Source organism: Staphylococcus sp. FSL K6-3157, from assembly GCF_038005145.1.
Classification (GTDB): Bacteria; Bacillota; Bacilli; order Staphylococcales; family Staphylococcaceae; genus Staphylococcus; species Staphylococcus equorum.
This window is the reverse complement of sequence record NZ_JBBOSM010000001.1, coordinates 2,560,343-2,675,685: the sequence shown is the minus strand read 5'-3', so window position 1 is coordinate 2,675,685 and position 115,343 is coordinate 2,560,343. Positions and strand designations below refer to the sequence as shown.

Genomic DNA, 115,343 nt, shown 5'->3' with positions numbered 1-115,343 from the left:
GTCTAAGTTACTACATCGTTCTGCGAGTAGTTTAGCGTTATATTCTGAACGATCCATTCTGATGTGTAGTGTTTTTAAGCCACGTTGTAGTAAATAACTATCGAAAGGTGATAGTGTAGCACCAATCATATTGTGTAACTGTGCTAATTGTTCTGCTAACGCATCGTCATTCACTGTGACAACGCCAGCAAGTACATCGTTATGGCCACCTATATATTTTGTAGCAGAATGTAAGACGATGTCTGCACCATCCTCAAGTGGCGTTGAAAGATAAGGTGTTAAAAATGTATTATCTATAATTGTTAGTAAATTGAATTTTTTACTTAAGATATAGTACGGATCGATATCAACTTCTATCATTTGTGGATTAGAAATCGGTTCTATAAATAGTGCTTTTGTATTTTCAGTAATACTTTGTTCTACTTCTTCATAATTAAGGAAGTCTACATATTTGAAATGAATACCGTACTGTTGCTCGTAAAAATCAAAAAGTCTAAATGTGCCACCGTATAAATCAAAAGATACCAATATTTCGTCACCAGTTTTGAATAAATTACAAATAAGTTGAATGGCTGACATACCACTTGAAGTTGCAAATGAAGCAGTACCTCGTTCTAGTTTTGCAAAAGCTTCCTCAAATGCTGAGCGGGTTGGATTTTTCGTTCTTGTATAGTCGTAACCAGTTGATTCGCCTAGGTGAGGGTGTTGGTATGCTGTTGATAAATAGATTGGATTTGCAACTGCGCCTGTATGATCTTGTGACAAAGCAATTTGTGCCAGTTCAGTATTTTTCATAATAGATAACCTCCTTTTAAAAATAAAAAAAGCTTCCGTCCTTTACACCCGAATAATCGGATGTAAAGGACGAAAGCTTAGCTCGCGGTACCACCTTTGTTTGTTACTCTATCACTAAAGTAACCTTATCCAGTACGCCAAATTGTTGAATAGGCAACAGAGACTGAATAGTGACATCGTATCTTCGTTGGAATTAAAAAACTCATCTTATATGAATAAAATGAGTATTAACGAAATATACGACGCGTGGATTTAATCCAGTACGCCATTTAACAAAATGTTAATACTGTATCGCTATAACGGGCGATCCCGTTGACACCTCATATTGGTATCAACACTCAAAGGCCATTTTCAAACTTTCTTTCCGTGTCTTCTTTCAGCGAACAAAGACTCTCTGTGTCAGCAGTGTAAGTTTTACTTTCCCTATTACTGTGTTTCGTATGTGCAATTCGTATTTGATATACCTTAGATTACACACTTAAATACTTTTTGTCAACAACTTATCTGAAAATTTAGATTAAACAAATTATTTTCCATGTATATTTACTGTCATGAGAGTGATGATATACTGTGAATATATTAAATGCGTAAAGAGATATTGGATGAGGAAAGTAGGTGTATGACAATCGAAAATTCAAAAGATCATAGATTACAATTAGAAGAAGATGCTCAAATTCAACAAGTTAAAGTAACGACTATTAAAGCGAACCCTTATCAACCACGTAAAACATTTGATGAAGAACGTTTAAATGACTTAGCAAAATCGATTAAACTTCACGGTATTTTACAACCTATCGTATTAAGAAAGACTATTACGGGTTATCACATTGTAGTAGGTGAACGACGTTACCGAGCGGCAAAAATAGCAGGGTTAACAGAAGTGCCAGCAATTGTTAAGGCACTAACTGATGAAGATATGATGGAACTTGCCATTATTGAGAATTTACAACGCGAAGATCTCAATGTCATTGAAGAAGCAGAAAGCTATCGTCAATTAATGGATGATTTAAAGCTAACCCAACAAGAAGTTGCAGCGCGTTTAAGTAAATCTAGACCTTATATTGCGAACATGCTACGCTTACTACAATTACCTAAAGACGTATCGAATATGATAAGAGAAGGTACACTATCTGGTGCGCATGGACGTACCTTATTAATTGTAAAAGATGTACAAAAAATGCGTCAAATCGCCAAGCAAGTCTCCCGGGAGTCTTGGAGTGTTCGTTATTTAGAACAATACGTAAATGAAAATTATAATGAAAAAAGTACAAAGAAGAAAACACAGGAAGTAGCTACGAAACCTAAGTTTATTCAACAACAAGAAAGACAACTTAAAGAACAATATGGTTCAAACGTTTCTATTTCTACACATAATAAAAAAGGACACATCACTTTTGAATTTAAATCAGAAGCTGAATTTAAAAGGCTAATCCATCAATTAAATGAGAAATATAATAATGAATAACTTACTTCATATGTGAGGACTTAAACCCCTAAAATTTTAGACTGACTTGTCTAGGACACTGACTCAGCTTGCAGTCTTCGATTCGTGTGGTTCTCTCAGACGACTCGTCAAAATTTTGATGAATGTTAAATCACTAAAAAGGACATGTTGAACTCAAAATTCAACATGTCCTTTTTATATCAATGTTTCGTATTATAGTGCACGCTTTCTGTAGATATGGTTTGAGACTGTGGTATTGAGATGGATGACATTCTCATAAGGAGTCTTTCAAACAATACACATCATCCATAGGTGCTACTATTTTTTATAGACTAATTTACCGTTACAAATCGTTGCTTCAATTAAGTTGTTATCGAGTGTTACATCTTCCTCGAGAGGATTACGATTCAGTATGACAAAGTCTGCAACATGTCCAACTTTAATTGTACCTTCGTAGTCTTCTGTATGATTTAAACGCGCTGCATCTGCAGTCATCTTTTTATATGCAGAGCTGCGAGATAAACGTTGGTGGGAACCAAGTATCTCACCGTTTTTAGTTTTTCTATCAACAGCAATCTGAATAGATTCTAAAGGAGAAATTGGTGTCACTGGCGCATCCGTATGCAAAGTAAACGCCATATTTTCATCTTCTGCCCATTTAACCGGGTCTAAATTTTGCGCTTTATCGCTGCCTAAAAAGACATCACGGTGTAAGTCACCAAAATAATAAACATGATTAATAAAGAAAGAGCCTCCAATATGATGTGCTGCCATTTCTTTAATATCTGAACGTGATACTGTTTGTAAATGTTCAACTCTATTGCGCAAAGCGTTTGTTTTATACACTGCTGTATCTTTATAAGCTTCTATTACAGAATGGGCTGCATAATCACCATTTGCGTGGGTAATAATATTAAAGCCTAATTGCTGAAAATGTTTGAATTTTTCTGTCATCACATCTTGTGACATTAAAGGTTCAGGTGGTGTTGCGCCATCTAAGTAAGTACCCCTTATAGAAGCAGTTTGTAATTGAATAGATCCGTCATTAAAGAATTTTACGCCGCCTAAATGACTCATACAATCACTATGTTGTTGAAAAGTACGATCAATTGTTTCGGCATGGACGTCTTTAAATTCAGGATGTTTTTCCAATAATTCATGCGTAATCACCCAGCGTGTGCGGATACGTTGAGGTGCGTTTAAAAATGTTAATATGCCTTCATAGTCTGTGTACCCATTACCACCGATGAGTAAATCAGAAGTATTCGTTATACCATTTTTTACATAATCATCAATTGCTAAATTCATACTATAAGCGAAACTATCTGCTGTAGATTTAGGTAGTGCTGCTCTTAATTTAACAGTAGCTGGCAATTCAATAAGCACACCGTTGACATAGCCTTCTGAATCTCGTTGGTAATAACCACCTTCTGGATTATCGTCTGTTAGGTTAACACCCATAACTTCAAGTGCCTTGGTATTTACAGTAGCCATATGACCAGAGTAATGCATAATCGCAATTGCAGTATCCTGAGAAATTTGGTCTAAGTCAAAGCGATTAGGATGACGTTGTTCGGATAAAGCTTTTTCATTATAACCGTAACCTATCAACCAACCGCTGTTAGTTAAGCTATGCTTATGGTCATTAAATTTATTAATTAAGTCTGTGATGTTTAGAATGTCAGAAGCAGCACAATCTACCATTAATTTTGTTGAACCATAGCCTGTCGGATGACTGTGCGTATCTATAAAACCAGGTGTAATCCATTGTTGTTCCAAGTCTAGCGCACTGTCATCTTCTATGATATCTTCTTGTGGCACAATGTCAGAGATGACCCCGTCATTTAATATTAACGTGCCTAAAAATGGTTCGTTCTCTTCCATATCCAAAATCATTGCATTTACTATTTTTGAAAATTTCAAAGTAAAGCCTCCTACGTGTCTTTTGTATCCATTACATATACTAATCTTGAAAAAAAGTAATTTCAATTGATAACATATTTTAAAGAAAAAATTATTAGTTTAAAATATAAGTTTTTAAGTAGGGTAAGTTTTAAATTCATGTTATCTGCATTTGTTTATTTTTAAAAAAATGGAAAATAATTACAAATTTATAAATATAGAATGTGAATGTTGTGTGAAATAAATTGTAATTTATTGTAAGTAAGTGAAGTTCGTATAATAATGGGCATATAGAATAAATTAGGAGGGCCAATATGTTAACTCAAGAAGAGATACAAACAATTAAAGAAACAGTGCCATTACTAAAAGATAAAGGACAAACGATTACATCAATTTTTTATAAGAGACTCTTTGAACAACATCCAGAATTAAAAAATGTATTTAATCAAACTAACCAAAAAAGAGGATTACAATCTTCAGCGCTTGCAATGGCTGTATTAGCAGCAGCTGAAAATATCAAAGATTTATCACCAATTGTTCCAGCAATTATGCCTGTTGTATATAAACACTGTGCATTACAAGTTAAACCCGAACATTATCCAATTGTTGGTGAAAATTTAATATGGGCGATTGAAGAAGTGACTGGTCTTGAAGATGAAGATCCAATTATCCAAACATGGATTAAAGCTTATGGAGAAATTGCTGATGCGTTTATCGGCTTAGAAAAAGAAGTTTATAGCAATATGGCTTGGGATGGCTTCAAACCATTTGAAGTTACTGAAATCACTGAAGAAACTGAGATTATTAAAGCATTTACAATTAAATCAGATGATATTGATTTAAGTCAATTTGTTCCTGGTCAATATATTACTGTAGATATTACGAGTGACAAACTACCTTACCAAGCTAAGAGACATTATTCTATTGTTGATGGTGGTAAAGACTTCTTAACATTTGGAGTTAGAAAAGATGTTACTGAAGCGCATGAAGGTGAAGTATCAACAATACTACACGATGAAGTGTCAGTTGGAGATACGTTGAGCTTATCTGCGCCAGTAGGCGGTTTTACTCTAGCGAATAAAGAAAATAAACAATTATTCTTAGGTTCAGGTGTGGGTGTTACACCACTTGTTTCTATGTATAAAGAAGCGGTTAGTTCAGGTTTAGAATCAACATTCTTACAATCAACGTCTAATGCGCAAAATGTCGCTTTTGAAAACAAATTAAACGATATTTCTGACCAGTCTTCACTTGCACGTTTTGACACACATTTCCGTGATGAAGACGGCTTTATTGAAGTAGCACAACTACAACAATATGTAGATAATGAAACAGAAGTTTATATTTGTGGTGGCGATTCATTCTTAAAAGCAATGATTTCTGAATTACAAACAATCGGTATACCAATGGATAACATTCACTTTGAAACATTTATTCCAAGACTTAGTTTTTCAGCATAATTATTAGATAAAATTGAATTTATTCATGAACTAGCGCCAATGACATTTAATTGTTATTGGCGCTTTTGTCATTTGACTAAAAAATAAATTATGAGCTTACAATAATTAAAATAAGAAAAATATTTATAAAAAATAAGAAATGTTGATATAACGTGTTTTACAACGTTGTTAATGAAAATTACATTATTATAATTATTATTTAAAAATAATTATCGAAAACATTTTGAATACGCTATGTTAAGCGCTTACATTTAACGGAATTATACTGTTTTTAATAGAAACCATAGTTTAAAAGTACGCTTGACATAAAAAATTACAATGAGTAAAGTATGTATCATAATTATTTTCGAATAATTCTAAAGACTAAAAATAATATGAATTTTAAAAACAGAACATTAAAGAAAAGGGGATGAACCCATTAATGTCAGAGGAAAAAATAACATATGAGCACTTTAAAACCGACGCTTTTAATGACTTAGATATTTCAGATGAAACTAAAGGTGCACGTCAGGTTATCGCATGGGCGTATGAAATGTATGGTGATTCAATTGTTTATGCATGTAGCTTTGGTGCGGAAGGCATGGTTTTGATTGATTTGATTTATAGTGTTAGAAAAAATGCTGAAATCGTATTTTTAGATACAGATCTTCATTTTCAACAAACCTATGATTTAATCGATAGAGTGAAAGCACGTTATCCAGAACTAAATATCAAGCTTAAAAAACCAGAATTAACTCTAGATGAACAGGCTGACCAGTTCAATTCAGCACTTTGGAAGAATGATCCTAATCAATGTTGTTACATACGTAAAATTAAGCCACTGGAAGAAGTGTTATCAGGTGCTACAGCTTGGGTTTCAGGATTGCGTAGAGAGCAATCACCAAGTCGTCAATTTACAAATTATGTAAACAAAGACGAAAGATTTAAATCAGTAAAAGTGTGCCCGCTTATTCATTGGACGTGGGATGATGTATGGCATTATATTAAAAAACATGATTTACATTATAACGAACTACATGATTTTAATTTTCCGAGTATTGGCTGCATACCTTGTACATCAGCAGTTTCAACTTCTGGAGACTCAAGGGAAGGTAGATGGAGTAATTCTAACAAGACAGAATGTGGTCTTCATACGACTGAAAAACCATGATTTAGATTAAGATTCTTTTTTTTACTATAAATCCTTAGTATGCACATCGGATATGTATATAATTAAACCATTATTTATTCAACAATTATATTATGTTCAATGTATAGAGTTGTCTTTAAGACATACAATGGCATTAGAAAGATTAATCAACATTTTTACAAATGGTATACAAAACAAAAAGAGGTGAACTTGCGGTGAATTTATCTGTATCAAATAGTCCATTTAATGAGCATCAAGCAGACCAACTCAATCAGGTCGTTAGCATTTTAACCACAGAACAAAAAGTTTGGTTGAGTGGTTATCTTTCAGCATATCAAAACACTTTAGTCAGTGATGCTGAAGCACCACAGCAAGTAGCAGAATATGTATTAAATAGTGAGTCAGAAGACAATATTGATAGAAATATTACAGTGCTTTATGGCTCAGAAACTGGTAACGCGCAAAGTTTGGCAGAAATTTTTGCAGATCGATTAGTAGAACATAACTACACTGTGAAATTGACTGCAATGGACGAATTTAAACCTAAAGACTTGAAAAAAGTAGAAGATTTATTTGTGATTTCAGCTACGCATGGTGAAGGTGATCCACCAGATAATGCACTTACATTTCATGAATTTTTACATGGTAGAAAAGCTCCTAAATTAGAAGGTGTACGTTATTCAGTACTTGCCCTTGGAGATGAATCATATGAGTTCTTTTGCCAAACAGGTAAAGACTTTGATGCTAGATTGTCAGAATTAGGCGGCGAACGTTTAGTAGCAAGACATGATTGTGATTTAGATTTTGATGAGCAAGCAGAAATATGGATGAATGAAAATATTCAACAACTCAACCAATCATCTAGTCATAAAGAGTCAGTAATACTAGCAGAAACAGCGCAGGCAACAAAAGAAAAGCGCTACTCCAAGTCGAATCCATATGAAGCAGAAGTCTTGGAGAACATTAATTTGAACGGTCGAGGATCTAACAAAGAAGTAAGGCATATTGAGTTTTTACTAGATGACTATGGTGAAGCATATGAGCCAGGTGATTGCTTAGTCGTAGTGCCACAAAACAATCCTAATCTCGTGGCATTACTTATTGAAACTTTAGGTTGGCATGCGCAAGACGAAATTCCTATTAATTCCAATGGTGACAAGCTAACACTTGAGGAAGCATTACGAGACCATTTTGAAATTACTAAATTAACAAAGAACTTAGTGCTAAAAGCCTCAACGTTATTTGAAAATACGACATTAACCGAGCAAGTAGAGGATACGTTATGGATACAAAGTTACATAGAAGGTCGGGACTTAATCGATTTATTAACAGATTTTCCGCCGAATCAATTTGATTCACAGTCATTACATCAATTGTTAAGAAAGTTACCACCACGAGAATATTCTATTGCAAGTAGTTTTCAAGCAAATCCAGATGAAGTGCATATTACAGTCGGTGCAGTAAGGTATGAGGCTCACGAACGTGAACGTGATGGTGTTTGTTCCGTACAATTAGCCGAACGCTTACAGCCAGGAGATAGTATACCGATTTATTTGAAGAAGAATCCTAATTTTAAATTTCCATTTAGCGAAGAAACGCCCGTCATAATGATTGGCCCAGGTACCGGAGTTGCACCGTTTAGATCATATCTTCAAGAGAGAGAGGAACTAGGATTAACTGGTAATACATGGCTGTTTTTCGGAGAACAGTACTTTACTACAGATTTTTTATATCAAACGGAATGGCAAACTTGGTTAAAAGATGATGTATTAAGCAAATTAGATGTAGCGTTTTCACGCGATTCAGAAGAAAAAATTTATGTGCAACATCGTATTGCTGAACAAAGTGCAACATTTTACGAATGGATAATGAATGGCGCTGCATTATATATATGTGGCGATGAAAAACAAATGGCTAAAGATGTCCATGAAACGATTCGCTACGTATTAGAACAAGAAGGCGGCATGTCTGAAACGGATGCTGAAGCGTATCTTACACAAATGAAAAAAGAAAAACGTTATCAAAGAGATGTTTATTAAAAGAGAGGTAGGGATGATGTATGGCTGAAACGAATGTAAGTTTTTCTGACAAACTCGATGAATTAGAGCGTATCAAAGAGCAGAGTAATTATCTCCGTGGCACGATTGTTGAAGGTTTAGCAGATAGAATTACTGGCTCGATTACAGAAGATGATACAAAACTTTTAAAGTTTCATGGCAGTTATATGCAAGACGACCGAGATATTAGAGATGAACGTCGCAAGCAAAAATTAGAACCGGCATACAGTTTCATGATTAGAGTACGCGCGCCAGGTGGTGCTTCAACTGCTGAACAGTGGATTGCGATGGATGATATTGCGAATACTTATGCCAATGGAACAATCAAACTTACGACAAGACAAGCATTTCAATTTCATGGCATTTTAAAGAAAAATTTAAAAAGTTCTATGCAAAGTATAAATCAGGCATTACTAGATTCTTTAGCAGCTTGTGGTGACGTCAATCGTAATGTGATGTGTAATCCGAATCCTTATCAGTCTCAGGTACATGGAGAAATTAATCAAATTGCGAATGACATCAGTCGACACTTGTCACCGAAGACGCAAGCTTATCACGAAATTTGGTTAGATGGTGAGAAAGTATTAGATACGAGTGATGCAGAACCTGAGCCAATGTACGGTAAAACGTATCTTCCACGTAAATTTAAGATTGGTATTGCAGTGCCGCCTTCGAATGATATCGATGTTTATTCACAAGATGTTGGTTTGATTGCCATTATAGAACAAGACGAACTCGTCGGTTTCAATGTAACGATTGGTGGTGGCATGGGAATGAAACATGGCAATACAGCTACATATCCTCAAGTAGGTCGGCTGATTGGCTATTTTCCTAAAGCAGAAGTTGTGGACGTTTGTGAAAAAATATTAACAATTCAACGAGACTATGGTAATCGTGAAGACCGTACGAACGCACGTTTTAAATATACAGTAGATCGCAAAGGCGTAGAGTGGGTTAAAAATGAATTAAACGCACGTCTTGGATGGCAATTAGAAAGTGAGCGACCATATCATTTTGACCATAATGGAGATCGCTATGGTTGGACAGAAGGCAGCGGTAAATGGCACTTCACGCTATTTATACAAAATGGTCGAGTCAAAGATACGGATGACTATAAATTAAAAACAGCGTTAAGAGAAATTGCTCAAATTCATAAAGGTGATTTTAGACTAACTCCTAACCAAAATTTAGTTATTGCGCATGTTTCTGACAGTGAAAAGCCAAAAATAGAAAAAATCATCTCAGAATATAGTCTGACAGATGGCGAACATTATACAGGATTAAGACGAAATTCTATGGCATGTGTGGCTTTTCCGACTTGTGGTTTAGCGATGGCTGAATCGGAACGTTATTTACCATCACTTATTGGAAAAATCGAAGAATTATTAGATGAAGCAGGATTAAACGACGAAGAAATTACGATTCGAATGACAGGTTGCCCTAACGGATGTGCCAGACCTGCATTAGCAGAAATTGCATTTATAGGTAAGGGCCCAGGAAAATATAACATGTACTTGGGTGGCGGCTTTACAGGCGATAGATTAAATAAAATTTTCAAAGAAAATATAGCAGAAGCTGAGATTTTGGAAAGCTTGAGACCGATATTAATCCAATATGCGAAAGAAAGAACCGAGGGTGAACATTTTGGTGATTTCGTCATACGTGCAGGTATCGTAGACGAAGTTACAGATGGTCAAGTATTCCATAGTTAATAAATTGAGAAGGTGGTGGCAAGATGGGTAAAGTATTTTTAGTAGGCGCGGGTCCAGGAGATCCTGATTTAATCACAGTAAAGGGATTAAAAGCGATTCAACAAGCAGATATTATTTTATATGACCGACTAGTAAACAAAAAGTTATTAAGTCATGCATCGCCGAAAGCGAAGTTTATGTATTGTGGCAAAGATCCTCATCGTCATTCTTTACCACAAGAAGATACGAATAAATTGTTAGTGAATTTTGCGAAAAAAGGTCAAACCATTACAAGATTAAAAGGTGGAGATCCTTTTATTTTTGGAAGAGGTGGAGAAGAAGCAGAAATTTTAGCGGAACATCAAATTCCATTTGAAATTGTGCCAGGTATTACATCAGGTATCGCAGCACCTGCATATGCAGGTATCCCTGTTACACATAGAGATTATAGCTCATCTGTTGCCTTTGTTACAGGTGTGATTAATAAGAATATAGATAAAGATTCGTATTGGAAACATCTTGCACTCGGTCCAGAAACACTGTGTATTTATATGGGTGTCAAAAAATTACCAGAAATTAGTGAACTATTGATTAAACACGGACGTCCCATTGATACACCGGTCGCTTTGGTTCAGCTTGGTACATCAGAGAATCAAAAGACAGTGGTTGGTAACTTGATGAACATTGTTGAAGTTGCCAAAGATATTGAAAACCCAGCAATGATAGTCGTAGGTGAAGTGGTCAAATTAAGAGAACATATCAGTTGGTTTGAAGCGGGGCAATCACAAGCGTCACTTGCGAATTTAACATGTCAATAGAGGGGGCTTAGTATGCGAGGCGTCTTATATGTCAGCCACGGTAGTAGAGTAGATGAAGCTGTTACAGAAGCTGTGAACTTTATTGAATTAGTTAAAAATCAAATCGATGTGCCATTACAAGAAACATGCTTTTTAGAATTAACACAGCCTAACTTGTCACAAGGCTTTCAGCGATTAGTCAATAAAGGAGCAACTGAAATTTCTGTGATACCCGTACTCTTACTAAGTGCAGGACACTATTTCAAAGATATACCGAAAGAAATTCAACGAAATCAGCAACTGTACCCACATGTCAAAGTTTCTTATGGGAAACCATTAGGAGTACAACAACGCTTAACTGAAATACTACATCAAAGAATTGAAGAAACACAGATGACACCTAATATAGATGCGAAAGTGTTGATTGTAGGTAGGGGGAGTTATAACCCTCAAACACAAAAAGATCTCTCGACAATCAAAGCGCAGTTACAAGATATAAATATTAATTTAGACATCGAAGTGTGTTATTTGGCTGCGTGTGGACCTTCATTTGAAGAAGCACTTCAAGATGCAGTCAACAAAGCACATTCACAAATATTTGTAGTTCCATATTTGTGGTTTACAGGTATTCTAGAACGTCATATAGCAACAACAATAGATGAATATCACGGAGAGCATGGCATTGTACTGTGTGACCGACTTGGCAACCATAGTCATTTACAAATTGCATTAAAAGAACGTGTAGAAGAAACATTTGAAACTGTAAACCAGTAACAGTCTTAATTACTCAAGATAGTAAGGAGTGACATAATGCCATTGATTCCGCTCATGATTGATATTTCAAACAAGAAAGTCTTTGTAATTGGCGGCGGTAATGTTGCAGAACGAAGAGTGAATACTTTAGTCGATTATGCTAAAGACATTCATGTGATTAGCCCCACTATTACTGAAAATTTGAAAGATATGGTACGGCGCTCAGCAATCAAATGGAGTGAAAAATTATTTGAAATCAACGATATCCAACAGGCAGATTTCATTGTTGTAGCGACAAATAGCGCATCTACAAATCAATGTGTATTGCAACATAAACCAAGTCACGCAATGATAAATATGGCTGGAGCAGCGACCTCAGGTGATGTGGTATTTCCAAGTATATTACGGCGTGGCAAGTTGACATTAAGTATTTCTACAAACGGTGCAAGCCCAGCGCTTACAGCACAAATTCTCGCTGAATTTCAACAACAGTTTACGAGTCGTTATGAAGTGTATGTAGATTTCTTATATGAATGTAGACAACGCGTTAAACGTAGTTCGTTATCTTCATTAGAAAAGCAAAGATTTTTAAAATCAATTTTAGCAGATCGTTATTTGGAAAAAGATAACCAAAGAGATGTGGTTAAATGGCTTGATTCACTGAACTAAACACAATTCGGAAGGAGTATGACACATGTATAAGTTATTTATCTTCGCACTTGCAGGATTTCTCGCACAATTGATAGATGGTTCCCTTGGTATGGGATTCGGTGCATCTTCTTCCTCAATATTATTAACTTTCGGTATAGCGCCAGCAATCGCATCTGCAACGATTCATTTTGCTGAAGTTGCTACAACTGCTGCTTCTGGCACAGCACACTGGAAGTTTGAAAATGTGCACAAGCCGACAATGATTAAATTAGCAATTCCAGGCGCAATTACAGCATTTATTGGAGCGGCGTTTTTAAGTCATATACATAGTAATTTAATTAAGCCTTTTATTGCTGTGTTTTTATTAACTATGGGTTTTTATATTTTATACCAATTTTTATTTAAAAAAGACAACAAAATACAAAAAGATGCAAGTAAAATAGGTCGTTACGCTATGATTCCACAAGGCGCAATTGCAGGTTTCCTTGATTCAGTTGGCGGCGGGGGCTGGGGGCCAGTCAACACACCATTGTTACTAGCTCAAAAAAAGTTAGAGCCAAGATATGCAATTGGTACCGTGTCTGCGAGTGAATTTTTCGTGGCACTCTCAGCATCAATTAGCTTTATTATCTTTTTAGGTTGGAATCAGATTAATTTAGGTTTAGTGGTGTCATTGAGTATTGGAGGATTAATTGCAGCGCCTTTCGCAGCTTGGCTTGTTAAAATTTTACCGGTGAATATCTTAGCGGTTTGCGTAAGTGGTTTGATTATCTTTACTAATAGTAGTTCTTTAATCAGTGTTTTTGACCTAACACCAGTAATATCTATAACAATTAAAGTATCGCTTATTGTCATTTGGATTATTTTAATTACTTATGCTTTATATCAAAACAAAAAATTATCATTTTCAATTTCTAAAAATAAAGCAAATACGAATGAACTAGATTAAAACATAAAGGGAGTGTATAAGCATGACATTAACAACAGAAACGATTACAAATACGATTGAAGCACATGGTGGAAAACTCATTAACAGAGAAGTGAGTGACTTACTAAAAAAGGAATTATTGGCCGAGTCGAAATCATTATCTGCTATTACGCTGAATCCTTGGAGTTTGTCAGATTTAGAGCTTATTGCTATTGGTGGGTTCAGTCCGTTAACAGGATTTATGAATGAAGCAGATTATACAAATGTAGTAGAAGACTTACATTTAAGTAATGGCTTAGTGTGGAGTATCCCAATTACCTTACCTGTAACTGAAGATAAAGCAAAGCAACTAGAGATAGGAACACGTGTCGCATTATATGGTGAAGACGAACATTTATATGGCGTACTTGAATTAGAGGAGAAATATACGTACGACAAAGAGAAAGAAGCGCAACATGTATATGGAACTACAGACGTTGACCATCCAGGTGTGAAGAAAGTATATGAAAAAGGGAATGTCTATCTTGCTGGACCAATCTATTTATTAGATCGACCAAAGCATGACGATTTTGTAGATTATCATTTAGATCCTGCTGAAACAAGACAATTATTTAATGACTTGAATTGGAAGACAGTTGTAGGATTCCAAACAAGAAATCCAGTACATAGAGCACACGAGTACATACAAAAAGCAGCTTTAGAATCTGTTGATGGTCTATTATTGAATCCATTAGTTGGAGAAACAAAATCTGACGATATTCCAGCTGCTGTACGCATGGAGAGTTATGAAGTCATTCTTAAAAATTATTACCCGGAAAATAAAGCACGCTTAGTCATTTATCCTGCGGCAATGCGCTATGCGGGTCCACGAGAGGCGATATTACATGCGACAGTGCGAAAAAATTATGGCTGTACTCATTTTATTGTTGGACGTGATCATGCTGGTGTAGGTGATTACTATGGTACGTATGAAGCCCAAGAGCTTATTACTAAATATGAAGCAGAATTAGGAATACAAATATTGAAATTCGAACACGCCTTTTACTGCAAAACTTGTGAAAACATGGCAACAGCGAAAACATGTCCACACGATGCTTCGTCACATTTACATCTGAGTGGTACAAAAGTCCGTGAGAAGCTTAAAAATGGAGAATCACTGCCTAAAGCATTTTCAAGACCAGAAGTAGCAGAAGTATTGATTAAAGGCTTGCAAGAGCAATAATTTAAAGGAGTGAAGTGAATGAACACATCTCAACATATTACATGGCACGAATCCGAAGTTAAAAAAGAAGAAAGACAACGCCGTAACGACCACAAAAGTGTATTGATTTGGTTTACTGGATTATCAGGGTCTGGTAAATCAACGGTGTCTGTTGCGTTAGAAAAAGCATTATTTCAACGTCAGATACATACGTATAGATTAGATGGAGATAATGTCAGACATGGACTTAACAATAATCTTGGGTTTAGTCCAGAAGACCGTACAGAAAATATTAGACGGATTGGCGAAGTAGGAAAGCTAATGGTCGATGCAGGGTTAATCACTGTTTCTGCATTTATTTCACCTTATCAAGCGGATCGTGACACGGTACGCAGTTTATTGCAAAAGGACGAATTTATAGAAGTGCATACATTATGCAGTCTCGAGGAATGTGAAGCGAGAGATCCTAAGGGATTGTATCAGAAAGCTCGAAATGGAGAAATTGCTGGATTTACTGGTATCAGTGCACCTTATGAAACACCAGAAACGCCAGAAATAGTCATAGATACAGAAAAAGATAGTATCGAGCAATCTGTAAATAAAATTGTTAACTATTTGAAGCTGTATCAATATATTTAGATAGATGAATTAAATATTGTGGCGCGTTGATTAAAGTATTTAAAAAAGACAAAACACGAAAGGGGAATATGGTTGGAAATCTTAAATATAATTGCTTATAGTTTGCTTATTATATTGATCTTAGTAGTGTTTTGTGGTGTTTTCCTAGTAAATAAAGGACAAGATAGAAATTATTTTATGCTAGAGTTCAAAGTGATTGTCCTAATATTAGTCACATGCTTTATAGGCTTAGGTATAACATTAACCATTTTGGGGTATTTTGGAAAACTATAATAAATTAAAGTGTATAAACGATTTATAATTGATGAGCATTTGTCATAAATGTGGATAGTTTTATGGTCATGTTAAAATAATCATGTTATAGTATATGAATTAATTTCTAATAAAATCTTTCTTTGTGTCTACAGCAAAATATAATTATAGTGACATATCGGAAGTAAGGAAGGTTTCAGACATGCATAAATCCATACAAGATATATCTAAAATAGAACTTCATTGTCATCTCGATGGCTCAACAAGTATAGCGTTAATAAAGCAACTTGCTGCTGAACAAAATATAACTTTAAAAGAATCCCATTTGCTCGTAAGTGAAAATTGTGAAAGCCTAGATGAATATTTGCAGTGTTTTGATGAAATATTAAAAGTGCTACAGACAAAAGATAGTCTCAAAAGAGCTGTCGTAGATGTTGCACAACAGGCAAGTAAGGATAATGTAAAGTATATAGAAATTCGCTTTGCACCGTTATTGCATACTGAACACGACTTGTCGTTAGCAGATGTATTGGAAGCAGTCGAAGCGGGTGTCCAACTTGCAACAGAAACGATGGATATCAAAATTAATTTATTGGTTTGTGCAATGAGACAGCATGAAGCTACAGTGAATGAAGCGCTTTTCGATTATCTTGAGCAGAGAGATAGTGAAGTGGTGCGTGGGATTGATTTTGCAGGTCCTGAAGCAGCATTTCCACCAGAAGATATTCGTACCACAATTCAATACGGTTTAGATAAAGGTTTTAATCTCACTTTACACGCCGGTGAGTGTGGATGTATGCATAATGTTATGGAGTCTATTAAATTAGGCGCAAAACGTGTGGGTCATGGTGTTGCCATTAATGAAAATGAAGCAGCGTTACAAGAAATAAAGCGAAACAATGTGATGTTAGAAATGTGTCCGAAAAGTAATGTTCAAACGAAAGCGATAAAGGATTTAACAGAATTAAATATACCTTACTTGTTAGAACAGGATATACCTTTTATTATTAACACGGATAATCGTACGGTCACTCAAACCTCACTAAATGAAGAATATGCGTTATTGATGAAACATCAACTTATTTCTATTGAACAGATTGAATTTATCAATTTAAGAGCAGTTCAATATGCCTTTTTGTCAGATGTTGAAAAAGAAAATTTAAAATCAGTGATGTAATTATACAAAAAGCGAACTTTCAACAGCTGAAAGTTCGCTTTTTGTATATTAAATTATGAACGGCCAGTTGCAATAAATAAACTCGCGTCTTTATTCATAAATATATTTTGACCTTCATAAAATGTGTGTGATTGGACATCCGTTAAGCCTAATTCAGTAAATAGTTGCTGGATATCCGTTTGTTCAAAGCCATTATAGACTTTTGGATGGTATACATTTTCATTCTTATTAAAATCAACTAGAACGAGCAGACCACCAGAATTTAATTTCGCACGTAATGCTGTTAATAACGCTTTGTAATCACCGCTGTGTAGTAATACTAAGGAAAGGAAAACTACATCATAGTTAGTATTAATCTGTGTTTCATCTGAAAGAATGTCACCTACATAAGCGTTAATATGTGTTTTACCTAGTTCAGAAATTTTGCTTTCAAACACCTCGATCATTTGAGATGCAGCATCCATCATTATGACTTCGTCAAAATGGTGCGCTATATTTAATGTTACTAGACCAGTGCCGCCACCATAATCTAATAACGACTGATATGAAGTGTTTTCGAATACCTTGTTTACCTCTGCTGCAATTGTATCAGCAAGATGTATTCTACTCGGGCCATCGTACTTTTTGGCAATTTGATCAAAACGGTCTTTATTCAAGTTAAAACTCCTTTGTTGAGTGAAATTATTAAAAAAATTATCCATTTATATAATGGTTATTATAGATATGTTAAATCGTTAATAGAGTTTATCATAAGATGAAAAGTAGCACAATGCATATGATTTAAAGCAACATATTTAATAATATGAGAATGAGTATAATCGAATGTAAGTTAGGTGAGCCTAAAGTATGATTGAGGACATAGTAAAAATATGTTTTACTGGAGTCTATCAGTCATAATGAGGTGAAGTCATGAAGCGATTTTTAACAATGGCGCGTAGGCGTTTAGAAGGTTTAGATTTTAGTATGATTCTCTGTTTTATCATACTCGGTATTATAGGAGTAATGATGGTTTACAGTGCGAGTATGGTTTCTGCATCTAAGGGCGCATTAACAGGCGGCATACCTATTGAAAGTAATTATTTTATGAAAAGACAATTGCTTTTTTTGATTTTAGGTATAGTCATTATTATATTTATTGGTAGTTTTGTTAACATTAATGCTTTTAAAGAGCATAATGTACAGAAAATAATGGTGTTAGGTACATTGTTACTATTACTGATTACTGTGTTAATTGGTAAGGAAATAAACGGTTCCAAGAACTGGATTAATTTAGGTTTATTTAGTATTCAATCTTCAGAATTTTTAAAGCTAACCTCAATTTTTTATCTTTCTTATGTGATTAATCAACGTGTATCGAGTCGAAGGGATTATCAGTTGAAACATCTCATCCCACCACTAGGCATAATCGGTATTAGTCTATTACTTGTCTTAATGCAAGGGGACTTGGGAGGTACTTTATTAACAGTAGCGATTATTGCTTGCATACTTATTTATTCAGATTTAAAAAATAAGGTAAAAATTCAAATCATGGCAATTGCAGTGATTCCAATTGTATTTTATAGTATCTATACTTTGATTTTTGATGCTAAAAATATTTACAGATTAAGACGTATTCAAGTCATGCTCGACCCATTTAAATACGAAAAAGATGATGGGTATCAACTGACGAGTGCCTTAACAGCAATTGGAAATGGTGGATTTACTGGAAAAGGTCTAGGTAATGGCATTGCTAAACTAGGTTACTTACCAGAACCGCATACTGACTTTATTTTCACGGTTATTTCAGAAGAATTAGGTTTACTGGGTGTATTATTTATATTACTGATTTATGGCTTTATTTTAGTTAAAGGGCTTATATATGCAAATAAAACCACAAATCAATTTTATAAATTAATTTGCGTCGGTGTCGTAAGTTATTTATTTATGCAAGTGTTCATTAATTTAGCAGGAGTCTCGGGCATCATTCCTTTAACAGGGGTAACATTGCCGCTATTAAGCTATGGCGGATCATCTATATTGAGCATAAGTATCGCCTATGGAACGCTATTAGCAGTAGCTAGAAGAATTAATAATGAAAGGAAATTAAACTAAGTGAGAGATTATTTGAAAATGATTTTAGTAAGTTTGTGCTTATTGATACTCATGATATGTATACATATAGATTTAACTGATCCATTAGATAATTTTATTTATCAATGGTTACATGGGACGATTAACTCTAACGGTGTCGTTGTATATCTTGAAATAATTTCTAATATATTTCAGCCGTTGCATTGTTTAATCATGATATTGGTGATTTTAATACTCGTATTTATTTATAATCAATTTAAGTTTTGGTGGTATGGATTTTGGTGTTTCAGTGTTTTGTTGATAGGTACATTTTTTAAATATATTATTCAACGACCAAGACCTGATCTCAGTATAGATGGCTATAGCTTTCCGAGTATGCACGTGTTAAGTGTCTGTCTACTGGTGAGTCTCATATTATTGTTGAAAAATAATAAATGGCTAACTATCATCTGCGTATTATTGGTCATTTCGATTATCATTTCTAGAATTTATCTACGTGCACACTTTTTTACAGATACAATAGGTAGCATACTCATTATAGGGATTATGCTCCAAGCTTTGAAAGTGGGTAACGCAACCTCAACTCAAAACAATAGGTGACATTACTATCCATGTATAAAAACACCTTAACAAAAATAAATTGTTATTGATATGCCCCCAAAATTTAGGCTTAAAAAGCTAAATTTGAAGGGGGCATTTTTATATTGAAATACTATCAAAATGAATTGAAAAAATAGATATAATAATATTAATATATTCAGTTTTATAACTATGAACGAATCAAAAAAATTAAAAGGCTTGTCTCCTACAAAAATCAGGAAACAAACCCTTTAAATTATATGGTAAAGCAAAGTACAGATTTTAAAATTTAGTACATATTAAGTTTTTTTGTATATTGTGACTAGCATGATTTGAAGTTTATTCTTCCATTACTTTATTTATAATTTCTGTCGCATTTAAATTTAGTATATTACTTGGTGTGACTTGGTCAATGTTACGATTGAACATCGTTTTTAATTTTTCTACTTCTTCTTTTTCACCAGCTAAGTAAAGTTGGTGCCAACCTTTTTTCTTAGCATTTTTTTCAATAGTAGCTACTAAACTTTTGAACCAACGTTCTTGATTAGCTTTCACACGTTCTTTATATTCATCTCTTTGCGCGCCGCCTTGAGTTAAATCATCACCTTGTGGTCCAGAATGTTCTCTCCAATCATTAGTATCTAAATCTAGAGTGTAATAATCTTCGTCTACAATCGTACCAATTTCAGTTTCAATCACACGTGCTTTGTCTTGTTGTAAAACTAAAACACCCGTATAAGGATAGCTTTGTTGTAATGATTTTAGCTGATCTAATTTAGGTTTTGTATCCCATTTAAATTCTGTTTTTATAGAAATATTTACGTGCTTTTCGAACTTTAATGTCTCGTCGGCAGTCATAAACAAAATAAGACCTCTTTTTAAATTAGGTTCAGCACCCTGTATTTCAGTTTCTACTTTATTGATAATGTCTTTTGCTTGGTTTTTTTCTTCATGATTGTCACTGCTTTTTGTTTTGTCTGATAAGTCTTTTAGGGCATTTTTTAATTCGATTTTCCACTTTGTTCCTTGTTCGGGACTAGTATCTAAATAAATTGAGAATACTTTCTGATTTCGTGACTTACCATCGAATTGTTCCAAGTTATTAATTTCTTCTTGTAAAAGCATTATATATCACCCTTCATAATTCTTACATACTATATATTTTGCCTTTTTTATAGAAGTTAAACTTTATATATTGTCAGATTGTATTAGTAAATAAGTATAAATTATTAATAGTAATCTTTTACAACAATAAAAGTTAATTTTAAGATTTTAAAAGTGTTTAAAAGCGTTTTCAAAGGGGAAAAATAACTGTAATATTGAAAAATGTTAACTTAAATTAAAGATTCACATAAATAAAAGGGGGGACTATGTATGGCTACGCTACTATTTCTTGTAACGATACTTTTCATATTAGTCATTTATTTACTTGTTAAGCTAAAGTATACAAAGGATTTTAAAACTTCAAAAGGTAAGCGTCACAGAGAAAGACGAATTGAAGAGTTTGTACAAAGTGCCTATAAGATAGACAACTTAGAAGCGATACATCGAGGGCGTGCGCATCTCGAACTCATTTATAAACGTAAGACCGTAGATGTAAGAAAAGATCAAGTTATTTTTGTTGAAGATGAAGAACAAGAAAAGGTTGAAACGCAATTTAAAATGACAGATGACATGGTCAGAGATGAATTGTTCGATTTAATGTTAGAGGATACTTATTTTTATATAACTGAAAATCGATATAACAGTTTAATGATTAAGGCGAAAAATTAGTATCTTAATAAGTTGAAGTATTGGAAAGGGATGATTTGTATGGCACCTGTTGTGAAACCTTATACAAATGACTCGGCTTTAGTAGCGGATGTGAAGGCTTTAAAAGATAGAGGTATTGGTAGCCAAGATATATACGTGCTATCAAATGATAAAAATCGAACTGCAGAGGTTACTGAACAAATAAAAGTTACAGCAGTTGATTATAACGAAGTTGATATAGATGAAGATTTTGATTCAAAAGCTGAAGAATTAAAAGAAAAGCTTAGCATATTAGGTATGCCTTCTAGTGATGCAGATACTTGTGATGGAGATATGAAAGAAGACAAGATAATTTTAATCGTTACTGATTTTAGAGTTAAAGGGCTGTTATAAATCGTGTAAAGGGTGGTGTGTATGACCCTACTTAAAATTCATAATTTAACAAAACGCTTTGGTAAATTTTACGCTTTAGATGGTGTGGATTTAGAACTCAATGAGGGTGAAGTTTATGGTTTTATTGGACCAAATGGGGCTGGAAAATCGACGACAATTAAAGCAATATTAGGTATGTTGAAACCAACACAAGGTAATATTGAAATTTTTGACAAAAATGCGCTGAAAGATGCAGTCGCTGTGCATAAAGATCTCGCTTTTGTGCCTGGTGATGTCAATTTTTGGCCAAATTTAACCGGTGGAGAAATCATTGATTTCTTTCTCAGTCTTCATCCTAAAGCAAATCACACTAGAAAAAATGAATTAATTAAACGCTTTGAATTAGATACTAATAAAAAATGTAGTGCTTATTCTACGGGAAACCGTCAGAAAGTAGCATTAATTACTGCGTTTAGTATTGATGCAAAATTATATATCTTAGATGAACCTACTTCTGGCCTTGACCCTTTAATGGAAGAAGTTTTTCAAGAATGCATAAAAGACATAAAAGACAATAACAAAAGTGTACTACTCTCGAGTCATATTTTAAGTGAAGTTGAAAAATTGTGCGATCGCGTAGGTATTATCCGTAAAGGGAAAATGATAACTTCTGGGACTTTAGACGAGATGCGTCATCTTACACGTATGCAATTCACCGTTGAAAGTGGACACCAATTAGGAACGTTAACACAAGTGACGGGTGTGAATAATGTGAGGCAAGAAGACAACACATATTATTTTGAAGTCGATTCAGATAAAATTTCTGCTGTAATTGAATATCTAAGTCGCTTCGACATTAAAAAATTGGAATCTATGCCACCAACACTAGAAGCAATATTTAAACGATATTATGAAGCCACAGATGAAATAGGTGAATGATATGAAACAATCATTTTACCAAACTTCAAAGTTATTTTATTTTTATGTAAAAAGAAATAGTAAAAAAATGATTTTATGGGTGGTCTTATTAACTGCTTTAACGTTAATGATTCCACCTGCTTTTGAGTCGATGTACCCGAGCCAATCTAAGATGAGTCCTATTATTGAAATGTCAAAAAACCCTGCGATGCAAGCGATGCTCGGGCCAGCTGATTTTGAACATGTAAACATTGGTGTCCTTTTTACGCATGAAATGACTTTATTCACAGCAATAATGGTAGCAATTATGAATATTTTGATAGTATCTCGAGACACGCGTGGCGATGAAGAAGACGGTAGAATAATCATACTAACTGCTTTGCCGATTGGTAAACAAGCACCATTGATGGGCCACCTACTACAGACTTTATTACTTAATGTCAGTCTAATGATATTACTTACATTAGGTCTAACGTTGATAAGTGTTGATGGTATAGATTTAGTTGGAGCATTTTTATATAGTTCAGCTTTAGGTGTATTTGGTATTATGTTTGCTGCATTGACCATGTTAGTTGCCCAATTTGTATCATCAAGTAGTGAAACAATCGGTGTGAGTATCGCGCTATTACTCATCATGTATTTGGTTAGGGCGTTTGGAGACGTAGCCAACGAGACGCTATCTATGTTTTCACCGATGGGCTGGTTGTCTAGAACGTATGCTTTTTCAGAAGATTATTGGTGGCCGGTGTGGTGCATTTTAGGCATTACAGTTATCTTTGTTATATCTGCCTTTGTGTTAAATGGTTTGCGCGATATCGAAGCTAAATTATTACCACAGAAAAAAGGTAAGCAACATGCGAAATCGTACATGAAGTCTCCACTAGGTTTACAAATAAGATTACAAAAAATGAGTTTTATATATTTTGCTATTGGGTTATTTATACTTGGTTTATCATATGGCTCTATTTTTGGAAATTTAGACGACTTTTTTAAAGATAATCCATTATTACTGTCTATGTTAGAAAATCCAAATGGAGATTACGTCAAACAATTTTTACCGCAATTAATGTTAGTGATGGCAATAATCAGTACGGTGCCTACACTGTTAGCTTTATTTAAAATAAAGAAAGCCATAGATAAAGGGTACGCGATGCTTGTATTAGCGAATCCGATTTCGCGTATCAAGTACTTATTGAGTTTTCTAATCATCAGTGCGGTGAATGCGGTAGTGATGATTTTTGTCGCAGGACTCGGTTTGTATGCTGGACAATTCTATTCAATGGATACGCCACTCGATTTTGACATGGTTATCCAATCAGCTATTGTCTATATACCAGCCATACTGAGTTTTGTTGGTATAGGAACTGTCGTAATTGGATGGGGCATAAAGTTAACGACTTTAGTCTATGCTTATCTTGCTTATACTTTTTTAGTGAATTATTTAGGTACTTTACTGAATGTGAAAGATTGGATGAAAGATATCACACCATTTGAGCATATTCCAAGTTTGCCGATAGATGATTTTACAAGTGAGCCGATAATAACCCTTTTACTTATTTTCATTATACTGTGTGTCATAGGTGTGATCGGTTTTAACAGGAAAGATATATAATGACTATAATAAAAAATGATTTTGTATAACGGACGAATTGTGATGTAAATTGAATGTAATCGTTAAATAGGGTTGCCAAATTATTGGTAGCTCTATTTTGCTATATTACATATTATTTCATACTCGCTTGCCAAGGGTACAGCTACAGCCTGTATGTATTCAATTCGGATTAAATTATTTAATTTGAGGTAGACGGCTACTATATTTTCACTTTCTACATATAAAAAATAGATTATTGTAAGGAAATAAAGTGTCATTTCACAATTTTATAACAATGAAAAATAATGAAAACGCATAATTCATTATCACTTATAAGGATGTATTATCAATTCAAATGATTTATTAAATATTTAAATATAGACTTTAATCATTTTTACGTTATAATAGATTATAATAATTACAAATAGATAATTATTGTAAAGAAGAGCAAGTTAGTGGAGGTGCACTTAACATGAAACGTGTAGCATTATTATGTATGTCCTATGGTACGCCATATAAGGAAGAAGATATTTTACCTTACTATACGCATATCAGACATGGACACGAACCAAGCCATGAAGCATACATAGATTTGAAAGATAGATATGAATATATTGGTGGCGTATCACCTTTAGCAACAACGACGGAAAAACAAGCAGAAACATTATGTCATACACTTAACTCAATGACGAATGACATAAGCTATGAATTATATATAGGTTTGAAACATATACATCCATTCATTGAAGATGCGATAGATGAGATTAGTGCGGAGGGTATTGATGAAATCGTCAGTGTAGTTTTAACACCACATTATTCTTCATTTTCAGTAGAAATGTATAACCAACGCGCATCTCAATATGCAAATGAGAAAAATATTAAAGTAACTACATTGGATCAATTTTATAAAGAAGAGAAATTTATCCAATATTGGGTTGATTCAGTAAATACACAATTGAATTTAATACCTGAAGAAGCGCATCAAAAAACAGCAATTATCGTTTCGGCTCATAGTCTTCCAGAAAAGATATTGGAACATAATGATCCTTATCCAAGTCAGCTTGAAGAAACAGCACAGTTAATCCAATCACGAATTGGACATAACCATGTTTTTAACGGTTGGCAATCTGAAGGTAATACTGGAGAACCTTGGATTGGACCAGATGTGCAAGATTTAACTCAAACATTACATGAACAATATGATTATCAAAACTTTATATACGTTCCATTAGGTTTTACATGTGAACATTTAGAAGTCTTATATGATAATGATTATGAATGTAAAAAAGTTTGCGATGATATAGGTTGTAATTATTATAGAGCTGAAATGCCTGGCTCAAATCAACTGTTTATTGAAAGTATTACAAATGCAGTCATCAATAATTATAAAGAAAAGAATCACTTAACTGCGGTAAATTAAAGGAGATAATATAATGAGTAAAAAACTAACAGGATTATTTGGTGCACCAGTAGGAGATAGAGAAAATAGTATGACAGCAGGTCCTAGAGGTCCGCTTTTAATGCAAGATATATATTTCATAGAACAAATGGCTCACTTTGATAGAGAAGTTATTCCTGAACGACGCATGCATGCGAAAGGTTCGGGTGCATTTGGTACGTTCACAGTTACAAATGATATTACAAAGTATACTTCTGCAAGTATTTTTTCTGAAGTTGGAAAAGAAACTGAAATGTTCGCTCGTTTTTCAACAGTAGCAGGTGAACGTGGTGCAGCTGATGCAGAACGTGACATTCGTGGCTTTGCATTGAAATTTTATACGGACGAAGGTAACTGGGATTTAGTTGGTAACAATACACCAGTCTTCTTCTTCAGAGACCCTAAATTATTTGCAAGTTTAAACCATGTTGTTAAACGTAATCCAAAAACAAACATGAGAGATCCTCAAGCAAACTGGGATTTCTGGACATTATTACCAGAAGCGTTACATCAAATTACGATAGTGATGTCAGATCGTGGTATTCCTAAAGGTTTCAGAAATATGCATGGCTTTGGGTCTCACACATACTCTATGTACAATGATAAAGGCGAGCGTGTTTGGGTTAAATTCCACCACAGAACACAACAAGGTATAGAAAACTATTCACCTGAAGAAGCGGCACAAGTTATAGCAAATGACAGAGAGTCTTCTCAAAGAGATTTATTTGGAAACATTGAAGAAGGTAATTTCCCTAAATGGAAAATGTACATCCAAGTAATGACTGAAGAACAAGCACGCAACCATAAAGATAATCCATTTGATTTAACAAAAGTTTGGTATAAAGACGAATACCCATTAATTGAAGTAGGAGAGTTTGAATTAAACAGAAACCCTGAAAACTATTTCCAAGATGTTGAGCAAGCAGCATTTGCACCAACAAACATCGTACCAGGGCTAGACTTTTCACCAGACAAAATGTTGCAAGGCCGTTTATTCTCATATGGTGACACACAACGTTACAGACTTGGTGCTAACCATTGGCAAATTCCAGTAAACCAACCTAAAGGTGTAGGTGTTGAAAATATTTGTCCATTCAGTAGAGATGGTCAAATGAGAATTTTAGATAATAATCAAGGCGGTGGCACACACTATTATCCAAATAGTAACGGTGCGCTTGAAGACCAACCGCAATACAAAAAACCAGGCTTAGACATTCAAGGTCAAGCATTCGAATATGACTATCGTGAAGATGATGATAACTACTTTGAACAACCTGGTGAATTATTCCGTCGCATGTCACCTGATAAGCAACAAATATTATTTAATAATACGGCTAATGAAATGGGCCCAGTTACTGACCCACTTAAACACCGTCACATTAGACATTGTTATAAAGCAGATCCAGCTTACGGTCAAGGTGTAGCAGATGCTATGGGTATTGATATTAATACTGTAGACTTAGAAGTTGCAGACTAATTGAAAAGGTAGGTAATCGAATGATATTAGATAATATTAATCCAGAAGATTTATTTCCAACTGAGAAACAAGGTCCTTCCGTTTTAGGAAAAATGGAGTACCCTGTTCAAGGTGAAATCAAAGTATATGAGGCAGCTTATGTCGCAACAAATGAACGTCTTATTTTAAATGTTGATATGGATGGACAGTTTTACTATAGAAACATTAGATATGACGAAATTGAAAATATCGAATTAAATGATAATGTATTAACGATGCGCTTTAGCATTGGCACATTTTCATTAACAGATTTAAATAAAGATAATGCTGAAAAATTTGTTGCTTATGTAGAGCCTAAAAAATAGAATTAGCAATTTGATTTCAATAGATACTATGAATTATTATAAAACCCCTTCACAACCATTTAAATGGTTGTGAAGGGGTTTTTAATGTGTAAAACATTTGCTTTTCATAAGTTGTTTATAACGCAGTAAGACCGCCATCGATGACGAATTCAGAACCTGTAGAGTAACTCGCGTCATCTGAAGCTAAAAAGATGACCATATTAGATACTTCTTCTGTTAAAGCGACACGACGCATTGGAATAGTTTTCGCAAATTCTTCAACTGCTTCTTTAACGCCTTCTTGTTCAATCATAGGTGTTTGAATCACACCCGGATGTACTGAATTTACACGTATATTATATGGTGAAAGATCACTTGAAGCAGCTTTCGTCATACCCCGAACTGCAAATTTCGTATCTGTGTAACCAATAGCACCACCGACAAGTCCATTCATAGAAGATATGTTAATAATTGAACCGTGTTGTTGTTCTTTCATAGTTGAAGCGACTGATTTCATACCTAAAAATACAGACACTTGATTGATGTTTACAATTTTCATATAGCTTTCTAAACTGAGCTCTTCTAAAGGCGTGTTATAAGTAATGCCAGCATTGTTTACTAAGACGTCTATTTTGTCCCATTTATTGATTACCGTATCTACTACATTTTGCCAATCTGCTTCATTAGAAACATCATGTTTAATAAAAAGTGCACTTTCCCCAAGTTCTTGTGCAGCCTCTTGACCGAGCGTTTCATTGATGTCAGTTATCGCGACTTTTGCACCTTCATTCAATACTTTTTCTGCGTGCATTTTCCCCATACCTTGTGCTGCCCCAGTAATAATTACAACTTTATTGTCTAATCTTTTCATAAATAACATCCTCCCAATTTCTATTCCTTATTATATAAATTAACAGTAAATACATTAAAAGTTAAATATTTAGACTTAAGTATTTTACTACTAAAGTAAATTTATATATACTATTATTATATCAACATATATAGGAGGGATATCATGGAAAAGAATAATTTTTTCGAACTCATTCATACTGCTGAGTTATTTAACGATGCGACAATGACACTTTTTTTGAAACAATTTAATATGAATGTCAATATTTCACAAATTATTGCCTTATCTAAACTTAAGGAGCATGGAGCGCAAAAACCATCAGCGCTTGCGCAGTCCCTTGGCTATACTTCAGGAGCAATTACCGGTTTGACAAACAAACTCGTTAAAGAAGGTTACATAGTAAGGGAACACCAAGAAGAAGATAGACGTTCCATTTTAATTACTATTACTGCAAAGGGGTTGGATGTGTTAGAAGAGGCTCAAAAACAAGGTCAAGCAATGAGAAATGACATTTATTCAGTATTGAATGATGATGAAGTGACACAACTACTTAATATTCAGAAGAAACTTTATAGTCATGTAAAACAAATGAATAAATAACATTTTGTAAGTAACCCAATATAAAAAACGAAAGTGTGATTTTAATGGCTAAACTAGAAGGTAAAGTAGCAATTGTGACAGGAGGTGCAGGAGGTATTGGCTCTGGAATTGTGAAGTCTTATGCTAAGGAACATGCTAAAGTAGTTATCGCTGATATTGCTGAAGAAAAAGGAAGATTATTGAGTGAAACATTGAATAATCAAGGATACGAAACATTATTTATTAAAACAGACTTAACAAATAAAGATTCTTTGCAAGCTTGTGTCGATACTACGATAGAAAACTATGGAAAAATTGATATATTAGTTAATAATGCACACGCATCTCGTATGAGTTCTTTTTTAGATATTACAGAAGAAGATTTGAATTTATCTCTGAATACGGGATTTTATGCGACATTTTATTTATGCCAAATGGTTATACCTTATTTGAAAGAAACAAAGGGTAATATTATAAACTTTGGTTCAGGTGCCGCTGTAAAAGGTGATAAGAATCAAGGCGCATATGTTGTAGCAAAAGAGGCGATACGTGGTATTACACGTGTGATAGCGAATGAATTTGGAGAATTTGGCATTAATGCAAATATCATATCGCCAATCGCTTATTCTGAAGGCGTTGATCAGTGGCGTAAAGATAACCCAGATTATTATGAAAAGGTCGTTCAAGGCATTCCGTTGCAAAAATTTGGAGATGTTGAAAATGATATTGGTCCAGTAGCAGTATTTTTAGGAAGCGAAGATGCACAATATATCACAGGACAAACGGTTATGGTAGATGGCGGTAGTATTAAATTATACTAATGATGTTAAAAGCATAACGAATTATTTTTGTATCAATTGAGTTGAAATAAAATAATTTATTAACGAGAGCGGGACAAAAAAACTTTCAAATGTTGGTTTTTGTCCCGCTTTTGTTATATATTTTGAAAATTTTAACGTTTGATAAGTGCCGTGAGTTCGCCTTCAAATACTTTAACTTCTTCATGATTAAATGTTGTCATTAATACCGTAAGTAATCCTTGATCTCTTTTACCAGCCTTTTTATCAATAACTTTTATCACTGTATGTAATTCGTCGTCCGGAAATACTGGTTTGATAAATTTAATATTATTCATATGTGTACCTGCAATGACATCTTCTCCATATTTGCCTGTTTCAATCCATAGTTTAAAAGAAATGGCTAGTGTCTGGATACCAGAAGCGATGACACCATTAAATCTGCCTTGTTGCGCTTTTTCTTTATCTAAGTGCATATATTGTGGATCAAATTCACTAGCAAAATCAGTAATAGCTTCTTCGCTTATTTTATATGGTTTAGTCGTAAATTCTTCGCCAATGTGAAATTCATCTAGTTTCATGATTGTATTCTCCTTAGTGAGTTAAATTTTTCATATTTCTATTGTACTGAGAAATATGAAAAATTAAAATTTATTGAAATGAACTTTAGCTATGTTATCAACTAAATATTTGGTGTATAGGGCATATCTTCTTTTAACTAATATATCATTGAACCAATTATAGCAAAAGATACGTACAATCATTTCATTATTTATATTTGTTGTAAGGCAATTGAAAGCGATAACTTCATTTTGGGCTAAAAAAATCTCAAAATGATATATTTACACTAGTAGCTATTAAAATAGAAAGAAGGGGGAGAATATTATGAAATTAAAAGATAAAGTAGCGATTGTCACAGGTGCAGCATCTGGAATGGGTAAAGCAATTGCTGAATTATATGCTAAAGAAGGCGCTAAAGTTATCGTAGCTGATCTTAATTTAGAAAAGGCAGAAGCAGTGTCAAAAGAGATTAACGAAAATAATGGTGTTGCTCAAGCCATTGAGGTAAACATAGTTGAGCAAGAAGATATCGATAATATGATCGATACTACTATAGAATCCTATGGCACTTTAGATATTTTAGTCAATAATGCTGGAGTTATGGATGGATTTGAGCCTGTGGGAGATATCTTGGATGAACGATGGGATTTAATATTTGATATTAATACTAAAGGTGCGATGAGGGCAATGCGCAAGGCGATGCCAATATTCTTGGAAAAACAAGCAGGTATCATTATCAATACGACTTCTACAGGCGGATTAAATGGTGCTCATGCGGGCGCCATTTATAGTGCTTCTAAACATGCTCTCGTAGGACTTACAAAAAACACTGGATTTATGTATGCTGAAAAATGTATACGCTGTAATGGGATTGCGCCAGGGGCAATTGAAACAAATATATCTGATTCAATGAAAAATATTAATCACTTTGGAGCTGAACGTACAAAAATAGCACAAAGTGCGATACTTAAAACAGGGCAAGCAGAAGAAATTGCTAAAGTAGCATTATTTTTGGCTTCTGATGATTCGAGTTTTATCAATGGGACGATCGTCACAGCAGATGGCGGATGGACTGCAGCATTTTAGAATAAATGTGAATAACCTTATCATCATTATTTCTTGGGAAATAAAAAAATATAACTAAAAAATGATGGCTCCTACGTGAAATAAAGTAGAAGTCATCATTTTTTGTATAAACAACGTGATTGTCATTAATATTAGGGTTTTTTCTTATTTATAAAAATTTATTCATAAGCTAAGTACGGAAAAAAGCCTTCGAGAAATTTTTCTGTAGCTGGCATGAAATATGAGCCAAAATGATAATCCGGATCTAGCGTTGTAATAACCCAATGACCATATTGTTCGGAGTTTTGTTCATATAGGACAGCGCCGCCATTTTTTGAGGCAATTAATATTTCAGCATCTTCTGGTGGCCAAAACACGCCATGTTGATGCCATGTGCAATCATTTAGCGTAAGGTAACGTGCGAATAGTGAATGATTCGGTGCTGATAAAAGCAAACCACTATCAGCATTCTCTTCTAACCACCACCAAAAGTTAGTGGGTCTAAATTCCCAATTTTGATTTGGTAACCAGTCATGTGGTTGTGGTCCGAATGCGACAACAGTACCTCCAGATTGTGCGAAAGTATGAATTTTATTGACGCTTTTTAATAATAAGGGCTGGTTTAACTGTGAAGGCACAATCAATATATCAAGCATGCTAATGTCTGTTTCTAAAAAATCTGGATGGTAAATTAATTGGTCTATAAATTGATGAAACTTAGGTTCGTGGAATGTACGATAATGTGACTCATTTCCAGAGTATATAACACCTATTTTATTCATTGAATTCTCCTCCTTGTAACGATGTGATTTCTTGTTTTAACCAAGTTGTAAATTGACTAGAAATATAATCGGTTGTTTTATTTTGTGCTATGTATCCTAAAAGTGAACGGCCAGCGTGCATAAAGAGTGTGCCTTCAGTTGAAATTCTATCTACATAGGTCACAACGTGTCCGTTACGAAATGTTAAGTGTATTTCATGTTCAGGTTGCGTTTGGTAATGGCCTCTTGCAAAGAAACCAGCGACCCCTTTATTAAATGTCATGTCGTCAGTATCGACATTGGCATAGATAGAGGAGTCACTGTTTGGATATAGCGAATAATCACTGAAATGATTAATGTGTTCCGGCATAAACAAAGCAGTTTTTGGTAAAAATGGTTTGAATAAGTGACCAAAAAAGACAATGACTTTTTTAGCGTTCAAATAGTCATCAATCAAACGCTTATGACGATACAAATATTCTTGATCTACGAAATTTGGAATAATAATTGCATCAAATTTAAAAATGTCTAATTTATGAATTTCATATTGAGGGATATATTCTACTATTACTTCTTTGTCTATATTATTTTCTTTGGTTACGCCAAATGCATGTTCAGGGTCAATGTGCCCAATTAAATAAGTCATTAAAAACATCCTTTTATAATTAATTTGTTTTTTGAAATAACATTTTTGATGATAATTAATTTTTTAATTTAAATTCAATTTTAAAGTTTTAATTGAAATTGAGAATCATTATCGGTAAAATGGTTTATATATTATAAAATACGCATAAATATAAAATTTAGCAAGGGAAGTAGAAAAATGAATGAAATCGCATATTTAGCAATAGACATCCAATTTTCGAGACTTACAGAATTAGATCGTCAAAGAGGACTCGTGTTTTTAAATGTATACGATTTACCAAACACAAATTTAAATACATTTGATGGCGTAATTATTTCAAACCATATTGATGAACCTTATCTTTTGGCACATGACGACATATTAACTGATTACATCAACCAAGGCGGAGTGATTTTCACATTAGTGGAAAAATCTTTACCTTGGTTGAATTGTGTATCGAATTGGAAAAGGTCTTCCATCCCATTAAAAGATCGGGCTTTAGAAGTGAAAGCAACGGATAATGGGCTTTTTGAGAACATTAAAGTAAAAGATTTGGAATATAGACGAGGCGTGCGGGGTTTCTTTTCAAGAGGTTATTTTGAAACAGTTCCTGAGCAAGCAAAAGTGTTAATAACGGATCAAGAACAACAACCTATTGTTTATGTAGACCGAACACATAAAGGAACGATATATGCAGGTGCTGGCACCGATATGTATCGTATCTATACATACGAAGACAACACTTCAAATCAAGTGGGGCTACAGATGTTAAATGCCATACGTACAGAAGCATCGAGAATTAGGGAGGATTATCAACATTGAATATAGCTTTGATTGTTAATGGGACACCATACCAAAATAGATTTTTAGAAGAACAGGAATTTAAGTATTTATATAATGACGTGATACATATTAGAACATTAAGTTCATACGACTTAAGTTGCTATGACACGATTTTATTATCGTGTCGCTTAGATATTCAATTATTGAAACAACATAGACAATCATTTTTAAATTTTTTAAAACTAGGTAAGCGCCTCGTGATATTTGGAGAAGTATTGGATCGGTGGTTTCCTCACATACATTGGGAAGATTCTGAAGTGAATTTCAGTTGGTGGGTTCGACCCAACGGCGACCTCCCGTTAAATCCTGATTATCAAACGCATAGTTTATATGAATATTTGAAAGTGGATGATATGAAGTGGCATTATCATGGCACGTTTGCTACACCAAATGGAGCGAAATCACTATTAAATACACCAGATGGACGGTCTATTTTTTATATTGATGATGTCAATTTCAATGGCGAGTTAATCGTAACGTCGTTAGATCCAATGTTTCATATCGGACTCGGTTTTATTAATCAAGCTAAGCCATTTTTACATGGTTTAGGACAATGGCTAAGAACAGGAGATAATCAATGAAGAAAAAATATAGTGCTCTAGCTGGAATTGTATTATCAGCTACATTACTTACAGCATGTAATTCAAATACGACAGCTACGAATTCAGAAGAGAAAGAATTAACAAAAGAAGAAAAAATAGTGAAAGACCAAACTGGCCGAGATGTGAAAATTAAAAAAGATCCAGACAGTATTGTAGTAGGAGGCATCTTACCATACTTTTCTACTTGGTTTGTAGGGACGAATTCTACAAAAGAAATTAAAGGTCTACATCCTAATGCGTATAATGCTGCAGAAAATTCTATACTTTCTAAAATATCGCCTGATATTAAAAAAGCGTCTACAGAATTTGTGAAAAATGGCGATGTGAATATAGAAGAACTCTCTAAAATAAACCCAGATGTCTATTTTGAAAATGCTACTGAACAGAAAACCTTAGATAAAGTTGCGGAGAGTGGTATACCAACCATGGGACTAGAAACAATTAAGGTAGAAGACGCTGATCCTTTAGCTACGTTTAACAGCTGGTTAAAAGTCACCTCAGATGTTAAAGGTGGTAAGACGAGCGATAGAACTGAGAAATTTATGAAAGAGGGAGAAAAATCTCAAAAAATGATTGATGATGGTCTAAAAGACACGAAAAAATCAGACAAACCCAAAGTGCTATTCTTACATCAACATACAGACAACTCTATTGTTGTCGGTGGCGGTAATTTCTTTAGTGAAAAATGGACAGAAGCAACTGGTGGTATAGATGTTGTTGGCGATGACGGTGTCGATGGTCAAAAAGAAGTCAATATGGAGCAAATTTATAAATGGAATCCAGATAAAATATATATTACGAACTTCACTGAGACCCAACCTAATGATTTATTGAAAAACAAAGTGTCTGGTCAAGATTGGAGCCAGGTAAAAGCAGTTAAAGACAAAGCGGTCTATAAGGTGCCTTTAGGCATCTATCGTTGGTTCCCACCAAACGGAGATGCGCCATTAATGCTTAAATGGATGGCACAACATAATCACCCAGATAAATTCAACTATGATATGAAAGATGAAATTAAATCATATTACAAAGATTTTTACGACTATAAATTATCAGACGAAGATGTTGAGTCTATTTTACATCCGTCATCTGATGCAGCGAAGTATTAAGGAGTTAACTAATGAAGAAATCAAAAATATTATTATTAATTGTTTTACCACTTGTGGTAGCAATTATTTCACTCGGAGTAGGAAGAGTTTTTATAGATCCTATTACCATTATTCAAATTTTAACATCACAAATTATTCCTATAGAAGAAACTTGGGCGCCAGTGCAAGAAACAGTTGTGATGAATGTTCGTTTTCCAAGAATATTATTAGCCTTATTAATAGGGGGTGGATTGTCTATTTCTGGTGCGAGTTTCCAAGGGATGTTTGGCAATCCATTAGTTTCGCCAGACATACTCGGTGTTTCAGCAGGAGCTGGATTTGGAGCTTCCCTAGGTATATTGTTCTTTGGTAACACATTTGGCGCACAAATATTGGCTTTAGCATTTGGATTATTGGCGATATTGTTCACATTTTTTGTAGCAGGAAATCAAAAAAATTCTCCAATCTTTATGTTTGTACTCGCAGGTGTCATTACATCAGCATTATTTAACGCGCTTATTTCATTAATGAAGTTCGTAGCTGATCCAGAAGAGAAATTACCTGCAATAACATATTGGTTAATGGGAAGTCTAGGAACTGCAACTTATAAAGATTTATATGTTGCGGCACCAATTATCATTATAGGTGTGCTCATATTATATACACTAAGATGGAGACTCAATTTACTCACGTTACCAGAAGATGAAGCTAAATCTATGGGGATTCCTGTTGTAGCTTTAAAATGGGCAATCATTGCAGGTGCAACGATAATCACAGCAGCTACGGTTGCAGTAGCGGGTATCGTAGGATGGGTTGGTTTAATCATTCCACATATTGCACGTATGTTTGTAGGTAACAATAATCAATATGTGTTACCTGTATCACTCGCTATCGGTAGTACGTATCTGTTAATTATTGATAACTTAGCTAGAAGTTTAACAGCTACTGAAATACCATTATCTATATTAACTGCAATTATTGGCGCACCATTTTTTGCATACTTATTACGCCGTATGGGAGGTTCGTGGTAATGCACTTAGAAGTAAAAGCAGGTAACTTTCATTATAAAAACAAACCTTATTTATATAAAGAAGATGTGAGTTTTAAATTGGCTCCTGGCGAGGTCTTATCCATTCTAGGGCCTAATGGTGCAGGAAAAACAACATTGCTAAAATGTGTTATTGGTCTGTTAGATTGGACGGATGGCGAAACGTTTATCAATGATGTCCCGTTAAATGACCTGAAGAAAAAAGAATTATGGAAGAAGATTGGTTATGTGCCACAAGCTCAAAAAATGACTTTTGGTTATACACTCTTAGAACTTGTGATTATGGGGAGAGCACCATTTATAAGTACTTTAGCACAACCTTCAAAAAAAGATGAAGCGGCTGCAATTGAAGCGCTGGAAACAGTAGGTATTAGCCATTTAGCCAATCAATCATGTAACGAGGTCAGTGGCGGAGAATTACAATTAGCACTTATCGCAAGAACACTTGTGTCGGGCCCTGAATTATTAATACTGGATGAGCCAGAATCTCATTTAGATATTCAAAAACAAATTACGATTTTACAAACGATACGTAAGCTATCAAAAGAACAGGGGATATCGTGCATTATTAATACGCATTATCCAAACCATGCGTTTTATCTATCAGATAATGTAATTATTACTGGAAAAGAAAAAGGTATTGTCTTTGGTGAAACAACTGAAGTAATGACTGAACAAAGAATGAAACAATTCTTCGATGTTGATTTAAAGAAATTGTACTATGAAGATGAAGAACTACAACTTGAAACGATGGTTCCTAAAGATTTAGGAATCCCCAAAAACAAGACTTAAGAACAAAATAATTATAACAATTTGGTATACAAAAGATTCTAGAATATAAAAATGTCCCTTTCTAAAGTTATAGAAAGGGGCATTTTTTTAACTCGGTTTGGGTATATCGACAAAATCTTGTTGTGCTAATGAGACCGTTTCACCTTGTTGGTGCATTTTTTCAATATGGAACTCTCCCCAATAACAAAGTGAAGAAAGTAATTCTCCTAGTGTTTGACCATAAGTTGATAATTCGTATTCAACTTTAGGCGGGATTTGATCATATACGATACGGTTGATGATACCGTCATTCTCTAGTTCACGTAATTGCTGTGTTAACATTTTTTGAGTGATCGTTGGAATAGCACGTTTTAATGCAGATGTACGCATCAACCCGTTGTTTTGTAAATGACATAAGATGACAGGTTTCCATTTTCCACCGATGACATCAATGGTTGCTTCGACGCCAATATTATAAGATTTGCTCATTTAATTACCTCCTTATAGGTACTCAAAGGTGCCTATAGTACTTTAAAGTGCGTACTTCCGATTTTGATACGTGTAGTTTATATTAACACATACACAAAACAAGAAGGAGTCAAAAAACATTATGAGAAAAAACAAATTCGCTATATTAGCGTTAGCAATGTCTGCCTTTGCAATTGGAATGACTGAATTTATTAGTGTAGGTCTCTTACCGCTCATTAAAGATGCTTTTGATACTACGATTTCATTAGCAGGATTAACTGTATCTTTGTATGCTGTGGGGGTAACAATAGGAGCACCTGTACTAACACCACTGACAAATAAAATGAAACGGAAGCATTTACTATTAATGATTATGCTTATTTTCATTGTTGCTAATACACTTGCTGCCTTTGCGACCACGTTTAGTATATTGCTAGCAATGCGTGTACTATCGGCATTAATGCACGGAGTGTTTATGTCTATCGCCACAGCAATCGCAAGTGATTTGGTAACGCCTGATAAACGTGCAAGCGCGATTGCAATGATGTTTACAGGTTTAACCGTTGCTACAATTACAGGCGTACCATTAGGAACGTGGATTGGTCAGCACTTTGGTTGGGAAGCGTCGTTTATTACGATTGCTATAATTGGATTGATCAGTTTAATTATTAATATATTTGCAGTGCCAAGTAATTTGAAAGAATATGCCCAGGCATCGATAAAGGAACAATTAGAAGTGTTTAAAAACAAGTCATTAATGATGATTTATTTGATTACTGCACTAGGTTACGGTGGCACTTTTGTAGTCTACACATACCTGACTAGTATACTTACAGATATTTTGAATTATAGTGACGAAGCGGTGGTACTACTACTTGTGATATATGGTGTAATGGTTGCTATTGGCAATACACTTGGTGGGAAATTAACAAACAATAAGCCAACAAAAGTACTTATATGGATATTTTTAATTCAAGCTATTGTTTTATTACTTCTAGGCTTAACTGTGACACATTATTTCTTAGGTACGGTAGCCATACTTATTATGGGGTTGTTCGCATTTATGAACGTTCCGGGTCTGCAATTGATTGTGGTGCTTTTTGCAGAACGTAAAAATAAGGCAACGGCTAACTTTGCTTCTAGTTTAAACATTGCTGCCTTCAATATCGGCATCACATTGGGAGCGGTCATCGGAGGATATGTGCTCAATCATTTTTCTCTTGCAATGACACCATATTTTGGCTTTATTATGGTGGTGATTGCTAGCATTATGATGTATATCGTTTATAAAAATGAGACAGAAGTACAAGTAGATATACTATAAAAATTTCATAATAAGAAGGATTAACATTACTTCATTAAATATTTAAAAATGTAAAATTCCATAAAACAGTAATTTATTTTTGTATTAATCTTCTTTTAGATTTAAAATTTTAAAATGGTTAAATTATTTATAAACAAATCGAAAGAAGTGAACAGTTATGAATACAAAAGAGATATTATTTGAAAAGTTGGAAGAGAAGGAATCTGAGATGATTCAGCATCGTCGTTATTTACATCAACATCCGGAGTTGTCATTCCAAGAGGATGCTACGGCGCAATATATTAAAGATTTTTACAAATCGAAAGAAGTGACAGTTACGCAACCTGTTCTAGGTAGTAACGCAATTATTGTAGAAATCAAAGGGGGACAACCTGGCAAAACAATAGGATTACGCGCTGATTTTGATGCGTTGCCAATACAAGAAGAGGTAGATGTACCCTTTAAGTCAACAAATGAAGGGGTGATGCATGCGTGTGGCCATGATGCACATACCGCGTATTTGTTAGGATTAGCAGACGCATTAATTGAAATAAAAGATGAACTTTCAGGTACAGTTAAAATTATTCATCAACATGCTGAAGAAATGCCTCCAGGTGGTGCACAACAAGTGATGCAATCAGGTGCATTAAATGATTTAGATGAAATATATGGTATTCATGTAGTACCCGTCGCTGGCACAGACGTGATTGGATATAATAAAGGCAATGCTTTCGCTGGTAGTTCTACATTTACTTTAACGATTAATGGTTTAGGTGGTCATGCTGCGAGTCCTCATAAAACACACGATGCTTTGATTGCAGGTACCAATTTTGTAAACACCCTCCAAACAATAGTGTCTAGACGTATCGATCCTTCAGAAATGGGTGTGATTACTGTTGGTGCGTTTGATGCACCTGGTGGAGCTAATGTTATACAAGACAAAGTTACAATCAAAGGAACAGCACGTTATCTTAATGATGGCTTAGAGCAATTTATGTATGAAGAGATTGAGAAAGTCGCAAAAAGCGTAGCGGTCGGTTTTGATGTTACGTACGATTTAGATTACCAATTTGGTTATCCTGTGCTATACAATCATCCCGCACAAACAGAACAAGTGGTAGATATTTTAACAGCAAGTAAGGGTGATTATTTTGAACATCTTGTAGAAATACCGTCAGTTTCAGGTTCTGAAGATTTTGCGTATTATTTAAAAGAAATACCAGGTGCCTTTTTCATCGTTGGCTGTAAACCAGAAGACATTGAAGCGCCATATATGAATCATCATCCTAAGTTTGAAGTGAATGAAGATGCATTATTAGTTGCAGCGAAAGCAGTGGGTGAAATTGCAATTAACAGACTTTCTGCTACAAACTAATCTTTGGGAAATTTTTTATAATTGACCTCGTAACTTTTTTATTGCATTTTGGATTGAACTACTCATAGCTCAACCAATAGCGAGATTTGCAATGAAAACACAGCACGCTAACAAATCGAACAGTTAACAAAGTATTTTTATCAACCAAAATTAATATATTAAAATAAAAAAACACTTTCGAAAACATTCTATTTATATGAATGTAACGAAAGTGTTTTTTTATTATCTATTATAATGAAGCTTTTTGATTGATTGTCTAATTAAATTGTTCTGCGTGATGGTTTACTATCATCTTTAAGTTTAGCTGATAATAATAATGCGATGACTGATATACCAGTAGCGACCATGAATGTTACGTTCACACCATGAATCATACCTTCTAGACCTTCACTAGGAATAGCTGAAACAGACATTAACGTAATGAATAACGCTGTACCGATTGCACCGGCCATTTGTCTAAATGTGTTGTTCATAGCAGTACCATGAGCAATGAGACTATTCGGTAATTGATTAATCGCTAGCGTTGTCATAGGCATCATAACCATTGCTAGTGATACCATACGTACTGCGTTAGCCGTGGCAAGATAAGTAAAGGTTGTATCAGCTGTGAGCATTGTAAATGGTATTGTTGAAGCAACTAATACGAGCAAGCCAATACGAGCGAGCCATTTACCGCCAAATTTATCAAATAAATAACCTGTAATTGGGTTCATAATTCCCATAACAACAGCGCCTGGTAATAATACTAAACCAGATTCTAATGCAGAGAATCCAATCATATTTTGCATATATAATGGTAAAATAATATTGGATGCGATTAATACACCAAATACGAACATGCTTAATGCTGTACCTAACGTATAAATGCTGTAGCTAAACACTCTAAATTCAAGCATAGGTTCTTTGAGGTTTAACTGGCGACGAATAAATATAACTAATGCAATGATACCAACGATAAGTGGTAAGATAAATTGTACACTGCCCCATCCTGCTTCTCCAACAGAACTGAAACTGTATAAGAGTCCACCAAAACCTAGTGTAGATAGAATGACTGATGCGATATCTAGTTTTGGGTTTGAAGTTTCTGTAACGTTTTTCAATAGGAAAATTGAAGCAACGATGATAACAACTGCAATTGGGAATACGACGTAGAAGACACTTCTCCATGAGAGATGCTCTACTAAAATACCTGATAGCGTAGGTCCAATCGCTGGCGCGAATGCAATGACTAAGCCGAATAAGCCCATTGCGGTACCACGTTTTTCTACAGGGAAAAGTAAGAATAAGATTGTTTGCATTAATGGCATCATAATACCTGCGCCTGCTGCTTGTAAGACACGTCCAATTAATAGCATTGAAAAATCTAGTCCGACAGCACAGATTAAAGTACCTAATGCAAAAATGCTCATGGCGGTTAAGAATAACTGCCTCGATGTATAACGTTGAATTAAAAATGCAGTAACAGGTATCATTATACCGTTTACTAACATAAATATAGATTGTAACCACTGTACCGTACTTTCAGATACTTGTAGGTCTTTCATAATAGGGGGTAAAGCTGTACCAAGTAATGTTTGGTTTAAAATTGTAATAAAGGCCCCTGATAATAATACGATAAATAAGGGGATTCTTTTTTCTACATGGAATGCTCCTGTTTCAGTCAATAGACTCACTTCTTTCATAAAAATTGCACATCTAAACATTTTAACACTAAGCTCATTTTCAATCTAGTGATTGAGCTTAAAAATAAATAATACATCCGATAATTGATGAACAGGGACCATTTCTCAATCTATTTTAATAATTTTGAAATGATGCGTATAATTTTCGTAGTGATTTACACATTTATAATGCTACGTATGAAATACTACACTTTTATTATAGCTAATGTCAAAATAAACTCTATTTATATGAAGGGAAATATAAATGAAGTTGAAAAATTAGGAGTTAACATAAATTATTTAGATTAATTTCAGAACTCTATAAAGTGATGTTAGAGCTTTTTGTGGAATTAATAAGTGTATAAAAAATGATTTTGCAAAAAAATATTTTAATTATTCTGAATTTAAAATATATCTATCTATGGGTCAATTTTGCTATAATAAATAAGTAAATAAATCATTTAAGTCATAATCGTATCTATTTACATGTAATAAGTTTAAAATTATCATTAAATTATTGGAAAGTATTTGGATAAGTAATCAGTAATCTATACATTTAAACTACAATTGTACAGATTATAGATGTTCAAATAAAAGGAGAGTAAATAATGAATAAACAAGATTTGATCGCTCCAGAAACTTATAACATAGTGAGCGAAATCGAAAAATTTACAGTAGATCAATCTAAAAAAGCTGTAATATTTGAAAATGAAACAGGAGAAAATAGAGAAATTACATATACCAACCTTATCAAAAATGCGAATAAAGTTGGTAATATGTTTTTAAAATATGGTTTTAAAAAAGGTGACAAAGTGCTCATCATGATGCCACGTTGCATTGAGACATATGAGATTTATCTTGCTGCCTTAAAATTAGGTATCATTATTATCCCTAGTTCTGAAATGTTACGTACGAAAGATTTACAATACAGAATTACACATGGTGAAGTAAAAGGAATTGTAGTTATTTCAGATGCGCTTGATGAGTTTAAAGCAGTCAAAGAATACGACGCTTTAACTAAATTTATTGTTGGCGGTCAAGAAGATGGCTGGATGTCAGTTGAAGATGAAAAAGCAAATTCAACGGATCAATTAGACATTGTTGAAACTTCTCGTGAAGATATTGCTTTATTATCTTATACGTCTGGTACAACTGGTAATCCTAAAGCTGTTGTCCATTCACACGGTTGGGGCTATGCACATATGCAGATGGCGCCGAAACATTGGTTGAGTATTAAAGAAGACGATATTGTTTGGGCAACTGCTGCACCAGGGTGGCAAAAATGGGTATGGAGCCCATTGTTATCAATTATGGGATCAGGTGCAACTGCCTTTGTATATAATGGAAGATTTGATGCTGAAAAATATTTACAGTTATTACAAGATAATAAAATTAATGCGCTTTGTTGTACACCGACTGAGTATCGCTTGATGGCAAAACTGTCTAATTTAACAGATTATAATTTAGAACATTTGCATAGTGCAGTGTCTGCAGGCGAACCATTAAATAGAGAAGTCGTTGAAAAATTCCAAGAAAACTTTGAACTTACGGTAAGAGATGGATACGGCCAAACAGAAAGTACACTGTTGATTGGATTTTTAAAAGATACAGAGAGTCGTCCCGGTTCAATGGGTAAAGCAATCCCTGGTAGTCATGTAACAGTTATTAATGATGATGGTGACCTTTCTAAAGTAGGCGAAGTAGGTAATATCGCAGTGCCGTTAGACTTACCTGCATTGTTCAAAGGTTATTATAAAGACCCAGAACGCACAGCAGAACCACAAAATGGTGACTATTTTATGACGGGTGATTTAGCTAAAATAGACGAAGATGGTTATTTCTGGTTTGAAGGTCGTAAAGATGACATCATTATTAGTTCTGGCTATACAATAGGACCGTTCGAAGTTGAAGATTCACTTACGAAACATCCTTATGTAAAAGAATGCGCTGTTGTTGCGAGTCCACATGAAATTAGGGGGAATATCGTTAAAGCATTTATTATTTTACAAGATGACGTAACTGGTAATGAAGACACAATCAAAGAATTACAAAACTACGTCAAACACGACGTTGCACCGTATAAATATCCAAGAGCTATCGAGTTTGTCGAAGACTTACCTAAGACCAACTCAGGTAAAATTAGACGTATTGAATTAAGAGATGCAGAGAAAAAGAAACAATCATAATTGATTAAACTTTAAAATTCATAACACACAAAAAACCTGGCAATATCATTGAGCAATTTTGATGATATTGCCAGGTTTATTATTTTATAAAATGATTATGTTTAGCATAGTTATTTATATAGTATTTATTGGGTGCTATTATTTACTTCCTTAGCTTCTATTCTAGATATGTTGGGATTCGGATAGCTTATTTAAAGCAATAAAAAGATTGGAAATGTCTTTATAAGAAATATGAAAAGATATTTAAAGATGCTATAATAATTATTAAAGAGTTTTTATTAAAAGATATATATAATTCACCGATTACAATAAACTTTTAGTTACCTATAAAAATATTAAAAGAAATTATTATGTAAATCTAATATATTTATGATAAAAACTAAAGGAAATATATAATTAGTGAAAGGGAGATGTAAAATTAGTGAATTATTCTAAGAAATATGAATATGATATAAGTATTCTTATACCTATATTTAATGCGGAACATTTTATAGAAGATACAATTAACTCTGTCTTAAACCAAAACACGCACAATGTTGAATTTGAAATAATATTATTAGATGACGGTTCAACAGATGGAAGCAGTAATTTTTTGGAGGAAGTAGCCTCTAAGTATGATTTTATCTCTTACTATAGTCATCAAAATAGTGGGGTTTCATATACTAGAAATAGAGGGATTAGCTTAGCAAAAGGGAAATATATATTATTTTTAGACGCAGATGATTTCATAGGAGAGGACACTTTGAAATCAGTCTTTTTTGGTTTTGAAAAGTATGAAAAAGAGGCAGACATTTTAGTTTACCCACTTCACCAAAAAAATGGGGATAAAATAAATGCTCATGTAAGAAACAAAGCCTTCACAAAAAAAGGAGATGTAAATGTCTATGACATTAGTGAATATCCCTTTTTAAACCAATGTACAATGAATGTGGTTATTAAAAACGATGATTATACGCAATTTAACGAGCGATTAGTTTACGGTGAAGATGCTTTATTTAACACGAATTACATACTGAAAAACCGAAAAGTTATACATATAAAGGAAGGCGGTTATTTTTACAATATAGGCCATAATTCTGCGGTTGATAAAAATAAAAATCCTGTTGATATACAAGATGATTTATTAATTTTATTTGAAAATTTAATTGAAACAGCTCTAAATATCTCTAGTGAAGTTCCTGTTTATGTACAAGGGATTATTTTATACGAACTAAATTGGCGATTCAAACAGTCCACGCTGTTCCCAAATCATTTAGATTCTGAAGCATACCAAAAATGGTTTGAAAGAATGAAAAAAATATTCGGATATATATCAGTCGATACCATATTGGCCAAGCCATTGATGGACTATTATCACAAGTTATATTTTATTAAAACGTTCAAAGGAAACATTAAATATAATCAAAACTTAACCTCTTTAAATTTTGTCGCTGAAAACCAACAAATTGCGATGTTAAACAAAGCGTTACTTGTCTTTAATAAGATTAAAATTATTGGGCAAGAGCTTAAGCTTAGCGGCTATATTAAAGCGCCTTTATTAGATATGGTTAATACAGTTTCTTTAGTGTTGAAAGATAAACACAACCATGAAAAAATCATTCCTATCTATAATTCATCAGCTAACTATTATAAAACACGTATGTCTGTTGCTCAGTTTTATGATTTTAGTTTTTCTATTCCTGTAGATGAAGTGAATAATTATGAGTTTGTTGTTAATATTGATGGTAAAAAATTACTGACGAATCATTGGTTTACTAGAAATGTAATTTTTAAAACTACACTAAATTCAAAAGATATTGTTACTAAAGATAAAATTATATCTTACACTGATAATCCGTTCAAAATCCATATTAAGAAAAAGTCTGCACAAATTGAACATCGTATATTAAAAAACCATAATTTAAAAATGAAATTAAAAAACCAAAATGGTTTAAAGAGATTTCAACAATTCAAAAAGTTTTTTGAACCTTATTTGAAACGCAAAAGAATATGGCTATACAATGATCGAATAGGGGTTCTTGATAATGGTTATCGTCAATTTATGCATGACGTCAATAAAAATGATGGGATAGAACGTTACTACGTTGTTAGAGAAGATGACTTGAAAAAAGAGGGCTTTCCAAAAGAGAATGTTGTCGTTTATGGAAGTTTGAAACATAAAATGCTATTTTATTATGCAGAACTCATACTCACTTCATTTAAAGAACACACAGAATTTTCACCATTATCATTCCGAGCTTATGATCTGTTCTTTGCAGAATTTAAATTTCAAATTGTGTATCTGCAACATGGTGTACTAAATGCTCATACTCCTTGGTTATATGGTAAACATGTAACCAGTTTTGACAAATTCGTTATCTCAAGTGAATATGAAAAAAACAACTTACTTCATAATTATGGCTATAATGAAGATGATTTATTAGTTACAGGAATGCCTAGATTAGATGACATAACGGTATCAAAAAAATGCAATAAAATCCTTATAGCTCCATCTTGGAGAAAAGCACTAACTAAAGAAGAAAATCGACAAATTAAAGTAATCGATAAAGATACACTTGAGCAGTCTAACTTTTTCACAGGAATTCATAAATTAATAAACTCTGATGAACTTAATAATATATTACAACAAAATAACTACGAACTTGATATTAAAATGCATCCAATTTTTGCAAATGAGTCTTCATTATTTCAAACTGAAAAATCAAACATAAATGTATTAGATTCAACAGATGAATTTAATATTAGCGAATATAAATTATTTGTCACTGATTTCTCTTCGTATATGTTTGACTTTATCAAAAGTAGAACTCGTATTGAATTTTACTTCCCAGACTACAAATATTTCTTAAGTGGGAATCACATCTATAATAAGTTAGATTTTGATGTCTCAAAATTTGGCAATTTAAATACTGAAAGCTATCAATTAATAAACTTTATAAAAGAAGAAATAAAAAATGATTTTCAATTAACACAAAAGCAAGAAGAAATATATGAGGATTTTTATGTTAGTTTTGATACTACTTCCCATAAAGATGTTTTATATAAAGAATTAATAAAAGTAGTAGAAAATAATAGTAAGAGTGTTAATTAAATGAGACGTACGGAAAAAATATTTTTTATCATAATGACTATCACTTTAATTAAGGTGTTATTTCCAAGAGATAATCAAAATGACACCTACCAATTAAAAGAGGAAAATACACAATGGGAATCAACTATAGATTTTTATTAACAATACGTAAAGGTCTAATTTTTCAACATGCTTATAGCAACCGTTATTAAGCTGAAATATGATTTTGAAACGATTAAAGGACTCCTTGTTCAAAAAGGAGTCTTTTTTATGAGAGAAATCGTTGGTGATTGGGGTAACAAGTGTATTTTTAGCAATGGACATTGGATTATTGACGATGCACCTGATGAATTACGTATGTTCACTACCCCACTGGAGGACAATTCTATATCATGGGTAAAGGACCAAAATTTAATCATAAACCTGAAAAGACTAGAGAATAGACAACAACTTTTTATTTATATTCACGGATTTTCGAAAATGGTAGAGGTTTTTTACTTTACTTGTAATTTTAAAAAGTTAAACAAATATAGAAAACAGTGTTGATTTTCTTAATATAGATTATAATTAATTCATAGAAAAGAGTGAAAAAATGAAAATATTAGATGATTATTTTACATTGTTTGATGAATCTAGATATAGTGATGAAAGTTTTGAAAAATTAAATGATTTATTTAGTGAAAACATTGTATTTGTATTGAATGGAAAGTCTTTTACTGGAAAAGATGAATGGAAACAATTTGTTAAAAGTGTTTATAAAACAAATAAAGATTTGAAGCATATGCACAATAGTTGGATTAAAAATAATGATGGTACTTTTGAAACTCAGTGGGTGATTTGTGGTAATCGATTTGAAAATGGAGTTTATACTCAAGAAGGCATTGATATTGCACAATTAGATGATGATGGTAAAATTGTTTATTTAGAAAATAAACCGAAAGACAAGCAATTATTCTCTACAGAATCAAAAGTATAACAAAAACACAAAAGGCGTAATATTTGTAATTATAGTGAGTGGATGGATAAAAAGAGTGGGAATAGGAGTTTCAACATTAAAACAACAAGCGTTAACATTAAATGCTATCGCTTGCTGTTTTGTATTAACCTTTTTTACTTTTTCTTTGATTTAGCACAGTTACTACATCTTTAATGTATGTACCTTTTAAACTATAACTCCATTTGTAAATAAGGTAACTCGCGATTATACAAATAATAGGAAGGATAGTCATGATAAAACGCAAACCATTTTTGGTGAATTCACTTTGTTCTACACCAGGTTGGTAACCTAAAAGAGTTAAACTCCAACCAGTGATTAGACCAGAAACTGCCATAGCTGTTTTCATTAAAAATGTTTGAGTAGAAGTAATGACACTTTCGTTTCTCTGACCAAATTTCATTTCACTATAATCTATTACGTCAGCAATAGAAACGGTTATAATTCCCATGATAAATCCAGTGCCAATTTTTATAAAAATAGTACCTATAACTACTGGTAATATAGCACTTGGTGAAACATAACTCGCGAGTAATAAAATAAGTAGTCCTATAATCACGCTACATGTAGCAATCGGAAATATACGTTCTCTTGTAAGTAATTTGGCAACTCTAGGGAAAAAAATTAATGCTATAATTTCTACAAATCCCATACCGTTATATAGGGCAAATAAGAATTTTGATTCTGCCACATAACTAAAATAATAAATGAGTACATTACCAATGATTTGAGTACATAAGAAAAATGTAATCAGTATACCAATATAGGCTAGTAATTCTTTATTGGTAAATAATATTCTCCAAATATCTTTAAAGCGTAGTGTAATACCAGTATCAATATTTGTGGGAGCCTCCTTCACATTACGTACGGTAATGCCCATTGTAGTTATGAAAAAAAGAATGATAATTACCGTTAAAATTAAGAAACCAGTAGATTGATCTCCATTGCCGAAAATTTTATCTAAGTATATTACAGTACTTAAACCTATAGCTCCAAGAATTAAGTTTGCTAAACTCGCAAAAATTCGAGGAATGACAGATACTTCTTCACGTTCGGTAGGGTTATTGGTTAGATTAGGTAACCATGACCAATAAGGCACATCCATCATTGTATAAGTCATGCCCCAAAGAATATACATAATTGAAATAAATATATATAAACTTGTTCCTGTTAAATCAAAATTAGTAAATAAAATAATCGTTACAATAGAATTTATAAATGTGCCAATGACTAACCAGGGTCTGAATTTCCCCCATTTAGTTTTAGTTTTATCCACAATCATTCCCATAACTGGATCGTTAATTGCATCCCAAATACGAGCAACAAAATATAGTGACCCAACAAAACCGGCCGCAACACCTAAAATGTCAGTAAGATAATACATAAGATATATGCCTATTAAGTTAACAACCAAATCTTTACCAAATGCCCCAATGCCAAATGAATATTTCTCTTTACGAGTTAATTGTTTATCCAAATATATCACCTCTTTATAGAATCAGACTTTTTGTGAAAGCGCTTTAAATAGTGGATTTAACAAAATACACATAGTTAATATGTCAGTAAAAATAAAGTGTTAAGCTATACGTGTCTATGTGTAATCATTTACAGTATTTAATTAAATTTGTAATCAATCTAATAATTTTAGAAAAACCAGACTTTTCTAATGTAAATAGTGAAAGCCTGGTTTTTCATTTAATTATATTCTGGTAACCAATTGCCATGTGCTTCAATTAAATCATCACATAAGGAAATAATATCTTTAATAGATAACTCAGATGCGGTATGTGGATCTAACATAGCAGCTTGATAAATTTTATTTTTACTTTTAGTTAAAGCTGCTTCAATTGTTAATAATTGTGTGTTTATATTTGTTCTATTGAGGGCAGCAAGTTGTTCTGGTAAATTCCCAATATAAGTAGGTGAAACACCATTTGCATCAACTAAACATGGAACTTCAACAACTGCGTTATCAGGTAAATTATTGATTAAGTTACCTGTATTTAAAACGTTGCCACTAATTTTAAATGGTTTATTTGTTTCCATAGCTTCAATAATATAAGAACCGTATTCATGAGAGCGTTCGTGTGAAAGGTTTTGGTCATTAACGATATCATCACGCATTTGTTTCCAATCGTCTATTTGTTTAACGCAACGTCTTGGATATTCATCTAATGGAATATTATAATTATCTATTAATTCTGGATACTGACTTTTAATAAAGTACGGGTGGTATTCAGCATTATGTTCAGATGATTCTGTGACGTAATAATCAAATTTATCTAGTAATTCAAATCGAATCATGTCGTCATGAGTTGTTTTTTGTTTTTCTTTAGCTCTCTTTTTAATTTCTGGATAAAGATCTTTGCCATTGTGTTTTATTTCTAATAGCCAAGCCATATGATTGATTCCGGCAATCTTCCATTGTATGTTATCTTTTGGTAACTCCAAAGACTCAAGTAACTCACTAGCACACACTTGCACGCTATGGCATAGGCCAACTGTCTTGATGCCTTCTTTCAACATAATGTTTGTTAAGACAGCCATGGGATTTGTATAATTTAAAAACCAAGCGTCAGGACAAACTTCTTTTATATCGTTGGCAAAATCTTGCATTACAGGAATGGTTCTCAAATTACGAAAAATACCACCAATGCCAAGTGTATCAGCAATTGTTTGTCGTAATCCATAATTTTTCGGCACTTCAAAATCAGTGATTGTAGCTGGATCATAGCCGCCGACTTGTATTGCATTTATGACATATTTTGCTTTGCTTAATGCTACTTTGCGATTTTGATATGCTTTAATCGTTACGGTAGAATTCATGTTCTTTTTTAAGTTATTCAACATCATTTCTGAATCTTTTAGGCGTTCTTCATCTATATCAAATAATGCAAATTCAAAATCTTGCAAAGCGTCCACAGTCATACAATCTCCTAGCACATTCTTTGCAAAAACAGTGCTTCCTGCCCCTAAAAATGTAATCTTTTTCAATATTTACGCCTCCTATCAGTTGGAAAATCAATAATAATCAACTGAGTTTATTCTTTGGAAATAAAATACTTGAATCGCTATAGCTTACTTTTAGGTTAGTCATTAACTAGATGATAAACAAGTGTAAATATTTTTAAAAAGAGTAATATATTGCTCTGTATCAGTCCGTGAAAATTTTATCTACAGGCATTATATTTATGTTTTTTCTATAATTATTAGGAGTTGTCCCGAGGAACTTTTTGAATACTTTACTAAAATAATTACTTGAAGTGTAGCCTACTTCTTGAGCAATACATTCAATATTTTTATCATCTGCGGTTAATAAAATAAGTGATTTGTTTATTCTGATTTTTGTTAAATAGTTAATAGGAGTTTCTTTAACAGACTTTTTAAATTGACGTGTAAAATGATATTTAGATAAATTAGAAACTTTAACAATATCATCTAGACTTATGTCTTCTTGATAATATTTTTCAATGAAATTAATAGCTTTAGCAATAGACAAAGGAAAATCATCAGATTGTTGATAGCCATATTCAAAATATTCTAAGCACTTCATAATGAAGGTATAGGCGCAAGAAGAAGCATCGTAACCATGGTTAATTCCGACAGTATCAACTTTTTCTAAAGATTCTATAATATGCTTAATAGGTTTTGAGTGTAGAGGTAATTTGAATATATTCCCGTATTTATTTACAATCATATTAAATAATCTACTGGCTTCATCGCCATAAACTGTGAAATAGAGAAACTCCCAATCATTTGAATTATGAGGTAGATAATAGCAATGATTACTTGGAACTTTGACAAAAAAAGCTTCTCCTTTTTCTAAATTAAAAGTTTTATCTTCTATTTGAATCACACCATGGCCATTTGTCGTATACTGAAAGATATATACATCTTTTTCTCCACGATTTAAACCATGCCATTTATATTCTTGACTTTGTTGAAGGTCAAAGCCCATTGCATTTAATCCTACAACTTTATTTTGATAATCTCCTTTAAATCTAAAACCATAAGAGTTATAATCTAACTTATTTTCCAAATCTACGCCTCCCAACATTTGTTACTTAATTTTAGCATGCTTCTGTGAAAACTAGCTGTGATATTTTTGTGCTTTTGTATTAGGGCATAGGGTTTGAATAAAATTTGTGTTTCTTGACAATAACGAATAATAAGTATATGTTTATAATATTAAATAAAAATAAATATAGTCGTTGAATACTGCTTTTTCACGAGGTTAAAGCTTTAGCAAGTTGTTAATAATATTATTGGCAAATTGAAAAAGTGTACGAATAGTGTTGAAAAGTTAAAATCATCCGTCATATAAGATTAAATGTAATATTTTAGAGTATAAAATTCATAAACATTCATACATATAAGGTAGCAAAGCAAATCACTTCGTTAAAAAGTGCGTTGTAATGAAGCCGACAATTGTAATAAATCATGCGTGGTTTATTGTATATTGTCGGCTTTTTTTAATGGGAAAATAGCTGGACATAACAAGTTATAAATGAAAGTAGTTTAATCTTGTAACGCTAAAAGTAATGTAAAAAGAAAGGAGAATCTAATATGCTCACATCGCTTAATGTATCAATACTGTTAATTATATTTTTTATCACGGTCATTATTTCTGTATTGAGTGGAATAATATTTTTATATTCACGCATACCATTGGCGTATGTGCGTATACATATATTCTTAGTAGCATTACCACCGCTTGTAGCGTTTATCGGGCTGATAGGCGCGCCGAAAAATATAGAGGTAGGATTTTGGTATTCAGATTTTCTAGCATGGTTAATGGCCTTTTTCGTCTTAATCATTGGCTTAATCATTCAGCGTTATTGTGTGCAGTATCTAATGGGTGATCGAAGTTATAGAAAGTACTTCACTTTATTTACCATTACCACTAGTTTTGCTGCAATGGCTTGGTTAACTGGTGACTTGCGTATTATGGTTATCAGTTGGGGTGTAACTTTACTTGGTTTAACGATATTAATTAGCCTAACGAGCGCATGGAAAGTGACGAGAGCGGCTGCAAAAGTAACTGGCAAATTATTTTTGTTAAGCTGGGTAGCATTATTGTTGGCAGTAGTATGGATTGCATCCCTAACTGGTGAATGGCAATATACAGCAATTTTCACAGACGCGAATTTAGCTCAAATCAATGCGTGGGAAAGTTTTGGTATTAATATGCTCATTATATTAGCGGTTATGGTGCCAGCTGCACAATTTCCGTTTCAAAGATGGTTAATAGAATCAGTCGCAGCACCAACACCAGTGTCGGCAATTATGCATGCAGGTATCGTGAATGCGGGTGGTATTATATTGGCAAGATTCTCACCGATATTTAATGGTGATATTGCAACGTTCGTCTTGTTATTGTTTGCGAGTATTTCTGTACTGATTGGTGCAGGTATAAGTTTAGTGCATGTAGATTATAAACGTCTTTTAGTTGGATCAACAATTGGGCAAATGGGCTTTATGTTAATCCAGTGTGCAATGGGTGCATATATTCCTGCGATTATCCATTTGATTTTACACGGTTTATTTAAAGCGACGCTCTTCTTACGTTCTGGTTCAGCAGTACGTCACTTTAATGTACCAAGTCGTGCTAGTGAGAGAATGTCATACTTATGGATTGTATCAGGACGTGTATTAGCTTTAGCGATTGGTTTAGGTTTTTGGCTTACATCTCCTGGAGAAGGCTACCGTTTAGTGAGTGGGCTCATCTTAGCTTGGTCATTATCTGTATCATGGACACAACTTGTTGCATTTGGAGAAGGGAAATTCGGACGTATCATGGGATTATTGATGCTCATCGTCGTTGGCTCGGTATACTTTATCGTTCATCACTTCTTCGCTAGTGCCTTACATACGATGACTTTTAATAGCGTTCAGCCACCTATGCTTATCGTTGTAATTGTAGCTCTAATGCTCTTAATTGGTAGTTTAATGAGTACATGGGTTGCACGTAATCGTTCATCGGTTGCATTTTCAATATTATATATGTGGCTTGTACGTATCGGCGATGCAAAAGCTGAAACCGTAGAACGTCATCCAAACTATCTTAAAACATACTTAACAAAAGGAGGACACTAAAATGGGAGAATCAAACAGAGCGACAGATTATGCTTCGCATAGCAATGTTTATGATATTCGGACACTAATTGAGGCTGCAAGTAAGGTTATTGTCCCGTTATCACCCATTTCAGTGTTTGCGGCAAGAAGTCCGTGGTCTGGGTTAGAGGATAAAACGTTTGATGAAGTTGCACATTGGCTCAAACAAGTGCGAGAAGTAGATATTTATCCTGCGATAGCGAGTATATTAGAAGCTAAGAAACAAGGCGAAATAGACGAACGAATAATAGAGGAACGATTCCAACAGTGGTTGGAGCAAGCGGCACTCGCAATTCCAAGAGGAAATGCGATGAAATATGGACTTAATGCCTTAAAACTACACCCTTTAAAATCAAATCAGCATATACAAGGGCAAGTCGATATATTGGCGCAACAGTTAGAGGGTTTAGATTTATTAAGCGATGCCAAAGACTCGATGGCGTTATTATCTACATATGTAATGGATGAAAATAATAACAAATTAATCGATACTGTGGATTATCATGTTATTAAATGGTGTAAGTTATTTGTCGATGATGCACAATCAGGGTGGACAATGCCTAATCGTGAAAAAGGACTGTTTTATTCATGGCGACGTTTAATCCAATACGATCCAGCGTTAACGAAGCACCAACGTGCTCGATTGAAAACTTTACCGGATGACGCTGAATCATTACTTAGAACAGCATTGTTAAAACTAGGCATTGTTGAGGCGGATATGCAAAGCTATTTAGAGAATCATTTATTATCATTACCAGGTTGGGCAGGCATGATGTTATGGCAGCATGAAAATAATAGTAAAATGGAGTCGTTATTATTAGATTACCTTGCGATTCGCTTAGGCATGGAGTGGGTAATCATGGAGCCATATTTATCTGACATGCCTACAAATGACACATTAGAGAATCAATCTATTTCGTTAGCGGATAGTATTTTGTCATGGTTACAATGGGGTGGCTTTACGGCACAACAATGGGGAAAATTAACAACACAAGAACAACAACACCATGTGCTGTTTGCGGCTCAATTTAATGATCAATTACGACGTAAATTGTTGTTAGAGGCTTGGGAAGCCACATATAATCAGCAATTAAGAAAGATTATTGCACCTGAAAAACAGGAGCAGTTAGAGAATGACACAGCGCTCGCACAAATGGCATTTTGTATAGATGTGCGCTCTGAGCCTTTTCGTAAACAAATTGAATCAGCAGGTCCTTTTGAAACGATAGGTATTGCAGGTTTCTTTGGTTTGCCAATTGCGAAAAACGAGCTTGGAAATCAACATAGTCATCCATCTTTACCTGTAATGAATAAGCCACAGCATAAAATCAAAGAATATACACAGGAAAAAGAACCTACTATATTCAGACAACGTAAGCATGTACTTGAATCGGTCACTTATACGTTTAAGAAAATGAAACAAAATGTGTTGCCAAGTTTACTTTTACCGGAACTCAGCGGTCCATGGTTAACACTACAGACATTTACTCGCAGTTTCATACCAAATCGTGTAGGAAATGTGATTCACAAGTTCTATGCAGGCTGGTTACAAAAACCAGAAGATACAGCACTTACACTTAATCACCATCATCGTAGAGAAGATGGGTTGCCGGTAGGATTTACAGAAGATGAGAAGATAAACTATACACGCCAAGCCTTACGATTAATGAACTTGACGACAGATTTTTCACCTTTAGTAGTTATGTGTGGTCATGGTAGTCAAAGTGCGAACAACCCATACGCTGCCTCGTTAGATTGTGGTGCATGTGGTGGTGCAGCAAGTGGTTTTAATGGCAAAGTATTGGCGCAACTATGCAACTTGCCAGAAGTGAGACAAGGGCTAGCACGCAATGGTATTCAAATTCCAGAGAATACAGTGTTTGCAGCTGCAGAACATCAGACTTCTGTGGACGTGTTAGAATGGGTTTATTTACCAGAATTACCAGAAGCTGCGCAAAAAGCTTATGATGCTATTGAAGCAGCAATGCCGAACGTCAGTTATTATGCTAATGAACAACGTTTAGCACAATTGCCAAATAATAACGTAACGAAGAAAAATCCTGTTAATGAAGCACATCGCTTATCAAATGATTGGAGCGAGATAAGACCAGAGTGGGGCTTAGCTAAAAATGCTTCCTTTATTATTGGAGAACGTGAGCTAACAAAGCACAGTGACTTACAAGGTAGAGCGTTCTTGCATAATTATGATTGGAAAAACGACCAAGATGGTAGTATATTAGCAAATATTATTGGTGGACCTGCAGTTGTAGCGCAATGGATTAACTTACAATACTATGCTTCTACAGTTGCGCCACATTATTATGGTAGCGGTAGTAAAACAACACAAACTGTGACAGCCGGCATTGGTGTTATGCAAGGAAACGCGAGTGACTTGTTAACAGGTTTACCTTGGCAATCCGTGATGTCATCAGATGATAAAATGTATCATTCACCTATACGTTTACTTGTAGTAATCCAAGCACCCGAAAACTTTGTGAAAGAACGCTTGGAAGCGGATAAAGCATTCCAACAAAAAGTACAAAACGGTTGGGTGAGATTAGCAACTATTGATGAAGATGGCCAATGGCATGACTGGTCCACGGATTATTAAGTTGTATTTGAATGTCATGTAATCGAAGGTCTATAAAAATATTGATATATTATCGTACTTAATTTATTAAATAAAATATAAATGATTTCCCGGGTGATATTGTAGAACTATGGAGAAAAGTATGCAAAAATGATAATGTTATCTTTATTCAAATAATTATCTAACTTAACCTCATTTTGGTTCTACAGGAGATGCATACTAAATGAAAACAACCAAAGGCACTTATGAGTCTGAAATCAGCAAAGCAATTACACAATGGGAAAAAGACTTCCTTGGCCGTGGCTCTCTTTCTGTAAAGACAGATATATTGCGCGATATGATTATTGTGAGTTTACAAGGTGTATTAACACAAGCAGAGTATAAAGTTTGTGAAACTAACGAAGGATTAGTAACAATTAAAAGAACACGCTCAAAACTTGTGGAATCTGGTATTGAAGCACTTGATGACATTGTATTATCCATTACTGGCGAAGAAGTCAAAGGTTTTCATACAGATTTAAGTTCTCGCACAGGAGAACGTGTGATGATTTTTAAACTTTATAATAATCTTGAAAAACAATTTAACGACTAATATTTATCAGTTTCAACCTAATGCGTACAATAACCAAATGAAAACGAGTGATGGTTTTATAGATCGTATTTGTAGTATTATTACTGACTGGTATTAGAGAATCATAATTTTTAATTATGGTTCTTTTTCTTTTGTAATTTTTAATAGTTATAAGGAACATCAAAATTTTGAATTCTAAACTAAGATGATGAATTATTATAAAATATTAGCTTATGTAACAATGTTTTTTGTAACAGTGAAAAGTCAAAATTCAAACTGTCGATTGCGCTAAGACACTAAAATATTTTTAGGTTTTCAGATAAAAGATGCGGAAATGCTTTGAATATGTGCAAAATTTTAATAAACTATTATAAGGTTGCAGATATTTAAGTTAGCTATATAAGTAATAAGCCTTTTTATGACGTGGCATAAAGCAATTAAGGCATAATTCTAATATGAATGAAGTTGTTATGATCATGGAGCGGAAGGTGGATTTGTTTTAAAGAAAATTTAGTTATAATAGAATGATAATGTGTGTCGTACTAAGGAGGAAGTATAGTTGAATCAAATCAAAAGCATCCTTTATTCATTAATTGAACCATTAACAAAGCCAGAAACTTATCAAACATTGATATCGAATATCATTATGATATTTGTTTATATCGTTGTGGCTTGGATTGTCTTACGTTTCATAAATAAAGGAATAGCGCAATTCTTTAAAATACAAAATAAAGGTAAAAAAGCGAATAAAAAACGTTCGAAAACTTTAATAGCATTAGTTCAAAATGTAGTAGCATATGTGGTATGGTTTATAGTATTGACTACAATTTTAAGTAAGTTTGGTATAAGCGTTGGAGGCATTATTGCCAGTGCTGGTGTTGTTGGTTTAGCAGTTGGTTTCGGAGCACAAACAATTGTTAAAGATATTATCACAGGTTTCTTCATTATTTTTGAAAATCAATTTGATGTAGGAGATTATGTTAAAATCAATAGTAGTGGTACTACAGTAGCAGAAGGTACAGTACAGTCAATTGGTTTACGTTCGATGCGAATTAATACGATTACGGGTGAGTTAACCACATTACCTAATGGTAGTGTGGGTGAAATTACAAACTATTCAGTAACGAATGGTGAGTCAATGGTAGAAATACCAGTTTCCGTCGAAGAGGATATTGATAAAGTAGAAGAGATATTAGTGGAACATTTTGAAACAATGCGTTCTAAATATTATTTATTTATATCAAATCCAGAAGTAGTTGGTATTAACTCCATTACAAGAGATGAAATTACGCTGTGGATTTCTGCTGAAACAATACCAGGAGAAGGATTTTCAGGTGCACGTATTTTAAGAAAAGAGATTTTGAAGGTATTTAAACAACATGAGATTAAAATACCGAAACCTATGATGGTGCAATATGACGCGAATCAACAAAATAATGCTTAAGATGTTCGGAGGTGTGACAGAATGACATCAAATTACGGTTTAAATGATATTGTAGAGATGAAAAAACAGCATGCATGTGGCACGAATCGTTTTAAAATCATTCGTGTAGGTGCAGACATCCGAATAAAATGTGAAAACTGTCAAAGAAGTATTATGATTCCAAGACAAACTTTTAATAAAAAACTAAAAAAAATATTAGTGTCCCACCAAGATACTGAAAATAAGGAGAATGAATAATGGCTTTAACAGCAGGTATAGTTGGTTTGCCCAACGTAGGTAAGTCTACACTTTTCAATGCAATCACAAAAGCAGGTGCACTGGCAGCGAATTATCCTTTCGCGACAATCGATCCTAACGTAGGGATCGTAGAGGTTCCAGACAGCAGATTAGACAAATTAACAGAAATGGTAGAACCGAAGAAAACAATTCCAACAACATTTGAATTTACAGATATTGCTGGGATTGTTAAAGGGGCTTCTAAAGGTGAAGGACTTGGTAATAAATTCTTGTCACATATTCGTGAAGTAGATGCAATTTGCCAAGTAGTACGTGCATTTGACGATGATAATGTGACTCACGTTTCAGGACGTGTAGACCCAGTTGATGATATCGAAGTAATCAATATGGAATTAGTATTGGCAGATTTAGAATCTGTTGAAAAACGTTTGCCAAAAGCAGAAAAAATGGCGAAACAAAAAGATAAAGATGCGGTGAACGAAGCACGTATTTTAGCAAGAATTAAGGAAGCCTTAGAAGAAGGGGACCCTGTTCGTAGTCTTGAATTTAATGATGAAGATCAAAAATTTGTAAATCAAGCACAGTTATTAACTTCTAAAGAAATGTTATATATTGCTAATGTCGGCGAAGATGAAATTGGCGATGAAGATAATGAAAAAGTTAAATTAATTCGTGAGTATGCGAGTAAAGAAGATTCAGAAGTTATCGTAATTAGCGCTAAAATTGAAGAAGAAATCGCAACACTTGAAGATGAAGATAGAGAAATGTTCTTAGAAGACCTAGGCATTGAAGAACCTGGTTTAGATCGTTTAATTCGTACAACATACGACTTACTTGGTTTAGCAACTTACTTTACTGCAGGCGTCCAAGAAGTACGTGCATGGACATTCATCTCTGGAATGACAGCGCCACAGTGTGCGGGTATTATTCATACTGACTTTGAGCGCGGTTTTATCCGTGCTGAAGTAACAAGCTACGATGATTATGTTGAATTCAATGGAGAAAGTGGTGCCAAAGATGCTGGGAAACAGCGTTTAGAAGGTAAAGATTATATTATGAAAGATGGCGACGTAGTTCACTTTAGATTTAATGTGTAAACAAACATAGCTAATGCTTTCACATGAGCTTCCCTAAAAATTTAGGGAAGCGTTTTTTATAAATAAATAGGGTTTATCAGTCATATTTGTGTATTTCAGATATTTAACCGAGGGTATAATAAATTAAGGTGATAAGAAGCGCGTTTTAATGTAAAAATTTCTAATTTTAAAAAACAAAAGATGGGCCCGGGACAAAAGAAGGATGTTCTTATGTCCTGGGCCCATAATATAATTTATTAGAAGGAAACTATTATAAATATTAAGATGTGAACCAATCTGTGCTTACATTTGGTCCGGTGTAATTCGCATCTACATTTTGGTTTAATTCAGGTGATGCATAACTATCAGTATATTGCCATAATACGTGTTCACGAGTAGGTTGGTCAGGGTTGTAATTGGCAACCCAGGTACCATCATATTCACTGACAGATTCTGAAGCATGTTCTGCCATGAAATTTTCATAAGAATAGAATAGGACTTTTTTATCACCAGCTAAACTTTTCATTTCATCATACCATGCAGATGTACTTTCTTCTGAAGAGCCTGAAGTGACTGTATCTTGCTCAAAGTCATTGATGTAAAAGCTTGCTTTAGGTGCGCGATTATATAAAGTTTGAGCTTCGTAACGTGCATCTTCAGGATTTTCATACATACTATAAGAATATACACCAAAGTCTAAGCCTTGCTCGTCTAATAAAGCTGAATTATGCTCTAATGAAGCATCAACTTTTTCAGAACCGTATTGTGCACGAATAATGATGAAATCATAATTAGCTTTAAGGTCTTTAACTTCTTGTTCAGTTAAGTCACCTTGCCATTCTGAAATGTCTAAAATACGTTCGCCTGATTGGGTTGTGCCTGCTTCGGATTGTGTCTCGTTCGAATTATTTTCAGAACTTCGTTCAAATGATTTTTCAGGGTGTTTTTCAATGTATTGTTGGTAACCATACCCCATAGTTCCTCTTTGGTTTGATGTATCTCCAGCGGCGTGTGTTACGTTCATTGCTAACGTTGATGCAAATAATACACTTGCAGTGACTAAACCTTTTTTGATTACTGAAACCATAGTTTGCTCCTTTTATATGTAATTGATATTTCTAAAAAATATATGCTAAACAAATACATGATTATAATAAAATGAACTCAACTGGTATGCTATTAGAATTAAATTGATTTAGCAACCATATATTTAGTGACATATTTTTTCTATTAAAATTAAATGTTAATAAAATAAATACTTGTTATAATAAAGTATTCTGTGAAGGGTTTTTAACTAGTATTTTATAGACGTTAGACCGTGTTTCATATGAAACATTCTTGTATTTTTTATAGCATATTAAAGCAATGGTCATTGTAAAATGTAAAGGGCTGTGCTATAATTCTTGATTGTGAGTAATGAAAATTATTCCTTGCTTGTCACAAATGATGATGAGCCGCATAGACCACAAGGAGGTGCAATTATAAATGAGAACATATGAAGTTATGTACATCGTTCGTCCGAACATTGAAGAAGATGCTAAAAAAGCTGTCGTTGAACGTTTCAACGGTATTTTATCTTCTAACGGATCAGAGGCTTTAGAAGTTAAAGATTGGGGTAAACGTCGTTTAGCTTATGAAATTAATGATTTCAGTGAAGGTTATTACAACTTAGTACGTATCCAAGCTGAAGACAATGAAGCTACTGATGAATTCCAACGTTTAGCTAAAATCAACGATGATATCATCCGTTATATCGTAATTCGTGCAGACGAAGATAAGACTAAAAAATAATAATTGGGGGTTCGTTTAAATGATAAATAGAGTTGTTTTAGTCGGTCGTTTAACGAAAGATCCAGAATATAGAACAACACCCTCAGGCGTGAGTGTTGCGACTTTTACTCTAGCAGTAAACCGTACGTTTACAAATGCGCAAGGGGAACGCGAAGCAGATTTCATTAATTGTGTCGTTTTTAGAAAACAAGCAGATAATGTTAATAACTACTTATTCAAAGGTAGTTTAGCTGGCGTTGACGGTCGCATTCAATCACGTAGCTACGAAAACCAAGAAGGACGTCGTATTTTTGTAACTGAAGTGGTTTGTGATAGCGTTCAATTCCTTGAACCTAAAAATCAAAATCAACGTCATGCCCAAGAAGGAAATAACAATTTCCAAAACTTTGGCGGACAACAATCAGGTCAAAATACTTCTTCTTATCAAAATAACAATAATAACAACAACAATAGCAATAATAATTCATCGAATAATAAACAATCAGATAACCCGTTTGCAAACGCAAATGGACCTATTGATATTAGTGATGATGATTTACCGTTCTAATCTACAAACATTGTGTGAATGTCAATGTAGATCGTCAAAATTATATTATATATGTGTGAAATTGTATTTTATGTGTGTGAATGTGTGAAATAAGCTCTTAATCTAAATAGGGCTTATAGAAATATAGAAAAAGAGATTAAGCAACCTCAGGTTGTTTAATCTCTTTTTCTATAATACATAAAACCTCAAAGCCAACAAAATTCTATTACTCAAATTATAATGATTAATATAAACGAAATGCTACGTTTAATAAGTTTGGTTTTATCATATATTGCTTCAATAGGTTCTTCAAAAATGAATGATTCTAGAAATCCTAGTGTTATTAAATATAAAATAATTCATTGTTACGCAATCTCCTCTTAATTTATTAAAAAAGTGATCTCAACTGTAAAAATTAACGTACCTTTTTTATATCAAAAAATCAGAATATTCTTTTTTTAGAGTAATTGAGCGAAATTGAATTGCCTTCAATTCGACAATTAATTTTACTTTAAAATTATTAATTTTTGGTTAATAATGTTTCGAAAAAATAAATAAGGGAATCTATAAAATTATCTATAGAAATATAACCGAACTCATATGATTGAAAAAAACATTGAATAATATTATTATAAGTATGTACTGTATATTGATAGGAGGTTTGCAATTATAAATGGAAACAAAATTATTGTCTTATGCACAAAACGAAATATTACAAATTGAACAATATTATGAAAACACTAGTATAAATAATATAGCTGGTGTTATGCATATGAGAAATAGCTTAGAGTACGAAGAAATAAATGAAGCTTTTAATAAGCTAGTGAGAGATCACGAAAGTCTTAGATTGAGAATAACTAAAAAAGATGGGGTGTACCAACAGTATTTAGCAAACTTTCAATATAAATATTACGATTATTTAGACTTTTATCAAGATGAGGTCTCTTATAAGAAATGGGTTAATGAAAAGGCTAGAACGAATATTTTTGCCTTAAATGATGATTTATACAAAGCTACAATTGTAAGGCTTCCAGAAGGACATAACGGTATAGTTTTGTTACAAAACCACCTTATAAGTGATGGTTGGAGTATGACCATTGTTGTGAATTATCTAATTAAGATATTAGCAGGAAAACCTGTTGATGAATCTGATAGCAACTCTTATCTAGAAAATATTGCTTCCGAATCAAAATATGAAAATTCAAATAGATTTGATAAAGATAAACAATTTTGGTTAGAAAAACTGAAGAACTTTGAAGACAATGCGCTTTTTGAAAAGACAACTTTAGGCAGCGCTGTGGGCAAAAGAAAAAGTATCAGTTTATCTAATATAGATACCAAAAATATCAAAGCATTTTGTGAAGAGAATCAGTTAAGCATAAGTAATCTATTTTCTGCTATTATGCTTATTATTAAGTATAAAAAAACACTTTCTAATATAAATTCAGTCGGATTACTCATACATAACAGAAACAGTAAAAAAGAGAAAGCGTCAACAGGGGTTTATTCAAGGGTTCTACCGATGATAGTGGAAATAGATAAAAATCTATCAATTAAGTCATATTTGGATAAAATAAAAATTGAAACATTTAATTTATTAAAACATAGAAAATACCCTTTTGATTATATTGTTGAAGATAGTGGAAATAAAAGAGGCTTGCTAGATTGTTTTATATCTTTCCAAAATACTCAGTATAATGCAGAATTTATAGAAGATGGATTTTCAGATGAGTGGTTAGATTCAGGTACTAATAATGCACCATTAAGTGTAAACGTTAGTAATAGAAGTAGTAAAAACGGCTTGGATATTGACTACGATTATCAAATTGATGCATTAGATGAGAAGGGTGTATATCAATTACACGATACTATTTTAAATGTTTTGAATAGTATGATAAACAATCTAAAACAAAGTATCAGTGATATTGAAATTGTGACAGGTGAAGAAAAAGAAAAAATACTTCATGAATTTAATGATACGCATTTACCATTAAATAATGAGCAAACATTTGTGGAACGTTTTGAAGAACAAGTGGAAAAAACGCCTAATCAAACAGCAATTACTTACGAAGGCCAAAGCTTAACTTATCAGTCGTTAAATGATCGTGCAAATCAATTGGCATATCAATTACGAAATGAAGGTGTAAAACCCGACACGCTTGTTGGGATAATGAGCCGACGCCGTTTAGAGATGTTAATCGCTATATATGGCGTCTTAAAAGCAGGAGGCGCATACGTCCCAATGGACCCTGAACATCCAAGTGAACGAATTAATTATATTTTAAGCGATAGTCAACCTCGTGTGTTGTTAACTGATGAAGATATGGATCCTGCTATTGACTATGATCGTACTGTTATTAATATTACTAACAATTCACTGCTATCAACCATGCCTACAAGTAATTTGCCGCGTGTAACAGACGTTTCTAATTTGATGTATGTAATTTACACTTCAGGAACAACTGGTAAGCCAAAAGGTGTTATGGTTCCCTACAAAGGTGTACTTAACAGACTGAATTGGATGATTGATGAATTTAATATCGATCATCAAGATACAATTTTATTTAAAACGCCATTTACATTTGATGTATCAATATGGGAAATATTTGGCTGGGCGATGATAGGTGGACAAGCAGTCTTACTACCTTCTGGTGAAGAAAGCAACCCAGAAAAAATTACATCACTAATTCAACATCATAGAATTTCAATGGTACACTTTGTACCATCTATGTTAAGCGTATTTATAGACTTTATTAGAACCACATCAAGTGCAAGTGCTATTGATTCACTTAATTACGTATTAGCCAGTGGTGAAGCCTTGAAACCTGAGCAAGTAAATCGCTTTAATCAACTAATTGGCAAAGAAAATAGTTCGTTGCTAGTAGATTTGTACGGACCAACAGAAACGTCAATCGAAGTGATTTATTACCCTTGCCATGATCATAAATCATATGAGGAAATACCAATTGGTCGACCAATTGCAAATACTCAAGCTTATATTTTGAATGAAGAGAACAACCTTATGGGCATCGATGTACCAGGAGAATTATGTATCGGTGGCGTAAGCGTGACAAGAGGTTATTTAAACCGCCCAGAATTAACACAAGAAAAATTCATTGATAACCCATTTGGAGAAGGCAAGCTGTATCGCACAGGTGACTTAGCAAAATGGGGCGCTGATGGACTTATTGAATATCTAGGCCGTATGGATGAACAAGTGAAAATACGTGGTTACCGTATTGAGCTTGGCGAAATTGAAAGTTTATTAGATCAAATTGAAAATATATCAGACGCAGCAGTAGTTACAAAATCAATGGCTGGTAATGAAGACTTGATAATTTGTGCTTACTTAGTTTCAGATAAAACAATTGATTTTGAAGCAGTCAGAGAAATACTCAGTAAAAAATTACCGGAATATATGATTCCAAGTTATATAACACAAATTGATATGTTGCCAGTAACTTCAAATGGTAAATTGAATAAAAAAGAACTACCAGAAATACAAGTTGAACATAGAGATTATGTGGCTCCAAGAAATGATATAGAAGAAAAAATTGCTGAAATATTTAGCAAAGTTTTAAATGTTGAAGACATCAGTATTTTTGATAACTTCTTTGAAATAGGAGGTCATTCGCTAAAAGCTATTAGTGTTATTAATGAAATAGAGAGTAAAATGGCGGCCCGTTTACCATTAAAATCTGTTTTTGAAAACCCAACAGTAGCACAACTTACTAAAATTATAGAAAACCAAGCGAATGATTCAAGCAACCATGAAATTCCAGCTGCTGAAGACAAAGCGTATTATTTAGCCTCTTCACCACAAAAACGTTTATATGTACTAAATGAAATGGTAGACGGACAAACAGCTTATAACATGCCGAGTATGTTAGAAATACGAGGAGATGTGGACGTTGAACGTGTGCAAAGTGCATTCCAAGAATTAGTGAACCGTCATGAAGTATTAAGAACACACTTTGATACAGTAAAAGGAGAACCTGTTCAGATTATTGAGGAACAATTAAACATTACTGTAGATTATGAGCTGTCGCATACTGAAGATTATGAATCATTACTAAATAAATTCATTAGACCGTTCAATTTAGCTCATGCACCTTTGTTAAGAGTGAAAATTGTTAAATGTGCTGAACAACGTTACGTACTTTTATTTGATATGCATCACATTATTTCAGATGGACTATCTATTAATTTAATCATTAAAGAATTTACAGCACTTTATAAAGATCGCATTTTAGAGGATTTAAAAATACAATATAAAGATTATAGCGAGTGGATGAATTCACGTGATTTAAATGTACAAAGAGAATTCTGGCTGTCTCAATTTAAAGACGAAGCGCCAGTTTTAGATTTGCCTTATGATTATTCAAGACCAAATCAACAAAGCTTTGTTGGTAGAACAGTAAGCATGAAGATGCCGGATGATACTAGAAATGCAATTAATCAATTAGCGCAGGCAACAGGTAGTACAGATTATATGGTTTTATTATCATCATTTATGGTGTTATTAAACAAATATAGTCGCCAAGAAGACGTTGTCGTGGGCAGTCCGATTTCGGGACGTACGCATAAAGATACTGAGAATTTGCTAGGTATGTTTGTTAATACATTAGCAATGCGTGCGCATCCAGAAAGAAATAAAACGTTTAATCAGTTATTATCTGAAGTGAAAGATACATCATTAAAAGCATACGACAATCAGGAATATCCGCTAGAAGAACTAGTAGATGAAGTAGTTGAAAAACGTGATTTAACACGCAATCCATTATTCGATGTATTATTCACTTTACAAAATAATGAAAAAGGAAGTCTTCAAATCGATGATTGGTCAATTGAACAAAAAGAACCTTCCTATATAAATACTAAATTTGATTTAAGTATGACTATTGAAGATGATAATGGTTATAAAATTTCTTTAGAATATGGTGAAGAATTATTTAGTCAAGATACAATTGAACGCATGTTAACGCACTTTATCGAGATACTTTCTAATGTTGGTAATAATCCTGAACAAAAAATTAGTGAAATAGAAATGGTAACTCAAGACGAAAAAGATGTTATTTTCAATAAATTTAACGATACGAAAGTGCCGTTCAATAATAATCAAACATTCGTCGAACGTTTTGAAAATCAAGTAGCTAAAACACCTGACCAAATAGCAATTACTTATGAAGGTGAGAGCCTGACTTATGAAGCATTGAACGATAAAGCGAACCAATTAGCAAATTACCTACGCATAGAGGGGATACAGGCTAATTCACTTGTCGGATTGATGACAAATCGCCATTTAGAAATGATAATAGGCATTTATGGTATTTTAAAAGCGGGCGGCGCTTACGTACCAATCGATCCAAATTATCCAAGTGACCGTATCAACTATATTTTAAAAGATAGTGCACCAACTGTTTTGCTAACTGATCAAGTGCTAGATACAACAATTGAATTTAATCAAACTGTGTTAAATTTAACAGATGACTCAATGGTTTCAACACAACCAACAGATAATTTATTACACGTTACCGACGTATCTGACTTAATGTATGTAATCTATACATCGGGTACAACTGGTAAACCAAAAGGTGTTATGGTGCCCTATAAAGGTGTGATGAATCGATTGAATTGGATGATTGATCATTATCATATTAGCTCTGAAGATACAATTCTATTCAAAACGCCATTTACATTTGATGTTTCTGTATGGGAAATCTTTGGCTGGGCAATCATTGGTGGACAGACAGTCTTACTACCTTCTGGAGAAGAGAGTAACCCAGAGAAAATTACAGAATTAATCCAACAACATGAAATCTCAATGGTACACTTTGTGCCATCTATGTTAGGTGTATTTGTCGACTTTATTAAAACAGCGAATAAAGCGAGTGATATTGCATCCGTTAATTATGTATTGGCAAGTGGGGAAGCTTTAAAAGCAGAACAAGTAAACCAATTTAACACATTAATAGGTGAGCAAAATAATACTTTGCTAATTGATTTATATGGACCAACAGAAGCTTCAATCGAAGTTATTTATTATCCTTGTCCTGCCGGTCAAACCTATGAAGAAATACCAATTGGTCAACCAATTGCAAATATACAAGCCTATATTATGAATTCAGATAAGAATCTCATGGGCATTGGTGTACCAGGTGAACTGTGTATTGGCGGTGTTGGTGTGACAAGAGGATATTTAAATCGTCCTGATTTAACATCAGAAAAATTCATCGACAATCCATTTGGTGAAGGTAAATTATATCGTACAGGTGACTTAGCGAAGTGGAGTGCTACAGGTGATGTAGAATATCTCGGTCGTTTAGATGAACAAGTGAAAATCCGTGGTTATCGTATTGAATTGGGTGAGATTGAAAGCTTATTACGTCAAATCGATTTTATTTCTGATGTTGCAGTAGTTGCTAAACCAATGGCAGGAGAAGAATTAGCGATTTGTGCTTACTTAGTTTCAGACGAGCAAATCGATTTTTATGATATCAAAACGCAGTTAAGTAAAAAATTACCAGGTTACATGGTTCCGTCGTACATGAGTCAAATCGATATACTACCTGTAACATCAAATGGTAAATTAGATAAAAAGAAATTACCTGAAATTAAAGTTGAAAGCAAGACTCACGTTGAACCTACAAATGATGTAGAAAGAATGCTTGCTAGTATTTTTGAAAACGTTTTAAATATTGAACGCGTAAGTATACATGATAACTTCTTTGAAATAGGAGGACATTCACTTAAAGCAATCAATATTATAAACAAAATCGAAGGTGAAATAGGTGTACGATTGCCCTTGAAAGTTATCTTTGAAAGCCCGACAGTAGGACAACTTTCAAAAGTTATAGAGGAGCAAGAAAATGGCGTAAGTGAACGAAATATCCCTCAAGCTGAGGTCAAACCATATTATTTAGCTTCTTCACCACAAAAACGATTATATGTTTTAAATGAAATGGGAGAAGGACAAACTGCTTATAATATGCCAAGTATGTTGGAAATAAATGGTGACGTAGATGTCGACCGTGTTCAAAATGTATTCCAAATTTTAGTAGAACGCCACGAAGCGTTAAGAACACATTTTGAAACAGTGGATGGCGAACCAGTCCAAGTTATAGATGAATCGGCAAATATATCAGTAGATTATGAAGAATTTTATACAGATGATTACGAGAGTTTGTTAAATGATTTTGTGAAGCCTTTTAATTTAAGTCAGTCGCCATTATTAAAAGTGAAAATTGTTAGATTTTCTGAACAACGACATGTCTTATTATTTGATATGCATCATATTATTTCAGATGGCTTCTCTATTAACCTGATCATTAAAGAATTCACGGCTCTATACCATGAAAAAGCTTTGAATGACTTAAAAGTACAGTACAAAGATTATAGTGAATGGATGCACACACGTGATTTAAGTGATCAACGAACATTTTGGCTGTCTCAATTTGAAGATGAGGCTCCTGTTTTAGACTTGCCTTATGATTATTCAAGACCGAAACAACAAGGTTTCACAGGTGAAACAGTTACAGCTGAAATGCCAGAAGAAACAAGAAACGCATTACATCAATTAGCACAAACGACAGGCAGTACGGACTATATGATTCTATTATCTTCATTCATGATTTTACTTCATAAATATAGTAGACAAGAAGATGTTGTGGTAGGTAGCCCTATCTCAGGTCGTACCCATGAAGATACTGAAAATATATTAGGTATGTTTGTTAATACGTTGCCAATGCGTGCTTATCCTGAAGCCAATAAATCATTTGAACAATTATTAGTTGAAGTGAGAAATACAGCATTAAAAGCGTATGACAATCAAGAGTATCCATTGGAAGAACTAGTTGAAGAAGTAGTGGAAAGACGTGATTTAACACGTAACCCATTATTTGATGTACTCTTTACCTTACAAAATAATGAACAGCAAAATCTTCAAATTGAGGATTGGGAAATTGAAGCAAAAGAAGCAACGAATACAAATGCTAAATTTGATTTAAACATGACAATTGAAGATGATGGTGCATACCAAGTATCAATAGAGTATGGTGCTGAGTTGTTCAAACAACAAACTGTTGAGCGCATGTTAAAACACTATATGCAAATATTAACTGAGATTATTCATAATCCAGGACAAAATATTAGTGAGATTGAAATGATTACAGGAGAAGAGAGAACACAAATTCTTGGAGAATTTAATAATACTCACGTACAACTGGATAATAAGCAAACATTTATTGAACGATTTGAACAGCAAGTAGCTAAAACGCCGGATCAAACAGCAATCACTTATGAAGGTGAAAGTTTAACTTACCAAGCACTAAATTCACGTGTGAATCAATTAGCACATAAATTACGTGCAGAAGGTGTGAAAGCTGATACACTTGTCGGTTTGATGGCTGATCGTGGTTTAGAAATGATGATAGGTATTTACGGTATTTTGAAAGCAGGTGGTGCATATGTACCAATTGACCCAAATAATCCTAGTGACCGTATCAATTATATTTTAGAAGACAGTCAGCTAACTTTATTACTTACGGACCGCACGTTAAATAGAACAATTAATTATGATAACAAAGTGATTGATTTGGCTAATAAATCTATCCTTACAGATTTATCAACAGATAACTTAAAACATATTACAGGTCTTTCTAATTTAATGTATATTATTTATACATCGGGTACTACTGGCAATCCTAAAGGTGTTATCGTATCTTACGAAGGTGTAATGAATCGACTTAATTGGATGATTGATAAATATGATTTTAATAATGAAGAAACAATTTTATTTAAAACGCCATTTACGTTCGACGTTTCAGTTTGGGAAATTTTTGGATTTGCGATGGTTGGTGCGCAAGCAGTTTTACTACCATCCGGAGAAGAAGGTAATCCAGATAAAATTACATCACTGATTCAAAAACATGAAATCACGATGGTGCACTTTGTGCCTTCTATGTTAGGTGTGTTTGTCGATTATATTAAATCAGCTGATAAAATGAGTGATATTGCGTCAGTTAATTATGTACTCGCAAGTGGTGAAGCACTAAAAGCAGAACAAGTGAACCGTTTTAATACATTAATCGGTGGACGAAACGATACATTATTAATTGATTTATATGGGCCTACAGAAGCTTCAATTGAGGTGATATATAATCCATTACCTGCAAGTGAGGTATATGATGTGATCCCAATTGGGAACCCGATAGCGAATGTCCAAATTTATATTTTGAATAATAATAATAATCTTATGGGTATTGGTGTTCCAGGCGAACTTTGTATTGGTGGTATCGCTGTGACAAAAGGCTATTTAAACCGTTCAGAATTAACACAGCAACAATTTATTGATAATCCATTTGGTGAAGGTAAATTATATCGTTCAGGTGATTTAGCAAAATGGAGAACAGATGGTCAAATTGAATATCTAGGTCGTATTGATGAACAGGTGAAAATTCGTGGTTATCGTATCGAACTTGGTGAAATTTCCAGTCATCTACTTCGAATTGATCATGTTTCAGATGCGGGTGTAATAGTTAAACCAATGGCTGGTGAAGCTTTAGCGATTTGTGCATATTTAGTGTCAGATGAAACACTTTCATTTTCTGAGATTAAAACAGAATTAGCTCGAAAAGTACCAGATTATATGATTCCAGCTTATATGACACAAATTGATCAGCTACCTATAACTTCTAATGGTAAATTAAATAAACGTGCATTGCCTGAAATTGAAATTGAAAGACAAGCATTTGTTGAACCTAGAAATGATATAGAAGCAAATATTGTTAAAGCAATTGAAGATGTATTAAATACTGATAAAGTAAGTGTTTATGATAATTTCTTTGAAATTGGTGGTGACTCTATAAAAGCAATTAAACTTACGTCGCTATTATCGAAATCATATAATATTTCTATTAAAGATATTTTCGAACTACAAACGACTGATCGGATAAGTGAGTCACTTGTCGGTAAAGATAATACAAATATTTTAACAAAATTAGCATCACTCAAAGATATTAACACGGAACATACACATCAATTTAGTAGCGAATTTATTCAAAAAATAAATGGATATAAACAAGACAGCGCTAAAAAATATGATATTATTGGCTCTAATGCAGCGAAACAAGGTAAAAAAGCATTACTTACAGGTGCTACAGGATTCTTTGGTGTCTACTTATTGAATAATTTATTAGAAGAGACAGACTTTGACATATATGTAATGGTTAGAAGTAATAAAGATATTGACGGGGAAACAAAATTACATCGCAATTGGGTTTATTACTTTGAGTCTCAAATAAATCCTGAATATGCTAACAGAATTCATATCATTGAAGGAAACATTGAATCTGAGCAACTAGGTATGGATGCTAAAACTTACGATGAGTTATCTCAAAATATTGATATAGTTGTTAATGCTGCAGCGAATGTAAGTCACTTTGCGACGAAAGATGCTTCTTATGGTGTGAACGTACGTGGTATAGAGCAGTTAATACAATTTGCTAAGGACAATCAATTTAAAGAGATTCATCATATGTCTACAATTTCTATTGCATCAGGTCAAGTGAAAGACAAATCACAGCTAACATTTTCAGAATATGATATAGATATTGGCCAAAAACTTAATAACGTTTATCTAGACAGTAAAATAGAAGCTGAAAAATTATTAATTTCTAGTAGAGAACAAGGCATTGAAACTAATATATATAGATTAGGTAACTTGCAATGTGATTCTCTTACAGGAATATTCCAAAAAAATGAAGAAAATAATGCTTTCTACAGTATTATTAAATCATTCAAGAACCTACAAATATTCCCGGATTTAGAAAATGATGATTTAGAATTCACTTCTGTGGATCAAGCAGCCGAAGCATGTAGTAAATTGATTAAAAATAATCAATTAAATAATGAAATTCATCATATATATAATAATAATCACCTTCCACTCAAACAATTAATGAGTGTATATAACCAAAACAATTATAATATTAAAGATGTACAGTGGAATGAGTTTGTGGATTATTTAATGGAATGTATTCAAGATGATGTAATGAGTGATGAAATCAATGACTTCTTACTTCACACTGGTATATTAGATAATAATATTTTCAATAAATCTCACTTTGAAGTATTAGATTTTAAAACTAACTTTATACTCGAAAAATTAAACTTCAAATGGCAACCTATAGAAAACGTGACATTATCTAAAATGATTAGTCATCCAAAAAATAATTTTTAATACAACATTGAAGCAGTATAATAATTATTTACTGCTTCAATTGTTTTAATTTAACAAACGATGTGGAAGTGTAACTGTGAAAATTACTGTGTATGTATTAGATACGTGCTCTTTCATTTATCAAAACGACAAAAGAAATACTAGATATTCTGAATTGTTTAAGTATTATTGCATACGTGAACATACGGGGCATCATTTTGATGATATACAATTCAGCAAAGAAGAATATGGCAAGCCTGTGTTGCACATGCCAAGTGGTATTCATCTTAATGTTTCACATACTGATGGGTTTTCGGTGTGTGTTGTCAGTGATAAAAATGTTGGCATTGATATAGAAAAAATTGAAGCTATTGATTTAGATATTGCTAAAAAATATTTTGCTTTAACAGAATCCCAATATATTATGAATGCACAAAATTCGGATGTTCAGTTCAATCGTTTTTTTGAAGTGTGGACAATGAAAGAATGCTATTTGAAGTTACTTGGTATTGGTATGTATAAAGAATTAGATTCTTTTTCAATTACGCCAGGGCGAGAAAGTTATAATATCGTTGAAACAGGAAAAGATATGAGTCAAATCTTTTCATTTTTTCATAATCTCGTTTTTGAAAAATACGCACTATCAGTTATTTTGGAAGCAACTAACCAAAATTTAGTTGTAGAGCTATTAGATATTACAAAAAGATTTAATACAGAATTTATACTTTAAGGGGTGAGTATATGACTGACACAACGTTGTTTTGTATCCCGTTTGCAGGGGGAAATAAAACATTATATTATCCAATGAAAAATAATTTACCAAGTCACATTCAATTTAAACCATTAGAATTGCCTGGCCGTGGCGAAAGATTTATTGAACCTGCTTTAGATAGTATTGATGATATGGTTGATGATTTAATAAACCAAATTATTAAAGAAAAGCCTGAAGAATTTATATTATTAGGTTATAGTTTAGGTACAATTTTAGCTTATGAACTTTATTACAAACTTGATCAGTTAGGCTATCGACCTAAACACATGATTCTTTGCGCTAGTGCAGCTATAGGCTGTTTAGATAGAAATAACGGTATAGAATACATGGATGATATAGAATTCAAACAGTTTATTAAAGACAAAGGTGGTACACCAGACGAGATTTTAAACCATGAAGAGCTCTGGGAACTTGTTAAACCAGCCTTAAAAAACGACTTTTTAGCTATAGACTACTATTGTAATAAACCAAAAGAGAGACAGGTAGAAATAAATTTATCTGTTTTTGTAGGCAAACAAGATTCAATTTGCGACAATAATTTATATAAATGGTCAGAACTAACAAAAGGTGATGTAGATTATCGCTTTTTTGAAGGAGATCATTTCTTTATTAATAATCATTATGAAGATTTAAGCGAAGAAGTTAAATTAGTTCTAAATGATTAAAAAATTTAGAGGGAATTGAATTTATTTCAAGTAAATGATGTTTATTTATCTGAACGTGTTGACAAATGGTGGATAATTTTATAACATTAGTAGTACACATACACACACAAAGATTTAGCACAATGTTTCACACGCATTTTAAATCTTTTAATAATAGAAAATAATAGCACATTAGTCATTATAAATAATGGATAAATATTCAAAATTGACGGTAAAAAAACAACTTAAAAGGAGGCAGTTTTCATGGCAGGTGGACCAAGAAGAGGCGGACGTCGTCGTAAAAAAGTTTGTTATTTCACAGCAAACGGTATTACACACATCGACTATAAAGACACAGACTTATTAAAACGTTTTATCTCAGAACGCGGTAAAATTTTACCACGTCGTGTAACAGGTACTTCAGCTAAATATCAACGTATGTTGACATTAGCTATTAAACGTTCTCGTCATATGGCATTATTACCATATGTTAAAGAAGAACAATAATAGATATTGTATCTGAAAACCCCGTAAGCTTATGCTTACGGGGTTATTTTTTGTGGTTTTAATTAACCAGAATTATTTTGTATCCTTAATATGGGAGAGTTTTATTATTATGTGAGCTAGGTGAAGGATAGATTTTTGTTTCTAATCATCGAAAAAGGGGTAATTGAATAAAAAGAATATAAATTAATCTTTGTTTTTTGTGACTGTGAAATATAAATCGTAACATATCGAATCGGGAAGGCTTTGTATATGAAAGGCCAAAATAATATATGAAGATTTAAAGCAACAAACTTAATTATTTCAAGTTTGGAGTGATGATAATGGAAGTATTAGCGTTGGTATTTCATTTGTTGTGTCTAGCCATTGTATTAATTACAGGATTTTTCGCATTAAAAGAATTTAGAAAACCTATGAATGAACGTAACCAAAAACGAATTGATTCACTTTTAGTATTGGTACTCGTAGTCGCATTGGTTGCTATTTTATCTAGTGTGATTATGGACATTTGAATATAAGCTGCTGCCTTTTAAGGTAGTAGCTTTTTTGTGCGAAAATCAAAATAATGATTATGACTATATAAAAATATTTAAAATAATAGCATAAAATAAAACTATGTTTTGTAAATAATCTTATAATATTATAAGATGGGACAATAAGGTGTTGTGCAAGGAATGGATATTTATATAGTGTCGTGTTTTTAAATTTTTGAAATAGGAGATGGTGTTATGAAGTATAGGGTAAGTTTGTCATTAATGTTAGCCACAAGTTTATTGTTAAGTAGTACAGTTGCAACCGCACAAGAAGATAATTCTAATAAGAGTGCAGAAGAAACTAAAAATGAAAATACAAGTAAGGCAATAGATTTTGAAAAAGCACAAAAAATGAGTCCGCAAGCTTTGAAAGAACAGTTAACACCAGAAGATTTAAAACTACATGATAAAGTTGCAGAACATAATTCAGTAGAAATGAGTACATTTGCAAATAGAGCGTACCAAGACGTTAATACATACATAGACAATAACAACATAGAACCTGCAAAAATAGTGCAAGATTCTCGTATGAATAATTTACCAAAATATAATTATAAATCAGGGAAATTCATCGGTGTCGTTATTCATGAAACTGCAAACCCTAATAGTACAATCGATGGTGAAGTAAATTACATGTATAATAACTACAATAATGCCTTTGTTCACGCATATGCAGGTAGCGACAAAATTATACAAACAGCGCCAAGCGACTATTTAGCATGGGGCGCCGGAGCGAATGCTAACCCATATTTTTATCAAATAGAATTAACAAGATCTAACACATTTGATGGTTTTGCTAAGTCTGTGAACAACCAAGCTTATTTGACTGCTAAAATGTTAAAACAAAACGGACTACAACCTTCACTTGCAGATAACAATCAAGGAACTGGAACAATTATTAGTCATAATGCAGTTAGTCAATACTGGGGCGGGACAAACCATACTGACCCTGTAGGTTATTTTAACCAATGGGGCTATAACATGAATCAATTTTATAGTTTAGTTCAGAAACACTATAAAGAATTAGGTGGCGAAGATGATGATGCCATTACAGGTTCTACTTATAAAGTAGTTAAAGGCGATACATTGTATAGTATCTCTAAGAGAAGTGGCGTAACAATTGATAATATTAAAAAATGGAATGACTTAAACGATAATACATTATCCGTCGGTCAAACATTGAAATTGACGGATCCTGATAGTAATGACGATAGTATTTCAGGTGATACACATAAAGTAGTCGAAGGGGACACTTTATACAATATTTCTAAAAGAAGCAAAGTGAGTATTGAAGATCTCAAAAAATGGAATAATCTTGAAACGAATAATATCAGTAAAGGGCAAACACTCTACTTAGTTAAAACATATACCGTTGAAAAAGATGATACCTTGTATAGTATCGCTAAAGAACAAGATACAACAGTAAGTAAAATAAAATCCGATAATAATCTAGATTCAAATAGCATTAAAACAGGACAAATTTTAAAAATAAAATAGCCTTATAATGTTTAATGAATGTTAAAAATAGCTGTTAGATATCTTTGTGATATCTGACAGCTATTTCATATTCTTAGACTCACTTGAGTAGGAAACGGACTCAACCTATAGTCTTCGGATCGTGTTGTTTCCTTTGGTAGTTTTATATACAATATTTTAGCTACAAACTTATTTTAGGTCTACGTCTTCTTTGATACCATCTTGAAACCCTTCCACTAAAGCATCTATGTGCATAAAGCCACTAGTTATAATTACAGCTATTAGTATAACGAATAAGCCAAAAAACCAATCTTTTACAGTCAAATACTTCTTTTTTTTATGATAATAAACCCCTATAAGTAAACCAACTATGATGGCAACTATTAACTCCATAGTAAAAGCCTCCTAAAAAAATAAAAAAACAATTGAGTAATATAATATCACAATTAAAATTTTTATGATATATTAAAATTAAATGAAAATATAGTAGATTTTTAATTTAGGGCAGTGAATAAAACTAAAGTAAGGAATGGTCACATGATAGCTAAAAATATTAAATATCCTTATATTAAATTATTGTTTGATGTAGTTGGTATTGTATCTTTTATTGCCTTACTATTTGTATTTGGCGCGAATTTCTATATAGAAAGTGATCCTAATGGAAACTTTAATACGGGTATCACAATAAGTGGGAGCAATGCTATCGTATTTAGTATCCTACTTTGGGTAACAACTATCTGTGCTTTAGCATCCTTTCTTTTGAAAAAAATAAAATAATGAAAAGTTTAAACCCTTAACCGTTTTACTATTTCTGATAGTAAAACGGTTTTTATAATACTTTTACTCTTTAAAGTTATATAAACAAAACACCAAGATAATATAATCTTTCTAGATTATTAAACTCATTTTCCTATAGTAAAGGAAAAATTGTCCATTAATGTGTAAGCGCATACATAGTATAGTTTGATAAACAAACAGAAGGGATGATTTGTATGAAAAATATTTTATTATCATGTTCCGCAGGGATGTCTACAAGTTTATTAGTTACCAAGATGAAAGAGGCAGCAGAAAGTGCTGATATTGAAGTTAACATTGAAGCAGTATCAAGTGATAATGCTTTTTCAAAATTAGATAACTATGACGTGTTATTAATTGGTCCCCAAATGAGATTCATGAAGCGAAAATTTGAAAAATACGCTAAAGAAAACAATATCGAAATTCCTATTGATATTATTGATACTGTTGCATATGGGCGTATTGATGGTGATGGTGTATTAAAGCAATCACTAAATTTAATAGGAAAGTAGTGAAACCATATGGAAAATAAATTTATGGAAAAACTAGAAGATATATTATTACCAATTGCAGATAACTTGAATAACAATAAGTATCTTTCGAGTTTAAGAGATGGATTTATGGTTGCTTTACCTTTAATTATTTTTGGTTCAATTTTTATTGTAATAGCCAATTTTCCATTTTTAGACAAAATATTATCTGAATCACAATTTTCGGCTTGGCAAGCTATGGTTGGACCAGCTTCAGAGTCCACGCTCTCTATAATGGGGCTATATGTAATTATAGGTATTGGTTATAAGCTGACAGAGAAAAATGGATTTGAAGGTATTTATGGCGCTGTAACAGCATTAAGTAGTGTTTTGATTTTAACACCTCAAGTTTTTGAAAAAACGGAAGGCGTCATACCGGTCGAGATTTTAGGGGCAAAAGGTATGTTCTTAGGTATTTTTGTGTCTATTATTTCGTGTGAAATTTACAGTTATCTATGTCGGAAAGAGATAACAATTAAAATGCCTAATGGTGTACCAACTCAAGTGGCCAAATCATTCAGTGCTTTAATTCCTATTTCGGTAACACTTTCGGTGATATTAATCGTTAGAATATTAATTTCTTTTACACCTTTCGATACATTACAAAACTTTATTTATACAATTTTGCAACAACCATTAACAGAATTGGGTAGTGGATTGACGGCTACAATCATTGCAGTACTTTTAATACAAATATTTTGGTTTTTCGGGTTACATGGCCAAATCATTGTAAATACTGTATTTGATCCAATTTGGTATTCTTTGAATAACGAAAACTTAGAGGCATTTAAAGCAAATCAAGAGTTGCCTAATATTATAACCAAACAATTTATAGACACATTCTTAGTGGGCATGGGCGGTACTGGTGGCACAATGGTAGTCATTATATTGATATTTATTGTTTCCAGAAGTCAGCAAAATAAAGAAATCGGGAAGTTAGGTGCTCCAGCTTCTATTTTCAATGTAAACGAACCAATATTATTTGGATTACCGGTAATAATGAATCCAATTATACTTGTACCATGGATGATTGCTCCAGTCGTAGTAACTATAATAACCTATTTTTCTATGGGATTAGGATTGGTACCTAAACCTTCTGGCGTCATTGTTCCTTGGACAACTCCTATTTTCATAAGTGGATATTTAGCTACAGGAAACGCTTGGCAAGGTGCAGTATTACAGCTATTTAATTTAATTGTTACGTTCTTAATTTGGTTACCATTCTTTAAAGTATTGGACAATGGTTATTTTAGAAAAGAACAAGAAAAATCAAAGAGTGAGGAGTAATATATCATGGATAATACAGAAATAGCATTCCAAATTATCTTGCTAGCTGGAAATGGTAGGTCAAGTGCAATGGAAGCAATTCAATATGTGAAAGAAAATGATTTCGAGACTGCTAAGGAAAAAATGAAAGAAGCAGAGCAAGAAATAAATAAGGCGCATAATTTTCAAACAAGTTTATTGCAAGAAGAAGCACAAGGAAAAGATTATCAATTAAATTTAATACTTATACATTCACAAGATCATTTAATGAATGCACTAACAATAAAAGATATGGCAAACGAAATCATCGATATTTATCAAGAAATAAAAGCCAACAGATAGGAGAGAACTTTTATGAAAATTACTTTTCCGAAAGATTTTTGGTGGGGCAGTGCGGCAAGTGCGACACAAACTGAAGGAACGAAATCTATGACTGAACAATCCATATGGGATTACTGGTATGAAAAAGAACCAAATCGATTTTATGATAATGTTGGACCAGATGTCACATCGAATTTTTATAACACATATAAAGAAGATATTAAACTGATGAAAGAAACAGGCCATAATTCGTTTCGTTTATCCATTTCTTGGACAAGGATGATAAATCAAGATACAGGAAATATAAACGAAAACGCAGTTGAATTTTATAATAATGTCATTAATGAATTAATAGCTAATGGCATTGAGCCTTTTGTTAATTTATATCACTTTGATATGCCTATGAAACAACAAAATAAAGGAGGTTTTGAATCGAGAGAAGTTGTCGATAATTATGTTGCTTATGCACAAAAATGCTTTGATTTATATGGTGATAGAGTGAAAAAATGGTTTACGTTTAACGAGCCGATTGTGCCAGTTGAAGGAGGCTATTTATATAATTTCCATTATCCTGATATCAATGATGCCAAAAGAGGTTTTCAATATGCTTTTAATACGATATTAGCAAATGCCAAAACAATCAAGTTATTTAAAGAACAGAACTATAACGGAGAAATAGGCATAGTGTTGAACTTAACACCTTCTTATCCAAGAAGTGAAAATGAAGAAGATAAAAAAGCTGCATTAATAGCAGATTTATTTTTTAATAAGAGTTTTCTAGATCCTGCTACAAAAGGTACTTTTCCAGAAAAATTAGTAGAAATGATCAAAGCACAGGATTTAATGCCTTTTTATAAGAGTGAAGACTTGGAAATCATAAAACATAATACAGTAGATTTATTAGGCGTAAATTATTATTTACCTAGACGTGTTAAAGCTAAAGAAAATATACCTAACCCTAATTCGCCATTCACCCCAGAATTTTATTTTGATAATTATGAAATGCCAGGCAGAAAAATGAACCCTTATAGAGGTTGGGAAATTTATCCAGAAGGTATCTATGATATCATGAAAAACTTACAAAATAACTATGGCAATATTACTTCATTTATTTCTGAAAATGGAATGGGCGTAGAAAATGAAGCAAGGTTTATAGAAAACAATCAAATACAAGATGATTATAGAATCGAATTTTTGAAAGATCATTTGTATTGGCTTAATAAAGCTATTAAAGAAGGGGGAAATTGTAAAGGTTACCATATGTGGACATTTATGGATAATTGGTCTTGGATGAATGCCTATAAAAATAGATATGGATTTATTTCTGTGGACATTAATACGCAAGCACGTACAATTAAAAAGAGTGGGTATTGGTTTAAAAAATTATCAGAGGAAAACATGTTTGAATTATAATATATAATCAATACTAAAGTGTAAGGTAATTGGAGTGAGGGAATGAACAAAAGAACTTTAAAAATTATACGGCTTATGTATAATTATTCAAGCACCTATATTTCTGGGGAGTTTATAGGTAAAAGTTTGAGTGTTTCTCCTAGAACAGTTAGAAATGATTTGAAAGAATTAAATGAATCAGAAAAAGAATTTGGATTTTATATTTTTTCTAAGAGATCAGTGGGATATAAATTGATAATAAAAAATAAAGAAAAATTCAATTTATTCCTAAATGATCAATATTTAAAAGATGAGCTTCTCAATTTTAATAATCAAGATAGTAGAGTTAGATATATATTTAGTCAATTACTTGTACTGGATAACTATGTAAAGATTGACGATTTAAGTGAGCGAATGTTTGTAAGTGATACGACTATAAAGAAAGACTTGAAAATGATACGAGAACAGTTAGAAAAACATGATTTGAATCTGATAACAAGCCCATATCATGGGTTGAAAATAGATGGACATGAATTTCAGAAAAGATATGCGATTGCAGAGTTTTTATTAGATCCGTTATCTATGGATGAGCTTTTTGATAGCGAAGAAATAAATGTACTTAAAAATAAAATTATCGGAATAATCAATCGATTTAACATTACAATACCTGATGTGAAATTAGAAAATTTGGTTGTTCATATATATATAGCACTGTTTAGGGTTGAACATAAACTCATTATTAAAGATGAAGGTAATATATTTAATGGCTATACGAAAACGAGTGAAGATGTTAATCAATTTTTTAAGCAGTTAGTAGAAATGATAGAATGCAATTTTAATATCCAATTACCTACTAAAGAAAAACAATATATTTGGGCACATATATTAACGTCAGGTCTTATTTCAGAAAACGCTAATATTCATGAAAATAAAGAATTAAATATGTTGATAGGTCATATTTTAAGAAGAATAAAACAAGTGTTTCACTTAGATTTAATAGATGAAGAAGAATTGAGAAATAATCTAAGCTTACATTTATCTACTTCTATTACGAGATATAAATATAAAATGAATATCAGAAATCCATTATTAGCAGAAATTAAAAAGAACTATCCATTTTCATTTGATATCGCTTTAGTAGGAAGTAAAGTAATTGAAGAAGTATACAAAATAAGAATTTCTGAAAGTGAAATTGGTTACCTTGCTTTGCATTTTGAATTGGCTTTGAAAAAACCGAACAATCTGGATAACAAAATCAATACAACTATTGTTTGTGCATCTGGTTTGGCTAGTTCACAGCTAATAAAATATAAATTGATTGAAAACTTTAGTAACGAAATCACGACAACCAATTCATTACAATTGTATGAGTTAAGTGAACATAAATTGCAAGGAACAGATTTAATAATATCAACAATTCCTCTGGAAAAAGATTTCTCTGTACCTGTCATTTATGTAAATACAATTTTAACTGATGTAGATATTTTAAACTTGAAAAAATTTATAGATAACTACAATGTAGGACAAAAAGAAAAGTTAATTGAACTTTTTGCGATTAAAAGTAATGTTGAAAGCAAAGATGAATTATTATCAGAAATTGAGTCTGATTTAAAAGCATTACATTATATAAAATCAGACTTTTTTGAAAAAGTTAATGAACGAGAAGAAGTAGCTACTACGGCTTATGGTAACCTTATCGCTGTTCCTCATCCTGTTACACCGTCTGCTAAACAATCTTTTATTTATATAGTTAAATTAGACAAACCTATTCAATGGGGGGACAAAGATGTTCAACTTGTCTTTTGTTTAGGTTTAAAATCACAAACAACAGTTGATATGGAACCTATTTTCAAAAGGATTAGTCATATTATTAATGATTTTAGTTTAGTAGTAGAATTATTAAATCAGTCAAATGAAAAAGATTTAAAAGAAACGTACTTTGATATTTATTAATAATGAATTTAAAACAATGAAAATCCAGAAAACTACTCTAATTAAGGTAGGCTTCCTGGATTTTTTATTGCTAATCTTTTGTTGTTTGTTCTTTTACGCCCTTTGTAACAGCTTCAGCAAAGTCGTAGATGGATTGTCTGTAATCATTTGGATTTTCTCTCGTGGAGCGACCAAGCTCATCGTCCTCAAAAAATGACTTACGATATTCTGTTGAAATCTCAAGTTGAACACCTGAGCCTGTATCATTTTTATTAATGATATTTTGGCTGGAATCGCCATTTACATAATCAGGGCTATTTTCAACATTAAAATCTTCATTTTCTAATTCCTTACGTATAGATTTGGCCATATCTTTATCTTTACCACCAATGTAGACAACTTTTTTATCTTCTCGAATGCCATGAATAGACACCGTTTCATCAGATTTGGTCGTCATGTCTTTTAATTTGGGATCGTCGAAACGAGTCGAAGTAATATGCAATTTAGCATTATTCGATTTTAATAAACCTTCAAAACTATATAGATTAAAGTTACCTTTTTTAGAAATGATTTTTGCCAATTCGGAAGTGCCAGGCTCAATACCGCCACCATGAATAGCAGTAACTAATATATCTTTGTTATTTGTCGTTTTTGAATTGATTTGCCAATCACGATTTTCTTTTGTGTCAGCTTTCAGTTCTTCGAAATTCTTATAATAATCTTGATTTTGCGGCTGATCGTTTTTCCACACATATAAAAAATATAAAGAAAGTAAAATAGCGGCAACGATAGCTAACATAATTAAATAATATAAATACAAGTGGAAGATTCTTTTCATAATTGTCTCCTGTAATACATATTTAGTGGCTATAAAAGTATAACAAACTTAATGGGTTATACAGGTTATGTGTTGGTTACAATTACATTACTTACGACTTAACAGTTATTTACAATTATTATGGGAAGAACATACTAGATTAAACTAAGTTATATGTTTTCATAAATGAGGCGGAGGTATATATTTATGTTCTAGATCATGAGCAAAGTTCATTTAAAGTATCGTAGAATTATATTTCTTTAACTGCGAAATAATTGTTTTCAGCATCTGCAAAATTAAAGACTCTACCCATAGGTAAATCCATAATCTCTCCAACTGCATTTTGATTAGATTTCAAACGATCATATAAGTGGTCGAATTGTGTTGTTGCGAAAATCAGTGATGGTGTAGTTGTACTGACACCCATATCCATTTCGTCAACTTTCGCTTTGTCCTGTAATACAATAGCAGTTTGAGCATCGTCTTCTGGAAGCAGTTTTACTACGCGCATACCCATTTCTTCGTCATCGGCTACTACTACAAAGTTTAAGTTTTTTGTCCAAAATTCAATTGCTTTATCGTGATCATATACGTATATCATAACTTCATCTAATTTTTTAATCATTTCTCCATCTCCTTTATTGTTAATATCACCTTGCACATAAGTATATTAAATGTAGTCAGTAATGCAAAACAATAACATTGTTAGATATATATTACTGTAATTGGGAATATAGATAGTATAAGCAAAAAACTTTCGAGAAATTTCAAGACATGTTTTAATGTAATTATAAAAGTTACAATTAAAGGTGATGCGAATGAATTTAGAGTTTAATATAGCAGTCCATCTGCTAACATTTCTAGTTAAGCATTCAGATGCACGTTATAGTAGTGGTTCATTATCAGAGCGGATATGTATTAACCCTGTGCAATTACGCAGGGTGACAAGAAAGTTAAATGATCAACATTACCTAGATGCTAGTAGGGGGAAGTATGGTGGTTATCAAGCTAATGAAGTAACCGCTGATGTTAATCTGGCAGACTTATTTGAATTATTTAATGAGGAAAGATCAGATGGACGTATTTTTACAGGTGACGAAGGTAGTGATTGTGAGATTTCCAGGGAAATAGGGACTACGATGTCTAAGTTTCAGCAAAAAGAAAATGATATATTAATAAATTATTATAAAACCATCACAATTACAGATGTATTAAATGATGTAATGAAGGAGGATATTCATGAGACAATTTGATTTAGTGATTATAGGATTTGGTAAAGGTGGTAAAACATTAGCGAAATTTGCTTCAGCACAAGGTAAAAAAGTAGCAGTCATTGAGAAGTCTAAAACGATGTATGGCGGCACTTGTATCAATGTTGGTTGTATTCCTTCAAAAACGCTTGTTCACGAAGGTCTAACTCATAATGATTTTAACAAAGCATTTTCTAGAAAAAAAGATGTGGTAGATGCGTTGAATAATAAAAATTATCATAATCTTGCAGATGATAATAATATTGAAGTCTTGGATTATACTGCGAAGTTCAAATCTAACAATGAAGTGAACTTATTAAATGACAATGAGGATGTAGTGGAAACATTGCATGCAGAAGATGTCGTTATTAATACGGGCGCAATGTCAGTCATACCACCAATTACAGGCGTCGAAAGTTCTCAGCATTTATACGATTCTGCTGGGATTATGAGTTTGGATTTTCAGCCTAAGCAATTAGTCATCATTGGTGCTGGATATATTGCTTTAGAATTTGCGTCAATGTTTGCTAACTTCGATACACAAGTGACCGTACTTGAACGTGGCAACGATATTATGCCTAAAGAAGATAAGGATATAGTTACAGAAGTTAAAAAAGATTTAGCTAACAAAGGTGTAAATATCATATACAATGTGAATACAGAGCGCTTTGAAGATACTGAATTTGGAACTATTGTGCATACGTCTAATGGAGATTATGAAGCGGATGCAGTCCTATTAGCGACTGGTCGTAAGCCTAATGTGGATTTAGATTTAGACAATACGGATGTAACGCTTGGTGAGCATGGAGAAATTAAAGTGAATGAATATCTCCAAACGGATGCGCAACATGTTTATGCAATCGGTGATGTTAAAGGTGGTATGCAATTCACATATATCTCTTTAGATGACTTTAGAATTGTTAAAGATCAACTCTTTGGAACGGGTGTGCGTTCTACTGAAAATAGAGGCGCTGTGCCTTATACAGTATTTATTGATCCGCCAATGGCACGTGTAGGTTTGACTGGTCAAGAAGCTAAAAATCAAGGCTACAATGTAATAGAAAACGAACTTCCAGTTAACGCTATACCTAGACATAAAGTGAATAATGATCCAAGAGGCTTGTTTAAAGTAGTAGTGAATAAAGATACGGAAAAAATACTTGGAGCAACATTATATGGCCTAGAATCAGAAGAAATCATTAATGTATTAAAATTAGCAATAGATCAAAAGTTAAATTATAAGGTATTGAAAGATAATATTTATACACATCCAACGATGGTTGAATCATTTAATGATTTATTTGATATGTAATAGTGTGGAAATTTAAAAGGTGATAGATTCCCCTTGAGGGGCTCTATCACCTTTTTACATGCAATAAATATTAAGTCAATGCCATAATAATAACACCTATAAGGCCAAAAAGACCAAAAACCAATGACATCACGCCGAAACTAATAAAACTTTGTTTTTTACTTGTATCACCTTTTTTTGAAAGGCGTTTATTTAAAATTAATAGTACAATACCAAGAATAATGAGTAATATTGAACCATAGAACATTTTGCGTCCCCCCTCAACTATATTTATCACGTTTGAATATCTTTATTATGTATTTACCCGGTATATGATGTTAACTAACTCAATATACCATGCACAGTTCAATTAAAGGTAGTATTTTTCATGAAGATTAATAAGCAAAAATAAAAGATGAGTAATTACTGTTTCAAAGTGAACAGTAATACTCATCTTTTTGCTGTGTGATCAATATTATAAACTATTGTGACTCACATCCGCGTGTGTATAATTTTTTAGTAATGAACAACCTAATGGATGGTGACCATTGTCTACATATTCGTTAATTTCTTCAAGTACATCCAAGATTTCATATTCCGGCGTGTTTACATCAAACGTGTATTTGAATACTTGCTTCTTATCGGATAACACTGTAGCGATGAGTTCATCATTGTGCATTTTGTAATTTAATAATTGCATAGTAATCCCTCACTTTTTTATATTTCAACCCAATAATCGGATTGTTTTAATTGAGAATTCATTTCATTGATTAAGCATTTAGATTATAATAGTTCTAATCTGATATATAGTATACATGAAAATTTATAAAATGTAGAGGGTAATGACTTAAATAATTAAAACTTTTTAAAATAAAAATGTAAAAAGACACCAAAGTGTTTCTTGTAAGCGTTTTTAAATGATAATAATTTTAAATTGAGTAAAAATGAAATGCTATGCTTGATGTCTATAAGATAAATTGATATGATACAGAGAATTAAATAAAAGCTTTCTAGGGTTCCGCAACACTCAATGTTGGACTGGTCCGAGAGGAAGCCACATGTTGAATGTGACACGGAAGGATAAAAGCCTGGGAGATAGTAGTGATAACTATCTCTCGGGCTTTTTTTACTTTAATAGGAGGAATATGAATGAATTGGATAAAAATTATTATCGCATCAATATTTGAAGTTGGTTGGGTCATCGGGTTAACACATGCAACGACAGGTCTCGAATGGATGCTAACAATTATAGCTATATTTTTAAGTTTTTATTTGCTTATAGATGCATCAAAAATGTTACCAGTGGGTACATCTTATGCAGTATTTGTTGGTCTGGGTACAACAGGTGTCACTATATTTGATTTTGCTTTCTTTGGTCAGGAAGTTAATTATGGAAAAATTATATTAATTTTAACATTACTTTTAGGTGTGATTTGTTTGAAATTAGTCACACCAGATAAAGGGGGAGAAGCATAATGGCTTGGATATTATTAATCATTGCAGGTATTTTTGAAATGTTAGGCATTACCTTTTTAAATGCTTATACGCATACACGAAAAACATCTGCTGTCATAGGATTGATAGGTTTCTTTAGTTTGAGCTTCTTAGCTTTATCTATGGCAATGACTCAATTACCTATGAGTACAGCGTATGCAGTTTGGACAGGTATTGGTGCTGTGGGCGGAGCGATATTGGGTATGGTTTTTTATAAAGAGTCTACCGATATCAAAAGAATAATTTGTATTGCAGTCATATTAGCTAGTACGGTTGGTTTAAAATTATTGAGTTAACGTGGAAGTAATAAGAAGTAATAAAGGGGGGGGTTCTAATCAGCTGATAAAAAGAAATATGGGCTAGGTGTATTGCGGTGACATAGCGGAATTGATACGATGTAGTTAAGATGGAGGTGCATGTGATGGAAGGACTTGCAGCATTTATTACGATTACATTAATGATTATTATTGTTCCTGGTCCAGATTTTTTTGTAGTAATGAAAAATTCAATTACTTCAGGTAAAGGTAATGGCGCAATGGCCGCATTAGGTATTACGTCAGCACACGTTATCTATTCATTATTAGCAGTATTTGGCATTATATTTATCTTGGCAAATATGTATTATGTCTTTCTAATGATTAAAATATTAGGTGCATGTTATCTGATTTATTTAGGAATTAAAAGTATCATCTGTGCACGCCAAAGCATGAATTTTTCAACATCTCAAATGCAGGCACAACAGATTAGTTATTTAAGTTCTTATCGACAAGGTTTTATCAGCACAATATTAAACCCTAAAGCATTACTTTATTACATAAGTATATTACCGCAATTTATAACTGCTGGCGAAGGTGTGTCATCTCAAATTGCAATATTATCGGCAATAGTAACAACAGTTATTCTCATCTGGTTTATTTTTTGCGTATACATATTCCAATATATCAAATTACTTTTTGGAAATAGAAAAATAAAAGCGGTGTTTGATTATGCAGTAGGTGCCATCCTTATTGGTTTATCTATCAGTTTATTATTTAGTAAAAGCAGCTGATTTAACTTAAAAGTATAACGAAAGAAGGCTGGGACAAATACATGTCTCAGCCTCATTCACTTTCTAAATAGAATTTCTAGAAAATTGCAATGCTTTATGGACGGAAATAAGCATCTTCAGAAATCAATATCTTGATACCACGGTATATATTTTTGATAGTGTACCAAATTGTTACAATTAATAGGAGGATTGCTACTACAATTGCTATTATTGCAATTGTAGTGTTCTGTTGATCGATAATTGCAGTTCCGAACGCTGCGCTTAAAACTAATAGTATTGGTCCAATATACGTTATAATATGGTAAAATAACGATTTTGCTGCATGAGTTGAAGCAGGTTTATCAGCAAAAATCCATAGGATAATAGGTAATATAATTGGTGCAAAGAATATACTGAAATAACTGACTGCTGCTAATACGCGACCACTTTGTGTGTCATGATGTAACATTTTTTCGCTCATTTGTATCACCTCAATTGGATAATAACAAGAATAAGTATTGAAATATAGGTATATTACTCCATCTAACAGTATTGTAAGATATGAGCTTCGTAAAAAAGAATAATGAAATATTGGATTATAAATAGAAATAGAGAAGAGGTAATCGTTATGAAAATTTATTTAGTTCGTCATGGAGAATCACAGTCTAATTATGATAAACAACAAGGAAAAAAATACTTTTGTGGTCAGTTAGATGTGCCTTTAACAGAAAGTGGTGTACATTCTGCTCAATTACTACAAAGCTACTTTGAAAAAAAGAACATCGAGCACGTATATATATCTGATTTGACTCGCACGAGACAAACGTATAATGCCATATTTGATAAGCACATCTCAGCAAGTGTAACGCCTCTATTAAGAGAGCGTTCTTTAGGTATCTTTGAAGGCAAAATGGTAGATGCAATTGAACAAAACCCCGAATATCATGCTTATTTTAATGATGATAATTTGCTTGCTTTTCGCCATAGTTTTACGCAAAAAGCCCCTGAAGGAGAAAGCTATTCGGATGTATTACAGCGTGTTGAACAATTTTTTGAACAAGAACTTGATCCGTCTTTAGAGTCTATCGCAATCGTTGCGCATCAGGTCGTAATCAGATGTTTTCTTGTTTATTTACGCTATGAAACAAAAGAAACTGTAATTGATAGAAAAATAGAAAACTGTGTACCCTATGAACTTGAAATATAAGACAAACAAAAAACCTGAACTGCGACATTGTCTCGGTTCAGGTTTAATATTTTTTAGCTGCTGTCAAGCTATCATGAAATCCTTGGAATAATGTATTGATATTGTCTAAAAAGCTTCCGACAATAACAGCCAGTATGACGTAAGTTACACTTAGCGCGATTGTTCTAAAAGAAACGACGCCATATTTTTCTTTCTTCTCAAAGAGATTAAAAGCTATGAAAATAGCAGCCATGGCACCTATTAAAATAGTTAATATCATAACAGTGTGGCCTCCTTAAAATTATTAATGAGTGGCTGTGCTTCTAATAACGTATTTCTTAACTTGTATATATCTTAACAAATTAAGCTTTGAGAAAAACAGGATAATCATATTAAAAAACCTTACAATCATGTAAGGTTTTTTACGAGAATAAGTCAGAGTATATAAATGGATGAGTAAAAAATAGTCTTAACGCCTTTGCCATCACGGAAAGGTGACATGTCATCATTTTGTAACCTTAGCTAATATTATGAAACATAAATGAAAAGTATGGCGCTAAAACAACAATCTTTTGACACAAATGCAGCTGGAATAGAAATCTTGTTAGAAACATTAGACTTCGTTGTCTCACTCCCGTTTGTCATCTATTTATCTACAGCGTCACTTTCAATTCCTTTGTCATCAAGGAATTTCTTAATTGATTTTTGCTTTTTATGATTAACATTTCCGGCAACTTTAGCAGGAACGTCAACAACGTTGAGGTTGTTGTCAGGTTGGTAATCTATTTCTTCAATTTCTTTATCAACGTTTTTAATTGTACTGTTTAGGGATGTAAAATAAGCGATAATTTCATCTAGATTATCTTTATAACCGCTCGGCATGTTGTTATCTTCTACAAAGTCTTTAAAATGAAGGTCATTTTTAATTGCATTATTCGATAAATCTGATAAACGTTTTTCTTGCGCATCAGTGATTTTTGTATCTGTACCTATTTGTTTATCTAACTTATATTGCATGAGGTATTTATTATCAATAATAAGTGAGTTAACATCTAAATATTTTTTAATCGCTTTATTCATTTCATCTTCACTAATATCTTCACCCTTTTTATCTGAATGGAAGATATCTTTCTCAGCTAATTTGCTCACGTTTTTAGGGGCATTGCGTTCATTATGTTCCTCATCTTCTGAATTACCATTTGAACATGCTGCGAGTATGACAGCTAGCACCAAAACTAACGATAAAAGTATACTTTTCTTCATAAATAATATTGCTCCTTTAATAATAAGTCGTTCTATTTTAACAGTCCCATTGTATGTTTACATATGTTCTTAGAAAATTATAACTTAAGCGTATCATGTAGTGCTATCTATTTGTATGATGAATTAAATAATAAACGCACAATCTATTGAACAAATTAATAATAAAAGAGGATAGTTGCCATATAAATTTAAAAATTCATTAGATTTTCATTTTAAAATGTTAGCTAATATGAATAATTAATTACATAGATACAAGAATAAGAGTGCAAAGGTAATACTCATATTCAGGGAAAAGGGCATAAAAAAATAGAACCACAAAAGGGTTCTATTTAATCTAGAGCTTGAGATTAATGTCTGATAATATAATCAAAAGCGTTTAATGCTGCATTTGCACCAGCACCCATAGAAATAATAATTTGTTTGTTACGATCGTCTGTAACATCACCAGCTGCAAAAATACCAGGGATGCTTGTAGCATTCTTACGATCAATTACAATTTCTTTAGCTTGGTTTAATTCAACATAATTATCAAGCCATTCAGTGTTTGGTAATAAACCAATTTGAACAAAAATACCTTCGAGTTCTAAAGTATGGTCTTCGCCAAGTGATTTATCTTGATATTTAATACCAGTTACTGCACTGTCACCTAAAACTTCTGTTGTTTGAGCATTTTTTATTATAGTTACGTTTGGTAAAGAAGCCAAACGTTCTTGTAATACGTTGTCTGCTTTCAGCGTAGCGTTACGTTCAAGTAACGTTACGTGTTTAACGATACCTGCAAGATCGATTGCAGCTTCGACTCCAGAATTACCGCCGCCTACAACAGCAACATTTTTATTTTCAAATAATGGGCCATCACAATGCGGGCAGAATGCAACGCCTTTATTGATTAATTCTTCTTCGCCAGGTACTTCTAGCTTGCGCCAACGTGCACCAGTTGAAATAATAACAGTTTTACTTGTTAATTGTGCGCCATTATCTAAAGTGACAATGATACCATCGTCTGTTTTTTCAATATCGCTGGCACGAATACCAGTCATTACATCGATATTGTATTGTTTAATATGATCTTCGAGTGCTGAAGTAAATTTAGGTCCATCTGTTTCTTTAACAGTGACAAAGTTTTCGATAGTAGCGGTATCATTGACCTGACCACCGATGCGATCTGCAACAATACCTGTACGTAAACCTTTACGTGCAGTATAAATTGCTGCACTGCCACTTGCAGGTCCGCCTCCGACAATTAATACATCATATGGATCTTTGTCATTAAATTCAGCTGGATCTGCTTGACTGCCTAAGTTTGCTAATATATCTTGAACTGTCATACGTCCATTACCAAATTCTTCTCCATCTAGGAAAATTGCAGGAACGGCCATAATGTCTTCAGACTCTTCTCTAAAGATAGATCCATCTACCATAGAATGTGTGATATTTGGATTTACCAAACTCATTAAGTTTAAAGCTTGAACAACGTCGGGACATTTTTGACAAGTTAGACTAATAAAAGTCTCGAAATGTAACGGACGGTCTAAAGCTTTGATTTGATCTATAACTGCTTGTTCTTCTTTTGGTGCACGACCGCTTACTTGTAACAAAGCGAGAACAAGAGAGTTGAACTCATGACCCATTGGTAAACCAGCGAATGTAATACCTGTTTCTTCATCAGGTCTATTAACAGAAAAGCTTGGTGTACGTTTAAGGTCAACTTCTTCTATAGTAATGCGAGATGACATCTCTGCTACTTCGTCTAACAATTCTTTTAATTCTTTAGACTTTTCATCTGTACCAAAACTTGCACTTAGTACAACGTCACCTTCCATTAATTGAAGTAATTGTTGTAATTGTGATTTTAGCTGATCATTAAGCATTTAAATCAATGCCTCCTTAGATTTTACCTACTAAGTCAAGACCAGGTTGTAATGTTTCTGAACCTTCTTCCCATTTAGCTGGGCAAACTTCGCCTGGGTGTTGACGTACATATTGTGCTGCTTTGATTTTGTGTACCAATGTACTTGCGTCACGGCCGATACCGTCAGCATTCACTTCAGCTGCTTGTACAATACCGTCAGGGTCTACGATGAAAGTACCACGCTGAGCTAAACCTAAATCTTCGTCTAATACGTCAAAGCTACGAGTGATTGTTTGAGAAGGGTCACCAATCATAGTGTATTGGATTTTGTTAATTGCTTCTGAATGGTCATGCCAAGCTTTGTGTACGAAGTGCGTATCAGTTGATACTGAATACACGTTTACGCCTAATTCTTGTAATTTATCATATTGTCCTTGTAAATCTTCTAATTCAGTTGGACATACGAATGAGAAGTCTGCTGGATAGAAGCAAACAACACTCCACGAACCTTTTAAGTTTTCATCTGAAACCTCGAAAAATTCATCTTGCTTTGGATCATAAGCATTAGCTGTGAATGGTAAAATTTCTTTGTTAATTAAAGACATAAAAAAACATCCTCCTGATTTATTAACTAATTTTGATTAGAATATTAGTTAAGTAGATTATTATAGTTTGTTAATTGTAATAATTCTAATCTTTCACTTACTATTATTGCACGCTCATATATTCTAGTCAACGATGAAAGGTTATATACAAAAGTGTAAAATAACGCTCTATGTGTGCTTTTGAACCATTAGTGGTAAGTGGAAATATGCATGAAAAAGAGAGCGTTTACATAATTGATATAATCTTTCTACATATTAAATAGCCTTTCAATTCTCAACTAAACATATGAAAATGAGAAGAAAGGCTTGTTATTTATTAAAATGGCTTGAAAACATGAATTATACAGCTTTTTAAAGTCTTTTTTACAATTTTGTGAACGACTAACGTTTACGGAATTTATACTTATAAGTAATGAACAAGGAAACCATAATAAGAATAAACCAAAGCACAAGATATAGTAGATTCGAGCTAGCGTTATTGATTTCTAATTCTAAAATTAAGCCAAAAGGTAATATTTCTAGTACTTTGTCGAAAAAGCCTAATTTTATAACACCTTCTAAGGTATTAAATATTGGTGTCATACCAAAGAGAATGAAGGGCACCATCATTAATGTTGTGGCAGTACCAACAGTATTAGACAACAAACCAAAGACTAAACCAAGTACAAGGTAAAAGCATAGCATGACTGCAAGGCCTAAATAAGTTTGGAAATCGAAATTCACGTTACTGTTCACAATCATTAAGCTTATAATAGTCGTAATAATAGTGATTATAAACGTGATAATGACTTTAGATAACAATATTTCAATATTAGATGCTGGCGACTCTACTAAGCCTTTCAATGTACCTTTTTCATTTTCTTCAGAGATCATTGTGATAAGAGGTGATGTAGCAACAAAAACAAATGCCATGTTAATTATGATGAACTGCATTACAGTCGGTGCGCTTTGAACTGCATTTGTAGTTGGAATGATACTGTAAAATATACTGATTAATATAATCATTAACGGCATGAAAATAATGGAAGGATTTCGTATAGATTCTTTAAAGTCTTTCTCTAACAGTGCTGATAAGCGTGTGATATTCATATTAAACAAGCTCCTTTCCAGTGATTTTCAAGAAAACATCGCCAAGCGTAGGTAAATCAGATGAAATGTATTTTAAATCATTTGCTTCGAGCATATCTGTAATATACTGTGCGGATTCGGTAGTCATGGGTAAGGTTTTTTCTCGATTATTATTATGAATGACTTTAATTGTATGATTTGCATGATTAAAACGAAAGTTCTCAGGTGTATCAAGTTCTTTGAGTACACCTGACTCTATAAAAGCCACGCGATCGCATAATGCGTTTGCTTCTTCCATATTATGCGTTGTTAAAAATATCGTTGTGCCACGTTCGTTTAGTGCTTTAAGTCCTTTATGCACGTGTTGAATTGTCATAGGGTCTAAAGATGCTGTTGGTTCATCTAAAAATAATAACTCAGGTTGATGTAAGATTGCTTTAGCAAGTAGTACACGTTGCTTCATACCAGCAGACAAGTTTTTAAATAATGATTTTTTATCCTGTGTTAGACCGACAAATTCTAAAGCTTCGTCAACTTTTTGTAATGATAGTTGATTAAGCTTGGCAAATAACTTTAAGTTATCCCAAATGCTTTGGCGTTCATAAGCAGTGCTGTGATCTGTAAGGATACCAATTTTTGACATGAAGTTGCTTGCACCTATTTCAGAATCATTGTGTCCAAGTACATTTAGACTACCTTTAGACGGATCGTATGTGCCAGTTAACATTTTAATTGTTGTTGTCTTGCCAGAACCACTAGGTCCAAGGAAACCAAAAATTTCTCCTTTTTTTACAGTGAAATTCATATCTTTAATTGCTATTTTGTTTTTAAATGATTTTGTTACATGATTCATTTCAATTATGTGTTCCATTAAATTACCTCCTTTTGAATTAACTTCAGCATAGCGTGTTCACGCGGATCTGACGTTCAAAAGAAGGTGAAATGTAACGTATAAGTATTGAATTGTTACTCATTAATATTGAAAAATCGTTCTATTTCTTTTGCTTTTTGCCTAGATAAAGGAATTAGTATTTCTTTAGTATTATTGAGTCGTATCGAATAGTTGTTTTTAGACCAAGAAATAATTTCACTAACTTTTTGTAAGTTTACGATATAAGAACGATGACATCGATAAAAACCATAAGGAACAATAATTTTTTCAATAGATTGTAAAGTCGTATCATGGGTATATTGTTCATTACCTACATGTATAACAACTTTGCCATCTTGACCTTCTAAGTAATCAATGTCGATAGGATCTAAAAATAACGTTTTTTCATTGGTTTTAACTGTTAAACGTTTGATTTGTTGACGCTCTAATTGGTTGCTGTCGTTTATATCTTGCTGATGATTTGGTTCATATTGTGATATTTGTATAGGTTTAAATGTTTTTTCCGTAAGGCGATAACAATTGTTGCTGATAAGTAACGCTTCTTCTGTGTGATTTGTTAACGTAATAATCGAATTGTATTTACTGAGTTCATTGAGTAAATTGAGTACGGTGTGTTTTGTTTCAATAGAGACATTTTGTAAAGGTTCTTTAATAATAAATTTCGTTTCAGGTACAAGGAATAATTTTGCTAAATGGACGAGTTTAAGTTCAGAAGTTGTGAGCTTTTTAATTTTCTTGTGATTGAAGGAGAATAACTTACATTCATAAAGGACTGTATCTAAGGGTAATTTTGAATCGTACCACTTACACCAAAATTTAATGATTTCTTTTACTGATAGTCGCTCTGGTAGTGGTGCTTTAAGCGTGTATGTCTTGAATCCGCTCGTATCTTGATTGAGTTCTATAATTGAATTTTGAAACTCATCTTCTGTGACAATAGTAGCTAAATCGTTTTGAAGTTCAACCAATCTATTATCTTTTACAAATAATTCTATATGTTTAACCATAAATAATACTCCTATAGTGTATTTATAAAACAGTATAACAAGCTATAGTAATAATGTGTGAGATTTTCATGAAAAAAGACCTATTTACAGTTTGAAATAGGTCTCGTATTTTTTAAAAGTATAAAGTTACTAAAGAAGGTGTTAGTACTTGATTACATGAATGATTGTATTATCCACCAAATCATTGCAGCAACAGGGAAGAACAACCACCAGTAACCTGCTAGGAATTCCCAACCATTCATAGGATGTTTCTCTTTATCATCTGAAACAGGTTGCTGATATGTTTCAATAATTGTATGTTTCAGTTGCTTGTCTCCTTTAATGAGTTCGTCTAATGAAATGTCGAACAGATCACCCATTTTAATTAACATATCAATGCTTGGATAGACTTTATTTAATTCCCATTTTGAAATACTTTGGCGTGAAATGTTAAGTATTTCAGCTAAATCATCCTGCGACCAATTTTTTTGCTCTCTTTGCTCTTTAATCTTTTTTCCAATTTCCATAACAACCACATCCTTTGTTTAAAGGTAATATATTACATGTTCAGCGTCACGAACCTAATGTTATTGTCTGCCGCAACGGCAGGTTGCAATCGCATGTTTATCATCTTTATTTGCTTTTTTAAAAAATTAAATATGTATAAGATTGGCCTATGTTAAAAGGAATTTGCGAACAACCGCTTTAATGTAATAATACCCATTATCTTCCATTATAATAAAAAAACTGCCTAAGTTATAACTTAGGCAACTAGAGTGTTGGTATTTTTTTGTGCACGCTTTCCGCGGGCACAGCCTCAGCCTGTAGTCTTCGGCTAGTGCTTTTCCCGCAGGAGTCGGCACAAATTACTGCTATTTTTTAAACAAAAATAATATAATATATTTAAATTAAACAGTGTTGGTGTTCAATGATTATTTGTGAATTTTTTTATCTGTCCCAGTATCTTGCTCTATCAAAAGCTTGCACAATTGTATCAGGGTCATCCGATACGAAAACACCAGGTGCTGCTAGATTCAATTTGGCATCTGCTAAATTTGTCGCAGCTGTTTGGTTAACGATTAATGGTTTATTGTGTTTATAAGTGAGTTCTGCAAACTCCTCGACAGGTGGGAGTATATCGCTACCATCTGAAAGTACAATTAAGCTATCAAATAAAGTTGGATGAGCAGTATCAAATGTTTCAGTGATACCGTAGTCTTCTGAGATATCTTTAGGATGTTGTCCCACAAATGCGTAGTTCAATTTGTTTTCAGTGAACGTTTTAGCATATGATTTTAGCGTGTCAGCACTAATATCGCCATTTACTGCAACAGCTACAGAATGTCCAGCTAATGGGATATCGAATTTTTCCATTGTTAGTTTACTATCTTTTGCATCTGATTGGACTTCTTCATTTTCTGCGGGTACTTCCACACCTACATTTTTAGCTACACGTTCAGCTAATGTACGGTCAACTTTGTTCAATTGGTTAACAGCATTTTGTTTAACCATAACCGATTTACACATACCGATTTCAAATGAAAAGCCATCTACTGTATGATCAAATTCAGGCTGAGTCAAACTGTTTAAATAAAGTTTGGCTTGGCTATAATAATCTTTGAAACTTTCACTGCGTTTTTGAATCTTGCGGCCTTCAACTTTTTCTTGGTAGTGTTCATAACCACCTTCTTCTTTCGGTGTTGTATGAGGATCATTATTATTCAATGCATTTTTATGATACGCAACTTGTCCCTTGTTTACACTTGTTTGATGCATGCCTTCTCTTTGGTTGTTGTGTACTTCATTTACAGGACGATTAATTGGAATTTGATTGAAGTTTGGACCGCCCAATCTCGTGATTTGTGTATCTGTATAGGAGAATAAACGTCCTTGTAATAATGGATCATTAGAAAAGTCGATACCTGGTACGATATGTCCTGGATGGAATGCGGCTTGCTCTGTTTCATCAAACACATTCGTAACATTTTGATTTAGTGTCATTTTACCAACTCTTTGTACTGGAACATTATCTTCAGGCCAAATCTTCGTAGGGTCTAAAATATCAAAATCAAAGTCAAATTCTTGTTCAGGACGAATAATTTGTAGGCCTAATTCCCACTCAGGATAATCGCCTTTTTCGATAGATTCATAAAGGTCTTTACGATGAAAGTCGACGTCTTTACCATGTAGCATTTGTGCTTCATCCCATACGAGAGACTCTAGCCCTTGAAGTGGTTTCCAATGGAATTTAACAAAATAAGACTGTCCCTCGTTATTAACAAGGCGGAATGTATGCACACCGAAACCTTCGACTTGTCTAAAATCTTTAGGTATACCGCGATCACTCATAGCCCATACAGCGGTATGTGTAGATTCTGGATTTTGAGCAAAGAAATCCCAAAATGTATCATGTGCTGTACCACCTTGAGGCATTTCGTTATGTGGTTCAGGTTTAACTGCGTGAATTAAATCTGGGAATTTGATTGCATCTTGTATGAAAAATACTGGTATATCGTTACCTACTAGGTCGAAAATACCTTCATCTGTATAAAATTTTGTCGCAAAGCCACGGACATCTCTAACTGTATCAGGAGAGCCTTTAGAACCTTGAACTGTGGAAAATCTAACAAATACTGGCGTTGTTTTCTCGGGGTGAGTTAAAAAGTCAGCTGAAGTATATTTCGATAAATCTTCATAAACTTGAAATTCGCCATGCGCACCAAAGCCACGGGCATGGACAACACGTTCTGGAATGCGTTCATGATCGAAGTGCATGATTTTTTCTCTGAAATGGAAATCTTCTAATAAGCTAGGACCACGTTCACCAACAGTTAACGTGTTTTCATCTTCACTTACCTTGACACCATTATTAGTCGTCATTGCTTTATCGTCATTGTTTTTTTCTACTTCATTTAATTGATCTTTCTTTTTGTTGCTCATTAAAATACCCCCTATCTTTACGTACATTTAATGTTTTCCACGTTACGATAAAGAGAAACATATCTATGAGTTAAATGAATTATTTTAAATGATTTATAAATTATAGTATGTATAGGGAGAAGATTATATATGATTGATTATAGACAAGATTCCGAGAATGTTGGCAGTTGTGTACACGTTTTCCACGATTACGGGATTAGACTGTGGTCTTCGGCTACTTACTTTTTCGTAGGAGTCGACCTAAGCACTATCATTTTTAAAGAAAAATACCAAAAAACAAATCAAATGCTGAAAAGCATTTGATTTGTCTATATTCTTTGGCACAGAAATAACCTGTGCTGTGAGCGAAAGAGGGATTAGTCTACAAATGTGACCTCCACTTGTCCTACATCGCTATATTCGGCTTTATAAGATCCTAATTCTACAGGGATAGGCGATATAAACGTACCTGAAGAAATGATATGACCTTTGTGTAATTTTTTATCGTGCGTTGCGAGTTTTTGTGCAAGCCATTTAACAGACTCAACTGGGTTGCCAAGCACTTCTGTAGAATCACCTTCATGTTCTACTATGCCGTTATACGATAGTTTCATATGGATATTTGCAAAATCTTCATATGACAAAGGATCAATTGTTTCACCAACAACAATTAATCCTGTCGCAGTGTTGTCTGCTAGTAAATCACCTAAAGTGAAATTAGGGAACCAATTTTTGTAACGTGCATCGGGTATTTCAATACCTGGTGCAATTTTAACGCTAGATAGGACTTCTTCATTTGTTGGATTAGAAGATAAATCTTTCGTTAGAATAAACATAATTTCTGGTTCAATTAAAGGTGAAAATAGACTTGAAAGTGATACAGAGCCATTGCTTTCTACAATTTTAGAAGAAAGTATTGTGCCATAAGCTGGCTCATCAGTATTAGCGATACTTTGTGTTGCTGCACTCGTCATACTTACTTTATAGCCGGCGATATTGGATTGATCAACGTCTTGAAGTTTATCGATAAGTAAATCCTGTGTTTGGTACGCTTCTCGTTCACTGATATTGTGTGTTTGACTAACAAAATCTATGGGTTCGTGCTGTTTAAAGGCTTCAAACAATGCATCTACGACAGTTGTATTGGCTTGTGTCATGAAATATTAGCACTCCTTTTTCAGAATATTGTTACTATTATACTAACCATAAACTTAATTACTTTCAAATCTTTTAAGAAAGGTGAAAAACGGGTAAACATAATATAAGCAATCAAAATATGCTTTTGGTAAGATATGGATATATTTCATAAAGAGGAGCGATAGCATGTCTGATCACGTGTACAACTTATTGAAAAAACACCATTCAGTAAGAAATTTTAAGAAAGAACCTATTCCAGAAGAGCATATTAAACAACTTGTTGAAGCAGGGCAAAGCGCTTCGACTTCTAGTTATTTACAAACTTATTCCATTATAGGTATAGAAGATCCTGAGATAAAAGAAGATTTAAAAGAAGTATCTGGACAGCCTTATGTCGTAGAAAATGGCTATTTGTTTGTTTTTGTAATGGATTATTATAGACACTCAATAGTGAATGAAGATTCCAAGCATCAAATGGAGACATCATTTGAATCTGCGGAAGGCTTGCTTGTTGGTACAATAGATGCAACGTTAGTAGCACAAAATATCGCTGCTACAGCAGAGGATATGGGCTATGGAATTGTTTATCTAGGCTCATTAAGAAATGATGTTGAACGAGTTAAAGAAGTATTAGACCTACCTGAGCATACTTTCCCTCTATTCGGTATGGCACTTGGTATACCTAAAGATGAGGAAGATGGTAGCCCGAAACCACGTTTACCGTTTGAACATGTTTTTCATCGTGATAGATATAATAGCGATAAGGACGAGCAAAAAGAAGAATTACAAAGATATGATCAAACCGTAAGTGATTATTATAAATCGCGTACAAACGGTGAACGTAGTGAAACATGGTCTAATCAAATCGCGAATTTTATGAGCGCAAAACAAAGATTGGATATGTTAGATCAATTGAATAGAGCAGGTTTTATTAGAAAATAATAGGATAGCAAGATAGCTAAAGTGTTTCATTTTCAAAAACTCATTACATTAAGGAAGGGGTTGGTTAAGTTGAGCATGTTTAATAGATTTTTTAGAAAAAAAACAGATGAGACTGATGGACGTGACATAAATAATCAATATATTTATTCATCTGAGAACAAACTAACCCCGGAAGAAGCGCAAAAGTATTGGGCGAAAATGGCACAAAAAGTGCTTGTTACTGCAATCAATTCAGTAGATCATACAGCTGAGCGCATATTTATTTTAATAACCTTTGATGAGAAAGATTCAACAATCGATTTGTTTTTTCAAATGGATGGCCAACTCAGAATGTGGAATGACTTGGATAACGAAACACATAAAAAGGTTATTTCAGGTAGTATCGTTTCTCAAGCACCGAATTTAGTGAAACAGGTGAATTGTTTATACGATAGCGTAGATAAAGTTAGGTTAGCATATGCTCAAATTCAATATGAATTTGAAAGTAAAGCGTGGTATTTACATGATGTTACGCAAGAAAGCGTTGAGGCATATTTGGAAAAAGAACCTGCTTTTTTAAAATGGTTTGATGATGTATCGAAAGAAATTGATGCGATTCCGCTAGACGGTAAAGAAAGAATCACTTGGGGACCATTTAAACCAGAATACTAGATAAAATAAAAACCTTCCTAAACGACGTGAAATGACACGGTTTGGGAAGGTTTTTAACATTTTTAATTTTAGTTATAGTTAGAACAATTAATGAGCAGTATTGTTCTTGTTAAAGGCTGATTAGCCAGTAATTTCACCATATTCTTCTGCATTATATGCGTCTTTATCTAAGTTGTCTGTCAGTTTAGCTGTACCTGTACCTGCAAGTAAAGAGTCATTGACGTTCAATGCAGTACGACCCATATCAATTAATGGCTCTACAGAAATTAACACACCAGCAAGTGCAACAGGTAAGTTCAGTGTAGACAATACGATGATTGAAGCAAACGTTGCGCCGCCACCAACACCAGCTACACCAAATGAACTAATAATGACAACACCGATAACTGCCAATATAAATTGTAAGTTAACTTCCACACCGGCAGCAGGTGCTACCATGACAGCTAACATAGCTGGATAAATACCCGCACAACCATTCTGTCCGATAGATAAACCAAATGAGGCAGAGAAATTAGCGATGCCGTCTGGTACACCTAAACGATTTTTTTGAGTTTGTACGTTAAGTGGTAATGAGCCTGCACTTGAACGAGACGTAAAGGCAAATAGTAGTACTTCACCTGTTTTCTTAACGAAAGTAACAGGGTTTAAACCTAATCCTGTAACAATAATTAAGTGAATGATATACATTACGATAAGTGCTGCATAAGATGCGAGCACAAATTTACCTAATGTCCATATAGCACCGAAGTCACTTGTTGCAATCGTTGATGTCATAATTGCTAAAATACCATAAGGTGTTAAGCGTAATACGAACGTTACAATGGCCATTACTAGGTTGTACAATGCATCGATACCACGTTTTAAGATATTTCCGCTTTCAGGTTGTTTGCGCATTACACGTAAAAATGCAAAACCAATAAATGCAGCAAATATAACAACTGCAATAGTAGAAGTTGTACGTTGACCTGTGAAATCTAAGAATGGATTACTTGGTAGTAACTCTAAGATTTGCTGTGGCAATGTATTGGCAGTCATGCCTTTAGCCTGACTTGCAAGTTCATTACCTCTTGAGCTTTCAGCACTTCCTAAATCGATAGAAGAAGCATCTAAACCAAAAATTAGGGCAGATACAATACCGACAATAGCTGCGATAGCTACTGTACCGATTAAGAACATGAAAATATAAATGCCGATTTTAGCAAATTTTTCTCCAATTTGAATTTTAGTGAAAGCTGAAACGATTGAAATAAAGATTAAGGGCATTACTATCATTTGTAATAATGCGATATAGCCATCACCGACAATACTAAACCAATCTGTTGTTTGTTTAGTAATCGTAGAATCCACACCATAAATTAGATGAATGAAAATACCATAAATGATACCTACGCCTAAAGCGCTAAAAACACGTTTTGGAAATGACACGTGTCGTTTAGCCATTACATATAATCCGATGAGGAAGGCCACAAAAATGACGATGTTAAGAATTGTTAATAACATAAAGCAGGACCTACACTTTCATAATTTAATATTTTTAATTCCGATAAGCATACTAAGGATATTAGAAAAGTTGATAATATTCAAGCCTATTTTGCAAGAAAATTTGAAAATAAAAATGACTTTATATTCTGACAATAGTGAAATGCGTTGAGGCACTGCTATGAAGGCGTTTTTATGGGTGGAGCAAAGGGTGAGGAGAGAAGATTGATATACTGGATAATTATATAAAAAACCATCCCTTGATTGTTGGGGATGGCTTAAATAAATTAGCGTTTCTTTATAGGTTGAATAAACGAGCAAAAAATCCTTTGCGTTCATCTTTTGGCTCTTCTTTAGCAAGTGGTGATTCATAAGCGTGTGTTTGCTCTGAAGCTGATTCTTGCTCACTAGATGATGCTATATCAGTAGCATGATCATTGTCTGGTGTTTTTTGGATTGAGTCATCTTTAGCTTTATCAACGGAAGTTGTATCTTTTTCTTCTGTTGAAGCTGTAGCACGCGCTGTATCAGTTTCTTTAGCTGTCTCACTTGTAGAAGAAGTTGAAGCAGCAGTAGCTGAAGCAACTTTGCTATCATCAGTTGTTGGTTTAGCTACAGTAGATGGTTGAGCACCAACTTGCGTAATCTCACTATCTTCAACTTGAGCTGGGTTTGAAGTGTTTTCAGTACTTACTTTACTGTCTTTAGCTGGATGTGTAGTAGCAGCTGAAGTTTGTTCAGTAGTATTATCAGTCAACTTATCTCCCTTACTAGCAATTGTACCGGTAGAAGCAGTGATATTGTCTGTCTCAACATTAGATTTCACAAGTTCTGATTGTTCTTTTTGAGAATCTTGAATCACACTTTGAGTTGTCTTAATTTCATCCGTTGATGTTTGGATAGCCTTTAATGATTCAGTGTTAGCATCTAATTTTGATGTGATTTGATTTTGCATTTCATGTAATTCATGCTGCTGTTGGTGTACTTGGTTAATCATTTGCCCGAGCATTTGACGTTCGTCACGCATTTTTTGGATTTCAGAGCGTAAGTCATCCACAAGTTTAGATACGTTTTGATCAGTAGGTAGATTACTGTCATTGTCTTTAACAAGCACTTGTAGGAAGTCTTTTTCTTTTTCTAATTCCTCGAAAGCTAAATCATAACTATTGGTTTGTTTAACTTTTTCGGCAATTTCTTGGAAAAGCTCAATATCCTCTTCTTTGAAATCTGTAGCTTCACGGCCACGGTATTCGGTTTTGCTAAGTTGGTACCCGCGTTCTTCTAAATGTTGAACGATTTTACGGACTTGTTTTTCACTTAGCTCTACACGTAGTGCAAATTCTTTAGTTAACATATTAATAAGTCCTTTCATATAAGTGATTTATGTATACGGACGTTTGTCTTCGGTTAGTGAAACGTCAGTCTTACCTCTATGTTAGTCTAAACTGTTTTAACAGTGATTTCAAGTAGTGCCTGCTATCATTTGCGCAAATCCATTTCTGTAAGTAAAGGATAAATAACACTTCTAGATATTCTGTTAGCAAATACATACTTTAATATATAATTCGATTTAATACTTGGACCATAAATATCTTTAGTTAATTCGATATTAGCTTTAATAAATAAATCCATAGGTCGTCCTTCAGAAAAACCTTTCAGACTGGGTGCTAAATAATCGATATCATATTGTCTTTCGAAACCATTTTCGAATAAAAACTGACGTCTGTTATCCATAATAGTTATCTCATCTTCAGAGACTTCTTCAGGTTCTTTTGGCACTTCCAACATGATGAAGTTAACATCATGAGCATGTAGTTGATTAGATAATTTATTAATTTCTTTTTCCATACGCTTCAGTGTTAAATTGATTAATTCATCATGGTTAGGTTGATCAAGGGCTATTAAATATATTAAAAAAGCTGAGTTCGTCGTTGCTTCATAGTGAGCAGTAGCTAAACTCACTGGTTTTTCTGACTCGATGCCTACTAAAAATAAATAATCATCTTTAGTACGCTCATTTTTTAACGATTGTTTAAATATTTGTTCGTCCTCTGTTAATCCGATATCAAACTTTTCGTCATATATCTTTAAAGCTGATTTGAACAATGGATCATCAATTGATGTTACGGCTTTAAATTCCATAGACACACCCCCCAAAATTATTGCGTTCATTATAACATAATAGTTATATTTGTAATTTATTAACACATGATTCAAATCTTGTTGATAATTATTATGTAATAGAAAAAGAGCGGGACAGAAATCAAATTTTGATTTCGTATTCCCGCCCCCCACTAGGATAACTAAATATCTAGTCAACTACTATGCAGTTTCTAAATTAAAAAATACAATTATGTTTCAGACTCAAAATTATTATAATAAGCGTATTTTTACGATTTTGGTCCGTTTGATTCTTCGGCATAATGATGCCCTACAACTGATTCACTTTCATAAGCAGCATTTGTTTTTTCTACTTCTTCATGTGAGGAAGTATCTCTCGCAGCTACGATAATGTATTTATCGTTCAGTATTTCCTTTTTATAATGTTCTTTTTCATCATCTGTAATATCGTAGTGAGATAAGACAACTTCTTCACCGTCTTCACCAGTCATAATCTTAGCGATTTTATCACTAAATGATCCGCTTGTTGCTATTAAACTCACTTCGGAATTATGTAATTCATCAATATGGAGTTTTGTTCTAGATAAAACGGATAGCTCTGATTCATCATATCCTTCAGAAACTTTTTCTTTAACTTTTTGTAATAATTCTTCTTCATTTTGTACAATTGTAAAATCTGTCATGTAAAATCCCTCCAGCCATTGTTTTAATGATTATTAAGTATTTACCCAGTTCACATATAGATAAAACGAATACAACTTTATTATATAACGGAAAGACAACTCTGACAAACATCATTTTCCCGCTATAGAAAACGTTTACATTTTCGAGAAAAAAGTAATAAAAAGGTCGTCATAAAGCGCTTACTTGTAATATGTGTATTGAAAATAAAGCTAAAATTTGCTATCATCAGTTAATAATTTATCTAACTCATATAATCTAAAGGATAAGGCTTTAGAAGTTTCTACCATGTCGCCATTAACGATATGACTATGGGTAACCAATACAATACATAAGTAATTCGAATTCATATGTTTTAAATCGTAGGAAGACATACACGTTTTAGAACACTTATCGCTACTGTTGTCACAAATCTAACCTTTTTACATATAATTTGGGAAATGAATGTGAAACAGCCAATTTGGGCAACATTAGTTAAAAGTTGAAGAAGGGCTTCTTCTCGTATTGCAAGTTCACTCATAGATCCTGAAACTAAGTTAGTTTAGGACTTTTTTTGTACACAAAATGAGGAGGTTTTCGAGTGGATTTGTTGAAACAGAAAGTAGAAGCAGATGGTGTCGTTATTGATGAGAAGATTTTGAAAGTGGACGGATTTTTAAATCATCAAATCGATGCAAGGTTAATGTACGATGTAGGACAAACGTTTTATGAGCAGTTTAAGGACGAAGGTATTACTAAGATATTAACAATAGAGGCTTCAGGTATTGCACCAGCTATCATGGCTGCAATGCACTTTGATGTACCGTGTCTATTTGCGAAAAAAGCAGTGCCGAGTACATTAAAGAAAGATGTATATCAAGCAGATATCCATTCATTCACAAAAAACACGACAAGTACGGTCATTGTTTCAAATGAGTTTTTAGGTGAGCATGATCGCGTGTTAATCATAGATGACTTTTTAGCGAACGGCGATGCATCACTTGGTTTAAACGAAATTGTAGAAAAAGCGCACGCGACTACGGTCGGTGTTGGCATTGTAGTAGAGAAAAGCTTCCAACCCGGTAGAGAGCGATTAGAACAAGCGGGTCTTACGGTTTCATCACTATGTAAAGTTGCTTCTTTAAGTGGAAACAAAGTAACGTTTCTAGGGGACGAAGCATGAAGACCTTTTTCTTAAGTTTACAACATTTATTAGCAATGTATGCAGGAGCCATCTTAGTTCCTATTATTGTTGGAACAAGTTTAGACTTCTCTCCAGAAGAGATTGCATTCTTAGTTACAGTAGATATTTTTATGTGTGGTGTGGCTACATTTTTACAAGTTTGGAAAGGTACTGGTACAGGATTACCTATTGTATTGGGGTGTACATTCACTGCAGTTGCACCAATGATTTTGATTGGTCAGACAAAAGGTATTGGTGACTTATATGGTTCACTATTTTTATCAGGTATCCTAGTTGTTGTTATTGCACCATTCTTTTCGCATTTAGTGAAGTTATTCCCACCTGTTGTAACAGGTAGTGTAGTTACGATAATAGGGATTAACCTTATGCCAGTTGCAATGAATTATTTAGCTGGTGGAGAAGACGCAAAAGATTATGGTGATGCTACGAATATTATGCTTGGTGCAGCGACGTTAATTATTATTTTGATCGTTCAACGATTTACATCAGGTTTTCTAAAATCTATTGCTATTTTAATAGGATTGGTTGCAGGGACGATTTTAGCTTCGATATTTGGTATTGTAGATGTGAAGCAAGTTGGAACAGCGCATTGGTTTGCGTTACCGCAGCCATTTAGGTTTTCAACTTTCAGCTTTGACTTAGGTGCGACGCTTGTATTTTTCATCGTTGCATTAGTCAGCTTGATAGAATCAACAGGTGTGTATCATGCATTAAGTGAGATTACAGGTAAGAAACTAGAACGTAAAGATTTCCGTAAAGGCTATACTGCAGAAGGTATTGCGATTATATTAGGGTCAATTTTTAACGCCTTCCCATATACAGCGTATTCGCAAAATGTTGGTTTAGTATCGTTATCAGGTGCTAAAAAGAACAATGTGATATATGGCATGGTTATATTATTGATCATTTGCGGATGTATTCCTAAATTAGGTGCATTGGCGAATATGATCCCACTTCCAGTATTAGGTGGTGCCATGATAGCTATGTTTGGCATGGTTATGGCATATGGTGTTAGTATATTAGGTAATATTAATTTTAAGAATCAAAACAATTTGTTAGTAATTGCTGTATCAGTTGGGCTAGGAACGGGTATAAGTGCAGTACCTCAAGCATTTGAAGCATTGGGTGAGCAGTTTGCATGGTTAACTCAAAATGGTATTGTACTTGGCGCGATTTCAGCAATTATTTTGAATTTCTTTTTTAATGGAATAAAGAGTCAACAAAATACGGAAGTTATGAAATAATAACTATAAAACAAATAATAGGAGGCTATACCAGTATGTGGGAAAATAAGTTTGAAAAAGAATCTTTAACTTTTGACGATGTGTTGTTGTTACCAGCAGAATCAGATGTTTTACCGAAAGAAGTAGATTTAAGTGTTCAATTATCAGAAGGCATTAAATTGAATATTCCTGTGATTTCAGCGGGTATGGACACAGTAACTGAATCGAAAATGGCGATTTCAATGGCGAGACAAGGCGGACTTGGCGTAATTCATAAAAACATGAACATTGAAGATCAAGCAGACGAAGTTCAAAAAGTAAAACGCTCTGAAAATGGTGTTATTTCAAATCCATTTTTCTTAACACCTGGAGAAAGTGTTTTTGAAGCGGAAGCATTGATGGGTAAATATCGTATCTCAGGCGTACCAATTGTTAATAGTAAAGAAGATAGACAATTTGTAGGTATTATTACAAACCGTGATTTACGTTTTATTGAAGATTTTTCAATTAAAATTTCTGATGTGATGACTAAAGATGGACTAGTTACAGCACCTGTTGGCACAACATTAGATGAAGCTGAAAAATTATTACAAAAACATAAAATCGAAAAACTACCTCTAGTAAAAGAAGGACGTTTAGAAGGTTTAATCACAATTAAAGATATTGAAAAAGTACTTGAATTCCCATATTCAGCTAAAGATGCACACGGTAGATTATTAGTTGGTGCGGCAATTGGTATTGCTAAAGACACAGACATCCGTGCTAAAAAATTAGTTGAAGCTGGGGTAGATGCGTTAGTAATCGACACAGCACATGGCCATTCTAAAGGCGTGTTAGACCAAGTTGCGCATATTAAAGAGCAATTCCCACAAGTAACATTAATCGCTGGTAATGTAGCTACTACTGCAGGTACAAAGGCGTTATATGATGCAGGTGCAGATGTAGTTAAAGTAGGTATTGGCCCAGGTTCAATTTGTACAACACGTGTTGTAGCAGGTGTTGGTGTACCTCAAATTACAGCTATCTATGATTGTGCTACAGAAGCACGTAGACAAGGCAAATCAATTATTGCAGATGGTGGTATTAAATTCTCTGGTGACATCATCAAAGCATTAGCTGCTGGTGGACATGCGGTAATGTTAGGAAGCTTACTCGCTGGTACTGAAGAAAGTCCTGGCGCAACAGAAGTATTCCAAGGTAGACAATATAAAGTATACAGAGGTATGGGTTCATTAGGTGCTATGGAAAGTGGTTCCAATGACCGTTATTTCCAAGAGGACAAAACACCTAAGAAATTCGTTCCAGAAGGTATTGAAGGCCGTATTGCTTATAAAGGTTCATTACAAGATACAATTTATCAACTTATGGGCGGCGTAAGATCTGGTATGGGTTATACTGGTTCAAGAAACTTAGAAGCACTAAGAGAAGAAGCACAGTTTACACGTATGGGGCCTGCTGGACTAGCAGAAAGTCACCCACATGATGTTCAAATTACAAAAGAATCACCAAATTATTCATTCTAAGTCAAAGGAGATTTAAAAGTTATGGAAATGGCGAAAGAGCAAGAGCTCATACTTGTTTTAGACTTTGGTAGCCAATATAACCAATTAATTACACGTCGTATTCGTGAAATGGGAGTGTACAGTGAATTACACGACCATGAAATGAGTATGGATGAAATTAAAAGTTTAAACCCTAAAGGTATTATCCTTTCTGGTGGACCAAATTCAGTTTACGAAGAAGATTCATTTACAATTGATCCAGAAATATATAATTTAGGTATTCCTATTTTAGGTATTTGCTATGGTATGCAACTTACAACTAAATTATTAGGTGGAAAAGTTGAGCGCGCTAATGAACGCGAATATGGTAAAGCAGTTATTAATGCTAAAACTGATGAATTATTCTTTGGTTTACCAGAAGAACAAAATGTTTGGATGAGTCATTCGGACAAAGTAATTGAAATTCCTGAAGGTTTTGAAGTTATTGCAGATAGCCCAAGTACAAGCTATGCAGCTATCGAAGATAAAGAGCGCCGTATCTATGGCGTACAATTCCACCCAGAAGTACGTCATACAGAATTCGGTAATGATTTATTACGTAACTTTGTACGTCGCGTCTGTGATTGTACAGGCCAATGGTCAATGGAAAACTTTATCGATATTGAAATTGAAAAAATCCGCAACCTCGTTGGCGATCGTAAAGTCCTTTCTGCAATGAGCGGTGGGGTAGATTCATCAGTAGTTTCAGTATTACTACACAAAGCAATCGGTGACCAATTAACATGTATCTTCGTAGACCATGGTCTTTTACGTAAAGGTGAAGGCGACATGGTAATGGAACAATTTGGTGAAGGTTTCAATATGAACATTATTCGTGTGGACGCACAAGAACGTTTCATGAGTAAACTAAAAGGTGTATCTGACCCAGAACAAAAACGTAAAATCATTGGTAATGAATTTATCTATGTATTTGATGACGAATCGTCTAAGCTAGAAGGCGTAGACTTCCTAGCTCAAGGTACATTGTATACGGATGTTATTGAATCAGGTACGAAAACTGCACAAACAATTAAATCACACCATAACGTTGGTGGATTACCAGAAGATATGGAATTCCAATTAATCGAACCAATCAATACATTGTTTAAAGACGAAGTACGGGAATTAGGTATCGAATTAGGAATTCCAGAACATTTAGTATGGAGACAACCATTCCCAGGTCCTGGACTTGGTATTCGTGTACTTGGAGAAATCACAGAAGATAAACTAGAAATTGTACGTGAATCTGATGCGATTTTAAGACAAGTTGTACGTGAAGAAGGTCTTGAACGTGAGATTTGGCAATACTTCACGGTATTACCAGGCATCCAATCTGTAGGTGTTATGGGAGACTACCGCACGTATGATCACACAGTAGGTATTCGTGCTGTAACTTCTATTGATGGCATGACAAGTGACTTCGCACGCATTGACTGGGAAGTCTTACAAAAGATTTCAAGTCGTATTGTAAACGAAGTAGACCACGTTAACCGCGTCGTCTATGACATTACATCTAAGCCACCAAGCACAATTGAGTGGGAATAATATATAGAATGATGCACCCCCTTAGGCCATAGGCTTAAGGGGGGGGTTTTGTAATTTTCCGAGATAGATAATTTTAATAAACAGGGATGAAACAAAATACTAGAAATGTTTATGTATATATATTTTAAATTGACGCCTATATTTATAAGTCTAGTATTTAAAAGTAAAATAGCTAACAGAATATATTTAGGTGGGGTTATAGATTTAATAAGTGTGGTGGTAATTCTATTCCCAGACTTAAACCAACTTACAAGTGAGTTTATAATAGGCATAATAATGGCTTTAATAGGTACTATAATCACATCTATTGGAGATGTATTATCTTTATACAATAGTAATAATAATACTAATCCTGTTTTAGCAAATACTATAGGTATGTTATCGGCAGTCCTATTTTTAGTTATTTATACTGGGTTTAAAAGCTATTCATATACGTTGCCACAAGAGCCGAATTTTTGGTTCGGGTTATTATACTTAGCTATATTTGCTTCATTTTTAGCGTGGCTATTCTATTTAAAATTGATCAGTAATATTGGAGCATCTGAAAGTGGGTATATGGTTGCGATGTTTCCAGTAATAGGAGGAGGCGCAAGTGTCCTTATGGGAGAGACTCAAATCAATTTAAACCTAATTGTGGGCATAGTTCTCGCTTGTTTTGGTGCATATTTAGCATTAAAGAAAAAAGAGATTGTCTGATTTAGATAATTCCAAAAGCAACAAAAGGGTGACTGTTATTAGAGTCGCCCTTTCAAAGGAAGAGTGTTTTAATTTATTTTTGATTTTTAAAATACATTAACGTTATGACTATAGAGTATACAAATAGGAATATTATGATAAACATCGCCATACTAAAACCTCATTTCGTTCATCTACAAATATAGTTTGTCGCGCCTATACAACCTAATGAAGTAATTAAGCCACATATTGTTGCTATACCAAAGCCACCCAAACCTGTGGTAATACCTAAAGCAACAGCAACTGCCCAACAACCTCCAGCACCACCAGTTCCACAAAGTGATCCTACTGCCCATTCACACCAACCTCGTTCTTTGTGAGGTAAATTTTTATAAGAGTCAGCTTCAATTTCTTTCTTAGAAGAAACTTTGAAATTTTCATTATACAATTTACCGTCTTTGCCGAGATTAAAATTATAGTATGGTTTGTTATTTAAAACTCCTTGTAAATTAACAAACTGGTTACCATTATGTTTTACAAATTTTGTGTACATTGAGTGGGCATAGAAAACTTTTCCGTTGGCTTCATTATATTTCAGTTCAACCATCGCTAAGTTATTATTTTGTTTAGCAAGATTTTTACCAAAGATATAATTGATAGAGTACACATTTGTGTTCTCGCCTTTGTTTAGGTGAACGATTACATTTTCATCATTTATAGAGTCAATAGAAGTTGAAGTGGCATACTCTTTATACTCTTTGGAAGTTTTAATTATATTAATTATTTTTTTCTTAGTTTTAGTGCTGACATTACTTTTAGGCTTATGGACTCCTTCGCTGGCTGCGTGTGCTTGTTGAAAAAATGGAATAATGCTAAAAGAAATTACTAATACTAGCGATAAAAATGAAAATAAAAATTTTCTCAAAATAATTAACTCCTTTACGCTCTTACTCCATTATATTATATCATAAAATTATCATAGAAATTATTTCTTGTATCATTTTTTTTATATAAATTATTTGACTTCATATTGTTCGTTTTTTACAATGTGTGACTATTAGTAAGTGGCAACAAAGATTTAAAAAATTCATTGCATTCTAGTTTTATAAACAGTTTTCTTGTATTAATCATAGTACCCGGTTTGTCTTCATCAATGAATATACCATCATTAATCATTCTTATTCTTTTTCTCAAATCCACAAAATATACATATGAAAAAGGCAACAAATACTGATGGTACAAATAGTGATACTACTAAAAGTGGTGTAGACATGAGTAAATAGTTATAATCATATTTATATTTACCAAAATTCATACATATCTTCCATTCCGTTTATTCTGCTTGTTTCGTCTTTTATAATTTATGTAGGCATTAATATCTAACGTTAGCAATGATGTGAAAAATATTAATGCGATTATAGATGTAACTATATAAGCTGTATTATCTTTAGTTATTATGGTGTATATTGCAAATACAATAAACATTAAAGGTATTGGAAAAAGCTTTGAAAATATTGTCCTAACATCTTTAATATTTGATTGAGAATCGTTATATTTCATGAAATCCCTCCTATGTAATCAGTACTATTATTTCTCATAATTACCCATAGTAGTGCCATCTTTCTTAACATGTTTACTGTTTGCGCTTAGTAATAATATCGTATTACAAACAAATACAATTGCTAATACGATTAAAGCTGTTGATCCACCTATATTGGTGAAATTCAATATGAATAGGAT

104 protein-coding genes, 2 riboswitches and 1 other annotated feature (2 of these 107 running past the window's edge) are annotated in these 115,343 nt (G+C 33.3%); of the genes, 67 read left to right on the top strand and 37 right to left on the bottom strand.

The window, feature by feature from the left end; genetic code table 11:
* Nucleotides 1–795, bottom strand: partial view of a PLP-dependent transferase gene (locus MHB47_RS12905; RefSeq protein WP_002506150.1) — the 5' portion only. The gene continues 309 nt to the left of window position 1, outside the view; the window shows 795 of its 1,104 coding nt (coding positions 1–795); its start codon is at nt 793–795; the stop codon falls past the left edge of the window.
* A gap of 62 nt (nt 796–857) precedes the next feature.
* Nucleotides 858–1,234, bottom strand: a binding site (T-box leader).
* Between the two features lie 180 nt (nt 1,235–1,414).
* Between MHB47_RS12905 and MHB47_RS12900 the strand changes: the two genes are divergently transcribed.
* Complete coding sequence (locus MHB47_RS12900) at nt 1,415–2,260, top strand: ParB/RepB/Spo0J family partition protein (RefSeq protein WP_340757111.1); 846 nt, start codon at nt 1,415–1,417, stop codon at nt 2,258–2,260.
* Nucleotides 2,261–2,557: 297 nt separating this feature from the next.
* On the opposite strand, the gene MHB47_RS12895 is transcribed toward MHB47_RS12900, so the two are convergent.
* On the bottom strand, nt 2,558–4,162 hold the full coding sequence (locus MHB47_RS12895; RefSeq protein ID WP_340757108.1) for an amidohydrolase: 1,605 nt from the start codon (nt 4,160–4,162) through the stop codon (nt 2,558–2,560).
* A gap of 293 nt (nt 4,163–4,455) precedes the next feature.
* Here MHB47_RS12895 and MHB47_RS12890 point away from each other — a divergent pair, with 293 nt between their 5' ends.
* From MHB47_RS12890 to add, 11 genes are all read left to right on the top strand, one after another.
* Entirely contained in the window at nt 4,456–5,601 is a 1,146-nt protein-coding gene (locus MHB47_RS12890; protein WP_002506147.1) for a globin domain-containing protein, read from the top strand.
* Nucleotides 5,602–6,022: 421 nt separating this feature from the next.
* Complete coding sequence (locus tag MHB47_RS12885; protein WP_002511917.1) at nt 6,023–6,751, top strand: phosphoadenylyl-sulfate reductase; 729 nt, start codon at nt 6,023–6,025, stop codon at nt 6,749–6,751.
* Between the two features lie 194 nt (nt 6,752–6,945).
* Nucleotides 6,946–8,769, top strand: a complete 1,824-nt coding sequence (locus MHB47_RS12880; protein WP_340757336.1) for an assimilatory sulfite reductase (NADPH) flavoprotein subunit — start codon at nt 6,946–6,948, stop codon at nt 8,767–8,769.
* Between the two features lie 20 nt (nt 8,770–8,789).
* Complete coding sequence (cysI, locus tag MHB47_RS12875; RefSeq protein WP_340757105.1) at nt 8,790–10,499, top strand: assimilatory sulfite reductase (NADPH) hemoprotein subunit; 1,710 nt, start codon at nt 8,790–8,792, stop codon at nt 10,497–10,499.
* Nucleotides 10,500–10,522: 23 nt separating this feature from the next.
* Nucleotides 10,523–11,296, top strand: coding sequence for a uroporphyrinogen-III C-methyltransferase (cobA, locus tag MHB47_RS12870; RefSeq protein WP_340757103.1), 774 nt, complete (start codon nt 10,523–10,525; stop codon nt 11,294–11,296).
* A gap of 12 nt (nt 11,297–11,308) precedes the next feature.
* Complete coding sequence (locus MHB47_RS12865; protein ID WP_002506142.1) at nt 11,309–12,049, top strand: sirohydrochlorin chelatase; 741 nt, start codon at nt 11,309–11,311, stop codon at nt 12,047–12,049.
* A 36-nt stretch (nt 12,050–12,085) separates the two neighbouring features.
* Entirely contained in the window at nt 12,086–12,697 is a 612-nt protein-coding gene (locus MHB47_RS12860; protein ID WP_340757100.1) for an NAD(P)-binding protein, read from the top strand.
* A gap of 25 nt (nt 12,698–12,722) precedes the next feature.
* Entirely contained in the window at nt 12,723–13,628 is a 906-nt protein-coding gene (locus tag MHB47_RS12855) for a sulfite exporter TauE/SafE family protein (protein ID WP_340757099.1), read from the top strand.
* A gap of 22 nt (nt 13,629–13,650) precedes the next feature.
* A complete protein-coding gene (gene sat, locus MHB47_RS12850; protein WP_340757096.1) occupies nt 13,651–14,829 on the top strand; it encodes a sulfate adenylyltransferase in 1,179 nt (392 codons plus the stop codon).
* 18 nt (nt 14,830–14,847) lie between these two features.
* A complete protein-coding gene (cysC, locus tag MHB47_RS12845; RefSeq protein ID WP_340757095.1) occupies nt 14,848–15,447 on the top strand; it encodes an adenylyl-sulfate kinase in 600 nt (199 codons plus the stop codon).
* Nucleotides 15,448–15,901: 454 nt separating this feature from the next.
* Entirely contained in the window at nt 15,902–16,876 is a 975-nt protein-coding gene (gene add, locus MHB47_RS12840; protein WP_056935144.1) for an adenosine deaminase, read from the top strand.
* A gap of 53 nt (nt 16,877–16,929) precedes the next feature.
* On the opposite strand, the gene MHB47_RS12835 is transcribed toward add, so the two are convergent.
* Nucleotides 16,930–17,532: a class I SAM-dependent methyltransferase gene (locus MHB47_RS12835; protein WP_340757091.1), complete on the bottom strand. Its 603-nt coding sequence runs from the start codon at nt 17,530–17,532 to the stop codon at nt 16,930–16,932.
* Between the two features lie 253 nt (nt 17,533–17,785).
* On the opposite strand from MHB47_RS12835, the gene MHB47_RS12830 reads away from it, so the two are divergent.
* Nucleotides 17,786–18,967 carry an FtsW/RodA/SpoVE family cell cycle protein gene (locus MHB47_RS12830; protein ID WP_340757089.1) on the top strand — a complete coding sequence of 394 codons (1,182 nt, stop codon included), beginning with the start codon at nt 17,786–17,788 and terminating at the stop codon, nt 18,965–18,967.
* A 51-nt stretch (nt 18,968–19,018) separates the two neighbouring features.
* Nucleotides 19,019–19,546 (top strand): phosphatase PAP2 family protein, encoded by a 528-nt coding sequence (locus MHB47_RS12825; protein ID WP_340757087.1) that lies wholly within the window; start codon nt 19,019–19,021, stop codon nt 19,544–19,546.
* A gap of 318 nt (nt 19,547–19,864) precedes the next feature.
* On the opposite strand, the gene MHB47_RS12820 is transcribed toward MHB47_RS12825, so the two are convergent.
* Nucleotides 19,865–20,650 (bottom strand): VLRF1 family aeRF1-type release factor, encoded by a 786-nt coding sequence (locus MHB47_RS12820; RefSeq protein ID WP_002511928.1) that lies wholly within the window; start codon nt 20,648–20,650, stop codon nt 19,865–19,867.
* A gap of 249 nt (nt 20,651–20,899) precedes the next feature.
* On the opposite strand from MHB47_RS12820, the gene MHB47_RS12815 reads away from it, so the two are divergent.
* From MHB47_RS12815 to MHB47_RS12785, 7 genes are all read left to right on the top strand, one after another.
* Nucleotides 20,900–21,298, top strand: coding sequence for a hypothetical protein (locus MHB47_RS12815; protein WP_340757085.1), 399 nt, complete (start codon nt 20,900–20,902; stop codon nt 21,296–21,298).
* Between the two features lie 39 nt (nt 21,299–21,337).
* Entirely contained in the window at nt 21,338–21,670 is a 333-nt protein-coding gene (locus MHB47_RS12810; protein WP_340757083.1) for a general stress protein, read from the top strand.
* Nucleotides 21,671–21,691: 21 nt separating this feature from the next.
* The gene (locus tag MHB47_RS12805) at nt 21,692–22,588 is read left to right on the top strand and encodes an ABC transporter ATP-binding protein (protein WP_340757081.1); all 897 of its coding nucleotides are present in this window, start codon (nt 21,692–21,694) and stop codon (nt 22,586–22,588) included.
* 67 nt (nt 22,589–22,655) lie between these two features.
* Nucleotides 22,656–24,179, top strand: a complete 1,524-nt coding sequence (locus tag MHB47_RS12800; protein ID WP_340757079.1) for an ABC transporter permease — start codon at nt 22,656–22,658, stop codon at nt 24,177–24,179.
* Nucleotides 24,180–24,630: 451 nt separating this feature from the next.
* A complete protein-coding gene (gene hemH / locus MHB47_RS12795; protein WP_340757077.1) occupies nt 24,631–25,578 on the top strand; it encodes a ferrochelatase in 948 nt (315 codons plus the stop codon).
* Nucleotides 25,579–25,591: 13 nt separating this feature from the next.
* A complete protein-coding gene (locus tag MHB47_RS12790) occupies nt 25,592–27,073 on the top strand; it encodes a catalase (protein ID WP_340757074.1) in 1,482 nt (493 codons plus the stop codon).
* A gap of 20 nt (nt 27,074–27,093) precedes the next feature.
* Nucleotides 27,094–27,417, top strand: a complete 324-nt coding sequence (locus MHB47_RS12785) for a PH domain-containing protein (protein ID WP_002506126.1) — start codon at nt 27,094–27,096, stop codon at nt 27,415–27,417.
* Nucleotides 27,418–27,532: 115 nt separating this feature from the next.
* On the opposite strand, the gene MHB47_RS12780 is transcribed toward MHB47_RS12785, so the two are convergent.
* Complete coding sequence (locus MHB47_RS12780; protein ID WP_340757072.1) at nt 27,533–28,267, bottom strand: glucose 1-dehydrogenase; 735 nt, start codon at nt 28,265–28,267, stop codon at nt 27,533–27,535.
* Between the two features lie 144 nt (nt 28,268–28,411).
* On the opposite strand from MHB47_RS12780, the gene MHB47_RS12775 reads away from it, so the two are divergent.
* The gene (locus MHB47_RS12775; protein ID WP_002506124.1) at nt 28,412–28,846 is read left to right on the top strand and encodes a MarR family winged helix-turn-helix transcriptional regulator; all 435 of its coding nucleotides are present in this window, start codon (nt 28,412–28,414) and stop codon (nt 28,844–28,846) included.
* A gap of 44 nt (nt 28,847–28,890) precedes the next feature.
* The gene (locus MHB47_RS12770; RefSeq protein ID WP_340757070.1) at nt 28,891–29,646 is read left to right on the top strand and encodes an SDR family NAD(P)-dependent oxidoreductase; all 756 of its coding nucleotides are present in this window, start codon (nt 28,891–28,893) and stop codon (nt 29,644–29,646) included.
* A 131-nt stretch (nt 29,647–29,777) separates the two neighbouring features.
* Here the strand turns inward: MHB47_RS12770 and MHB47_RS12765 are convergent, their stop codons facing one another.
* Nucleotides 29,778–30,203, bottom strand: a complete 426-nt coding sequence (locus tag MHB47_RS12765; RefSeq protein WP_002506122.1) for a MaoC family dehydratase — start codon at nt 30,201–30,203, stop codon at nt 29,778–29,780.
* Between the two features lie 304 nt (nt 30,204–30,507).
* Here MHB47_RS12765 and MHB47_RS12760 point away from each other — a divergent pair, with 304 nt between their 5' ends.
* A complete protein-coding gene (locus tag MHB47_RS12760) occupies nt 30,508–31,269 on the top strand; it encodes an SDR family oxidoreductase (RefSeq protein ID WP_340757067.1) in 762 nt (253 codons plus the stop codon).
* A gap of 158 nt (nt 31,270–31,427) precedes the next feature.
* On the opposite strand, the gene MHB47_RS12755 is transcribed toward MHB47_RS12760, so the two are convergent.
* Entirely contained in the window at nt 31,428–32,030 is a 603-nt protein-coding gene (locus MHB47_RS12755) for a hypothetical protein (protein ID WP_340757064.1), read from the bottom strand.
* Nucleotides 32,023–32,655: a hypothetical protein gene (locus MHB47_RS12750; RefSeq protein ID WP_340757062.1), complete on the bottom strand. Its 633-nt coding sequence runs from the start codon at nt 32,653–32,655 to the stop codon at nt 32,023–32,025. The genes MHB47_RS12755 and MHB47_RS12750 overlap by 8 nt, the downstream gene beginning before the upstream one ends.
* A 177-nt stretch (nt 32,656–32,832) precedes the next feature.
* Between MHB47_RS12750 and MHB47_RS12745 the strand changes: the two genes are divergently transcribed.
* Genes MHB47_RS12745 through MHB47_RS12725 form a run of 5 tightly spaced genes read left to right on the top strand, consistent with a single transcriptional unit; the run spans nt 32,833 to nt 37,007 of the window.
* Nucleotides 32,833–33,456, top strand: a complete 624-nt coding sequence (locus MHB47_RS12745; RefSeq protein ID WP_069813735.1) for a hypothetical protein — start codon at nt 32,833–32,835, stop codon at nt 33,454–33,456.
* The gene (locus tag MHB47_RS12740) at nt 33,453–34,058 is read left to right on the top strand and encodes a hypothetical protein (protein WP_340757059.1); all 606 of its coding nucleotides are present in this window, start codon (nt 33,453–33,455) and stop codon (nt 34,056–34,058) included. The genes MHB47_RS12745 and MHB47_RS12740 overlap by 4 nt, the downstream gene beginning before the upstream one ends.
* On the top strand, nt 34,055–35,188 hold the full coding sequence (locus MHB47_RS12735; RefSeq protein WP_340757057.1) for an ABC transporter substrate-binding protein: 1,134 nt from the start codon (nt 34,055–34,057) through the stop codon (nt 35,186–35,188). The genes MHB47_RS12740 and MHB47_RS12735 overlap by 4 nt, the downstream gene beginning before the upstream one ends.
* 11 nt (nt 35,189–35,199) lie before the next feature.
* Nucleotides 35,200–36,198: a FecCD family ABC transporter permease gene (locus tag MHB47_RS12730; protein WP_340757056.1), complete on the top strand. Its 999-nt coding sequence runs from the start codon at nt 35,200–35,202 to the stop codon at nt 36,196–36,198.
* Nucleotides 36,198–37,007 carry an ABC transporter ATP-binding protein gene (locus tag MHB47_RS12725; RefSeq protein ID WP_002506114.1) on the top strand — a complete coding sequence of 270 codons (810 nt, stop codon included), beginning with the start codon at nt 36,198–36,200 and terminating at the stop codon, nt 37,005–37,007. Before MHB47_RS12730 ends, MHB47_RS12725 begins: the two co-directional genes overlap by 1 nt.
* Before the next feature lie 87 nt (nt 37,008–37,094).
* Here the strand turns inward: MHB47_RS12725 and MHB47_RS12720 are convergent, their stop codons facing one another.
* Nucleotides 37,095–37,475, bottom strand: coding sequence for a winged helix-turn-helix transcriptional regulator (locus MHB47_RS12720; RefSeq protein WP_002506113.1), 381 nt, complete (start codon nt 37,473–37,475; stop codon nt 37,095–37,097).
* A gap of 121 nt (nt 37,476–37,596) precedes the next feature.
* Here MHB47_RS12720 and MHB47_RS12715 point away from each other — a divergent pair, with 121 nt between their 5' ends.
* Entirely contained in the window at nt 37,597–38,778 is a 1,182-nt protein-coding gene (locus tag MHB47_RS12715) for an MFS transporter (protein ID WP_340757055.1), read from the top strand.
* Nucleotides 38,779–38,935: 157 nt separating this feature from the next.
* Nucleotides 38,936–40,132 (top strand): amidohydrolase, encoded by a 1,197-nt coding sequence (locus tag MHB47_RS12710; protein ID WP_340757054.1) that lies wholly within the window; start codon nt 38,936–38,938, stop codon nt 40,130–40,132.
* Between the two features lie 260 nt (nt 40,133–40,392).
* On the opposite strand, the gene MHB47_RS12705 is transcribed toward MHB47_RS12710, so the two are convergent.
* Nucleotides 40,393–41,814, bottom strand: coding sequence for an MDR family MFS transporter (locus MHB47_RS12705; RefSeq protein ID WP_002506109.1), 1,422 nt, complete (start codon nt 41,812–41,814; stop codon nt 40,393–40,395).
* 587 nt (nt 41,815–42,401) lie between these two features.
* On the opposite strand from MHB47_RS12705, the gene mbcS reads away from it, so the two are divergent.
* From mbcS to MHB47_RS12690, 3 genes are all read left to right on the top strand, one after another.
* Complete coding sequence (gene mbcS / locus MHB47_RS12700; protein WP_340757053.1) at nt 42,402–43,979, top strand: acyl-CoA synthetase MbcS; 1,578 nt, start codon at nt 42,402–42,404, stop codon at nt 43,977–43,979.
* Between the two features lie 421 nt (nt 43,980–44,400).
* Complete coding sequence (locus tag MHB47_RS12695; protein WP_340757052.1) at nt 44,401–47,070, top strand: bifunctional glycosyltransferase/CDP-glycerol:glycerophosphate glycerophosphotransferase; 2,670 nt, start codon at nt 44,401–44,403, stop codon at nt 47,068–47,070.
* A gap of 571 nt (nt 47,071–47,641) precedes the next feature.
* Nucleotides 47,642–48,025: a nuclear transport factor 2 family protein gene (locus MHB47_RS12690; protein ID WP_340757051.1), complete on the top strand. Its 384-nt coding sequence runs from the start codon at nt 47,642–47,644 to the stop codon at nt 48,023–48,025.
* A gap of 124 nt (nt 48,026–48,149) precedes the next feature.
* Here the strand turns inward: MHB47_RS12690 and melB are convergent, their stop codons facing one another.
* The 3 genes from melB to MHB47_RS12675 all read right to left on the bottom strand — a co-directional run bounded on the left by melB (nt 48,150) and on the right by MHB47_RS12675 (nt 52,082).
* Complete coding sequence (melB, locus tag MHB47_RS12685; protein ID WP_340757050.1) at nt 48,150–49,520, bottom strand: melibiose:sodium transporter MelB; 1,371 nt, start codon at nt 49,518–49,520, stop codon at nt 48,150–48,152.
* A 218-nt stretch (nt 49,521–49,738) separates the two neighbouring features.
* Nucleotides 49,739–51,037, bottom strand: coding sequence for an alpha-glucosidase/alpha-galactosidase (locus MHB47_RS12680; protein ID WP_340757049.1), 1,299 nt, complete (start codon nt 51,035–51,037; stop codon nt 49,739–49,741).
* Nucleotides 51,038–51,197: 160 nt separating this feature from the next.
* Nucleotides 51,198–52,082 (bottom strand): AraC family transcriptional regulator, encoded by an 885-nt coding sequence (locus MHB47_RS12675; RefSeq protein WP_340757048.1) that lies wholly within the window; start codon nt 52,080–52,082, stop codon nt 51,198–51,200.
* A 527-nt stretch (nt 52,083–52,609) separates the two neighbouring features.
* Here MHB47_RS12675 and MHB47_RS12670 point away from each other — a divergent pair.
* The 6 genes from MHB47_RS12670 to ychF all read left to right on the top strand — a co-directional run bounded on the left by MHB47_RS12670 (nt 52,610) and on the right by ychF (nt 60,096).
* Nucleotides 52,610–54,139: an NADH dehydrogenase subunit 5 gene (locus MHB47_RS12670; protein WP_340757047.1), complete on the top strand. Its 1,530-nt coding sequence runs from the start codon at nt 52,610–52,612 to the stop codon at nt 54,137–54,139.
* Between the two features lies 1 nt (nt 54,140).
* Nucleotides 54,141–56,768 carry a DUF2309 domain-containing protein gene (locus MHB47_RS12665; protein WP_340757046.1) on the top strand — a complete coding sequence of 876 codons (2,628 nt, stop codon included), beginning with the start codon at nt 54,141–54,143 and terminating at the stop codon, nt 56,766–56,768.
* 202 nt (nt 56,769–56,970) lie between these two features.
* A complete protein-coding gene (locus tag MHB47_RS12660) occupies nt 56,971–57,339 on the top strand; it encodes a DUF2294 domain-containing protein (RefSeq protein ID WP_277580460.1) in 369 nt (122 codons plus the stop codon).
* 538 nt (nt 57,340–57,877) lie between these two features.
* On the top strand, nt 57,878–58,762 hold the full coding sequence (locus tag MHB47_RS12655) for a mechanosensitive ion channel family protein (RefSeq protein WP_340757045.1): 885 nt from the start codon (nt 57,878–57,880) through the stop codon (nt 58,760–58,762).
* A gap of 21 nt (nt 58,763–58,783) precedes the next feature.
* On the top strand, nt 58,784–58,999 hold the full coding sequence (locus MHB47_RS12650; RefSeq protein WP_046836920.1) for a DUF951 domain-containing protein: 216 nt from the start codon (nt 58,784–58,786) through the stop codon (nt 58,997–58,999).
* A complete protein-coding gene (gene ychF, locus MHB47_RS12645) occupies nt 58,999–60,096 on the top strand; it encodes a redox-regulated ATPase YchF (RefSeq protein WP_277580462.1) in 1,098 nt (365 codons plus the stop codon). Before MHB47_RS12650 ends, ychF begins: the two co-directional genes overlap by 1 nt.
* A gap of 259 nt (nt 60,097–60,355) precedes the next feature.
* On the opposite strand, the gene MHB47_RS12640 is transcribed toward ychF, so the two are convergent.
* On the bottom strand, nt 60,356–61,162 hold the full coding sequence (locus MHB47_RS12640) for a GH25 family lysozyme (protein WP_340757040.1): 807 nt from the start codon (nt 61,160–61,162) through the stop codon (nt 60,356–60,358).
* Between the two features lie 398 nt (nt 61,163–61,560).
* Here MHB47_RS12640 and rpsF point away from each other — a divergent pair, with 398 nt between their 5' ends.
* From rpsF to MHB47_RS12600, 8 genes are all read left to right on the top strand, one after another.
* On the top strand, nt 61,561–61,866 hold the full coding sequence (gene rpsF / locus MHB47_RS12635) for a 30S ribosomal protein S6 (protein WP_002511967.1): 306 nt from the start codon (nt 61,561–61,563) through the stop codon (nt 61,864–61,866).
* Nucleotides 61,867–61,885: 19 nt separating this feature from the next.
* Nucleotides 61,886–62,413, top strand: coding sequence for a single-stranded DNA-binding protein (gene ssb, locus MHB47_RS12630; RefSeq protein ID WP_340757038.1), 528 nt, complete (start codon nt 61,886–61,888; stop codon nt 62,411–62,413).
* 652 nt (nt 62,414–63,065) lie between these two features.
* Nucleotides 63,066–73,631, top strand: coding sequence for a non-ribosomal peptide synthetase (locus tag MHB47_RS12625; RefSeq protein ID WP_340757036.1), 10,566 nt, complete (start codon nt 63,066–63,068; stop codon nt 73,629–73,631).
* Between the two features lie 76 nt (nt 73,632–73,707).
* A complete protein-coding gene (locus MHB47_RS12620; RefSeq protein ID WP_340757034.1) occupies nt 73,708–74,340 on the top strand; it encodes a 4'-phosphopantetheinyl transferase family protein in 633 nt (210 codons plus the stop codon).
* A gap of 11 nt (nt 74,341–74,351) precedes the next feature.
* Nucleotides 74,352–75,047 (top strand): thioesterase II family protein, encoded by a 696-nt coding sequence (locus tag MHB47_RS12615; protein ID WP_277580467.1) that lies wholly within the window; start codon nt 74,352–74,354, stop codon nt 75,045–75,047.
* Nucleotides 75,048–75,290: 243 nt separating this feature from the next.
* Nucleotides 75,291–75,533: a 30S ribosomal protein S18 gene (gene rpsR / locus MHB47_RS12610; RefSeq protein WP_002506086.1), complete on the top strand. Its 243-nt coding sequence runs from the start codon at nt 75,291–75,293 to the stop codon at nt 75,531–75,533.
* 320 nt (nt 75,534–75,853) lie between these two features.
* A complete protein-coding gene (locus tag MHB47_RS12605; RefSeq protein ID WP_340757030.1) occupies nt 75,854–76,042 on the top strand; it encodes a hypothetical protein in 189 nt (62 codons plus the stop codon).
* 216 nt (nt 76,043–76,258) lie between these two features.
* On the top strand, nt 76,259–77,560 hold the full coding sequence (locus tag MHB47_RS12600; protein WP_340757029.1) for a LysM peptidoglycan-binding domain-containing protein: 1,302 nt from the start codon (nt 76,259–76,261) through the stop codon (nt 77,558–77,560).
* A 168-nt stretch (nt 77,561–77,728) separates the two neighbouring features.
* Here MHB47_RS12600 and MHB47_RS12595 read toward each other — a convergent pair whose 3' ends face one another.
* The gene (locus tag MHB47_RS12595; protein WP_340757027.1) at nt 77,729–77,932 is read right to left on the bottom strand and encodes a hypothetical protein; all 204 of its coding nucleotides are present in this window, start codon (nt 77,930–77,932) and stop codon (nt 77,729–77,731) included.
* Between the two features lie 114 nt (nt 77,933–78,046).
* Here MHB47_RS12595 and MHB47_RS12590 point away from each other — a divergent pair, with 114 nt between their 5' ends.
* From MHB47_RS12590 to MHB47_RS12565, 6 genes are all read left to right on the top strand, one after another.
* Nucleotides 78,047–78,316: a hypothetical protein gene (locus MHB47_RS12590; protein ID WP_340757025.1), complete on the top strand. Its 270-nt coding sequence runs from the start codon at nt 78,047–78,049 to the stop codon at nt 78,314–78,316.
* Nucleotides 78,317–78,531: 215 nt separating this feature from the next.
* Nucleotides 78,532–78,846 carry a PTS sugar transporter subunit IIB gene (locus MHB47_RS12585; protein WP_002506081.1) on the top strand — a complete coding sequence of 105 codons (315 nt, stop codon included), beginning with the start codon at nt 78,532–78,534 and terminating at the stop codon, nt 78,844–78,846.
* Nucleotides 78,847–78,855: 9 nt separating this feature from the next.
* The gene (gene celB, locus MHB47_RS12580) at nt 78,856–80,151 is read left to right on the top strand and encodes a PTS cellobiose transporter subunit IIC (protein WP_056935173.1); all 1,296 of its coding nucleotides are present in this window, start codon (nt 78,856–78,858) and stop codon (nt 80,149–80,151) included.
* Between the two features lie 6 nt (nt 80,152–80,157).
* Nucleotides 80,158–80,472 carry a PTS lactose/cellobiose transporter subunit IIA gene (locus MHB47_RS12575; protein ID WP_002506079.1) on the top strand — a complete coding sequence of 105 codons (315 nt, stop codon included), beginning with the start codon at nt 80,158–80,160 and terminating at the stop codon, nt 80,470–80,472.
* Between the two features lie 12 nt (nt 80,473–80,484).
* Entirely contained in the window at nt 80,485–81,864 is a 1,380-nt protein-coding gene (locus MHB47_RS12570; protein ID WP_340757022.1) for a glycoside hydrolase family 1 protein, read from the top strand.
* A gap of 42 nt (nt 81,865–81,906) precedes the next feature.
* Complete coding sequence (locus MHB47_RS12565; RefSeq protein ID WP_340757020.1) at nt 81,907–83,796, top strand: BglG family transcription antiterminator; 1,890 nt, start codon at nt 81,907–81,909, stop codon at nt 83,794–83,796.
* Nucleotides 83,797–83,866: 70 nt separating this feature from the next.
* Here the strand turns inward: MHB47_RS12565 and MHB47_RS12560 are convergent, their stop codons facing one another.
* Nucleotides 83,867–84,613, bottom strand: coding sequence for a poly-gamma-glutamate hydrolase family protein (locus MHB47_RS12560; protein WP_340757018.1), 747 nt, complete (start codon nt 84,611–84,613; stop codon nt 83,867–83,869).
* A 229-nt stretch (nt 84,614–84,842) separates the two neighbouring features.
* Entirely contained in the window at nt 84,843–85,217 is a 375-nt protein-coding gene (locus tag MHB47_RS12555; protein ID WP_340757016.1) for a VOC family protein, read from the bottom strand.
* Between the two features lie 193 nt (nt 85,218–85,410).
* Between MHB47_RS12555 and hypR the strand changes: the two genes are divergently transcribed.
* Together hypR and merA are read left to right on the top strand one after the other, a co-directional pair.
* Entirely contained in the window at nt 85,411–85,845 is a 435-nt protein-coding gene (hypR, locus tag MHB47_RS12550; RefSeq protein WP_002511981.1) for a redox-sensitive transcriptional regulator HypR, read from the top strand.
* The gene (merA, locus tag MHB47_RS12545; protein ID WP_340757015.1) at nt 85,832–87,154 is read left to right on the top strand and encodes a hypothiocyanous acid reductase MerA; all 1,323 of its coding nucleotides are present in this window, start codon (nt 85,832–85,834) and stop codon (nt 87,152–87,154) included. Before hypR ends, merA begins: the two co-directional genes overlap by 14 nt.
* Nucleotides 87,155–87,224: 70 nt before the next feature.
* On the opposite strand, the gene MHB47_RS12540 is transcribed toward merA, so the two are convergent.
* Nucleotides 87,225–87,401: a hypothetical protein gene (locus tag MHB47_RS12540; RefSeq protein WP_002506072.1), complete on the bottom strand. Its 177-nt coding sequence runs from the start codon at nt 87,399–87,401 to the stop codon at nt 87,225–87,227.
* 207 nt (nt 87,402–87,608) lie between these two features.
* Nucleotides 87,609–87,833 carry a hypothetical protein gene (locus tag MHB47_RS12535; RefSeq protein WP_002506071.1) on the bottom strand — a complete coding sequence of 75 codons (225 nt, stop codon included), beginning with the start codon at nt 87,831–87,833 and terminating at the stop codon, nt 87,609–87,611.
* 299 nt (nt 87,834–88,132) lie between these two features.
* Nucleotides 88,133–88,230: riboswitch (guanidine-I (ykkC/yxkD leader) on the top strand.
* A gap of 52 nt (nt 88,231–88,282) precedes the next feature.
* Between MHB47_RS12535 and MHB47_RS12530 the strand changes: the two genes are divergently transcribed.
* The 3 genes from MHB47_RS12530 (at nt 88,283) to MHB47_RS12520 (ending at nt 89,675) form a co-directional block, all read left to right on the top strand.
* Entirely contained in the window at nt 88,283–88,609 is a 327-nt protein-coding gene (locus MHB47_RS12530) for a DMT family transporter (protein WP_002506070.1), read from the top strand.
* Entirely contained in the window at nt 88,609–88,923 is a 315-nt protein-coding gene (locus MHB47_RS12525) for a DMT family transporter (RefSeq protein ID WP_056935178.1), read from the top strand. Before MHB47_RS12530 ends, MHB47_RS12525 begins: the two co-directional genes overlap by 1 nt.
* A 125-nt stretch (nt 88,924–89,048) precedes the next feature.
* A complete protein-coding gene (locus tag MHB47_RS12520) occupies nt 89,049–89,675 on the top strand; it encodes a LysE family translocator (protein ID WP_002506068.1) in 627 nt (208 codons plus the stop codon).
* Nucleotides 89,676–89,769: 94 nt separating this feature from the next.
* Here MHB47_RS12520 and MHB47_RS12515 read toward each other — a convergent pair whose 3' ends face one another.
* The gene (locus tag MHB47_RS12515; protein WP_002506067.1) at nt 89,770–90,135 is read right to left on the bottom strand and encodes a DUF4870 domain-containing protein; all 366 of its coding nucleotides are present in this window, start codon (nt 90,133–90,135) and stop codon (nt 89,770–89,772) included.
* A gap of 147 nt (nt 90,136–90,282) precedes the next feature.
* On the opposite strand from MHB47_RS12515, the gene MHB47_RS12510 reads away from it, so the two are divergent.
* Nucleotides 90,283–90,861, top strand: coding sequence for a histidine phosphatase family protein (locus tag MHB47_RS12510; RefSeq protein WP_340757010.1), 579 nt, complete (start codon nt 90,283–90,285; stop codon nt 90,859–90,861).
* A gap of 43 nt (nt 90,862–90,904) precedes the next feature.
* On the opposite strand, the gene MHB47_RS12505 is transcribed toward MHB47_RS12510, so the two are convergent.
* The 10 genes from MHB47_RS12505 to MHB47_RS12460 all read right to left on the bottom strand — a co-directional run bounded on the left by MHB47_RS12505 (nt 90,905) and on the right by MHB47_RS12460 (nt 101,582).
* Entirely contained in the window at nt 90,905–91,120 is a 216-nt protein-coding gene (locus MHB47_RS12505) for a hypothetical protein (protein ID WP_002511986.1), read from the bottom strand.
* 365 nt (nt 91,121–91,485) lie between these two features.
* On the bottom strand, nt 91,486–92,103 hold the full coding sequence (locus MHB47_RS12500; protein ID WP_002506064.1) for an NDxxF motif lipoprotein: 618 nt from the start codon (nt 92,101–92,103) through the stop codon (nt 91,486–91,488).
* A gap of 347 nt (nt 92,104–92,450) precedes the next feature.
* Nucleotides 92,451–93,974, bottom strand: a complete 1,524-nt coding sequence (ahpF, locus tag MHB47_RS12495; RefSeq protein WP_056935180.1) for an alkyl hydroperoxide reductase subunit F — start codon at nt 93,972–93,974, stop codon at nt 92,451–92,453.
* Nucleotides 93,975–93,990: 16 nt separating this feature from the next.
* On the bottom strand, nt 93,991–94,560 hold the full coding sequence (ahpC, locus tag MHB47_RS12490; RefSeq protein ID WP_002506062.1) for an alkyl hydroperoxide reductase subunit C: 570 nt from the start codon (nt 94,558–94,560) through the stop codon (nt 93,991–93,993).
* A 381-nt stretch (nt 94,561–94,941) separates the two neighbouring features.
* The gene (locus tag MHB47_RS12485; protein WP_340757006.1) at nt 94,942–95,649 is read right to left on the bottom strand and encodes an ABC transporter permease; all 708 of its coding nucleotides are present in this window, start codon (nt 95,647–95,649) and stop codon (nt 94,942–94,944) included.
* Nucleotide 95,650: 1 nt separating this feature from the next.
* The gene (locus MHB47_RS12480) at nt 95,651–96,499 is read right to left on the bottom strand and encodes an ABC transporter ATP-binding protein (RefSeq protein ID WP_340757004.1); all 849 of its coding nucleotides are present in this window, start codon (nt 96,497–96,499) and stop codon (nt 95,651–95,653) included.
* A 95-nt stretch (nt 96,500–96,594) separates the two neighbouring features.
* Complete coding sequence (locus MHB47_RS12475) at nt 96,595–97,527, bottom strand: LytTR family transcriptional regulator DNA-binding domain-containing protein (RefSeq protein WP_340757002.1); 933 nt, start codon at nt 97,525–97,527, stop codon at nt 96,595–96,597.
* Nucleotides 97,528–97,679: 152 nt separating this feature from the next.
* Nucleotides 97,680–98,033 (bottom strand): helix-turn-helix domain-containing protein, encoded by a 354-nt coding sequence (locus MHB47_RS12470; protein ID WP_340756999.1) that lies wholly within the window; start codon nt 98,031–98,033, stop codon nt 97,680–97,682.
* A gap of 421 nt (nt 98,034–98,454) precedes the next feature.
* Nucleotides 98,455–100,446: a catalase gene (locus MHB47_RS12465; protein WP_340756998.1), complete on the bottom strand. Its 1,992-nt coding sequence runs from the start codon at nt 100,444–100,446 to the stop codon at nt 98,455–98,457.
* 356 nt (nt 100,447–100,802) lie between these two features.
* Complete coding sequence (locus MHB47_RS12460) at nt 100,803–101,582, bottom strand: 2-keto-4-pentenoate hydratase (protein WP_340756996.1); 780 nt, start codon at nt 101,580–101,582, stop codon at nt 100,803–100,805.
* A 166-nt stretch (nt 101,583–101,748) separates the two neighbouring features.
* Between MHB47_RS12460 and nfsA the strand changes: the two genes are divergently transcribed.
* Nucleotides 101,749–102,504 (top strand): oxygen-insensitive NADPH nitroreductase, encoded by a 756-nt coding sequence (nfsA, locus tag MHB47_RS12455; protein ID WP_021339643.1) that lies wholly within the window; start codon nt 101,749–101,751, stop codon nt 102,502–102,504.
* A gap of 75 nt (nt 102,505–102,579) precedes the next feature.
* On the top strand, nt 102,580–103,155 hold the full coding sequence (locus tag MHB47_RS12450; protein WP_031266072.1) for a hypothetical protein: 576 nt from the start codon (nt 102,580–102,582) through the stop codon (nt 103,153–103,155).
* A 120-nt stretch (nt 103,156–103,275) separates the two neighbouring features.
* Here MHB47_RS12450 and MHB47_RS12445 read toward each other — a convergent pair whose 3' ends face one another.
* From MHB47_RS12445 to MHB47_RS12430, 4 genes are all read right to left on the bottom strand, one after another.
* A complete protein-coding gene (locus tag MHB47_RS12445; RefSeq protein WP_002511994.1) occupies nt 103,276–104,655 on the bottom strand; it encodes an L-cystine transporter in 1,380 nt (459 codons plus the stop codon).
* A gap of 277 nt (nt 104,656–104,932) precedes the next feature.
* Nucleotides 104,933–105,988, bottom strand: coding sequence for a hypothetical protein (locus MHB47_RS12440; protein ID WP_340756994.1), 1,056 nt, complete (start codon nt 105,986–105,988; stop codon nt 104,933–104,935).
* A gap of 125 nt (nt 105,989–106,113) precedes the next feature.
* On the bottom strand, nt 106,114–106,776 hold the full coding sequence (locus MHB47_RS12435; protein ID WP_002506051.1) for a hypothetical protein: 663 nt from the start codon (nt 106,774–106,776) through the stop codon (nt 106,114–106,116).
* A 248-nt stretch (nt 106,777–107,024) separates the two neighbouring features.
* The gene (locus MHB47_RS12430) at nt 107,025–107,438 is read right to left on the bottom strand and encodes a general stress protein (RefSeq protein ID WP_002506050.1); all 414 of its coding nucleotides are present in this window, start codon (nt 107,436–107,438) and stop codon (nt 107,025–107,027) included.
* A 227-nt stretch (nt 107,439–107,665) separates the two neighbouring features.
* A riboswitch (purine riboswitch) is annotated at nt 107,666–107,768 on the top strand.
* A 248-nt stretch (nt 107,769–108,016) separates the two neighbouring features.
* Here MHB47_RS12430 and xpt point away from each other — a divergent pair.
* From xpt to MHB47_RS12405, 5 genes are all read left to right on the top strand, one after another.
* Nucleotides 108,017–108,598 (top strand): xanthine phosphoribosyltransferase, encoded by a 582-nt coding sequence (gene xpt, locus MHB47_RS12425; protein WP_002506048.1) that lies wholly within the window; start codon nt 108,017–108,019, stop codon nt 108,596–108,598.
* On the top strand, nt 108,595–109,863 hold the full coding sequence (gene pbuX / locus MHB47_RS12420; RefSeq protein ID WP_002506047.1) for a xanthine permease PbuX: 1,269 nt from the start codon (nt 108,595–108,597) through the stop codon (nt 109,861–109,863). The genes xpt and pbuX overlap by 4 nt, the downstream gene beginning before the upstream one ends.
* A gap of 35 nt (nt 109,864–109,898) precedes the next feature.
* The gene (gene guaB / locus MHB47_RS12415) at nt 109,899–111,365 is read left to right on the top strand and encodes an IMP dehydrogenase (RefSeq protein ID WP_340756991.1); all 1,467 of its coding nucleotides are present in this window, start codon (nt 109,899–109,901) and stop codon (nt 111,363–111,365) included.
* Nucleotides 111,366–111,386: 21 nt separating this feature from the next.
* Nucleotides 111,387–112,928, top strand: coding sequence for a glutamine-hydrolyzing GMP synthase (gene guaA, locus MHB47_RS12410; protein ID WP_002506045.1), 1,542 nt, complete (start codon nt 111,387–111,389; stop codon nt 112,926–112,928).
* Between the two features lie 129 nt (nt 112,929–113,057).
* Complete coding sequence (locus MHB47_RS12405; RefSeq protein ID WP_340756989.1) at nt 113,058–113,624, top strand: DMT family transporter; 567 nt, start codon at nt 113,058–113,060, stop codon at nt 113,622–113,624.
* Nucleotides 113,625–113,793: 169 nt separating this feature from the next.
* Here the strand turns inward: MHB47_RS12405 and MHB47_RS12400 are convergent, their stop codons facing one another.
* The 3 genes from MHB47_RS12400 to MHB47_RS12390 all read right to left on the bottom strand — a co-directional run.
* Nucleotides 113,794–114,528 (bottom strand): halocin C8 precursor-like protein, encoded by a 735-nt coding sequence (locus tag MHB47_RS12400; protein WP_340756987.1) that lies wholly within the window; start codon nt 114,526–114,528, stop codon nt 113,794–113,796.
* A 243-nt stretch (nt 114,529–114,771) separates the two neighbouring features.
* Nucleotides 114,772–114,918: a hypothetical protein gene (locus tag MHB47_RS12395; protein ID WP_340756985.1), complete on the bottom strand. Its 147-nt coding sequence runs from the start codon at nt 114,916–114,918 to the stop codon at nt 114,772–114,774.
* Between the two features lie 272 nt (nt 114,919–115,190).
* Nucleotides 115,191–115,343, bottom strand: partial view of a hypothetical protein gene (locus tag MHB47_RS12390; RefSeq protein ID WP_340756983.1) — the 3' portion only. Its footprint extends 51 nt past the window's final position; 153 of the gene's 204 nt are visible here — the last part of the coding sequence; its start codon lies beyond the right edge, outside the window; its stop codon occupies nt 115,191–115,193.

What these genes read in the sequence shown, in the direction of transcription:
- MHB47_RS12900 (WP_340757111.1), top strand. Translation starts at nt 1,415, where the DNA reads ATGACAATCGAAAATTCAAAAGATCATAGATTACAATTAGAAGAAGAT.
- MHB47_RS12890 (WP_002506147.1), top strand. Translation starts at nt 4,456, where the DNA reads ATGTTAACTCAAGAAGAGATACAAACAATTAAAGAAACAGTGCCATTA.
- MHB47_RS12885 (WP_002511917.1), top strand. Translation starts at nt 6,023, where the DNA reads ATGTCAGAGGAAAAAATAACATATGAGCACTTTAAAACCGACGCTTTT.
- cysI (WP_340757105.1), top strand. Translation starts at nt 8,790, where the DNA reads ATGGCTGAAACGAATGTAAGTTTTTCTGACAAACTCGATGAATTAGAG.
- cobA (WP_340757103.1), top strand. Translation starts at nt 10,523, where the DNA reads ATGGGTAAAGTATTTTTAGTAGGCGCGGGTCCAGGAGATCCTGATTTA.
- MHB47_RS12865 (WP_002506142.1), top strand. Translation starts at nt 11,309, where the DNA reads ATGCGAGGCGTCTTATATGTCAGCCACGGTAGTAGAGTAGATGAAGCT.
- MHB47_RS12860 (WP_340757100.1), top strand. Translation starts at nt 12,086, where the DNA reads ATGCCATTGATTCCGCTCATGATTGATATTTCAAACAAGAAAGTCTTT.
- MHB47_RS12855 (WP_340757099.1), top strand. Translation starts at nt 12,723, where the DNA reads ATGTATAAGTTATTTATCTTCGCACTTGCAGGATTTCTCGCACAATTG.
- sat (WP_340757096.1), top strand. Translation starts at nt 13,651, where the DNA reads ATGACATTAACAACAGAAACGATTACAAATACGATTGAAGCACATGGT.
- cysC (WP_340757095.1), top strand. Translation starts at nt 14,848, where the DNA reads ATGAACACATCTCAACATATTACATGGCACGAATCCGAAGTTAAAAAA.
- add (WP_056935144.1), top strand. Translation starts at nt 15,902, where the DNA reads ATGCATAAATCCATACAAGATATATCTAAAATAGAACTTCATTGTCAT.
- MHB47_RS12830 (WP_340757089.1), top strand. Translation starts at nt 17,786, where the DNA reads ATGAAGCGATTTTTAACAATGGCGCGTAGGCGTTTAGAAGGTTTAGAT.
- MHB47_RS12825 (WP_340757087.1), top strand. Translation starts at nt 19,019, where the DNA reads ATGATATGTATACATATAGATTTAACTGATCCATTAGATAATTTTATT.
- MHB47_RS12820 (WP_002511928.1), bottom strand. Translation starts at nt 20,650, where the DNA reads ATGCTTTTACAAGAAGAAATTAATAACTTGGAACAATTCGATGGTAAG.
- MHB47_RS12815 (WP_340757085.1), top strand. Translation starts at nt 20,900, where the DNA reads ATGGCTACGCTACTATTTCTTGTAACGATACTTTTCATATTAGTCATT.
- MHB47_RS12810 (WP_340757083.1), top strand. Translation starts at nt 21,338, where the DNA reads ATGGCACCTGTTGTGAAACCTTATACAAATGACTCGGCTTTAGTAGCG.
- MHB47_RS12805 (WP_340757081.1), top strand. Translation starts at nt 21,692, where the DNA reads ATGACCCTACTTAAAATTCATAATTTAACAAAACGCTTTGGTAAATTT.
- MHB47_RS12800 (WP_340757079.1), top strand. Translation starts at nt 22,656, where the DNA reads ATGATTTTATGGGTGGTCTTATTAACTGCTTTAACGTTAATGATTCCA.
- hemH (WP_340757077.1), top strand. Translation starts at nt 24,631, where the DNA reads ATGAAACGTGTAGCATTATTATGTATGTCCTATGGTACGCCATATAAG.
- MHB47_RS12790 (WP_340757074.1), top strand. Translation starts at nt 25,592, where the DNA reads ATGAGTAAAAAACTAACAGGATTATTTGGTGCACCAGTAGGAGATAGA.
- MHB47_RS12785 (WP_002506126.1), top strand. Translation starts at nt 27,094, where the DNA reads ATGATATTAGATAATATTAATCCAGAAGATTTATTTCCAACTGAGAAA.
- MHB47_RS12780 (WP_340757072.1), bottom strand. Translation starts at nt 28,267, where the DNA reads ATGAAAAGATTAGACAATAAAGTTGTAATTATTACTGGGGCAGCACAA.
- MHB47_RS12775 (WP_002506124.1), top strand. Translation starts at nt 28,412, where the DNA reads ATGGAAAAGAATAATTTTTTCGAACTCATTCATACTGCTGAGTTATTT.
- MHB47_RS12770 (WP_340757070.1), top strand. Translation starts at nt 28,891, where the DNA reads ATGGCTAAACTAGAAGGTAAAGTAGCAATTGTGACAGGAGGTGCAGGA.
- MHB47_RS12765 (WP_002506122.1), bottom strand. Translation starts at nt 30,203, where the DNA reads ATGAAACTAGATGAATTTCACATTGGCGAAGAATTTACGACTAAACCA.
- MHB47_RS12760 (WP_340757067.1), top strand. Translation starts at nt 30,508, where the DNA reads ATGAAATTAAAAGATAAAGTAGCGATTGTCACAGGTGCAGCATCTGGA.
- MHB47_RS12755 (WP_340757064.1), bottom strand. Translation starts at nt 32,030, where the DNA reads ATGAATAAAATAGGTGTTATATACTCTGGAAATGAGTCACATTATCGT.
- MHB47_RS12750 (WP_340757062.1), bottom strand. Translation starts at nt 32,655, where the DNA reads ATGACTTATTTAATTGGGCACATTGACCCTGAACATGCATTTGGCGTA.
- MHB47_RS12745 (WP_069813735.1), top strand. Translation starts at nt 32,833, where the DNA reads ATGAATGAAATCGCATATTTAGCAATAGACATCCAATTTTCGAGACTT.
- MHB47_RS12735 (WP_340757057.1), top strand. Translation starts at nt 34,055, where the DNA reads ATGAAGAAAAAATATAGTGCTCTAGCTGGAATTGTATTATCAGCTACA.
- MHB47_RS12730 (WP_340757056.1), top strand. Translation starts at nt 35,200, where the DNA reads ATGAAGAAATCAAAAATATTATTATTAATTGTTTTACCACTTGTGGTA.
- MHB47_RS12725 (WP_002506114.1), top strand. Translation starts at nt 36,198, where the DNA reads ATGCACTTAGAAGTAAAAGCAGGTAACTTTCATTATAAAAACAAACCT.
- MHB47_RS12720 (WP_002506113.1), bottom strand. Translation starts at nt 37,475, where the DNA reads ATGAGCAAATCTTATAATATTGGCGTCGAAGCAACCATTGATGTCATC.
- MHB47_RS12715 (WP_340757055.1), top strand. Translation starts at nt 37,597, where the DNA reads ATGAGAAAAAACAAATTCGCTATATTAGCGTTAGCAATGTCTGCCTTT.
- MHB47_RS12710 (WP_340757054.1), top strand. Translation starts at nt 38,936, where the DNA reads ATGAATACAAAAGAGATATTATTTGAAAAGTTGGAAGAGAAGGAATCT.
- MHB47_RS12705 (WP_002506109.1), bottom strand. Translation starts at nt 41,814, where the DNA reads ATGAAAGAAGTGAGTCTATTGACTGAAACAGGAGCATTCCATGTAGAA.
- mbcS (WP_340757053.1), top strand. Translation starts at nt 42,402, where the DNA reads ATGAATAAACAAGATTTGATCGCTCCAGAAACTTATAACATAGTGAGC.
- MHB47_RS12690 (WP_340757051.1), top strand. Translation starts at nt 47,642, where the DNA reads ATGAAAATATTAGATGATTATTTTACATTGTTTGATGAATCTAGATAT.
- MHB47_RS12670 (WP_340757047.1), top strand. Translation starts at nt 52,610, where the DNA reads ATGCTCACATCGCTTAATGTATCAATACTGTTAATTATATTTTTTATC.
- MHB47_RS12665 (WP_340757046.1), top strand. Translation starts at nt 54,141, where the DNA reads ATGGGAGAATCAAACAGAGCGACAGATTATGCTTCGCATAGCAATGTT.
- MHB47_RS12660 (WP_277580460.1), top strand. Translation starts at nt 56,971, where the DNA reads ATGAAAACAACCAAAGGCACTTATGAGTCTGAAATCAGCAAAGCAATT.
- MHB47_RS12650 (WP_046836920.1), top strand. Translation starts at nt 58,784, where the DNA reads ATGACATCAAATTACGGTTTAAATGATATTGTAGAGATGAAAAAACAG.
- ychF (WP_277580462.1), top strand. Translation starts at nt 58,999, where the DNA reads ATGGCTTTAACAGCAGGTATAGTTGGTTTGCCCAACGTAGGTAAGTCT.
- MHB47_RS12640 (WP_340757040.1), bottom strand. Translation starts at nt 61,162, where the DNA reads ATGGTTTCAGTAATCAAAAAAGGTTTAGTCACTGCAAGTGTATTATTT.
- rpsF (WP_002511967.1), top strand. Translation starts at nt 61,561, where the DNA reads ATGAGAACATATGAAGTTATGTACATCGTTCGTCCGAACATTGAAGAA.
- ssb (WP_340757038.1), top strand. Translation starts at nt 61,886, where the DNA reads ATGATAAATAGAGTTGTTTTAGTCGGTCGTTTAACGAAAGATCCAGAA.
- MHB47_RS12625 (WP_340757036.1), top strand. Translation starts at nt 63,066, where the DNA reads ATGGAAACAAAATTATTGTCTTATGCACAAAACGAAATATTACAAATT.
- MHB47_RS12615 (WP_277580467.1), top strand. Translation starts at nt 74,352, where the DNA reads ATGACTGACACAACGTTGTTTTGTATCCCGTTTGCAGGGGGAAATAAA.
- rpsR (WP_002506086.1), top strand. Translation starts at nt 75,291, where the DNA reads ATGGCAGGTGGACCAAGAAGAGGCGGACGTCGTCGTAAAAAAGTTTGT.
- MHB47_RS12605 (WP_340757030.1), top strand. Translation starts at nt 75,854, where the DNA reads ATGGAAGTATTAGCGTTGGTATTTCATTTGTTGTGTCTAGCCATTGTA.
- MHB47_RS12600 (WP_340757029.1), top strand. Translation starts at nt 76,259, where the DNA reads ATGAAGTATAGGGTAAGTTTGTCATTAATGTTAGCCACAAGTTTATTG.
- MHB47_RS12595 (WP_340757027.1), bottom strand. Translation starts at nt 77,932, where the DNA reads ATGGAGTTAATAGTTGCCATCATAGTTGGTTTACTTATAGGGGTTTAT.
- MHB47_RS12585 (WP_002506081.1), top strand. Translation starts at nt 78,532, where the DNA reads ATGAAAAATATTTTATTATCATGTTCCGCAGGGATGTCTACAAGTTTA.
- celB (WP_056935173.1), top strand. Translation starts at nt 78,856, where the DNA reads ATGGAAAATAAATTTATGGAAAAACTAGAAGATATATTATTACCAATT.
- MHB47_RS12575 (WP_002506079.1), top strand. Translation starts at nt 80,158, where the DNA reads ATGGATAATACAGAAATAGCATTCCAAATTATCTTGCTAGCTGGAAAT.
- MHB47_RS12570 (WP_340757022.1), top strand. Translation starts at nt 80,485, where the DNA reads ATGAAAATTACTTTTCCGAAAGATTTTTGGTGGGGCAGTGCGGCAAGT.
- MHB47_RS12565 (WP_340757020.1), top strand. Translation starts at nt 81,907, where the DNA reads ATGAACAAAAGAACTTTAAAAATTATACGGCTTATGTATAATTATTCA.
- MHB47_RS12560 (WP_340757018.1), bottom strand. Translation starts at nt 84,613, where the DNA reads ATGAAAAGAATCTTCCACTTGTATTTATATTATTTAATTATGTTAGCT.
- MHB47_RS12555 (WP_340757016.1), bottom strand. Translation starts at nt 85,217, where the DNA reads ATGATTAAAAAATTAGATGAAGTTATGATATACGTATATGATCACGAT.
- hypR (WP_002511981.1), top strand. Translation starts at nt 85,411, where the DNA reads ATGAATTTAGAGTTTAATATAGCAGTCCATCTGCTAACATTTCTAGTT.
- merA (WP_340757015.1), top strand. Translation starts at nt 85,832, where the DNA reads ATGAGACAATTTGATTTAGTGATTATAGGATTTGGTAAAGGTGGTAAA.
- MHB47_RS12540 (WP_002506072.1), bottom strand. Translation starts at nt 87,401, where the DNA reads ATGTTCTATGGTTCAATATTACTCATTATTCTTGGTATTGTACTATTA.
- MHB47_RS12535 (WP_002506071.1), bottom strand. Translation starts at nt 87,833, where the DNA reads ATGCAATTATTAAATTACAAAATGCACAATGATGAACTCATCGCTACA.
- MHB47_RS12530 (WP_002506070.1), top strand. Translation starts at nt 88,283, where the DNA reads ATGAATTGGATAAAAATTATTATCGCATCAATATTTGAAGTTGGTTGG.
- MHB47_RS12525 (WP_056935178.1), top strand. Translation starts at nt 88,609, where the DNA reads ATGGCTTGGATATTATTAATCATTGCAGGTATTTTTGAAATGTTAGGC.
- MHB47_RS12520 (WP_002506068.1), top strand. Translation starts at nt 89,049, where the DNA reads ATGGAAGGACTTGCAGCATTTATTACGATTACATTAATGATTATTATT.
- MHB47_RS12515 (WP_002506067.1), bottom strand. Translation starts at nt 90,135, where the DNA reads ATGAGCGAAAAAATGTTACATCATGACACACAAAGTGGTCGCGTATTA.
- MHB47_RS12510 (WP_340757010.1), top strand. Translation starts at nt 90,283, where the DNA reads ATGAAAATTTATTTAGTTCGTCATGGAGAATCACAGTCTAATTATGAT.
- MHB47_RS12505 (WP_002511986.1), bottom strand. Translation starts at nt 91,120, where the DNA reads ATGATATTAACTATTTTAATAGGTGCCATGGCTGCTATTTTCATAGCT.
- MHB47_RS12500 (WP_002506064.1), bottom strand. Translation starts at nt 92,103, where the DNA reads ATGAAGAAAAGTATACTTTTATCGTTAGTTTTGGTGCTAGCTGTCATA.
- ahpF (WP_056935180.1), bottom strand. Translation starts at nt 93,974, where the DNA reads ATGCTTAATGATCAGCTAAAATCACAATTACAACAATTACTTCAATTA.
- ahpC (WP_002506062.1), bottom strand. Translation starts at nt 94,560, where the DNA reads ATGTCTTTAATTAACAAAGAAATTTTACCATTCACAGCTAATGCTTAT.
- MHB47_RS12485 (WP_340757006.1), bottom strand. Translation starts at nt 95,649, where the DNA reads ATGAATATCACACGCTTATCAGCACTGTTAGAGAAAGACTTTAAAGAA.
- MHB47_RS12480 (WP_340757004.1), bottom strand. Translation starts at nt 96,499, where the DNA reads ATGGAACACATAATTGAAATGAATCATGTAACAAAATCATTTAAAAAC.
- MHB47_RS12475 (WP_340757002.1), bottom strand. Translation starts at nt 97,527, where the DNA reads ATGGTTAAACATATAGAATTATTTGTAAAAGATAATAGATTGGTTGAA.
- MHB47_RS12470 (WP_340756999.1), bottom strand. Translation starts at nt 98,033, where the DNA reads ATGGAAATTGGAAAAAAGATTAAAGAGCAAAGAGAGCAAAAAAATTGG.
- MHB47_RS12465 (WP_340756998.1), bottom strand. Translation starts at nt 100,446, where the DNA reads ATGAGCAACAAAAAGAAAGATCAATTAAATGAAGTAGAAAAAAACAAT.
- MHB47_RS12460 (WP_340756996.1), bottom strand. Translation starts at nt 101,582, where the DNA reads ATGACACAAGCCAATACAACTGTCGTAGATGCATTGTTTGAAGCCTTT.
- nfsA (WP_021339643.1), top strand. Translation starts at nt 101,749, where the DNA reads ATGTCTGATCACGTGTACAACTTATTGAAAAAACACCATTCAGTAAGA.
- MHB47_RS12450 (WP_031266072.1), top strand. Translation starts at nt 102,580, where the DNA reads ATGTTTAATAGATTTTTTAGAAAAAAAACAGATGAGACTGATGGACGT.
- MHB47_RS12445 (WP_002511994.1), bottom strand. Translation starts at nt 104,655, where the DNA reads ATGTTATTAACAATTCTTAACATCGTCATTTTTGTGGCCTTCCTCATC.
- MHB47_RS12440 (WP_340756994.1), bottom strand. Translation starts at nt 105,988, where the DNA reads ATGTTAACTAAAGAATTTGCACTACGTGTAGAGCTAAGTGAAAAACAA.
- MHB47_RS12435 (WP_002506051.1), bottom strand. Translation starts at nt 106,776, where the DNA reads ATGGAATTTAAAGCCGTAACATCAATTGATGATCCATTGTTCAAATCA.
- MHB47_RS12430 (WP_002506050.1), bottom strand. Translation starts at nt 107,438, where the DNA reads ATGACAGATTTTACAATTGTACAAAATGAAGAAGAATTATTACAAAAA.
- pbuX (WP_002506047.1), top strand. Translation starts at nt 108,595, where the DNA reads ATGAAGACCTTTTTCTTAAGTTTACAACATTTATTAGCAATGTATGCA.
- guaB (WP_340756991.1), top strand. Translation starts at nt 109,899, where the DNA reads ATGTGGGAAAATAAGTTTGAAAAAGAATCTTTAACTTTTGACGATGTG.
- guaA (WP_002506045.1), top strand. Translation starts at nt 111,387, where the DNA reads ATGGAAATGGCGAAAGAGCAAGAGCTCATACTTGTTTTAGACTTTGGT.
- MHB47_RS12395 (WP_340756985.1), bottom strand. Translation starts at nt 114,918, where the DNA reads ATGAATTTTGGTAAATATAAATATGATTATAACTATTTACTCATGTCT.